The following is a 92,337-nucleotide window of genomic DNA, read 5'->3' as shown; positions in this document are numbered from 1 at the left end:
ATTAGCTTAATCCTTAAATTAGTTTATATTTTATGCTTATTGTTAGTTGTTATTTTTTTATTTGGTTATAAAATTTATTTTTATATATTATTTAGTTATATTGTGAAAATTTTTAATTAATTTGTGTTGATTAGATAGGGTATTTATTATTATTTTTTTATTTTATAAAATTTAGTTTTATATGCTATTTAGCTGTTTATTGGTTTAATTTTTAGAGTGGTTTGTTTTTTTTATTTTGTTATCGATTTTTATTCTTATATGTTATGGTTTTTGGGTTTATTGTTTTATTTTTTTATGGTTTAGATTTGTGTTGTTAGTTATTGAATTGTTTTAATGGCTTATTTGGTGGTTGGTTTTATTATTTTATTTTTTGTGATTTTTATTTAGCGGTTTAGCCAACTTGGTTGTTAACCGTAGATATTTTAATTCTTATTTTTAGTGTTTGATTTAGTTTTAGGTTTTTTATGGTTGTTAGCTGTAGGTGATTTTTTAATTTCTAGTTTTTAATTATTTATTTTTTTATTAATCTGGTAAATTAGGTTTTTTTATTTTTAGTATAGTTTTTAAATTTGGTTTTTAATCTATGTTGAAGTATTCTAATAATTTATTGGTAGTTTATTTTTAATTGTTTGTTGACTTTTTTATCAATTTGCTAAAATTATTTTTTGTTTTTTAGTAGTTTGCTAAATATGTTTTAGTTTTTTAGATTATATTTCTTATATTTCTTATATTTCTTATATTTCTTATATTTCTTATATTTCTTATATTTCTTATATTTCTTATATTTCTTATATTTCTTATATTTCTTATATTTCTTATATTGCGTTTTTTTTAATTAATTTATAGTTTTTTTATTTTTTATGCTTTTTAGAAATTTATTTAGTTTTATGTTGTTTGGGTATTTGACTTGGTTTTATCATTCTTTATTTTTAGTAATTTATTAGCTTGCTTGTTTTTAATTTTAAAATGCTTATAGTGAATTTAATAAATTTTTGTTTTTAGTTTTTACTTTTTAGTTTTATATTGAAATAGTATTGTAAAGTGTGATGTGTGATATTGTTTACAATAAAGTTTATAATAAGTCATTGTATTGGTGGATAATTGGTTGTGATTATATGAGATATTTACTATGAATTAGAGGGTTTAGTTGTTCTAATAGGGTAAGGTTTTTAGTTGAGTTTTAGTAGATTATAATATAATATTAGGATGATGTTAAATAAGTTAGATTTTTTCTTAAAAGATAATAATATATTTCTAAGTGGTTCTGCTGGAGTTGGTAAATCATTTTTAACTACAGAACTTGTTAAATTATATAGAAAACAAGGTAGAATTGTTGTTGTATTAGGTTCTACTGGATTAAGTGCATTTAATATAGGAGGAGTTACTTTACATAGTTTTTTTGCCTTTAAAAGATGTCAAAATTATGATGAATTGTATTATGAAGATCGAAAACAAAGAAATAAGTTAGAAAAATTAAAAAGAATTTTAAAACAATGTGATTTATTAATTATTGATGAAATTTCTATGATAAGTGCATCTTTGATGGAAATGATTTATTATAGATTAACAAGAAGTGACTTTAGTGGTAAAATTTTATTAGTCGGTGATTTTTTTCAACTTCCACCTGTAATAAACTACAAAGAGAATCAAAACACTTTATTTCAAAATACTCTATATGCTTTTTCTTCGCAAGCTTGGAATGATCTTAAATTTATTAATTTAAGACTTAGTATTACTAAAAGAACTTTAGATAAACAATTTTATGAATATTTATTTTTTCTTAGAATTGGCAAAGTAAATCAAGAAATACTAAGTTTTTTTAAAAAAATGTTAATTTATCCAAAAGATTTGCTTGAGTATATGGACGAATATACCCTATTGTGTGCTACAAATAAAAAAGCTAATTGTATAAATGCTAAAAAATTAAATCTTTTGCAAGGTAAAGAAAAAATATTTAAATCAAGAATGGAAAAATTAGATTATACTTTAGATGATAAAATTTATGAGCAGTGGATTAAAGGATTAAATTCTTTAGAGGAGTTAAAATTAAAAATAGGTTCTAAGATTATTTTTTGTGTAAATAATAAAGAGGAAAATTATTACAATGGAGAACAAGGAATTATTTTAGATTTTATAAAAGATAAAGAGCAAGAATATATTCTGATAGAGAAAAATAATGGTGAAAGATTGAAATTAAAACCATATGAATATACCTTAGAAGAGTATGAGTTAGACAAAGATGAAAAACTAGAAGTTAAGATAAAAGCTAAATTTGTTCAATTTCCTATAAAACTAGCTTATGCTATAACAATCCATAAATCTCAAGGTATGAGTATTGATAAATTAATATGTGACATTGATGGAATTTTTGAAAAAGGACAATTATATGTATGTTTATCAAGGGCCATTAATCCTTGTAATTTAAAAATCATATATAATTATAAAATGCCTTTTGAGGATTATTTTTTAAGAATTTTAAAAACCGATAAAGAAGTGAAAAAATTTTATTTACAAGAAAAATTTATAGATTTAGAAGAAGATGAGGAGATAATATGAAATGGATTATAGTTTTGCTTTTAATGTTTTTTAATATCCATGCTAGTTCCTTGAGTATAGAAAATTTTAGAACTGATTTATATTCAAAGGTTGGAAATAATACTTTAAAAAAAATTGAAATGAATTTAGATTTTGAGGGAGAAAATTTAGATCAAAAGAAAATTATAGATGCTTTAAACACTATTGTATCCAGTTATTTTTATGAAGATTTATTTACAGAAATTGGTAAAAATAATTTTAAGGAAACCTTGCTTAAATTTAGTAATAAAAAATATAAAACTCAAATTAAAAATATTTATATTTTAAAAATTAATTCGGTAGCTAAGTTTGACTTGGAAGAATTTAAGCGTTTTATAAATGATTTGGAAAAAAAAGATGACAATACAATAAAAACTATCAAACAAAAGGGAATTCAAGATAATTCCAAAGTTGCAAAAAATACAGATCAAAATAATACTCAATCAAAAGATATAAATACCGATCAAATAAACAGCAATGATAAAGATGGTAATAAAAGTTTTAATCAAGATACTAACACAAGTAAAGAGACTATGGATATGATTTTAAAAACCATGGAAAAAACTCAAATGCAAATGTTAGCTCCAAGTAAAGAACAGCAAGATTTGTTTAATGAAATACCATTTTGATTATTGAATAATATCAAAATGGCTTGGGATTTTTGGTATAAAAATGTTTTCGTTGATATTTTGATCAAATTTCTGATTATAAAAATAAATACTAACTAAGTTTCCCAACTCATCTTTATAAGAAATATTACTAAGATTATCATTTTTTAGTTTGATATTATATGTGATATTTTCGTATTTTGCTTCATAATTTTCATGAGATATTAATTTTGCATTTTTAAAAATTTCTTGAAGATTTGGTAAATTTTGCAATTGAGTATAAATGGCTTGTTCTAACTCAGGCTCTATGATAATAACTTCTTTGTGATTGATATAAATTTGTTTTTTATTTGGTTTAGTATAATTCCAAAAGGCTTTATTTTGAGTAATGATAAAATTTCCTTTATAATTTAGCGAAGAATTATTGCCTTGCACCTTTTGTTCAAAATCACTACTAAAATTTTTAAAATTTATATCAAAAGCAAAAATACTACAAACAAATAACATTAAAAATATAAAATATCTCATAATTATCCTTTAAAAATTTTGTAAATTATATAAAATTTATCCAAACAAAACTTTTTATATAGTTCTAATTAAATTCAAGGTATAATCTAGCATATATTTTTGTAATTAAAGGTAAAAAAATGTTTTCTAGTGTATTTAAAGCAATATTTGGCACAAAAAATGATCGAGAAGTAAAAAAATATTTAAAGAGGGTTGCACAAATTAATGCTTTAGAATCAAAATACCAAAATTTAAGCGATGATGAATTAAAACAAGTATTTATAGAATTTAAAACACAAATTCAAAAAGAAGAACAAACTTTAGACCAAATATTGAATGATGTTTTTGCGATAGTTAGAGAAGTAGGAAAAAGAACTCTTAATATGCGTCATTTTGATGTGCAATTAATTGGTGGTATGGTTTTACATGATGGAAAAATTGCTGAAATGAAAACTGGGGAAGGTAAAACCTTGGTTGCAACTTTACCTGTTGTATTAAATGCTATGAGTGGTAAGGGTGTGCATGTGGTTACCGTAAATGATTATTTGGCTAAAAGAGATGCAGAGCAAATGAGTGCTATTTATAATTTTTTAGGTTTTAGTGTAGGTGTGATACTTTCAGAACAAAATAGTGATGAGGCACATAAAAAAGCTTATGAGTGTGATATAACTTATGGTACAAATAATGAATTAGGCTTTGATTATTTACGCGATAACATGAAATTTTCAAAGCTTGAAAAAGTACAAAGAGAGCATAATTTTGTTATAGTTGATGAAGTGGATAGTATTTTAATAGATGAAGCAAGAACTCCGCTTATTATAAGTGGGCCTACAAATAGAACTTTAGACGGCTATGTTAAAGCAAATGAAGTAGCAAAACAAATGCAAAAAGGCCAAGCAGCTACTACTCCTCAAGAATTGCCAAGTGGTGATTTTGTTGTCGATGAGAAAAATAGAACTATTATGATTACAGAGGCTGGAATTTCTAAGGCTGAAAAATTATTTGGAGTAGAAAATTTATATAGCTTAGATAATGCAATATTGGCCCATCAGCTTGACCAGGCTTTAAAAGCGCATAATTTATTTGAAAAAGATGTGCATTATGTATTAAGAGATAAAGAAGTTGTAATTGTTGATGAATTCACGGGAAGATTAAGCGAGGGAAGACGCTTTAGTGATGGTTTACACCAAGCATTAGAAGCTAAAGAAGGGGTAAAAATTCAGGAAGAAAGTCAAACTTTAGCAGATATTACTTTCCAAAATTATTTTAGAATGTATAAAAAGTTAGCAGGCATGACAGGTACTGCACAAACTGAGGCAACGGAATTTTCTCAAATTTATAATTTAGATGTAGTTTCTATACCTACAAATATACCAATTGCAAGAATAGATAAAGATGATTTGATTTATAAAACTCAAGAAGAAAAATTTAAAGCAGTTATTGAAGAGATAAAAAAAGCAAATGCAAAGGGTCAGCCAGTTTTAGTGGGAACTGCAAGTATTGAAAGAAGTGAAGTATTTCATAATATGCTTGTAAAAGAACGCATTCCTCATCATGTGCTTAATGCTAAAAATCACGAGCAAGAAGCTTTGATTATCCAAGATGCAGGTAAAAAAGGTGCAGTGACTATAGCTACTAATATGGCAGGTCGTGGGGTTGATATAAAAATAGATGATGAAATAAGAGCTTTAGGCGGGCTTTATATTATAGGAACTGAGCGTCATGAAAGCAGAAGAATAGATAATCAACTTCGTGGTCGTGCAGGGCGTCAAGGTGATCCTGGTGTAAGTAGATTTTACTTAAGTTTAGAGGATAATCTTTTGAGAATTTTTGGTGGTGACCGCATAAAAAATATCATGGAAAGATTAGGTATAGAAGAGGGCGAGCATATAGAAAGTCGTATTGTTACAAGAGCTGTTGAGAATGCGCAAAAAAAAGTTGAAAGCTTGCATTTTGAGAGCAGAAAACATTTGCTTGAATATGATGATGTGGCAAATGAACAAAGAAAGACTATTTATAATTATAGAAATGAATTGTTAGATGAAGAATTTGACTTGCAAGATAAAATTTTAAAAAATATTGCTGAGTATAGTAATCACTTAGTAAGCCAAATTTATCTAAATGCAGAACTTGAAGATGATGTTAAGCATTTTGAAAGCTTAAAGCAAAAAGTAAATTATGAGTGTAATCTTGAGCTTAGTGAAGCTGATTTTAAAGATTTAGGTGTAATTGAAGCAGAAAATAAATTAAGTGAAATTTTAGAAAAAGCTTACAAAGATAAAATGAATATTATTGAAGATAAGGAAGCCAGAAGAATTGAAAGAATTCTATATCTTCAAATTTTGGATAATCTATGGAGAGAGCATTTATACCAAATGGATATTTTAAAAACTGGTATAGGTTTAAGAAGTTATAATCAAAAAGATCCTTTAGTAGAATATAAAAAAGAAAGCTATAATCTTTTCATGGAGCTTGTTGAGCGTGTTAAATTTGATAGTTTGAAATTGTTATTTAATGTAGTTTTTACTCAAAAAGAAGCACAGAATTTTGAAGAAAAAAGCCATGAACAAAACGAGCAGTTTTTAGCTAGTACTACAGAAAGTGGTGTTGATGAAAATGGTGAAGCACAAATTACTAAAGTGCCTAGAAATTCACCTTGTCCTTGCGGTAGTGGTAAAAAATATAAAGAATGTCATGGTAAAAGTGGTCCTAAAAAGGGTATTTTAGCTTAAGGTTTGAAATGAATTTAGTTATAGTTGAAGATGATATAAATATGAGAAAATCACTCGAAATTGCTTTGAGTGAGTATGAAGAATTTGCTATAAAATCTTATAAATCAGCAACTGAAGCTTTAAAAAAACTAAATGATGATGTTGATTTGATTATTACAGATATTAATATGCCGGGTATGGATGGTATTGAATTTGTGCAAGCTTGTGAGAATAAATATGATTTTATTATTATTACAGGTAATGCAACGCTAAATCGTGCCATAGAAGCAGTAAGACTTGGAGTAAAAGATTTTCTAGTAAAACCATTTGATATTAATACTTTAGTAACTGCGATAAAACGCGCAAAAATAATTCAAGAAAAGACTTCTAAAAAAACAAATAAAAAGACTATCAAAAAAGAAGAAAATCAAGATTTTTATGGCACTTCTAAAGCTTTAGAAGATTGTTTAAAATTGGCTACTAAGGCTGCTAAGACAGATGCGAGTGTGCTTTTTTTTGGAGAAAGTGGGGTGGGTAAAGAAGTTTTTGCAAATTTTGTGCATAAAAATTCAAAAAGAGCACAAAAGCCTTTTGTAGCAATTAATATGGCAGCAATTCCATCAAATTTGATAGAAAGTGAGCTTTTTGGTTTTGAAAAAGGTGCATTTACCGATGCTAATACTACTAAAATAGGGTTGTTTGAGCTCGCTAATGAAGGCACTTTGTTTTTAGATGAAATAGGTGAAATGCCTTATGAAATTCAAGCAAAATTATTAAGAGCCTTACAAGAAAAAGAAATTACAAGATTAGGAAGCACTAAGAGTATAAAGATTGATGTAAGAATTATTAGTGCAACTAATGCTCATATAGAAAAAAAGATTGCAGATAATGAATTCAGACAAGATTTATATTATAGGCTTAATACTATTCCTATTAATATACCACCACTAAGAGAGCGTCAAGAAGAAATTTTGCAAATTGCACAAAAGGTATTACTTGATACATGTAAAGAATACGATTTTAATGAAAAAACTTTAAGTCAAGAAGCACAATGTGCTCTATTAGCTTATGATTTTCCAGGTAATATTAGAGAGTTGATTTCTATTATACAAAGAGCTTGTATTTTAAGTGAAAATGATGAGATTAGCGCTCAAGATTTATTCCTAGAAAGTAGAAAAAGTAAAGATATTAAAAATCTTGAAAAAGAATTGATTTTAGAAGCTTTAAAAAATTCGCAAGATATTGCAGAAGCAGCTAAGCTTATAGGGATGAGTGAGAAAATTTTTAGTGAAAAAATGAAAAAATACAATATTACTTAAAAAGGATGGATGATGAAAAAAATAGCCATTGTAGGTGCAACTGGAGCAGTTGGAGAAGAGCTTTTAAATGTTTTGGATGAGCTTGATTTCCCGGTTGAAAGTATTTTACCATTAGCAAGTGCAAAAAGCGCAGGTAGTGAAGTAGAATTTAGAGGAAAAAGTTATAAAGTAAAAGAATTAACTCCAAATGTTTTTAAAGAAAATCCTGTAGATATTGCTTTTTTTAGTGCCGGAGGAAACATAAGTGCTGAGTATGCAAAATACGCAGTAGAGTGTGGTGCTGTAGTGATTGATAATACTAGTCATTTTAGAATGGATGAAAATGTTCCTTTGGTAGTTCCTGAATGCAATAGCGAAGATATTAAAGATTGGGAAAAAACAGGAATTATTGCTAATCCAAATTGCTCTACTATACAAATGGTGCATGTTTTAAAACCACTTGATGATGTATTTAATCTAAAAAGAGTAGATGTAAGTACTTATCAAGCAGCAAGTGGTGCAGGTAAAGAAGGTATGGAAGAATTAGTTCAAGGAATGCAAAGTTTTTTTGCTTTTAAATTAGATGAATTTGAGGCAAAAACTTTTCCATATACCTTAGCTTTAAATTTAATTCCTCAAATTGATGTTTTTAGTGAAAATGGCTACACTAAAGAAGAATTAAAAATGGTAAATGAAACGCAAAAAATATTGCATAAAAAACTTGAAATTTCAGCAACTTGCGTAAGAGTTCCTGTGCTTAGAAGTCATAGTGAAGCTATTACTATGCATTTTGAAAAAGATGTTGATGTTGCTAAGGTTAGAGAGATACTTTCTAAAGCACCAAGTGTTGTTGTGATTGATGATGTAGAAAATAAAAAATATCCTATGCCACTTTTTACAAGCGATACTAATGAAACTTATGTAGGAAGAATTAGACGCGATATTAATCATAAAAATATTTTACACTTATGGTGCGTGGCTGATCAAATTCGTGTAGGAGCTGCTACAAATGCAGTGCGTATTGCACAAAAATGGCTAGAGTTAGTTTAAAAGGAGAAGAATGCTAGAAAGATTTTTTGAGAATTTATTGGTTAAGAGTCGTTTAGTCACTATTTTGCCTGTAATTTTTGGCCTTATAGGAGCTTTTGTTTTATTTTTTATTGCAAGTTATGATGTGATTAAAGTTTTAAAATATGTATTTGAGTATTTTATGTTGCCTAATTCTACGGTGGATTTGCATGAAGATATTGTTGGTTTGATTATAGGGGCTGTAGATTTATATTTAATGGCTTTAGTTTTATTTATATTTTCTTTTGGAATTTATGAACTTTTTATTAGTGAAATAGAAGAATTTAAACAAACTAAACAGTCAAAAGTTTTAGAGGTGCACAGTTTAGATCAACTAAAAGATAAACTTGCAAAAGTTATTATTATGGTTTTAGTTGTAAATTTTTTCCAAAGAATTTTGCAAATGCAACTAAATACGGTTTTGGATATGACTTATCTTGCAGGTTCTATTTTAGCTCTTTGTATAGGACTTTATTTTTTACACAAAAGTGATCATTAAAATAAGGAATAAAAATGATTTTTATTGATGCATGTTTTAAAAAGCCAACCTCTTATACTCCAATTTGGATGATGCGCCAAGCAGGAAGATATTTACCTGAATATATGCAGGTTAGAGCAAGTGCTGGAGATTTTTTATCACTTTGTAAAGATTATAAAAAAGCGAGTGAAGTTACCTTACAACCAGTAGATATTTTGGGTGTTGATGCAGCTATTATTTTTTCAGATATTTTGGTAGTACCTTTAGAAATGGGTATGGATTTAAAATTTGAAAAAGGCGAGGGCCCTATATTTTCAAATCCTATTAAAACAAAAGAAGAATTGGAAAGATTAGATGTTGAAAAAAGCATTAAAAATCTTTCTTATGTTTATGATGCACTAGCATTTACTAGAGAAAAACTTACACAAGATAAAGCTTTGATTGGTTTTTGTGGAAGTCCTTGGACTATTGCTACTTATATGATAGAGGGTGGTAGTAGTAAAAATTATGCAAAGTGTAAAAAATTAGTCTATCAAAATCCTGAATTTTTACATCAAATTTTATCTAAACTTACTTTTGTTTTAAAGTATTATATTCAAGAGCAAATTAGAGCAGGTGCTAATGCTATACAGGTATTTGATAGTTGGGCAAGTGCTTTAGAAAAAGAAATGTTTTTTGAGTTTTCTTTTAAATATATGCTTGAAATTGCTGATTTTATAAAGGAAAAATATCCGCATATTCCTGTGATTTTATTTCCTAAAGGGGTAAGTGGGTTCTTAGATGATATAAATGGAAATTTTGATGTCTTTGGAGTAGATTGGAGTACCCCTTTAGAGTTGGCTAAGGAAAAACTAGGCGCTAAATATACTTTGCAGGGTAATATGGAGCCTTGCAGACTCTATGATAAAAAAGCTATTGAACAAGGTGTGGATAAAATTTTAAATATTATGCAAGATAGTGCACATATTTTTAATCTCGGACATGGAATTTTACCTGATATTCCTGTTGATAATGCTAAATATTTTATCAAGTTAGTTCAAGAGAAATCTAAAAAGTGAATAAAATAACTTTTGGGCCTATAAGTTCAAGAAGATTTGGACTTTCATTGGGAATTGATTTAAGTCCAAATCAAAAACAATGTAATTTTGACTGCGTTTATTGTGAATTACAAGCTGCAAAACCTTTGGAAAAATCTTTAATTTATCCTAAAATAAAAAATATTATCGATGAAGTACAAAGTGTATTGAAAAGTAATGTGCAATTTGACTTTTTAACATTAACTGCAAATGGTGAGCCTACTTTATATCCTCATTTAAAAGAATTAGTTTATGAATTAAATAAAATAAAACAAGATAAAAAACTCTTAATCCTAAGCAATGGTAGTGGAGTTTTAAATTCGGATATTTTTGATGCTTTAATGTATATTGATGTAGTTAAATTTAGTCTTGATAGTGCAATGGAAAAAACTTTTTATAGAGTTGATAGGGCTTTAAAGCAAATAAAACTTGAAACAATGATAGAACAAATGATCACCTTTAGAGAGAAATTTTTGGGTGAGCTTGTTATGGAAGTTTTAATTGTCAAGGGATTGAATGATAACAAAGATGAGATGTTGGCTTTAAATGAGGCATTTGACAAGATAAGACCATCAAGAGTGGATTTTAGCACTATAGATAGACCACCTGCGTATCCTGTTAAAGGTATATCTTTGGAAAAGTTGGAAGAATTAAGTATGTATATCACTAGTGTGCCTGTTGTGCTTGCTAAACATTATTACAAAGGTGAAAAAATTGATTTTAATATCCAAGAGCTCCTGAAGATGCTGCAGCTTAGAGCGCAAAGTGAATTTGACATAGAAAACAAATTTAGTCAGCATAGTAAAGATATATTAGAAAAATTAATTAAAGAACGAAAAGTTGTTGTAGAAAATTTAGCAGGAGTAAAATTTTACAAAAAAGCGTAATTTTTTATAAAAAATCTTGACAAAAAAGTTTTTTTCTTATATAATATCATTTCTTATTTATTGATGTTCCGGATTAGCTCAGCGGTAGAGTAGTCGGCTGTTAACCGATTGGTCGTAGGTTCGAATCCTACATCCGGAGCCACTTCATAAAGTTAATCTCATGTATATTTTATAATAATCTAATTTGTAATTTATAATTATATTTTTTGATAGTTAATTAGTATTTTCTTATTTTATGAAAATACTAATTTTTAATATCAAAAGTAAAAAATTTACTTTCAAAATTATTCCCTACTTTTTCATATTGAAACATAGCAGGTTCTAAATTTTGGACTTCATGATATAATAGTCCTAGTGCAAGTCTTGCTTCTAAGGTTTCTTCATTTTCTAATTTTGCAAGCTCTAGTAAAGCTATGGCTGAATTTGGATTATTAGAACCTATCGCTGCTACTGCGGCTAAAAATAAAGTTTGTGCATCTTTGATTTTATAATCATCTATTAAGATATTGTAAAGCGTATATGCTTCTTGGTATTCTTTAGCAAAAATATCAACATAAGCTAGAGCAAAAATCAGTCCGATGGAATTTTTATTACTCATAGCAAGTCTTTTTTTTATGTCATTTCTAACATGATTTAACAAGCCTGTAATTTGCATAAGTGTCACATAGCTGTCTTTAACTATACCAGCTCCACCAAATAAAGAATTATAATCAAGCTTGGTTGTTAAAAAATACATTTGTGCTTGTTTGGCATACTCTTTAATATCAAGATTTGTGTTTTTAGAATTAAAATATAAAATATTGCTAATAATATCCTCACCGAGTAAATCTTTTAATTCTTTTATTTTTTGATTTCTTAAAATTTCAAGATTATTGCCATTAGCAGCTACTATAGCAAACATTAATTCTAAAGGAGTATTTTTGCTATTTGAAAGGTTATCTAAATAAGGAATCATAGCAGTAAAGTCACTTTTAACTAGATGTAGTAAATATTTATAGATATTATGATTTTGATCGATATTATTATCTGCTTGTAAATTTTCCAAAAGTTCATTAGCAAGTTTGGTATAATCTTTTTTTACTAAATCCATGCAATATATGGCAAAAATACCTGCAATATAATTTTTTGGATTTAAATGATAAGCAGTTGAAAAATGTTTATATGCATTATTATAATCTTGCAGTTGTGCATAAGTTAAAGCAAGATTATAATGAATTACATCATGAGCATGATAAATTTCACTTAAATTTTTAAATTCTTGATTTGCTTCTCTTAGATGAAAATTAAAAGCTAGATTGATAGCATGAGATAATTCCACATTAACGCCTGATAAAGCTTTGCTTTTAACAAGCAATTCATTTTCATACTCATACCCTTGTATGAAATTTCCCAAATCAGCTTTTGTGATGAGTTCCATGCTTTGTTTTATATCAAAAACGCGATAAGGTGAAAAATAAAAAAGTAAATCATAAATTTGTTGTTTTCCTGTGATTAAACTTTTGGCAAAATGTTGCTGCGCTATATCAATATTTGAAAAATTTCTTTTTAGTCTTGTTTTTATGTTATAGTATTTTGAGCCAATAGCTCTATCTTTTACATATAAAGTTTTTAAAATTTGTGCACCATTGTCAAATTGGCCTGTTTTTAATTCTACTAAAGCTAGAGCCATTTTGCTTCTTATGGCTTGATTTTCTATTTTTGATGCTTTTTCAAGATATTCTTTAGCTTTTTTATATTCTCCCAGTTTTGCATATAATAAACCTAAGGGTAAGCTTGCTTCATAATCTTGTTGCTTTTGCAAAAGATTAATGGCATTTTGATCAGATTTTAATAATGCGTAAATTTTTGCCCCAAGGTAATAAGACTCCCCTTGATAGCTGTTGATATTACTTGAACGCATGAACATTTGTAAAGCCTCTGGATAAAATCCTTGATAGTAATTAATTAATCCTAGATAATAATCATACAAAGAAGATTTAGAATCTTGTGGTAAATGTACTCTTGCTAAATCAAGATAATATTTAAATTTCTCTTTATCGCCCAGATTAAAATAACACACAGCTATATTAATAGCTGCTGCAACTTTGTGTTCTTCTAATTCTAAAGATTGTTTGAAATTCTCAACAGCACTAATATAATCTTTTTGTTTCATTTGAGCTACACCAAGATTATAACTTGATAAAGATTGATTGAAAATATTAATATTATTATAAAGCTCTAAAGCACTTTCTATATCACCTTTTTCATATAATAAATTTGCCTTTTGTACTACAAGATCTAAAGCAGATTGTTTCACCTTTGTGATACTTGTACTAACATTATCTTCTAAAATTGGATTATTTGTGATTACTTTTTTATCTTCTTTAAAAACAAGAAGTAAAACTAAAATAATAAGTAAAATTAGAGCAAGAGCACCAAGTGTTGAAATCAAAATAAGAAATTTTTTATCAAAAAGCTTTTTCTTTTCTTCAGGTTGTAATGTTTGAGGTTCTTCCTCTACTCTTTGAAAAGTACTTTCTTCTTTCTCTAATTCAGGAGGTATTGTGCCAGGAGGGATAGTTTGTTCTTCCACTCCTGGATTTTCATCAATATCTGAAAAAGCTTTTTCTTGATTATCTTGTTCTTTAGGTGTTACTTCTTCGGCCATGTTTTCTCTTAAAAGTATTTTCTTAATGCATCAGGAATTCTTATATTTCCATCTTTTTCTTGATAATTTTCCATAATAGCTACTAAGGTTCTACCAACAGCTAGCGAAGAACCATTAAGTGTGTGAACTAATTCATTTTTGCCCTTATCGTTTTTAAAGCGGATCTTTGCACGTCTTGCTTGAAAATCTTTACAATTTGACACAGAGCTAATTTCACGGTATTTGTTTTGCGATGGAAGCCATACTTCTAAGTCTACTGTTTTCGCAGCAGAAAAGCCCAAATCTCCCGTGCAAAGCATTAAATGCCTATGTGCTAGACCCAAAGAGCTTAGTAAATCACTAGCGCAATTTAACATTTCTTCAAACATTAATTCACTTTGATCAGGTTTGCATATACTAACAAGCTCTACTTTTTCAAATTGATGTTGTCTTATAATACCTCTTGTATCTCTACCCGCGCTTCCTGCTTCTTGTCTAAAACAAGCACTATAGCAGGTCATTTTTAAGGGTAGTTCTTCTTGAGTTAAAATTTCATTAGAATAAAGATTAGTTACAGGAATTTCAGAAGTTGAGATGAGATATAAATCATCATTTTCTACCTTATACATATCATCTTTAAATTTAGGAAGCTGTCCTGTGCCATACATGGTTGCGCTATTTACTAAAAATGGTACATTGACTAGCTCAAAACCTCTACTTCTATTAAAATCAATCATATAATTTACCAAGGCTCTACTTAGTAAAGCTCCTTCATTTTTAAGCACACAAAAACGACTTTGTGAGATTTTAACCCCTCTTGCAAAATCAAGCCAGTTTAATTTTTCTCCCAAATCATGATGTTCTTTGATTTCAAAATCAAAACTAGGAGGTGTTAGAACTTTTTTTAATTCTATATTTTCATCTTCATCTTTTCCAAAAGGCACGCAATCATCAGGGATATTTGGTATTGCTAGGGCAATTTGTTCTAGTTTTTCTTCTAGCGTGCTAACGATTTTTGACTGAGTATTGATTTTTTCTTTATTTTGGCTTAGTTGCGCTTTTAAGCTTTCTTTATCTTGTGCTGTTGCAAGCTCTTTACTAAATTTATTTTGAAAAGCTTGAAATTCTTCCAAAAGTGCTTTTTCTTTTTTTAAATTTATAAATAAGTCGCTAAGTTCTTTGAGTAAATTTTCATCTACTTTTTTAGCTTTTAGTTTTTGCGCAATTTCATCAAAATTATTTTGCAAAAGTTTTAAATCTAACATTCTAACTCCTTTTATAGTCCTATTTTAGCATAAATTTTTTCCATTGTTTCTCGGGCTTGTTTTTTTGCTTTGCTTGCTCCAAATTCTAAAATCTCATCGATTTTAGAAGGATTAGCTAGTAATTTTTCATATTCTTCCTTAGCCGAGGCAAAATACTCACTAATGATTTCATTTAAATACATTTTAAAATGCCCATAACCTTCGCCACCTTTTTCATAACGACTTTTTAAAGTTTCTTGTTTTGTTTTGTCTAAAAACAATTTTGCGATTTTAAATACATTACAATTTTGCCAATCTTTTGGATCTTCTAAAGCTGTACTATCTGTAACAATAGAAGAAATTTGTTTTTTAATAGCTTTTGGTGTATTAAAAATATCGATTGTGTTTTGATAAGACTTGCTCATTTTAGCTCCATCAGTACCAGGTACTACTGCAACTTCATCATTAACTTTAGCTTGAGGTAGGGTAAAAATTTCACCCCATTCATTATTTACTTTTAAAGCTATATCTCTTGCTATTTCAACGTGTTGAATTTGATCTTTACCTACAGGAACTACTTGAGCATTAAAAAGTAAAATATCTGCAGCCATTAAAACAGGGTAAGAAAAAAGTCCATGGTTGGCATTTAAACCTTTGGCAATTTTATCTTTATAGCTATGTGCTCTTTCTAAAAGTCCCATTGGGGTAAATTGAGAAAGAATCCAATAAAGCTCCATCACTTCTTTTACATCACTTTGTAACCAAAATACGCTTTTTTGTGGATCAATTCCTAAACTTAAAAAAGCTGCCGCAGCTTTGAGTGAATTTTGTTTAAGTTTTTCTCCATTAAAATTTGAAGTCATAGCATGATAGTTTGCTATAAACATATACATTTGATTTTCTTCTTGCATATTTAGCATTTGTTTTATAGAGCCAAAATAATTTCCTATATGTAAATCCCCACTTGGCTGTAATCCTGTAATAATTCTCATTTTACCTCTTTTTTGATTTCTTTAATTATTTCTTGGATATTTTTGTTTTCAATGTTTATAATGATATTTGCTTTTTTTTCATATTTTTTGATTCTTTGATCAAATAGTATTTTAGCATTGTTTGTGTTTGAAAATAAGGGTCTTGTGGCCAATTCTTCTTTATTTAGTCTTTGCAAGAGATAATCAAAACTTGCTTTTAAGTAAACGATAGTACCAATATTTTTTATTTTTTTTTGTTCTATGAAGCCACCACCGCTTGCAATAGAACAATTTTGCACATAAGTTAAAAACGAAACAAGTTTTTTTTCTTCTTTGCGAAATTTTTTTTCTCCATATGTTTTAAAAAATTCACTAATTTCAAGATTAAATTTTTCTTTGATTAAAACATCTGTATCTAAAAAGAATTTATCATATTTTTTTGCATAAACCCTTGCTATAGTTGTTTTACCACAGCCCATAAATCCTACAAAAAGGAGGTTAGTTTTCTTGCTCATCTTTGCTACCTTTTTTTCTTGAAGCTAAAATTAAAGGTACACCTTCAAAGTTAAATTGTTTTCTAATTTGATTTTGTAAATATCGTTTATAACTAAAATGTAAAGCTTTTGGTCTATTCATAATTAGAGCTATTTTTGGAGGTGCTAAGTCGTATTGAACCGCATAATAAATTTTCACTAATTTACCATAATCATGTGGTAGCGGGTGGGCTCTTGTGGCTTCTTCTACCAAAGCATTTAATTTTGCTGTTGGAATTTTTTGGGTGAAATTTGCAAAAACTTCTAAAATTTTATCCAAAAGCACATGTATTCTTTTTCCACTTAAAGCTGATACGCTTACAACGGGCGCATAAGCTAGGAATTTAAAACGATCTAGTTTTAATTCTTTTAAAGTTTTATCAAAATCAAGTTCGCTTTTATCCCATTTATTAAGTACGATAATCACACCTAAACAATGTTTAGCAGCAAGCCCTGCGATACGCTCATCAAGTTCGTTAAAACCTTCAGCTGCGTCAAGTACTAAAAGTGCAATTTGAGCATTGGCTAGGGCATATTCAGTTCTATTAAGTGCATAACGCTCTAAACCCTGTATTTTCCCGCGTTTTCTAATACCCGCAGTATCTACAAATTCGATGATTTTATCTTTATGCATAATGCTTTCATTAACAGGATCAATTGTAGTGCCTGCTATATCGCTTACCACGCTACGTTCTTCTTTTACTAAAGCATTTAAAAGGCTTGATTTTCCTACATTAACCCTGCCGATAATTCCCACTTTAATATGATTTTCATTAATAGTTTTTAGCTTAAAATCTCCGCTATTTTCATCAAAATTTTCTAAATAACTTTCAAAGTCTTCTTCTTCATCTGCATTTAAATAACTTTCATCTAAAAACTTACTAGCCCACATACAAAGCTCATCAATGCCTATATTATGTGTTACAGAGATATTAAAAACTTCTTTTACTCCAAAATTAGAAAATTCCCAAGATCTTTCCTCATCTTTTTTGTTATCGACTTTATTGATTACTAAAGCTATGGGTTTGTTGAGTTTTTTCATTTTATAAAAAAAAGCTTTATCTTCATCATCAGGTAAAAATTTTCCATCCACCATATAAAAGATAATATCACTATTTTTAGCAGCTTTAAGCGAATTTGCTTTGACATTTTTAAAAAGCTCATTACTCTCATCAAGCCCGCCGCTATCTATCAACAAAGCTTTTTTGCCATCAATTTCTACTTCTATTTTATTAGTATCTCTTGTAGTTCCACTTATGTCACTAGTTATTGCAATGCGCTTTCTTGCAAGTCTATTAAAAAGACTTGATTTGCCAACATTTGGTTTTCCTATTAAAATAATACTTTGCATTAATACTCATTTTTTAAATTTTTATTTGTGATTATATAAAAATTGCCTTAAAATTAAGCAAAAAAAGACTAAAATAACAGGAATTTTATATGGAATTTATATGTTAAGAATAGTTAAAAAGAATTTAGGTATATATTTTATGATTATTGCTTCTATAGAATTTGCATTTGTAGGTGCTTGTGCAAAAATTCTTAGTGAAGAATTATCATCGATTGAAATTATGTTTTTTAGAAATATTATAGGCACAGCTTTTATGCTTTATGCGCTTTCAAAATTAAATTTTCATAAAAGTGGCGGACATCTTGGACTGCTTATTTTTAGAGGTATTATAGGAACGATCGCTTTATATCTTTTCTTTTATAATGTTTCTAATATTTCGTTAGGTGGGGCTTTTGCTTTTCAAAAAACAGCACCTATTTTTATAGCTTTGATTGCTTTTTTGTTTTTTAAAGAAAGTTTGGGATTAAAAGCTTGTTTTGGGATTTTGATTGCTTTTATAGGAGTATTATTAATCTGTCAGCCTTTTACAGATAGCACTACGCATTCAGGTTTTGATTTAAAAAATAGTATTTTAGGAATTTTAAGCGGTTTTTGTGCAGCCTTGGCGCTAACTAGCGTAAGAGAGCTTAGAAAATCATACCCAGCGCCATTTATAGCTTTATCTTTTGTTTTAATTGGTACTTTGATGCCTTTAATGTCTATGATTGTAGGTTCTTTTTATGAAATAAAAGAGCTTGATTTTTTAATTGCTCCTTTTGTTATGCCTAGTCTTAAAGCTTGGATTTTTATTGTTTTGATGGGAATTTTTGGAGCAATGTATCAAATTCATGTTACTAAAGCTTATGGAGTAGCAAAAAAGGCAGGAGTTGTTGCGGGAGTTAGCTATATAGATGTAGTTTTTACTTTATTTTTGGGCATATTATTAGGAGATGAATTTCCTAGCTTAATGGTTTTTATAGGAATTTTTAGCATTATTTTAGGAGGAATTATTTTGGTTAGTAAGCAAACAAAAGGAAAGAAAAATGGAAAATAAAACAGATTTAATTTATGGTTTAGAAGATAGACCACCTTTTGCTAAGGCATTTTTTGCTGCATTAGTGCATTTAATGGCTATGTTTGTGGCTGTGATTACACCTGCTTTGTTAATTTGCAAAGGACTTGGAATAGATGATACTAATACGGCTAGAATTATTTGTATGTCGCTTTTTGCTTCAGGTGTTGCTTCGCTTTTGCAGATTAAAACTTGGGGTCCTATAGGGAGTGGACTTTTATCTATTCAAGGGACTAGTTTTAATTTTGTTGCACCTATTATTTTAGGTGGGCTTGTTTTAAAAAATAATGGTTTATCGCAAGAAGCAATGCTTGGAGCCATTTTTGGCACTTTAATGCTTTGTTCTACTACTGAAATGATTATTTCACAAATTTTACCTTTTATTAGAAGAGTGATTTCGCCTTTGGTTTCAGGTATAGTTGTGATGATTATAGGTCTTAGTTTGATTAATGTTGGCCTTGTGAGTGCAGGAGGTGGATTTGCGGCTAAGGTAAGTGGTGAATTTGGTTCTTTGCAAAATTTATTATTAGCCGGAGTTGTGATTTTAAGTATTATTGTTTTAAATCGTTTCAATAATGCCTATATAAGAATTTCTTCTTTATTTATAGCTATGATAATAGGGCTTTTAGTGGCTATGACTTTTGAAAATTTTACCTTTAATTTTAATGAAAATTTACCTTTAGTGTTTTTACCCGATCCTTTACATTATGGTTTGAGTATTGATTATAATCTTATTTTACCTTTGATTTTAGTTTTTATGGTAACTTCTTTAGAAACTATCGGCGATATTAGTGCTACTAGTGAAGTTTCAAATCAGCCAGTTAAAGGCGAACTTTATGCAAAAAGATTAAAAGGTGGGGTTTTGGCTAATGGTTTTAATTCCTTTGTTTCAGCCTTTTTTAATACTTTTCCAAATTCATGTTTTGGGCAAAATAATGGCGTTATAGCTTTAACAGGTGTTGCAAGTCGATATGTTGGATTTATTGTAGCTTTTATGTTGATGATTTTGGGTTTATTTCCTATTGTGGCTGATATTACTTTACAAATTCCAGAGCCTATTTTAGGTGGAGCAACTTTAGTAATGTTTGGTACTATAGCTGCAACGGGAGTTAGGATTATTTCTAAGGAAAATCTAAATCGTCGTTCTATTATCATCATAGCTATGAGTTTGGGTATAGGGCTTGGAGTTTCTAATAATCCTGATATTTTAGAATTTATGCCAATGTGGTTTAAAACTTTATTTTCTTCAGGGATTGCAGCAGGTGGGATTACGGCTATTATTTTAAATTGCGTTTTTCCGCTTGAAGAAAATGAAAAAAATAAAGTAAAATAATAAAAATAAGGAAAAATAATGAAAAAAATGATACTAATAGCAGGTCCTTGTGTAATAGAAAATGAAGAACTTGTTTTTAAAGTTGCACAAGAGCTTGAATGCTTTTTAAAAGATGATAGAATTGATTTTTATTTTAAATCAAGTTTTGATAAAGCAAATAGAACTAGTATTAATAGTTTTAGAGGACCAGGTCTTGAAAAAGGCTTGGAAATTTTGCAAAAAGTGAAAGATAAATTTGGCATGCAAATTCTTACTGATATTCATGAGAGTTCTCAAGCGAGTGTTGCGGCTGAGGTTGTAGATGTTTTACAAATTCCTGCCTTTTTATGCAGGCAAACTGATTTATTAGTGGCTGCTGCTAAAACAAAAGCCAAGGTAAATGTAAAAAAAGGGCAATTTTTAAATCCTGAGGATATTAAATACAGTGTAGCTAAAATTTTACAAACTAGAGGCATTAATGAAGAAGGTTTTGAAATAGCCAAAGAAAATGGAGTTTTTGTAGCTGAGAGAGGTTCGAGTTTTGGCTATGGAAATTTGGTTGTAGATATGAGAAGTTTGGTTATCATGAGAAAATATGCTCCAGTTATTTTTGATGCTACTCATAGTGTGCAAATGCCAGGAGCAAATGGTGGAAGTAGTGGAGGTAAAAGTGAATTTGTAGAGCCATTAGCAAGAGCTGCTGCTAGTGTAGGCGTAGATGGATTTTTCTTTGAAACGCACATTGATCCTTGCAAAGCTTTATGCGATGGACCAAATATGCTTGATCTTTCAAGACTTAAAAACTGCGTAAATACGCTTTTAAAAATTCAAGAAATCATTTAAAAAAGGAAAATTATGAAGATAATAGAGGGAAATTTAAGTTTAAAAGGTGATGAGAAAATTGCGATTATCAATGCAAGATTTAATCATATCATCACAGATCGTTTAGTTGAAGGTGCTAAAGATGCTTTTTTAAGACATGGGGGCAAGGAAGAAAACTTAAGTCTTATCTTAGTGCCAGGTGCTTTTGAAATTCCTTTTGCATTAAAACAAGCTTGTGAGAGTAAAAAATTTGATGGAATTTGTTGTGTTGGAGCAGTAATTCGTGGAAGTACACCACATTTTGATTATGTAGCAGCTGAAACTACTAAAGGTATAGCAAGTGTAGGGCTTGGAGCTAATGTGCCTGTGAGTTTTGGAGTTTTAACAACTGATACCTTAGAGCAAGCCATAGAAAGAGCAGGTAGTAAAGCAGGTAATAAGGGCTTTGAAGCTATGCATACTGTGGTTGAAATGCTTAATTTAATCCAAAAAATTAAGGCTTAAAATGGCTACTAGACACCAAGTAAGACAAAGTATAGTTTCTTTGCTTTATGCAGCACAGCTAAATCAAGAAAATAAAGATTTTATCAATGAATTTTTAGATGAGAAAAAAATTCGCAATGACCAAAGAAAATTCACTCTAGATTTATATGATGGTATCAATGAGCAACTTACTTTGCTTGATGAGAAAATCAATGAGTGTTTAAAAGAGCACAAATTAGATGGAGTAGCTAGTATAGAAAAGGCCATTTTGCGTTTAGGTACTTATGAGATTTTATTTACTTCTACACAAAAAGCGATTATCATTAACGAGGCTATAGAGCTTGCAAAAGAAATGGCAGGAGATAATGCTCCTAAATTTATCAACGGGGTGTTGGATAAAATTAACAAGGAAAAGCAATGAAACTTTGTGTGGCTTTTGATGTGTCAAGTTATGATGAGTGTATTAGTTTGGCTAAAGAATTAAAAGGTTTAGATCTTTGGGTTAAAATAGGGCTTAGATCATATTTAAGAGATGGAGCAAAGCTTTTAGAGGCGATTAAAAAAGTGGATGATTTTAAAATCTTTTTAGATTTAAAGCTTTATGATATACCAAATACCATGGCAGATGCTTGTGAAGAGCTTGCTAAGCTTGATGTGGATATGTTTAATATCCACGCAAGTGCAGGTAAAAGTGCTATGTGTATGATTATGGAGCGTTTAAGTGTTTTAAGCAAAAGACCTTTGGTGCTTGCTGTATCTGCTTTAACTAGTTTTGATGAGCAAGAATTTTTTAGTATATACAAACAAGATATCAAACAAGCTGTTAAGGAATTTTCTAAAATTAGCTATGAAAGCGGTCTTGATGGTATGGTTTGTTCGGTATATGAGAGCTTATTGATTAAAGAAAATACAAATGCAAATTTTATTACACTAACTCCTGGAATTCGTCCTTTTAAAGAAAATTTAGATGATCAAAAAAGAGTAGCTGATATACAGTGTGCTAAGGATAATCTGTCAGATTTTATCGTGGTTGGAAGACCTATTTATAAGGCAAAAGAACCTAGAATGGTTTGTGAGAATATATTAGAGCATTTAAAATAAGCCTAGAGGCTTATTTTAAATAAATTTTCATTTTCTTATTTTCTAAAATAATTCCATCATCATCACTAATAATTTGAAATTCTCCATTAAAATATCTTAAGAAGTCGTTTTCAAATTTCATAGATTCTTGATCACAAAGCATTTTTGTCGAAGCAAGATTATCTTCTATTTTGATACTACTTCCTTGATCTTTATAGTTTCCAAAAAATCTATTACATCCTGATACACCAAAAACTCTTTTATCTTTATTATTAAAACTAATGCTTGCTTTAGTATTTTGAGGAAGTTCATGGTTTTTTCCATTAGCTTCATAAGAACTTATAGTAAATTCTTTGTTTTGTAAATCATCAACACTTAAATTTGCCACAGAACACCCACTAAAAATAGCTAAGCTCGCTATACTTAATGTGATTATTTTTTTCATTTTTATACTCCTTTGATTTATACATGAAAATGTTTTAATTCATCCTCTAAATTTTGACAAACTATATTTAACTCATGAGCAACATCTAATAAAATTTTTGAAATCTCTTCATTTTTATCACTTAATTTTACCGTTTCTTGCATTTTATCAAGCAAAGATTGTAAAGTTTCTTGTGTACTTGAAATTTTTTGCATGCAAGCATTTGCTAAATCTCTTGCATTTTCATTGCAAACTTTTACTTCATTGGTTCCTTCTACAAGTTCTTTTGCATCTTGATTTAAAGAGTTAATTTCGTTAGCATTGTGTTTTAACTCTTTAGAAACTTCATTGATACTATCTACCAATTGTTTGGTTACGATGGCAATATTTTTTAAAAATTCTTCTGAATTTTGAGCAAGATTTCTTACATCTTCAGCAATAACTGAAAAGCCGCGACCAAATTCTCCAGCACGCGCAGCTTCAATACCTGCATTTAAAGATAATAGATTGGTTTTATCAGCAATTTCTCCCATCATGTCAGAAGCTTTTTTAATCTCTTCTGCTTGTTTTTCCATAACTTCTACTTTTTGAGATAATATATCTTCATTTTCAGCTACAACTTTTACCTTATCTACTACTTGATTTAATGAGTCAAGCATGGTGTTTAAAACTTCAAAAGATTTTGTATTGGCTTTATTTGCGTTATTTGAAAGTTCAGCAAGATCTTGTAATTCTGTATGAATTTGCTCACTTAAATGATAAGATTCATCAGTTTTTGTATGACCTTCTTTAGTTCTATTTGCTAGATCAAGTGCATTAGCATTTAAAAGTTTAGATTGTTTATCTACCATTTGAGAATTTTCATTAGTAGAAATCACTGTATTTTGAATTTTTTCAATAAATTGGTTGATGTAGGTGCAAGCTTTACCTATTTCATCGGCGCTTTTTATATTAATTCTTGCGCGTAAATCTCCATCGCCGCTAGCTAGTTCTTTAGCATGTTTTAAAAGATCTAAAACAGGATTACCTACAACTATTTTCAAGATATAAAGTACGGCAAAAACGGTAAAAAGTAAAGCAACGCTAAAGATTATAATATAAGTTCTAGCTGAACTTGCCAAATCATCATCTACATGTTTTAAATCATTATACATATCCATAACACCCAAAACATCGCCTTCTTTAGCATTAGCATGACAAGCAAGACAACCTTTATTGGCGATAAGTGGGCGTATAAGTCTTAGATAATGTCCTTGATCGTTATTGATTTCAATGGCTTTAATTTCTGGCTTGTTAAATTGCTCGTTGATAATACTCTCATCACTTTTTGTAAAATGTTGTATTTCAAAGAGCTCAATTGTGCTTTTTGAAGGATAAATTTTAATATCTTTTATACCTTCTATTTCACCAGCATCTTTTATAGCTTGTTCTATAATAGCAGGATCGCCCAAATTCATTGCCATTCTTAATGTTTGAAAAACAGAAGTGCTTAAAGTATCTAAATGTGCACGGCTGATTCTATCTGTAGTTTGTTGAGAATCTTTTTGTAAGATAATCTGCATGATAATAAAACTAATTAGCAATGTAGAAATCATTGCTAAAGATATTTTTGCACCTATGCTTTTAAACATTTAAAACTCCTTTTATTAGTGTAAAAAGTGTCTTATGCCGCTAAAGTATAATGCGATACCATACTCATTAGCAGCTTGAATAATATCCTCATCTCTTATGCTTCCACCTGGCTCAATGATGGCTTTTACTCCTATTTTGCTAGCTTCATCTATACTATCTCTAAATGGAAAGAAAGCTTCGCTTGCTAAAACACAGCCATTTAGATCAAGTCCCATTTCCTTGGCTTTATTAATAGCTGCTTTAGCTGCATCAATACGACTTGTCATACCCATACCAATGGCTACCATAGCTCCATTTTTTACATAAACTACATTGTTTGATTTAGTAAATGCAGCAATTTTCATAGCTATTTCAAGATCTTTTAATTCTTGTTCATTAGCTTTTCTTTCGCTTTTTAAAATCGCATTTTTTAATTCATTTTCTTTAACTTCATCACTATCTTGATATACAAAACCACCATCTATGTGTTTAAAATCATATTTATCATAAGCTCTAGTTAAAAATGGCGTTTTTTGTGTAAAGATTTTAATACGCTTTTTATCTTTAAAAACTTCCAAAGCATCATCGTCTACATTTGCTGCAATAATAACTTCTATATAAATTTCATTGATTTTTTGCGCTAATTCTTTATCTAAAGTTCCATTGATAGCAACAACCCCACCATAAGCACTTAAGGTATCGCATTTAAGAGCATGGATATAGCTTTGGAGTAAGTTTTCTTTTATGGCAAATCCGCAAGCATTTGCATGTTTTACAATGGCTACTGCCGGAGCTTTATCAAAAGCACTTGCTAAATTTAAAGCCGCGTTAATATCGGTTAGATTGTTAAAACTTGCTTCACCTTTTAAGGTTGTAAAATTGTGTGTGAAAAAGTCATCAAATTCATATAAAGCACCTTTTTGATGAGGGTTTTCTCCATATCTTGTGTCAAACACTTTTTGACCTACGATAAATTTACTTGCACCAAAGCCACCATTAAAACGCTCATTCATATAATTTGCTATGTAAGCATCATAATTTGCTGTATGCTCATAAGCTTTGATCATCAATGCTCTTCTAAAATCAAGATCTAAGGTATTATCTTTTAAAGCTTGTATGATTTTATCATAGTCTAAAATATCACAAACGACAATGACATTTTTAAAGTTTTTTGCACCACTGCGTATCATAGCAGGACCACCAATATCGATATTTTCTACAATCTCATCAAAATCTTGGGTTAAAATTGTAGTTTTTTTGAAAGGATATAAATTCACACAAAGCAAGTCTATACTTTCGATGTTGTAATCTTTGGCTTGTTTTTGATGATCTTCATTTTCTCTTTTGTATAAAATTCCACCATGAATTTTTGGGTGTAATGTTTTAACACGCCCTTCAAACATTTCAGGGCTTTGAGTAAATTCACTAACTTCTTGTACTTGTAAATTATTTTCTTTTAAAAGCTTATAAGTACCTCCGGTGGATAAAAGCTCATAACCTAATTTAGTAAGTTCGCTAGCAAATTCTACAACACCTTCTTTATCACTCACACTAATTAGTGCTTTCATTAATTTTTCCTTTCTATATATTGTTTTAAAAATTCATATGATTCATTAATTTCTTGAAATTTTTTAACACCTTCTTTGATTTTTTCTTCATCACTATTGTTTGCGTTTAAAATATCAGGGTGGTATTTTTTGGCAAGTTCTCTATAGCGTTTTTTAAGCTCTTGTAAGTTTGCATTTTCATTTAAGCCTAAAATTTCACAAGCCTTTTGTAAATTCATACCTGTATTTTGTGTTTGCATAGAGTTTAAAAGTTTTTCAAGTATATTTACATCAAGTTCAAAAGCTCTAATGATAGCTCTTAAGACATCTTTTTTGGTATTGTTAAGTTCTCCATCAATCAAAGCCATTGCTACTAAGACATTTAAAATATTAATTCTTTCTTGTTGTGGTAAAGGCACTTCTTTGATAAACTCTTTGGCTATATCAAAAGTATCATTTAAAGTGTTTTTATGTTCATTAAAACATTGTTTTAAAAAATCTCTTTCTTTTTTATCTTTAGCATTATAATCAAGAATTTGTGAGATCATGTTTGCTTCATTCTCGCTAACTCTACCATCACTTTTTGCTATTTTTGCTAAAAGCGCTATAACATAATAGTTTAATCTCCTTTTAAAGCCATCAATCCTTTCTTCATGATAGCCTTGTTTAAAGCCTTGAGAGAAGCTTTTAGCTCCTTTTTTGAAAGAGCCTAAAAGATCATCTTTACCCCAAGTTTTATAATACCAATAAAATGCAAGAATTGCTAATACTAATAAAACAAAAAGCATTTCTATCCTAAATATTCTTTAAATTTATCAAAATAATTTTTTTGTAGTTTTACTAAAGATATCTTAATATCATCTAAAACGAAATCTTTTTCATTTAAAATTCCAAGTTTTGCAAAATTAATTTTCATTTTGTTTGCAAATTCAATAAAATTTTCTTCATTTTTAACACCAATTACAACTCTAGTTGGACTTTCTTCAAAAATAAAACTTCTGTTTTCAAAATTTGTTTTTACATTTACACCTAAATTCGCCTTTGCGCTCATTTTGGCTAAAGTCATAGCAAGACCACCTATGCCTATGCTATTAGCACAATCAAGTAACTTTGCTTCGTTTGCTTTTAGTAAGAAATCCCATAGTTTTAATTCTGCTTTAAAATCTATATCTTCAAGCTCTCCTGCGACTTTTTGATCTAGTACTTTAGCAATCAAAGATCCACCAAAACTACCTTTACTTTCTCCTATTAAATAAATAGCTTGCGTTTCTTTACTAAAGTATGATTTTAAAACATTTTCTGCTTTTTCGTGAATACCAACGCAAGCTATGGTTGGACTTGGAAAAATACTTACTCCATCGGTTTCATTATATAAAGAAACATTTCCGCTTACCACAGGGGTATTGAGTTCTTTACAAGCTAGTTTAATACCTTCACAGCCTTGGGCAAATTGCCACATTACTTCAGGGTTTTGTGGGTTGCCATAGTTTAAACAATCACTAATTGCCAAAGGTCTAGCTCCCGAGCATGCTATTTTTCTTCCTGCGCTTGCAACGGCTGCTGCTGCACCGATTTTTGGATTTACATAGTTTAATCTTGAGTTGCACTCAATGGCCATAGAAAGCAAGCAATTATTTTCTTTAATTCTAATACTATTTGCTCCTAAAGCCCCATCGCTTTTTAAGGTGTTAGTTTGTACGCTTGAGTCAAACTGCTCATAAATATAAGCTTTATTGCTGATATTTTCATTTGCAAGAAGTTTTTCAAAGGCTTCTTGAGTGGGAATGCTAAGTTTAAATTGATAGTTTTTTATTTCATCTAAGTATTTTGGCTTAGCCACAGGTCTATCAAGTATAGGTGCTTTTTCGCTTAGTGGTTCAATAGGGATTAGACCAACTAATTCATCATGCCAAAATAATTCCATTTTGCCAGTATCTGTAACTTCGCCTATAATGGCTGCATCAAGCCCCCACTTATTAAAAATCTCAATAACTTTTTCTTCATAGCCTTTTTTAGCACAAATTAGCATTCTTTCTTGAGATTCACTTAGCATTAACTCATAAGGAGTCATACCTTCTTCTCTCATAGGAGTTTTATCAAGGTAAAGTTTCATCCCGCTACCACTGCGTCCTGCCATTTCAAAAGAGCTTGAAGTAAGTCCTGCTGCACCCATATCTTGAATTCCAACTATATAATCAGTTTTGAAAAGTTCCAAACAAGCTTCCATTAATAATTTTTCAGCAAATGGATCACCAATTTGAACAGTTGGTCTTAAGCTTTTGCTAGATTCATTAAAACTATCGCTTGCCATTACAGCTCCACCAAGTCCATCACGACCAGTTTTTGAGCCTACATAAATTACAGGATTTCCTATACCTTCAGCCTTTGCATAAAAAATATCTTCGATTTTGCAAGTTCCAAGTGCAAAAGCATTAACTAAGATATTTCCATTAAAGCACTCATCAAAAGCACATTCTCCACCTATAGTAGGAACACCCATACAATTACCATAGTGTGAAATTCCACTTACTACACCCTTAACTAAATATTTTTGATGTTTGCCTATTTTTTCATCATGGATATTACCAAATTTTAAAGAATTCATACCTGCAACAACTCTAGCACCCATGGTAAAAACATCGCGTAAAATTCCACCCACACCAGTAGCTGCACCTGCAAATGGCTCTATAAAACTTGGGTGATTATGACTTTCTACTTTAAATACAGCAGCCATTCCTTTGCCTATATCTATTACTCCAGCATTTTCACCAGGACCTTGAATTACCCAAGGAGCTTTAGTTGGAAAGCCATTAAGGTATTTTTTACTTGATTTATATGAGCAATGTTCACTCCACATTGCAGAAATCACTCCAAGTTCTAATAAATTAGGTTCTCTACCTAGTATATTTAAAATTTCTTGATATTCCTCATCGCTAATTTTGTGTTGTTTTATAACTTCTTTATCCATAATTATCTCCTTTTTATTTTCCTAAACAAAAATTACTAAACATTGCATCTAAAATTTCATCTCTTTCAAAATTTTTGGTAAATTGAGCTATTTCTCCTATGGCTAAATTTAATTCAAAAGCAAAAAGTTCTAAAGAACTTTCCTTTAATAAATCTCTTGCACGCAAAATAGCTTCACTAGCATTTTTACAAGCATTGAGTATTAAGGTATTGCTAATTAGCATTCTATCGCCATCTAAAGTATTTAAGTATTCATTTAAACTTTCCTTAATGGCTTGAGTGTTTTTTTGGGCGCAAATGCGTATACAAGAAGTGCTAATTTCATGTTTAAATTCGGTAGCCAAATCGCTTTTATTTAAAACATAAATGATTTTTTTATCACAATCTTTTAAAGCTTGTAAAATATGTTTATCTTCTTCTTCAAATTCTTTAGATCCGTCAAAAACAGCTATAATGATATCTGCTTCTTTAATGCTTTCATAACTTAAGTTGACTCCGATTTTTTCTATCTCATCATCTGCGTTTCTTATACCTGCTGTGTCGATGATTTTAATTAAATGTGAGCCTATTTTTAAATTTTCCTCGATACGATCTCTTGTGGTGCCTGCAATATCAGAAACAATGGCTCTATTAAATGCTAAAAGCGAATTTAACAATGAGCTTTTTCCGGCATTTGGCTTACCTATAATAGCAACTTTAAAGCCATCTATAAGACCTTTTTTACTTAAGGAAATATCTACTATATCGCTTAAAAGTTTTGAATTTCTTTCACACATAGTAATGATTTGATCAAGTAGATCTTGCGGTAAATCATCATCTGCATAGTCAATGCTAGTTTCTACAAAAGCAAGAGTTTGAACAAGGTCTATTCGAATGGTGTTTAAAAATTTACTTAAATCACCTTTAATATTTTTTGCTATGATATTTGCAGCACTTGTTGATTTTGACATGATAGCATCTTGTATGCTTAAAGCTTTTAAAAGATCCATTTTGCCATTTAAGCAAGCTCTTTTGCTAAATTCTCCAGGATTAGCAAGGCGCGCACCTGCTAAAACAAGCTCATCGAGTAAAATTTCACTCAAAGAAAAACCACCATGAAGTTGAAATTCTACAATATCTTCTCCTGTAAAAGAGCAGGGTGCTTTAAAATAAATTACTAAAGCCTCGTCTAAAAAGTCATTATTGTTTTTATAAAGTTTGCACAAGTGTGCATAGCGTGGTGCGAGTTCTTTTTTGTGGGTAATTTTTAATGCAAGTTCTAAAGCTTTTTTTCCACTTACTCTAATGATGCTTATAGAGCCCACTCCGTGAGCTGTAGCAATAGCAGCTATCGTGTCATTCATTCATTTTTCTTCAAAAAATCATTCACAACGATATATCTTTGATCGTCATTTTGTTTGATAGCTACATACTTATCAGGAAAGCGTTCTCTTAATTTTTCTAAAGCAAGTTTTAGCCAAATTCCATCTAGTGGTTTTGTTTGAACTCTTCCAGTGTTCTCTACTTTTTCTATGAGAATTTTTAAATAACTATCAATAGCTTGGGTTTGGTTTTCCAAAAATTGTGCTATTTCTAGTCTTGGTTGAATTTTATATTTAGCATTAAGCCAATTATAAAGTAAATATGAAAAAGCTTTATATCTGTGAGCTTCTTTGCCTATAAGCAAGGCTGCATCTTTTCCATCAAGTTTAATTAAAACACAGGTTTCATCCCAAACGCTAACTTGCACAACTTTAATATCAAAATCAAAAGTTGCTAGTAAATTTTCTAGTGAAATTTTTATCTCATCAATATAAGAAACAATGTTTTTTTCTTCTGAAGACTCCTTATGAAAAGAATCAAAAATAGCATCATTTTTTACTTTGTAATGTTCTTTAGGTTGAGCAATATTTTCAATTGGTTTTTGAAAATTTTCTTTATATTCTTTTTTATATTCTTTTTTTTCAAAATTTTTTTGAGAATATTTGTTAAATTTCTCATTTTGAATTTTTTTAGGTTTTTCATTATGGACTTTTTGAGTTTTTTTATGTCCTTTAATGCAGATTATCGCATTTTTTTTAAAAAGGCCAAAAAATCCTGCTTTAGCATGTTGAATAACTTCGTATTCTAAGTCAATCACAGAGCACTCAAGTTGTTTTGAGGCTTCTATGAGTGCAGTTTGTAAGTCTTTAGCTTCTATGTTCATGTTTAGCTATTTCCTCTTTTTTATGGTTTTTGAAAAGCTTATTAACAATTACTTGTTGGATAAGTGAGCATATATTATTTACACACCAATACAAAGTTAAACCTGCTGGGAATGTTAAGAAAAAGAAAGTGAAAATTAATGGTAAGAATTTCATAATCTTTTCTTGCATAGGATCTTGTATAGCCATTGGTGTAATAAGTTGCTGGATAAACATAGTTAGACCCATAAATATAGGTAAAATAAACCATGGATCCATCACAGATAAATCTGTAATCCAAAAAGCCCAAGGTGCAGCTTTAAGTTCTATGGCATTTAGTAAAACTCTATAAATTGCAAAGAAAATTGGAATTTGAATGAGTATAGGTAAACATCCGCTCATTGGGTTTGCACCATGTTTTTTATAAAGTTCCATCATATGTAAATTCATTTTTTGTGGATCACCTTTGTAGCGTTCTCTAATTTCTTTCATTTTTGGTGCTAAATCTTTGAGTTTATTCATAGAAATCATTGATTTGTAAGTAAGTGGGAAAAGAATAATACGCACAATTAAAGTCATCACTACGATAGCCCAACCCCAATTACCCAAATAACCATGTAAGAAATTTAAAAATTCAAACATAGGTTTAGCTATAAAAGTAAACCAACCATATTCTACCACATCATCTAAATCCGCATGAATGCTTCTTAAAATTTCATGCTCTTTTGAACCTATATATCCGGTTGCTTTAAAATTGTTAGTTGCACTTGCAAAAACGATAGAATTTTCGTGATTATCTTTAGTAACTACTGCATTTAAAGGTTTTTCGAAATTATAAAAGAAAGCACTATAATAGCGATCTGAAGCTGCCATAAGGGTTACATTAGAAAAACTTTCATCGTTTTCTACATCACCATCTTCTAACATTGTTATTTTATCATCTTTATCTAAGATTAAAACCCCATGTACTGTATAACTATCAACTGCTATATTTGGACGATAACCTGGAGTGATAAAATAAGCTGTATCTTTGCTTAGATTTACTTCTAAATCATAATTTCCATATTTGTGAAAAGTGATTTTTTTAGTTATTATTAGATCATTTAAATTTTGAGTAAGAATTAATGTTGTATTTTCATCATTTACATTGATAGTTTTTTGACTAGCTGTATATACTGTATTGAATGCCTCTTGATTTATCTTTGCATCACTAAATCTTATTTCTAGTGGCAAAGGTGATAAAGAAGTATCTACTAGATTAATGCTTTTACCATTTTCATCTTTATATTTTTCATCGCTTAGATAAAATTTAGCTATTCTACCTAAAGAGTCAATATGTGCTTCAAAATGTTCACTTTTAACAACTGCTATTTCTTCTTTTTGATTAACACTAAGTTCTGTCTTTGGAGCTTGTGTATTTGTATTTGCGGTTGTAGTTTGTGGAGCTGAATTGTTTTGTTCTATATGAGTGATATTTTGCTCATTTTGTGGTGCTTTTGGGATAAAAAAATAATCATAAACTACAAAAAATAAAAATGATAATACAACGGCAATTAATATGCGTTTTTGCTGGGATAAATTTTCTGACACGGATTGTCCTTTGGAAATATAATCTTAATTAAAAAAAATTGATTATCATTGCAAGGGATATAAAAATAATTGAGTTGTTTTAAAGCATTAAAACTAGGTTTAAAACATACACCTGAGTTTAGAGTATTCTTGCGTATTTTAGGATAATCAATACCACCTTTAAAAAACGGATTGCATTTTAAAATTCTTAAAAAAACTGCACCAAATGCTTTAAAAATATTATTTTTTTTAAATTGCCATAAGGCATATTCAGAACAACTTGGATAATACCTGCAGCATTGTGGCTTAAAAGGGCTGATAAAGAGCTGGTAAAATCTAATAAGTTTTAAACAAGCTATTTTATACATCCTATTTTTTTCAAACCCCATTTCAAGTTTTTTTCTAATTTTAAAAAAGGAATTTCAGTAATACTTGTCTTAGCTACAAGTATGTATTTCCCGTTTTCGACTTGATTTTTAACCTGAAAAAAAGCTGATCTTAAGAGCCTTTTGGCTCTATTTCTAACGACAGCTTTTCCAACTTTTTTACTAGCAACAACAGCAAATTTTTTTTCTTTACTTAAAGTATAAAAGATGATTACACCTTCACAGTGCCACTTTTTACCTTCTTTATAAATTGTTGCAAACTCTCCTAAGTCGTTAATACTTAGAAAATCTTTTATACCGCTAATCTTTTTCTACCTTTAGCGCGTCTAGCATTGATTACCTTACGACCATTTTTGCTTTTCATACGCACGCGGAAGCCATGAGTTCTTTTTTTAGGAGTTTTGTGTGGTTGATATGTTCTTTTCATATTCTTTCCTTAACTTAAAATAAAAAACAAAATAATAAGCGTGTATTTTATCAAAATCTTACTTAAATCTGCTTTTAATTAAGAGTTATTTTAAAAGTTTTTGCTAAATTTTTTGTTTTATTTTTATGTATTTTAAGGAAAAATCATGAGTTTTGAAATTTGTGAGAGTAAAAAAGAAGATTTAGAAAAAATTTTAGAATTAATTAAAGAGCTTGCTATCCATGAAAATATGCTTGAAGATGTAAAATGCACAACTAAAGAACTTGAAGAATCTTTTTTTGAAAATAAATATGCTAAGGCTTTAAGTTTAAAAGTTGATGGTAAAATCATAGGTTATGCAATGTATTATTTTACTTTTTCGTCTTTTTGGGGTTTAGGTGGGTTATATCTAGAAGATATTTATATACAAGCAAAATATAGAAAAAAAGGCTATGCAAAAGCTGTTTTTGAATATTTAGCACAAATTTGTAAAGAAAAAAATCTTAAAAGATTAGAATGGGTATGTTTGAACGATAATGATTTAGGGATTGAGTTTTATACTAAATTAAATGCAAAGCATATGAATGAGTGGAGAACTTATCGTTTAGAGGGTGAAAATTTAGAAGCATTGATGTAATGAATAAGCGTAATTTGTATTATTTAAAAGCTTTTGGTTATGAATATTTTAACGAGCAAAAACAAATTAAGCATTTTAATTTAAGTTTTAAAGAATTAAACGAAAGGGTAAAAACCTGCAATCTTTGTCATTTTTCTAGACTAAGAAAGCATAGTTTAATGGAAAAAGAAGCCAAAAATGCTAAAATTTTGATTTATCAGGCCTTTATTGACAAGGAAGAGAATGAAAGTGGAAAGTTTTTTGCTTCTAAAAATAAACAAGAACTTTTGAAATTATGCAAGGAGCTTTTAAATTTAAAAGATGATGAGATATATTTTTCTTATATGTTTAAATGTTTTAGTAATTTTAAAATAGACGATCAAGCATTAAAATTATGCTTGCCGTATTTTTATAACGAGCTTGATTTTATAAAAGCAAAGATTATTTTATGTCTTGGCCAAGAAGCTTTTGCAAGTTTGGGTTTTGAGAATTTTCAAAAATATAAAGGACAATGTATGTATTATAATAATGCCTTACTTTTGCCAAGTTATGATTTGAATTTTTTGAGTAAAAATCCTAGCTTTTATACTGAATTTATAGAAGATATTAAAAAAATAAAAGGTTATTTATGAGAAAAAGTTTAGTTTGTTTGATGATGAGTTTTGTTTTAACTTTAAATGTCTTTGCGAAAGAGCAAAAACCATCGCCCATAGAACCTAGTGAGTCTTTTTATCCTAATTTAGAATTTCAAAATTGTGATAATGATTGTTTATTTACTTTGTTGGAAACAGGACTTTATTTTAATTTTTTATCAAGATTTAATAATGATAATGCAAATGAGCTTTTAGTCAATATCTATACCAAACTTTTAAATTCTATTATAGATTTTGAAAAAAGAATTCAAAAAAATGCTAGTATAAAACTAGCTATTATTATACCTGAGCAAACGATTAAAAGTTATTCTAATACTATTATAAATTCAAGCATAGCGTATTTATTAAGACAAAGAGCGCAAATAAAAGTAAAGGTGTTTTTAATAGGTACAGAAGATGAGAGCAAGATAACTAAAGCTTTTAAACAAGCTCAAGATGAGAAATTTAATTATATTATCGCAGGTTTTACAGATAAAGGTGTGAAAAATTTATTAAAAGAAAGCCTTGATTCTAATGTAAAAGTTTTTATTCCTACTGCACATAAAAGAAATTTTGATACGCAAAATGAAAATGTGTATTTTGGAAGTATAGACTATCAAAAACAAATCCAAAAACTTTTGGAATACTCCAATGGTAAAAATATTATTTTTTCAGATGGAACACCTTTGGCAAATCGCTTAGATGAAAACGTTTTAAACGCAGGGAATGGTAGTGAGAAAATTTATACTATTAATAGTTCTAAATTTGATTTTAGAAGCATTTTAAATCAAAATAGAAGTTTTCAAGATTCTAGTATTATTTTAAATACTTCTTTGATTAAAACAGCACTCATAAGCTCACAAATAAGAACTTATGATATAGAGCCTTTTGTATTATTATCAACCCAGATTAATTATAATCCTATTTTGCTAAGTTTAACGCAAATTAATGATAGAAAAAAACTTTTGCTAGCAAATTCCATTTCTAATGAGGATCAAACTCTAAGCTATCTTAATGAGCTTTTTTCGCAAAATATTAATTACAACTGGATAGCTTATGCAACTAGCGTGGGCCTTGATTATTTTTATACGCAGTTTTTAGATAAAGATTCTCAAAGAATTTTTGATGAGGGTTTAAATGATAATCAATTTGACTATAAGGTTAAAATCATTCGCTCGCAAGGCTTAGGTTTTACTCCTTTGCAAGATCAGTAAAAACCTTAGTTATAGTCTCATCTATAGGGGTTACTTTTTCATTTTTTAAAAAAGCTAGGGTAAATTCAGCTTCAAAAAGCTTGGTATTTTCTTTATAAATCTCTTGTTTTATACAAACTGAGGCTTTTTTAAGCTTTGTGATAAATGTTTTTACTTCTATAAGATCTCCAAGTTTAGCGGGTTTTAAAAAGTTACAATTTGCTTTTGTAAGTAGAAAATGTCCTGTATTTTTATCAAAAATTTTTGCATTTTTTTGAAAAAATATCTCACTTCTTGCTCTTTCGCAAAATTTTAAGTAGTTGCTATGGTATACCACTCCACCTGCATCGGTATCTTCATAATAAATTCGTATTTGCATTTTAGACCTTTTATTTTATTATATATTGATCGGAAAATATCGCTTACAATCAACTTTTTTTATTGATAAATTTGTTGAAATTCTACTTAAAATGTCATAAGAAAAGCATAAAATATTCTTGATTTTATATCTTATGTTAAAATTGTATTTTATATCATTGAAAAAAGGAAAATCATGCAAGTTTTGCAAAAAATGTTTAAATTGCTAGCTATTATGGCTTTTGTTTTTAGTGTGAGTGCAAATGCACTTAGTGAGGGTAAAGAGTATATTACTTTAAAAACACCTATCCCAAATGCACAAAATTCTCTAATAGAGGTATTTTCTTATCGTTGTATTCATTGCTATAATCATCATCAATTTCACACTCTAGCAAAAGTTAAACAAGCTTTACCAAATTTAAAATATGATCTTTTCTCGGTAAGTTCTATGCTCGAGTACGGTGGTGCTTTAAATGAGATGTTTGCTTTAGCTTCTTTTAAAGAAAAAGCTTTAGGTTTAGATGTTACTAGTGAAAAAAGTCTTACTTATAAGCTTGCTGATGTGTATTTTGTAAGTCATTTTGAAAAAAAATTAAATTTAAATAATCTTGATTTGTTTTATAAAATAGGTTTAAATGCCATTGGTGCTAGTAAAGAAGAATTGCAAAAAATTTTACAAACTAAAGAAGCCAAAGAGCTTTTAGTTGCTTATAATGTAGCTAATGAAATTTCAAGAAATTATGGCACGCCTGCTTTTGTAGTAAATGGCAAATATCAAATCAATCCTGAGTATATCACTTCTTTAGAAGAACTAATCCGTATAGTTAAAGAACTTTCTACCAAGTAATGCTTTTTTAAGCATTACTTTTTGTAATTTTTGTGATAAAGTATTATTATTTTTTATTTTTTTAATAATTATATTTTCATTTTGAAATTTTTTCTTATTGTTTAATTAATATTTAAGTTATATTAATATAACTTAAGCATGTTTATAATAAATTGCAAATATTTATTATATATAAAATACAAATAGGAGAAATAAAATGAAATTCAACTTAAATAATTTGTCAAAAGCAATGGCGGCAGCTGCTTTTGTTCTTGGTGTGAGTGCAAATGCACTTAGTGAGGGTAAAGAGTATGTGGTTTTAAAAACACCTATCCCAAATGCTCAAAATTCTTTAATAGAAGTATTTTCTTATCGTTGCACACATTGTTATGATCATCATAAGTTTAATACCATGTCAAAAGTCAAAGAAAAATTACCACAATTAACTTATAAATTTTATCCTGTTAGCTCTATGGGTGATTATGGTAAGCAAGCTAATGAAATTTTTGCTTTTGCTGCTTTTAAAGATGAGCAAAATAAAGTAAGTCAAAGCGATAAAAATAGTTTAACTCATAAAGCTTCTGAAGCATATTTTAATGCTTATTTTAAGAAAAAACAAAGATGGGGAAATGGAGCCAATCCTGAAGCGTTTTATGAAGTAGGATTAAAAGCAATTTCAGCAAGCAAAGAAGATTTAGATAACTTTTTAAAAACTCCTGAAGCTAGTGAAATTTTAAAATCTTATGAATATGCTAATGATATCTCTAAAAACTATGGTACGCCTGCATTTGTAGTAAATGGTAAATACCAAATCATACCACAAGCTATCACATCTCCACAAGCTTTGATGGAAATAACAGAAGAATTAAGCAAGATGTGATTTGAGGTATTTTATGAGTTCTTGTCCTATTAGTAAAATCACTACTTGGCAAAATACAAGAGTTCCTTGGTTGATAATGGTTATAGCTATGGTAGGCTTAACTTTTATAGCACACTTTTTGTTTCAAGAATACCTTTATATGGAGCCTTGTGAGCAGTGTGTTTATATTAGATTTGCTATGTTAACTATGGCTTTTGGTGGTATTTTAGCCTTGATAGATCCTAAAAATGATTATCTAAAAATTTTTGCTTATACTTTTGTATTTTGGGGTATATGGCTTGGTATAGAGTATTGTGTTACTCTTAATCATATCCATGAGGTAGTACATTCAGAAAATCCTTTTGCTGGTGTTGATGGGTGTAGAGAAATTCCTATATATCCTTTTAATTTACCATTGCATGAATGGGCACCAGGATGGTTTTTACCAACAGGTGAGTGTGGTATGGATACACCTGTAGTACCTGAAGATGTTTATGGTAGTTTAAATGCTTTTCAGAAATTTTTTGTTGGAAATCCTCCAAATTTTGAAGATGGGTTGTATAGTAATGGTTGGTATTTGATTCCTAGTATGGAATTTATGAATATGGCGATTTGTTGTTTGTTGGCTTTTGTTGTTTGTTTGGTGATTTTAGGAAGCATGTTTGTTTCTTATACATTTTCACATTCTAAGGCTAAATTTTATGCTTTGATTGTTTTAATATTAGTAGTTTTGCTAAAAATTTTAGGTGAGCCAAGTGTGCAAATAGCTTAATAATATAAAAAAGGAGAAAAAATGAAGATTAGTAAAATTGTAAGTAGTATTTTGCTTGCTGGTAGTGTTGTTATGGTAGCGCCTAGTGTTTCTTTGGCTATGGGTGGACCTAGTGGTGCTAAAATTGATTGGGAAATTCAAGGCAAAATTGGCGCAGTAAAGATGAATCCTTATGGTCTATCTCCGCTTAGTGCTGTAATTATGGATGGTGGATATAAACTAAGTGATGTAAGCGTAACTATAGTTCCAAAACCAAATGGGCAAACTATATCTTATAAGGTTAGCCCTAGTAAAATTAAAACTTATGGAGGAATTCCTATTTTTGGACTTTATCCATCATATTTTAATACAGTAAAAGTAAGTTATACCAAAACTGCTTTTGGAAAGAGTGAAAAAGTAGTAGATGAGGTATATAAAATAGCAACTGGTGGAGTTAATATAGAGCCAAGTGGAAGTATTATGCAAAGAGGTGTGCCTTTTGAAAAAGTAGAAGTGATTAAAGTAGATAAAGGTTTTGAAGATAGGTTGTATTTGGTTAATAATGCTCCAGGGAAACAAAGTGGAAAAGGCTCTCAATCTGTTTGGAATAACCCAGCAGGTGGTGCAATGGAATGGGATGAGAATTCAAATGCATTTATCATTGATACAAAAGGTGAAATTCGTTGGTATTTTGACAATGATAAATTAATGGATTGGAATAATATTTACAACCGTGGTATTATGATGGGATTTAGGCAAAATACTGATGGGGCTTTAACTTGGGGTTTTGGACAAAGATATGTTAAATATGATTTAATGGGTAGAGAAATTTTCAATCGTCTTTTACCTTCTTCTTATATAGATTTTTCTCATTCTATGGATAATATGCAAAATGGAAATTATCTTTTAAGGGTGGCTTCTGCCAATGTTAAGCGTCCTGATGGTAAAAATGTGCGTTCAGTGCGCGATGTGATAGTAGAAGTTGATAAAAATGGTAATGTAGTAGATGAGTGGAGATTGTTTGAAATTTTAGATCCATATAGAGCAAATGTAATCAAAGCATTAGATCAAGGTGCTGTTTGTTTAAATATTGATGCGAGTAAAGCAGGGGTTACTTTAAGTGATGAGGATTTAGCTAAAATGGATGCAAGTGATTCTTTTGGCGATATAGCAGGCACTGGAGTAGGGCGTAACTGGGCTCATGTAAATAGCGTAGATTATGATCCAAGTGATGATAGTATTATTATTTCAAGTCGTCATCAAAGTGCTATTATAAAAATAGGACGCGATAAAAAAGTAAAATGGATATTAGGAGCACACAAAGGATGGGGAGAAAAATATAAAAAAACACTTTTGCAACCTGTTGATAAAAATGGCAAAAAGATAGTTTGTGAAGATGAGTATAGCAAATGTCCAGGATATGAAAACGAAGAAGGTGGTTTTGATTTTACATGGACGCAGCATACTGCTTTTAGAATAGATGAAAAATCTGACAAAAGATATATTTATATCACAGCTTTTGATAATGGCGATGCAAGAGGTATAGAGCAACCTGCTTTTACTTCAATGAAATACTCAAGAGCAGTTGTGTATAAAATAGATCAAAAAAATAAAACCGTAGAACAAATTTGGGAATACGGAAAGCAAAGAGGTAATGAATGGTTTTCACCTGTCACTTCTTTAGCAGAATACCATAAAGATAAAAATTCCATCATGGTTTATAGTGCTACTGCTGGAATGTCATTTGACTTAAGCAAAGGTGCTGCTGTAGGTGAGCCAAAACCTGAAATAGATGAATTTAAATGGGGAGCTAAAGAACCTTCAGTACAAATTCGCTTTAGCGGAGCAAGTACTGGTTATCAAGCTATGCCTATTGATTTAGAAAAAGCATTTAAATAAGAAAAAAAAGGGCTTTTTTAAAGCCCTTTTAATTTTTATAAATATCCTGCCCCTAAAGCTAAAAAATAACCTACTATACAAGAAACAATCACACCAATTAATCCTGGTAAGATAAAGCTATGATTGATAACAAATTTACCTATTTTTGTAGTACCTGATCTATCAAATTGTATAGTTGCAAGATCGCTTGGATAAGTTGGTAAAATGTAGTATCCATAGCAAGCTGCTGCAAAAGCAATGATAATACCTGGTTCAACACCAATTCCTAGTGCAAGTGGCACAAAAGCTGCAATTGCTGCTGCTTGAGAATTAACAAATTTAGAAATAAGTAAAAGCATAATAGCATAAGTCCAAGGATGTTCTATAACGATATTACCTAAAGATTCTTTCATCATAGGAGTATGCACTGCAAACATTGTATCTGCCATCCAAGAAATTCCAAAAACAGCTACTAAGGCTATCATACCGGATTTAAAAATTTCATTTTTTGCAATTTTGCTTGCATCAAGTTTGGTAAAAATGATTAGCGCTGCACCTGCTAAAAGCATAAACATTTGAATAGTTGCTACCATATTCATAGGTTTGGTAACGCCTTTTGAGGTAAATTGTGGTCTAAGCTCTGGAAAAGCTCCAAGTATAGCTACTATAGCAATAGCACCTAGGAAAATCCACATAGCTACCCATTGGATAGTTGGAAGTTTTTGTCCAAGAAGAGTTTTACTATCGCCATAGATATATTCTCTTTGCTCTGGATTTTTAATCTTAGCTTGAAAATCCTCATCTTTATCAAGATCTTTTCCCCTAAACCAAGAAAAAATTCCTATAGCCAAAACACCTACTAAGGTAGAAGGTATAGTAATAGCAAGTAAATCTACATAGCCATCAAATCCTGCTAAAGGATGTTTATTAATTTCTGGATTTAAAAGTAGGGCTGTTAAGCTTACAACTGCAACTGAAACAGGACTTGCGATAATACCAAGTTGTGAAGAAATACTAGAAGCAGCCATTGGTCTTTCTGGGCGAATACCATTTTTAATAGCAATGTCATAAATAATAGGCATCATAGTATAGACAACATGCCCAGTTCCACAAAGCATGGTAAGAATGCAAGTTACAAATGGCGCCAAAATAGTTAAGAATTTAGGATTTTTTCTTAGAACTTTTTCTGCAATTTGCAACATTACATCCAAGCCACCACTAGCTTGCAAAGTTGCACTAGCAACAACAACAGCTAAAATGGTAAGCATAACATCAATAGAAGGTTTTCCAGGTGCTACAGCAAAACCAAAACTTAAAACTAATAAACCTATACCGCCTAATAAGCCTAGAGCGATACCGCCTTTTTTTGCCCCATAAAAAAGACAAATAAGAACAACAATTAGTTGAATACTAAATTGAACACCTTCGCTAAGGCTAGTTAGTATTTCCATACTCTCTCCTTATTTTTTGAAATATGTGAGAGTATAATCCAAGTTTTATTAATAGTAAATAAAATTTTTTATTATTTAAATAAATATTTACCAATATTTTGAATTTATTTATCAAAATATTGGTTATTTTATATTTATTGATAATATTTTAAGATTGTATAAAGAATTTTACTGATTTTTTCAATAGAAGCTATTTCACATTTTTCATCTGTTGAGTGAGGGCTATGGATATTTGGTCCTATTGAGCAACATTCTAAAGGTTGTTTTTCACTTATAATACCACATTCTAAACCAGCATGTATAGTGTAAAGCTTGGCGTTTGGGTTTTCTTTTTTAAAATAACTTAGAATTTCTTCTCCAAATTTAGTATCTTTATTAGCCCACGGTGGATAAAAATTTGCACTTGAAACTTCGCAGTTTTGCATCTTAAAATAAGTTAAGGTTTCAAATTCTATGTTTTTAAGTTCTTGTAAATCATTAGATCTTGCAAAAAGCTCAAAATGAAATTTGCTATCTTTTTCATAAGCTAGTGAAAGATTGATGCTTGTTTGAACTAAATTTAATTGATGATTAAAAGTTCTAACTCCTTGTGCAAAAGCATTAATGAGATTTAAAATAACTTGAGAATTTTTATAATATGTTCTTTTGATTTTACCTATATAATTTACTTTAAAATGATCATTTTCTTTTGGAGGATTTTTAAAAAATGCTATAACTTTAGCATGTTTTGGTATAGAATTTATTCTTTCACCCGCTTTAAATTCGCAAAGTTCTCCTTGATTTTGAGTGATAAAATAGCTCACTTCTTTAATAGAAGATTTAATATTTTTAACAATATCGATTCCCGAGTGCCCACCTTTAAAATCAATTGCTTCTATCTCATAACAATCTTCTTCTTTTTCATCTATTTCTAAGTTTAAACTAGCAAAAATATCTACCCCGCCAGCACAACCTATAACAACTTCATCATCGCTTTCGTGGTCTAAATTTAAAAGCTTGCTTGAGATTAAAGTATGGGTGAGATTGTTTGCTCCACAAAGTCCAACTTCTTCATCATTGGTAAAAAGACATTCTATATTTTCAAAATCTTTTAAAGCTTGCATCATTAGTGATACTCCTATGCCATTATCTGCACCTAAGCTTGAATTTTTAGCCTTTAAATATCCGTTTTCTTCATATATTTGTATATTTGGAGCTTCTCCCATGCAAACCATATCATAATGACTTTGTAAACAAATTTTAGGATTTCCTTTGTGTGCGTGGATATTACCTGCTTCATCAACGCTTACTTGGCAATTTTGACTTTTAGCAAAATCAATGAGAAAATTTTTCAATTCTTCGGTTTTGAAACTACAATGAGGTATTTGAGCAATTTGTTTAAAATTTTGTATAATTTCTTGCATAAATTCTCCTTTTTATTGTAATTATGGCATATTTTTATATAGATGAGGTTTAAATGAAATTTTCTAGGAAACAAATTAAATTATTTATAAACTTATTAAAAGATCCGAAGAAATTTTTAATCGCACTTTTTTTAGTTGCTTTTGCTTATGTTTTAAACTATGATAGTGGTTCATATATCAATGCTAAAGTAAGTCGTGTAGTAGATGGAGATACTATTGAGGCTAAATTCGAAAATGAAAAACTTAAAATCAGACTTTTTGGTATAGATGCACCTGAGAGTGATCAAGCTTATGGAAAGATGGCTACGCAATTTCTAAAAGCTATTGTATTAAATAAAGAAGTAGTTTTAAATGTAAAAGATGAGGATAAATATGGTAGAATTTTAGCCATTGTATATTTAAATGATAAAGATATTAATCAAGTTATGGTTAAAAATGGTTTTGCTTGGGCATATGAGCATTATAGTGATTTGTATATAAATGAGCAAAATTATGCCAAGATAAATAAAAAAGGATTATGGGAAAGTGAAAATCCTATAGAGCCTTATAAATGGCGTAAACAAATAAGATTAAAATAGGATATAAGATGTTTAAAAAAATATTATTGTTTGGATTTTTAGCATTATTTTTTAGCGGTTGTTTTGTAAATGAAAGAGGGGTTTCAAATCGCTTTTATGATGATTGTAAAGAATATTATGATGCAAGCGGGACTTATCATAAGGAATGTCCAAAGAATTGGGTGGATTTACCTTTAACCCCCGATTCCTTTTAAGACTGCATTAAGTTCTTCTTGCATTGATTCTTGTTTAGTTGTTTCTTGCTGATTTTGATTATTATTTGTAGCGGCTTGATTTTGTTTAAGTTTAAATATATGATCATCTGTAGTAATAACTTGAAAAGATGCGTCAAAAATTTTAATCTCATTTACAAAACCAGCTACTTTAACCTCTCTTTTTCTTGAGTCATCGCTAAATAAAGCACTCGCTTCAAGATTTAAAATATCTCCCACTTTTAAAGGAGCATAAAAAAAGCTTCTTGAGCCTATTAAGACGCTAAATTCTTTATTAATTGCAGCTTGTGCTATGTAATTTGCTGCATTAAATACAAAGCCACTATGCACTAATCCTAGTTCATCTACTGCCATATCATGGGTTGTGATTAAAATACCTTTGGCGAAATTTTTTTCTATATGAGAAATACTTCCTGCTAAAGTATTGTTTATCCCTGGACAAGTGATAAGTTCTGATTTGATACGATTTAACTCTTCTGGGTCTATTAATTCTTCTATAGTAACAGCACTTACTGTTCTTGCCATTTTTACACCTTTAATTTAACATAAACTCTTTTTGGTGCTTCATAACCTTCGCAAGTTAAATTTGAATCATTTTTATCTAAAAATTGATCTAAAGAATAAGAATCAATCCATTGTGTTTTTCTTTGTTCTTCAAAATCAGTTTGTTTAGTTGTTATAACTTCAAATTCACTAAATCCAGCTCTATAACACCAATTTCTTAAACCTAATATCGACGGAATGAAAAAAATATTTGGTATTTTTGAGTAAGTTTTTTGAGGAATAAGTGCTATTTCTCTTTCATCTTCTATATACATAGTGTCTAAAAAGACTATGCCGTCTTTATTTAAAGATTGTTTGAGTTGTTTTAGCATGGCTATAGGATCACTACGATGATAAATCACTCCAAGACAAAAAATCACATCAAATTTTATGCCATAATTTGGTACATCAGCTACGCCTAAAAGCTCATATTGTATAGGAGTTTTTGCAATGGAGTTTAAAAGTAAAAATTGCAAATAATACTTAATAGAAGGATCAAAACCAATGAGCTTTGAAGGATTAAATTCAAGCATTTTAAACATATAATAACCATTGTTGCAACCAATATCTGCTACTATTTTGCCTTTTATTTCTTGCATATAAGGCTTTAAAATATTAAATTTGATAAAACTTTGCCATTCTGTATCTATAAATAAATCATTAATTTTAAAAGGTCCTTTACGCCAAGGTTTTAATTCTAAAGTGATATTCTTGATCTCATCATCTAAACTTTTATCACAAAAAATATCAAAACTTTCATTTATAAGGTAATTTGAATTTTGAATTTTTCCACTAAGTTTTTGAATTTTTTCATATAAAGGATGTTTTAAAACTTGCTTAAATAAAGCATTATTTTGCATATTTTTCCTTGAAAAACTCCCTTATTTGGGAGTTTTTATTATTGAAGTAGGCTTGCTAGTTTAGTTTGTAGCATTACATTTGAATGTGCATTTGCAAATAAAAATGCATTTTCTTTTAGGTAATTTGCATTAAAATCATTGATATTTTGAGCTAAGTCATTATTTTGTAATTTGCTTTCAGCTTCTTTAGTGTTAATACTAGTTTGCAAAGATGAGTTGATATTAGAATGGATAGCGTTAATTCCAGCACCAATATCTGCGCGTAAAGAACCTACTTGATCTTGAAAATCACGAATTCCGTCTTGATTTTCAAGGCTTAAATTTGCTGTGCTTGGTTGATTTAAATTAATACTTTCAACCCCAGTACCAACAACAAAATCCATACTCTGAAATACATTTTTTCCATTAAAAGTCGCATTAGAAAAAGCATCATTGATTGAAGTTACAAGTTTGCTTGCTTCAGAATTTAGCATACTTTTTTGTCTGTCATTTAAAGCAGCATTGTTTGAGCGCACTGAAAGTTCATTAAGTTTATCTGCAGTAGCTGAAATGTTATTTAAAGTTGAATCAGCAATTTGTAAAACTCCTATGGAATCATAGGCATTTAAAATACCTTGATCTATAGTGCTATATTGACTTCTTAAAGAATCAGCTATGGCTAAATTTGCTCCATCGCTCCCATCTATAGCACGGATTGCAGCTATGTTTTCTAAAGCTTTTTCTTGGCTTTTTTGAGTTTGATTTAAGTAGTGATTTTGTTGAGTTGTTCCTATATCGCCTATTTTCATCTTTGACTCCTTTTAAAGACTTATTTTATTATATCATTTTTTTGTTTTAAAATTTAAGAAAAACAAAATTACTTGTGATAACATGATAATTTTCATCACAACTTCACTTGCACCATGAATTTTTATAAATTCTTGAGTTTTAGTTGCTTCTTCTCCTAAACTTTGTGCTTCTAAAACATAAGCAGTGAAGTAAAATACAAAAAGCAAACTTAGTGCCAAAATGATCAAAGAAAGCATAAATTTTGAAAAATTTATTTTAAAAGTTAAATTTTTGTCTTTAAATGAAAAAATTTCTATTAAAATAGAAAAAACACTCACACCTAACAAAACATAGCCAAATTGCACAAAAATGTGTGTCATTAAAAGCCCACTTTGAAAATGAGTTAAAACCCCTTCACCTATGAATTTAGCAGGATAAAATATAGTCGGAGCTAAAAACACACCTATGCTAATTTCAATCCCAATTAAGCTTGCTAGTAAAAATAAATATATTGATTTCATATTTTCTCCTATAATAAAGATAATTATAGTCTAATTTTTTAAATTCCATGCAACAAAGGCTCTATCAAATCCATTATAATCTTGATAAAAAGTAGCCTTGAAATCATTTTCTTTTAAAATTTTATTTAAAATTGTTTTTTGATCATAGCCAAACTCACATGCTAAGACTTTTGTGTTGTGATTTTTGGCAAAAAGAATAATTTCATGTAAAATTTCCCAACCTTTATCTCCACCAAATAAAGCATTGTGTGGTTCGTTTTGAACCCATTTATCTAAAGGATAGTCATTTTTTATGTAAGGAGGATTAGAAAAAATAAAGTCAAAATTTCCTTGTATATTTTTAAAATCACAAAGTTGAAAATTGATTAAATTTGAAACATTATGAAAATCTGCATTTTTTTTAGCAAGCTCTAATGCTTTTGGATTGATATCACAAGCTTGTATAAAAATTTGTTTTAACTTTGCTAAGCAAATACTTAAAATTCCACTTCCAAAGCCAATTTCAAGTATATTTTTAAAAGAGTTATGATCTAAAATTTCTAAACATCTTTCAAGTAATATTTCACTATCAAAACGCGGTATCAAAACCCCTTTTTTAGTAAAAAAATCAAAACCATAAAATTGTGTTTTTTGAAATAAATACTCAAAAGGCTCACCATTTAAAAATCTATCTACATATTCTAAAAAAACTTTTTCATCAATTTGAAATTCAGGATTTAAAAAAATCCAAGCTTTATCTTTTTGCAAAAGTTCACAAAGAATAAAAAGTATATATTCTTTGTGAGTAGGATCTTTTGCGTAAGCTTGCTTTAAAGCTTGTTTGATTGAAATCATTGCAAAGCTTTGATTCTATCATAAATACAAGGATGACTTAGATGAAAGAAAGTATAAATTTTACTTGTTTTAACAAAGGCTTTGTTTTCTTTTGCTAAAGCTATGAGAGCATTTTTCATATCTTCTTTAGAGCTTAGTTTTGCTCCGTGTAAGTCAGCATTAAATTCATTTTTTTGACTCATTTTATTAAGCAGTGGAGAAATAATAAAAGTAAAAATATTTCCAAAAATCAATAAAAGTGCAAAAACTCCAGCATTAACCCCATCTAAATGACTTTCAATATAAAAAAAGCTTGGTAAATGTGCAAAGATGAAAAATAAAGCAAAAAGCATCAAAGCGCTAGCAAATAACATTTTTAGTAAATCTTTATGCACAAAATGTCCTAGCTCATGACCCAAAACAGCAATGAGTTCTTTTTCTTTTAAAGCATTTAAAAGTGTATCAAAAAGTACTACTCTTTTACTTTTAAATAAGCCACCAAAATAAGCATTTAATCTTTTATCTCTTTTGCTTGCATCGATAACATAAACACCATTTGCACTAAAGCCACATTTTTGCATTAAATTAGTGATTTTTTCTAATAAATTTTTATCTTCAAGTCTTTTCATTTTGTTAAACATAGGTGCAATAAGTGTAGGGTAGATGAGATTTATAATAAGTATAATTATAAAGCTTAGAGCAAAAGCCACTACCCACCAGTATGTGTTAAAAAATTCAAAGCAAAATACTAAGGCATAGATGATTAAAAAGCCAAAAACAAGCATTAGAGCTAAAGATTTAATGCTATCTTTAACAAAAAGTGCTAAAGTCATATTTGAAAAGCCGTGTTTTTTATCTTTTATAAAGCTTTCATAATAGCTAAGTGGTAAATTTAAAATACTAATAATCAATAAAAATGCAAGCAAAAATAAAGTATTTTCTAAAGTAGAATTTTCTTTTATAAAAATTTCTTTTAAATACAAAAAGCCAAAGCTAATCCAAGAAATGTTAATCATCAGATTATAAAGATTAGAAAAGATTTTGTATTTTTCATTTTCTATGGCGATATTTGCAGTATTTTTATAATCTTGTTCATTTAAAATAATTGCTTGTTTTTCTCTTTCTTTTTTTAAAAAAGAAATTTGCATATAAGATATAAAAATCAAAAAAGCTGTATAAATACATAAAATAGTTATCAAAGTCATAGTTTTTCCTTAAATAAATTTGAGTAATTTTATCTTATTTAAAATATATAAAGTTAATCAGTACTTTCATTTTTTTCTAAAACCTCAAAATAAGCTTCTTCTAAAATACTAAGTTCATTTTCTAATGAATTTAGCTTTTCATAAAGGGTGTTTATACCTAGTTTTTGATAGATTGTAGGATTACTTAGAGCATTTTTGATTTCTTTTATTTCTTCTTCTAATTTATGAATTTTATCAGGATATGAGTTTAAAATTTCATTTTCTTTATAGCTTAGTTTTTTACTCGATTTTTCTTTTGTTTTTACACTTGCGGTGGTGTTTGTTTCTAAGCTTTTAGAAAATTCTTCAAAGTCTTTGTATTCTTTTTCATTTTCTAAATATTCACTATAAGAAAGAACTTCTATATTAATATTTGCATTATCTTCAAAAGCATAAAGTTTAGTTGCTATTTTATCGACAAAATATCTATCATGTGAGACAAGCAAAATCGCGCCTTCAAAAGAAAGTAAGTATTCTTCTAAGATATTAATCGTAGCTATGTCTAAATCATTTGTTGGTTCATCTAAGATTAATACATCATATTCTTTGGTAAAAAGCAAGGCTAGAGCAACTCTGTTTTTCTCACCCCCACTTAGCACACTCACGCTTTGCTCTAAAAATTCTTTTGGAAATAAAAATTGTTTTAAATACCCATAAACATGCATATTTTTACCACGCACTTGAATGTGATCGCCACCATTTGGGCAAAAAATTTCTAAAAGTTTTTTATCAGTGTTTAATAAACTTCTGCTTTGATCAAAATAGCCTATTTTAACTTCACCTCTTTTAATCTCTCCGCTATCAAGCGGAATTTGATCAAGTAAAATCTTTAAGAAAGTAGATTTCCCACAGCCATTTTTACCTACTATGGCTATGCGTTCACCTTGTAAAATTCGTGCATTAAAGTCTTTAAAAAGTGTCTTGTTGGCAATAGACTTTGAGATATTTTTAAGTTCAAAAAGCATTTTTTTGCGGTTTTGGCTTTGAGTTTGGTTAAAATTTTTACTTGCTCTTTTGATTTCAAGTTGTAAGCGTTTGATAGCTCCTGGGTTTTTCTTAGCTTCTTCACGCATTTTAAAAATGCGTTCTTTGCGTCCTTCGTTGCGTTTAAGCCTAGCTTTGACTCCTCTTCTTAGCCATTCTTCCTCACTTTTTAATTGCTTAAGCAAGGTTTCATGGCTTTTAGCTAAGGAAGCTAAAATAGCTGCTTTTTTTTCTAGATATTGCGTATATCCACCCTCAAAAATGCTTAATTTTCCCGCTTCTATTTCTACGCATTTTTGCGCTATAGCATCGATAAAATACCTATCATGAGAGATGAAAATAACACACATTTTAGAAGCTTTCAGTCTTTCTTCTAAAAAGTTACTCATATATACATCTAGATGATTAGTTGGTTCATCAAGCAATAATATATCAGGATTTTTTAGCAAAAGTGTGCAAAGCCCTACGCGTCTTATTTCGCCCCCACTTAAAGAGCAAAGTGTTCTGTCTTTGTATTCTAATAGTTTAAATTCTTCTAATATTCTTTGTATTTTTTGGTCTAAATTCCATGCGTCTTTTGAATCTATAAATAAACTTAATTCATCTACTTTTTTTAAATATTCTTTATTTTCAGGATCAAAAGCTAGTTTTTCATTATAGCTTTCAAATTCTTTCAAGGCTTGGTAAATTTCTTCAAGTTCTTTTTTGATGGCTTCGCTTACGCTTAAGGTGCTTTCAAAGCTTACTTGTTGGCTTAGCATATCTATACTAGTGTTATTTTGTTTAATTACTCTACCGCTATCTAATTTTAAAGTCCCCATAAGGGTTTTTAAAAAGCTTGATTTTCCTTCGCCATTTTTGCCTATAATAGCGATTTTTTCTCCTAAATTTGCACTAAAATTTGCATTTTCTAAAACTATTTTTGTATTAAATTTCTTATTTGCGTCGATTAAATCTATTAAAGCCAAATTTCTTTCCCAAATGTTTTTTACGATTTTACTTTAAAAAGTATTAATTTTGCTTAAATAAAATTACGCCATGAGAGCATTTGTTTTTTTTACTTTATTAGTTTTATTTTTTGCTTTGGCAAATTGGTATATTTATAAAAGATTTTTAAGTAGGGTTGGTTTTTTAAAACCTTATAAGAAGTTTGTATTAGCTTTTGTTTTAATAGTTTTTGCATGTGAATTAATCTTTTTTATAAATATGCGCGGGGACTTTTTGCATGAAAAGCTTTATTATATTTTAGCTATTTTTCCTACTGCTACTTGCTTTTTCTTGCTTTTTGGAGTGATTTTTGAAATTGGCTCTTGGATTTTTTTTAATGAAAATAAAAAAGAGCAAATTTTCAGTGTCCAAAGAAGAAAGTTTTTAAAATTAATTTTTGATTCTTGGCTTATTATACTTAGCGTTAGTATGGTATTTAAAGGTTTTGTAAATGCTATTAGCACACCTAAGGTTAATGAGGTAGATATTAAAGTTAAAAATTTAAAAGAAGATTTAAATATAGTTTTACTTTCTGATGTGCATTTGGGAAAAAATTTAGGAGAAGATTTTTTAAAAACCTTAATCGATGAAGTTAATATTTTAAATGCTGATATAGTCATTATAGCTGGGGATTTAATCGATGCAGATATTGCTAGTATGCCTTATATTAATTTATTAGAAAATTTTAAATCAAAATATGGTACTTATTTTGTTTATGGAAATCATGAGTATTATAATGATATAAATGCAATAAGCAAAAAGCTTAAAACTCTTAAAAATTTCAAAGTTTTGGAAGATGAAAGTATTGATTTTGGGGATTTTACTTTAAGTGGGACTTTGGATTTGGCTGCCAAGTGTTTGGGTTTTAAAGAAAGCAATATAGAAAAAATCAAAACTCAAATCAATCAAGAAAAAGTTAATATTTTAATCACACATCAGCCAAAATATGTAAAAACTTATGATGTGAGTGGGTTTGATTTGATTTTATCAGGGCATACACACGCAGGACAAATTTTCCCTTTTTCTTTGCTAGTATATTTAGAACAAGGCTTTGTGTATGGGCTTTATAAATTAAGCAAGGATAGTTTGCTTTATGTAAGCAGTGGAGCTGGATTTTGGGGACCTGCTGTGAGATTTTTAGCCCCTAGTGAGATAGCTTTGATTAGATTAAAAGGAGAATGAGTGGGATTTAGCAATAGTGCTTCAAAAATGTTTGGAATCATAGCAAAATATAAATTTCCAAAAATTATACAAAAAAATATTAATAAAGCTTATGTAAATGCTTTTAATATCAATATGAGTGAATTTAAACCTTTAGAAGAATATGAGAGTTTAAATGCTTTATTTACAAGAACTTTATTAAATGAGCGAGAATTAGAAGATGGCTTTATAAGTCCAAGTGATGGTAAAATTTTAGAACTTGGAAGTAGCTTTCAAAATGATTTAAAAGAAAATTTAGCCTTTAGCATTAAAGGTTCAAGTTATAGTATAGAAGAGCTTTTAAAAAACTCAGCTAGTAAAGAAGAATTGGAAAATGGCATAGATTATGCAAATATTTATTTATCTCCAAAAGATTATCATCATTATCATGCACCTTGTAATATGCAAATTTTAAGTGCTACTTATATGAGCGGGGCTTTATTTAGTGTGAGTGAGGCAAAGTTAGCTAAAATTATAAACCTTTATACTAAAAATGAAAGAGTAGTTTTAAAGTGCTTAGTGGAAGGAAAATTTATACTTTGGATGGTATTTGTGGGTGCGCTAAATGTCGGTAAAATGCACTTTAGCTTTGATACTAGCATACAAACTAATGCAGCAAATTTTGATTTTACTCATACCTATGAAGATCTTTTTGTAAAAAAAGGCCAAAGACTTGGAAATTTTGAGCTAGGTTCAACTATAGTTTTAATCGCTCAAAAAAGGTTTTTAAAATTTAGTAAAAATGCTTATGAGCAAGTTGAATTTTCTAAGAAGATTGCGGACTTTGCTTAGTCTCATCTTCATTAGCAACTTTATATAAAAAGGCAAAAATTTCAGCCACTGCTTTATACATATTAGGTGGGATTTCATCGCCTAGATCAAGTTTGCTAAGCACTTCTACTAAGTCTTTGTCTTCTTTTATGGGTATGCCATTTTCTTTGGCTAAAGAGATGATTTTAGCAGCGTTTTCACCTTTGGCATTAGCTAGGATTTTTGGTGCATTTTGTTCTTCTTTGTTATAGCCTAGCGCAACGGCTTTTTTTGTTTTTTTAGCCATTTTTAAGCCCTTGTGTCAAAACCCATATTAAAGTCATTATATTCTTCTTGATTGTGAAATTTACTTTTAATTATATCGCTGATGAAAAAATTAGAGCTTAGAAGTCCTACTTTAACTAAGGCTTTTTTTAGTTCATGTGCTCTTTCATAAAGTTTTTTTCTAAAATTAGCATTTTCTATCATCATATTTATATCGATGTATTTATCATTACTTAGAGATAAAAATACATTGATTTTTCCTAATTTTTCAAATTCAAGATTAATTTGTGCATAAAATTTATCTTTTTTACCGCGTTTAAAAACTACATTAGATTTTTCTAAATCATCCCAAAAAAAAGGTAAAAAAGTATGAATGCTATTATTGGCTAAAGATAAAAGTTGATTAAACTCAAGCTGAGCTATAAGACGATTTGTTTGATTTAGTATGCTTTCATTGTCTAAATTTTTGGCTAGATTAGAAACTTGTAAAAGAGTGGATTTAATATCTTTTTGTAATTCTGAAGAAATTTCTGTGCTATCTTTTTGGGTGATTTTTCCAAGATCTTTTATAGAAAGTTCTAATTTTTTTTCTATATTTTTTATATCATCTAAAGAATTTTTTGCCTCATAATTTTTAGGATCTAAAGCTTTTAAAACTTCATTGAGTTTTCTTCCTATTAAGCCTAGTTCTTTGTTTAGATTGTTTAAAAGCTCTTCTTGTAAATTTTGGCTAAAATTAAGATTTTTGCTTACATTTTGTTTGAAAATATCTTCTAGTAAAATTTTACCCGAAGTGCTTTTAAATATATCCTCTAACTTAGTATTATTTGTTTGTAAATTTTGACTTTTGCTATCATTTTTGCTTAAATCTTCAGTATTTTTTTGTGGTGTTTTTGGCTCTTCTTTGGGATTTTCTTTGATATCTTTACTTTGTGGTATTTTTTCTTCTTTTGTGTTTTGAATTTCTTTATCTTTTGCTATGCTTTCTTGTTTTTGTTGAGTTTCTTTTTTATCCTCTGTGCTTTTTTGTGGAGTTTTTATTTCTTCTTTTAACTCTTCTTTGATGTCTTTAGTGTGTGGAGTTTTATTTAAATTTTCTTGCGTTGTTTCGGTTTTGTTTTTGTGATTTTTTATATCTTTTAAAAGTATTATAAAATCTTTTATATTTTGGCTAAGCTCTTTTAGTATATGAGTGTTTTGAATTTTTATGTTTTCGGGTTTAGCTAGTTCTTTGTTGATAAGTGTTAAATTTTTATTAAGATTTTTGATAAAATTATCCGCAATATTTTGGAGTTTTTCTTGACTAATAGAACTTGGGTTTTTATTGATATAATTTTTAAAATTTTCTATTTTATCAAATAGCTTAAAAAGTGTTTTGTAGTTTGTATTTTCTAAAGAAATTTTATTATCTTTTTTGTGATTTTGTAAGATGTGAATAAGTTCTTTTAAGGTGCTTGTAGTATCAAGATTTTTAAGATCTAAATTACTTATATCGTGTTTTAAATTTTCACTTGTAGCGCCTTTTATAGTACTTAAAAGATTAAAAAAACTCTGTGGTAAATTTTGTTCTTTTAAAGAATGATTGAGCTTTGCTTCTAAAAATATGCCTGAATTTTTCACTAAAGATGAAAGATTTTTATTATTAATATCTTTAGCAGGCTTGACTAAATCTTCTAAAATTTTAAGCAGTTTTTCAAATTCAGGATTTTTTGAAAGCTCTACTTGGAGTTTTTTTACTTCATTGGCAAAATTAGGTGCAAAATTTAAATCTTTATGATTTTTTAATAATGCCAAATCAGGATCTTTATTGGTTTTGATTTGATCTAAAAGTTTATTAAGTAATTCTTGTAGTTTTTGATCAATTTTGCTAATATAATCTTTGGGTAATTTAACTTCAGAATCGCTTTTGGAAAATAAAGGATTTTTTAACGCTTCATTGAGCGAGGTTTTTTTGTCTGATTTTTCACTTTTATTTTCTTTATTTGTTTCATTTTTTGCAAACTGATTTTGATTATTAGAGATATTAGTTATCATCTAGCATTACCATATTACCAGGTTTTCTTTTAAATTTGGTAAGTTTTTTAAATTTTGGTTTATCGATGGCAAATAGTATCAAAATACTTAATAAAACTATATAAAAATACATAAAGCCATAAGCTTGAAAATAATACATCAAAGTTCCCAAAACTGCAGGTGCAAATAAAGCACCAAAAGAATAGGTAAAAAGAACTGCTCTGCCAAGTTCAACTCTTTTGCTAGGATTATCAAGCATATCATTTGCTCTTGCTAAAGAAAGAGCGTATAAACAACACATGCCCATGCCTAGCAAAAATCCAAAAAAGTATTTTAGATAAATATTATATTCTAAAAGTAGTATGCAAAGCATAGCGCTTAAAGCAATAAAAGCACACAATATAATGGCAAATTTTCTGCTAATTTTATCAGAAAGAGTTCCGATATAAAGTTGCGAAATAAAGCCACCTACCATAGTAGAGAAAATAAAAATAGAAGCTTCTTTTGCGCCAAATCCTTGTATAAGTACAAATAAAGAAGCCATGGAAAAAAAGCCATTTAAAAGCATGCCCGCTATAAAACTTGTTACTAAGGCTAAAGGCACTATATCAAAAACCTTAGGAATGGAAATTTTTGTTTTTTGTGGCAAAATAGGCTCTTTAATGCGGATTAAAAATAAAGGAATGGAGGCAAACATAATAAAACTAGCGCTTAAAATAAATACTGTATTACTTGGAAAGTCAAAAGACATAAGTAAAATTCCAAAACCTGATGATGAGTAAAATACAACCTCATAAAAGGCTATCACTCTTGAGCGAATAGTGTTTTTTGCTTTTTCATTAAGCCATGATTCTATTACCATTAAAAGCGCATAATAGCAAAAACCTAGCAAAAATCTTAAAAACATCCAAAAATAAAGATTAGAATTTAAACTATGAAGCATGGTGGCTATACCAAAAATAATAGCAAAAATTCCAAATGATCTTATATGTCCTACTTTAGAAACTATTCTATGGGCACTAATTGTACTTACCATAGCACCAAGAAAATAACAACTTCCTATTACGCCTATATAAAAATTACTAACATTATTATGCTTTAAAATAATAGCTATGGAATTTACTGTTAAAGCACTTCCTATGAAAACAAAAATCATACCAAGAAATAATGCTGTTAGTGATCTAATCGTTCTTTTTGAGCTTAACATTTTCTTATTAAAAAATTATATATTAATACCGCTATGGGTGTGACAAACATTGCACAAAACAAGGCAAAAATACTCATTAAACCTTGAAACTCTAAAAATAAAAATCCTGCTATTAAAAACACATAAGCAAAAATTTTAAATAAAGAAAAAAAAGCTAACGCGTTTTTAAAAATACTTTTAAATTTTGGTTTTAAATCGTCATCTATATAGATAAATTTTATAATTTTTGGCAAAGAATATTGTTTTTTAGCAAAAATTTGTAAAGGTCTTTGCATAAAATCATAATTTTTAGCTGCTTTAAAAATAAAATTTTTATAATTTAAAAAAGATATTAGAATGATTAAATTTTGAGCTAAAAAGCCAAATTCAAAGCTTATAAAGGTTTTAAAGCTTAATTCTTTGTAAAAAAAAACTCCTGCTAAGAAAAGTAAATTTAATCCTAGCAAGAGTTTTAATAAAATTTTAGGCTTTAGGATCATTTTTTAAATCTTTATAGCGATTTTCTTCTTTAAATTCTTCGTAACTTTTTACTTGTGCTTTATAGGCTTTGTAAACATTTAAAATCGCCGCAGCTACTCCTATAAACACTCCTACCCAAAAAAGCCAAACAATGCCGGTTAAGTTTTTTAAAAAATAGCCTATACCAACTCCGATTAAAACAGCTACAACCATGGATATACCAAGGCTTAATCCATCTGCAGCTTCTATACCTTTGCGAATGATTTTTTGTCTTTTATTCATAATGCTTTAAAACTTTCTTGTGCTGCTTGTATAGTTTTATCAATGATTTTTTTATCCATACATTCACATATAAAACCTGTTTCAAATTGAGATGGTGCTAAATATACACCTTTGCTTAGCATCTGCGCATGAAATTTGGCAAATAATTTAGTATCTGATTTTAAAGCGTCTTTATAATTATTAACAGGGTTTTCACAAAAGAAAAATCCAAACATAGAACCAACGCAATTAACTTGCAAAGGAATTTTGCAATCATTTGCAGCTTCTTTAAAGCCTTGAGTAAGTCTTTTGCCTAGTTTTTCTAATTTTTCATATAAGCCTTCATAATTTCTTGCTTTTTTTAAGCTCGCATAACCTGCAGCCATAGCAAGAGGATTGCCACTTAGTGTTCCTGCTTGATATACCCCGCCCAAAGGACTTAATAAATCCATGATTTCAGCTCTTGCAGCAAAAGCAGCTGCAGGAATACCTCCGCCTATAACCTTACCAAAAGTTACTATATCAGCTTTTATATTATTAATCCCAAAAGAGCCAAGATATGAAGCTCTAAAGCCACTCATAACTTCATCAAAAATTAAAAGAATTTGATGCTCATCACATAGTTTTCTTAGCTCTTGTAAAAATTCTATTTTAGCAGGTACTAAACCCATATTTCCTGCAATTGGCTCTATGATGATACAAGCTATATTATCATCATTATTGATTAAGTTTTTAACACTATCAATATCATTATAAACGGCTACTAGAGTATTTTTAGCTACATCGGTTAAAACTCCTAGTGAGCTTGGGGTGTTAAAAGTAGCTGCACCGCTTCCAGCACTTACTAATAAAGAATCAGAATGCCCATGATAACATCCTTCAAATTTGATGATTTTATCTTTTTTACTAAATCCTCTTGCAAGACGAATAGCACTCATAGTAGCTTCAGTGCCACTATTTACAAAACGGATTTTATCCAAATGTGGCCAATCTTTTAAGATAAATTTAGCCAATTTAGTTTCAGCTAAAGTTGGCGCACCAAAGCTCGAGCCATGCTCTAATGCTTTTTTACAAGCTTTTTCAATATCCTCATCACAATGTCCAAAAAGTAAAGGTCCCCAACTTTGCACATAATCTATATAAGTATTTTCTTCTATATCGCTAATATAAGCACCTTTGCCTTGTTTGATAAATAAAGGATTGCTACCTACACTTGCAAAAGCACGCACTGGGGAATCTACCCCACCTGCTATATACTCACAAGCTTCCTCAAAGGCTTTTTTATTGTTTTTCATTTTTTACTCCTTTTATTGCTAGTAATATAATCATAAAGTGATTTTATTTCATCTTCTGTTAGCGAGTAAGTTGGCATAATGCTTTTTGCCTCTTGAGGTTGATTTAGAATTTTTCTAAAACGCGTATAAGGAATGTTTTTAATACTTGGCACAATAAAAGGAATTTTTTCTCCATTTTTAGTGTAATAACCTAGTATTTGTTGACCTCCATCGCCATGACATTTAGCACAACTTATGCCTCTTGGATTTTTGTAAAGGGACTCTTGGTATTCTTTAGGAGAGATAAAATCTTCAGCCCAAGCACCATAAATTATAAAAAATAAAAATAATACAATTTTCATTCATTGCCTTTAACAAAAAAAGAAGTTTTGTTATGATACAATTTTTTAAGTTAAAGAAAGCTATAAAATTTAAGGAAAGAAATGACACTTTTAGATGGTAAAAAGCTAAGTGATAAGTTAAAAGAAAATTTAAAACAAGAAGTATTAGAACTTAAAGCTCAAAGTATAGAGCCTTGTTTGGCTGTAATTTTAGTAGGCGAGGATCCTGCTAGTGCTACTTATGTGGGTTCTAAAGCAAAAGCTTGCGAGCAATGTGAAATTAAGTCTTTAGTTTATAAACTTGATGTAAATACAACTCAAAATGAGCTTTTGGCTTTGATTAATACTTTAAATCATGATGATAGTATAGATGGAATTTTAGTTCAACTTCCATTGCCATCACATATTAATAAAGATATAATCTTAGAAAGTATTAACTTTAATAAAGATGTAGACGGCTTTCACCCCTTTAATGTCGGAAATTTAAATCTTAATTTAAAAGGTGGTTTTTTACCATGTACACCTTTAGGCGTTATGAAAATTTTAGAACATTATGATATAAAATTACAAGGAGCTAGTGTAGTTGTAATAGGAGCTTCAAATATAGTAGGCCGTCCTATGGCTACTCTTTTGTTAAATGCTAATGCTAGTGTGAGTATTTGTCACATTTATACAAAAGATTTAAAAGCTTATACAAAAAATGCTGATATTGTTATCGTAGCAGCAGGTTGTCCAAATCTTTTAAAAGAAGATATGGTTAAAGAAGGTGTGGTGGTAATTGATGTTGGGATTAATAGAGTTGATGGAAAAATAGTAGGCGATGTCGATTTTGAAAATGTTAGTAAAAAAGCTAGTTATATCACTCCTGTACCAGGTGGAGTAGGGCCTATGACTATTGCTATGCTTTTAGAAAATACTATAAAATCAGCTAAAAATAGGATAAAAAAATGAAATTTTTGAAGAAAATTTATAAATTTACACAATCTTGGACAGGAACTTTAGTAGTTGTTTTATTGATTATATTTTTCTTTATACAAGCTTTTACTATACCAAGCGGTTCTATGAAAAATACTTTATTAGTAGGGGATTTTTTATTTGTAAAAAAATTTTCTTATGGTATTCCAACCCCGCATATTCCTTGGGTGGAAATTCCTGTTTTACCTGATTTTAATAAAAATGGACATTTAGTAAGTGGTGAAGGTCCTAAAAGAGGGGATATTGTGGTATTTAGATATCCGCATGAGCCAAAAATCCACTATGTAAAAAGATGTGTGGCCAAAGGCGGAGATGAAGTAGTTTTTGCAAATAAAACCTTATATGTGCGTATGGTTGAGGGTGATGAATATATGAAAGATTATTATCCTAATAAAACAAAAATCATAGGCGGAAGACTTTTTGTAAAAGAGCCTTTTGTGGAAAAAGGGATACATTATGATTCTAGAGTAGATATAGACAGTGTATTTTTTCGCTATTTAAATTTGGGACAATTTGCTATGAAGCCTGCTTCTTTTGATGAATTAGGTGCTAATAATATTTATGGTTTTAATGCTTATTATTATAAAGTACCTGAAAATGAATATTTTATGATGGGCGATAACCGTGATCATTCTAGCGATAGTCGATTTTGGGGAAGTGTAGATTATAAATATATAGTTGGACAACCTTGGTTTATTTATTTTTCATGGGATGAAAATAAAAAAGTTAGATGGGAAAGAGTAGGGCGTTTAGTTGAAACTATAGAAAAAGATGAACGCTTTATTCATCATAATGAAAGCGACATAGAAGCTTTAGAATAATTACCCAAAGAAACAAATAAAAATAGTTTGTGTAGAAAATGTATAGTTTCTACACAAAATTTTTTAAAAATATACAATCTTGATTTTACTCGTAGAATTTTTTAAGCTCCAAGTTGTAACAATTACAAAAATTAAAATTAGTATAAGATAAAAGGATAGAAAATGCTAAGCCAAAGATCTCAAAATTTAGGAGAATCCTTAACTTTAGTAATGACTGATATAGCCAAAACTTTAAAAGCAAATGGTGAGAAAGTTATTAGTTTTTCGGCAGGTGAGCCCGATTTTGATACTCCAGAAATCATTAAAAAAGCAGCAATTGAAGCTATTGAAAAAGGTTGTGGAGCTTATACGCCAGTTGTGGGTATAAAAGAAGTTATAGAGGCTATACAATATAAATTTAAAAATGATAATAGTTTAGATTATAAAACAAGTGAAATCATTACCAATGTTGGTGCTAAACATTCTTTGTTTATGGCGATTGAGTGTTTAGTTGAAGAAGGTGATGAGGTTATCATTCCAAGTCCTTATTGGGTGAGTTATCCTGAAATGGTAAAATTTGCAGGCGCAACTCCTGTGTTTATAGAAGGTGAGGCAAAAAATGGATTTAAAATCACCCCAAAACAATTAAAACAAGCTATTACTTCAAAAACTAAGGTTTTGATGTTTAATTCTCCATCAAATCCTACAGGAGCTATATATTCTAAAGAAGAAATAAGTGCTTTAGCTAAGGTTTTAGAAGGAACTAAAATAGTAGTTTTAAGTGATGAAATTTACGAAAAATTAGTTTATGATGGAGAATTTTGTGCTTTTGCACAAGTTAGTGAGGATGCTTTAAATAGAACTGTAAGTATTAATGGTCTTAGCAAATGTGGTGCTATGCCAGGGTGGCGTTTTGGATACATGGCAAGTAAAATGAGCGAGTTTAATAATGCTGTTAAAAAACTACAAGGGCAAAGTACATCAAATATTTGTTCAATCATCCAACACGCAGCTTTACCAGCCTTGCTTGGAAAAGCAGATAATGATATTGAAATGATGAGACAAGCCTTTTTAAAGCGTAGAGAATTAGCTTGTGAAATTTTAGCCAAAAGCGATAAGTTAAAATTAGAACAAATTCCACAAGGAGCTTTTTATTTATTTATATCTTGTAAAGAAGTTGATAATGATTCTATGAGATTTTGTAAAAGACTACTAGAAGAGCAAAAAGTAGCTTTGGTGCCAGGTATTGGTTTTGGCATGGAAGGGTATTTTAGGCTCTCTTACGCAACTAATGAAAAAGATATTATTGAAGGTTGTGAAAAAATCGTTGAATTTGTAAAAAACTACTAATTTCTTAAGCCTGTTAAAAACAGGCTTTCTTTCAAAAAAACTTATAAGCAAGTCTTTGGTATGATTATGCAAAAAATACAGGAAAAATAATGGAATTTGAAGTTCAATATAAAAGTGCAAATGCTAGAGCTTGTCGTATAAAAACTACACATAGTGAAATTTTAACTCCTATTTTTATGCCCGTTGGAACTTTGGCTGCGATTAAAAGTTTAGATGCTGTTGATATGAGTGAGATTTTAAATGCAAAAATTATTTTAGCAAATACTTATCATTTGTATTTAAGGCCTGGTTCTAAAGTGATTAAGCAAATGGGTGGCCTGCACGGTTTTAGTAAATTTGAAGGCTCTTTTTTAACAGATAGTGGAGGTTTTCAAGCTTTTTCTTTAAGTAAAAATTCAAAACCTGATGAAAAAGGTATTCAATTTAAAAGTCATATCGATGGAAGTTTGCACTATTTTACCCCGCAAAGTGTTTTAGATGCACAATATGATTTTAATTCAGATATTATGATGATTTTAGATGATTTAGTGGCCTTACCTGCAAGTAAAGAAAGGATAGAACTTTCTCTAAAACGCACTATGAAATGGGCAAAAGAAGCTATTGATTATCATAAGTTAAAACAAAGTCAAGGTGTGGGAATAGGGCAAAATATCTTTGGTATTATCCAAGGTGGGACTGATTTTGAAGCTAGAAAAATTTGTTCTCAAGCACTTTGTGAGATGGATTTTGATGGGCTTGCTATAGGTGGATTAAGCGTGGGAGAAGAAAATGAGGCTATGTATGATACGGTTGAAGCTATGATGCCTTATGTGGATAACAATCGCCCTAGATATTTAATGGGAGTTGGCACGCCTGAAGATTTAGTAGAAAATGTAGCAAGAGGTGTGGATATGTTTGATTGCGTGATGCCAACAAGAAATGCAAGAAATGGTACCTTATTTACTAGCTTTGGAAAATTTAATATCAAAAAAGCAGAATTTATCACTGATCATGCCCCTATAGACGGCAAATGTTCTTGCTATACATGTAAGAATTTTTCAAGGGCCTATTTAAATCATTTATTTAAAGCCAAAGAATTAACCTTTTTTAGACTTGCAAGTATTCATAATTTACACTATTATTTAAATTTGGTCAAGCAAATGCGTGAAGCTATTATTAAAGATGAATTTGAAAATTTTAGAAAAGAATTTTATAGGCAAAGAATGTGTTAAATGATACTTTAAAACAAATTATTAGTAATATTAATATATCAAATGCTTATTATGAATTTGATGATTTTGATATTTTCACTCTAGATATAACTAAAAATTCTAAAAGTGTATTTGTTTTTAAAGAAAATCAAATTTTTGAGTATAAAGATGAAAATTTGATTTTATTTTCTAATACGGAATTTATAGCTATATTAAAAGAAATTTTGCAAAATGAAAAAGAAAAAAATAATACCATTAACCTTTCTATAGAAAAAAGAGAGGAGTTGATTTTAGAAAATAAAAAAGTAAAGAATTTCTTGACAAAATATTTTATATTAAAAGTCAAGCTTAGTAAAAGTTACAACATGGTTTCTTCTGTTTTAGAGGCTTGTAAAATTTGTCATAGTAAGCATCATTTTATAAAGAAAAGTTTAAAAACAATTATTTTAAATTTAGCTGTTTTGGAAAAAAATATTAAAGAAAATATATCAAGATTAGAAGGGATTTACACTTATATTAATACCGCAAGAAATGAAAAAATAAATAAAAATATTTACTTTTTAAGTATTATGTCTGCAATTTTTTTACCTTTAAATTTAATCGTTGGATTTTTTGGTATGAATACCAAAAATTTATTTTTATCTGAAAATGAATATGGAACTTACTATGTTTTGGCTGTGATTTTAACAATATTTTTTATTTTATTTTTATGGTATCAATTTAAAGATAAAAAAGAATTAGATTTGGATGAATTTTCTGTAAAAAAGAAGTAAGTGGTACGCCCAAGAGGATTCGAACCTCTGACCTTTTGAACCGCAATCAAATGCTCTATCCAGCTGAGCTATGGGCGCAAAAATAAAGAGTAATTTTATCAAAAAATTCTTAAAATTAGCAAAAATAAATATTTTTATAGAATTTTTATATTTTTATGCTAATCTTCTTTTTAATATTTTAGCTTAAGGCAAAGTCATGATACATAAGATTTTAATAGCCAATAGAGGTGAGATTGCAGTAAGGGTGATCCGTGCTTGTAGAGATTTGCATATACAAAGTGTTGCTGTTTATACTGAACCTGATTATGAGTGTTTGCATGTAAAAGTTGCTGATGAAGCATATAGAATAGGAACTGATGCCATAAGAGGGTATTTAGATGGTAAAAGAATAGTTGAGATTGCTAAAGCTTGTGGAGCTGATGCTATACATCCTGGATATGGTTTTTTAAGTGAAAATTATGAATTTGCAAAAGAATGCGAAGAAGCAGGGATTATCTTTATAGGTCCAAAATCAGATGTTATCCGTAAAATGGGTAATAAAAACATAGCAAGATATTTAATGAAAAAAAATGGAATCCCTGTAGTTCCAGGTACTGAAAAATTAAATCATTGCACATTAGAAGAAATCAAACTTCAAGCTTTAAAAATAGGCTATCCTGTAATTTTAAAAGCTAGTGGTGGTGGTGGCGGTAGAGGCATACGCGTAGTACATAAAGAAGAGGATTTGGAAAAATCTTTTGAAGCATGCAAAAGAGAAGCACTAAGTTTTTTTAAAAATGATGAAGTTTTTATGGAAAAATATGTTATTAATCCAAGGCATATTGAATTTCAAATTTTAGCAGATAATTATGGTAATATCATTCATCTTTGTGAAAGAGATTGCTCAATACAAAGAAGACATCAAAAAATCATTGAAATAGCACCTTGCCCAAGTATTTCAGAAAAACTAAGAAAAACCATAGGAGTTACTGCAGTAGCTGCTGCAAAAGCTGTGGGCTATACGAATGTTGGGACGGTTGAGTTTTTACTTGATGATTATAATAGATTTTATTTTATGGAAATGAATACAAGAATTCAAGTAGAACACCCAATTACTGAAGAAATCACGGGGATTGACCTTATCACAAGACAAATTCGTATAGCAAATGGGGAAATTTTAGATCTTGAGCAAAGCGATATAAAACCAAGAGGTTTTGCGATAGAAGCTAGGATTACAGCAGAAAATGTATGGAAAAATTTCATTCCAAGTCCAGGCAAAATTACAGAGTATTTTCCAGCTTTAGGGCCATCTGTGAGAGTGGATAGTCATTTATATAAAGACTATACTGTGCCACCTTATTATGATTCTTTACTTGCAAAATTAATTGTTAAGGGCTCAAGTTATGATAGTGCAGTTAATAGACTTGAGAGAGCTTTGAAAGAATTTGTGATTGATGATATTAGAACAACTGTTCCATTTTTGATTGCAATTACCAAAATAAGAGAATTTAGAAGAGGGTATTTTGATACTTCTTTCATAGAAACACATATGGAAGAGCTTTTGGAAAAGACAGAAGATAGACACCAAGAAAATAAAGAAGAAGTAATTGCTGCTATAGCTGCAGCCTTACAAAAGATAAAAGAAAGTAGGCAATCATGAGTTTTTTAGATGAATTAAAAGATATAAAAAAAGCACTCCAAAAAGAACAAGGTCAAATAAAAAAAGAAAAGGTTAAAGCGAGTAAAAGCGGAGTTAGTATGAAAAATACTGACTTAGATGCTATACAAAAAGACTTAGCTAAGCAAAATGAAGATAAAAAGCAAGAACAAGAATTTGAAGATATGTTTTTAAAAGAAGAGCGCTTAGCTAATGAATTTATGGAATTTGTAAAAAATAGTGATATTAAAAAGATCTAATGAATAATATTATTGGTTTTTGTACTTTAGAAGAAGAATGTCCTTATCTTGAAAATAGATATTGTAGAAATGAGTATAATTATATATCTTTTATTAACAAAGCGCAAAATCAAGAATTAGTTTCAAGAGGTTGGCGTCGCTTTGGATCATATTTTTCAAGACCAATATGTAATGATTGTAATGAATGTCAAAATTTGCGTATTTTGGTAGAAAATTTCCATTTTAGTAAAAGCTATCGTAGGGTTTTAAAAAAAAATATAGCTACTAAGATAATCTTACAAAAACCTTCTTTAAGTGATGAGCATTTACTGCTTTATGAAAAATACCACCATTATCAAAAAGATAAAAGAAATTGGAAAATTTATGATTTAAATTTTAGAAAATATTACAATCTTTATGTAGATAATGCAGGTACTTTTGGATATGAACTTGATTTTTATATAGATAATAAGTTAGTTTGTGTTGATTTGATTGATATTTTAGAAGATGGAATTTCTAGTATATATTGTTTTTATGATCCTGATTTTTCACATCTAAGTCTTGGAAAATACTCGCTTTTAACAGAAATCAAGCTTGCACAATTAAAAAAATTAAAATATATTTATTTAGGATATTTTGTAAAAGGGTGTCAATCTTTATCGTATAAAGCCGATTATAGTCCAAATGAAATTTTAAAACACACTAGTGCTTTAGATGAACAGGCATTTTTGTGGAGTTAGGTTTATAGAGAGGATTTTATGCAAGTAGTGCAAACTTTAGAATCTGTTAGTGTTAATACTGATGATTTTTTAATGTTTAAATATTTTCAAGATCTTATCCGTAAAAATTTTTCTAAAGTCATAGGAAATAAAAACAAAACCCTATCTTTTTTTGTGGAAAATGAAATTCCTCAAAGAAGATATTTTTTAAAACTTGTTAATCACAAGTATAAAAAAAATACTGGAAACCAAATCGATAATCTTGCTTTTGCGCATTATAAGACCTTTAAATTAAATCTTGCTCAAGCAAATACTTTAAAGCCTGTAATCTTTGCTAAAATAGGTTTTGCACAAAAAAATATCTTAATAACTTTAAGTTCTAATGAAAAAATGTTTGCTGTATATTTAGAGCAATATTTTAAAGATCATAAAAGCATGTATGATGAGAAAAATTGTATTTTTTCAGTAGAATACAAAGATGATAATACTTTAAATCTTTTAGAAATTTTAGCAAGCGTAAATGAGCATTTAAAATATTGTGTGGATTTTACAATCAATGAAACTCAACTTTTAGAATTTAGAAATAAAATGAAAAATAAAGCCAATACTAATTGGAAATTTAATGCTTTGGCTAAACTTTTTGAGAATTATTTCCAAACTTTAGGATGTAATTCTAATGATGATTTTGCTACTATTAGACAAAATTATCTTAATTTGGTTAAAATTTATCATCCTGATCGCCATCAAGGTAAAAGCAAAATCGAACAAGCTTATTGTCGTGAGGAATTTGAAAAAATTCAGCTTGCTTATGAGAGTTTAAAATCTTTATATAAAAACAATACATAATCTCCAAATAACATCATTTTAAGTTGCAATTTATTAAAATTAATTTTTATAAAATTCTAGGAAGAAATTTTGGTTGCTGATAGAAAATTATTTTTTTTAAGTTGCATTCTAATAACTATAGGGATACTTTTTTCATATTCTTTAAGTGCTTTTACTGTGCTTTATTTAGAATATAATGAATTTCATTTTTTTATCAGACAGCTTTTTTTTGGACTTAGTGGTATAGCTATTATTTATTTTGTTTCAAGATTAAATCCTGATAGTAAAATGGCGCATTATTTAATGATAAGTGTTTTGTTAATCTCTTTTTTATTTATACTTATTTTGCCTTTTTTACCGACCTTTCTTGCTACTGCAGCAGGTGGTGCTAAAAGGTGGATCAGGCTTGGTCCTTTATCTATTTCTCCTGTTGAATTTTTTAAGATAGGTTTGATTTATTTCCTTGCTTGGTCTTATACAAGAAGAATTGATGATAGCAAAAAAGCAATCAAACACGAAGTTTTAATTTTAATTCCTTATTTTATTTTAGCTGCTTTTGTTATTGGCTATATTTATATGACACAAAATGATTTAGGCCAAAGTGTTATCTCTTTTTTCTTAGTTTTTGCTTTAGCATTTTTTGCAGGAGCTAGTAAAAGACTTTTTGCTTTTGGCGTGGTTATTGTTGGAATGATTGGGGTTTTGGTGATTTTAAGTAATCAAAGAAGAATTCAGCGTATTTCTGCTTGGTGGGGAAATATCCAAGATGCGTTTTTACCTTTTTTTCCTGATTGGCTAGCAAGTGCTTTAAGAGTAAGCCATAACTCAGAACCTTATCAAATTTCACATAGTTTAAATGCTATAGCTCATGGTGGATTTTTTGGAGAAGGGTTGGGCCTTGGAACTTTTAAATTGGGATTTTTAAGTGAGGTGCATACGGATTTTGTTTTATCAGGGATTACTGAGGAAATAGGATTGTTAGGATTGAGCATTATATGTTTGATTTATTTGATGGTCATACTTAGAATTTTTAGAATTGCTGGGCGTTGTGAAAATAAGGTCCATTTTTTATTTTGTTCAGGTGTAGCTTTACTTTTATTATTTTCATTTTTTATGAATGCTTTTGGAATTATTTCTTTAACTCCATTAAAAGGAGTTGCTGTGCCACTTTTAAGTTATGGCGGCAGTTCTATGTGGTCTATTTGTCTTGGAATAGGTTATGTTTTAATGATTAGCAAGAAGGTAAAAATTTAAACTCATTAATTAAAATATATAAAAATTAACTTAAATAAAAAATATTCTATAACAACTCTTTACAAAAAACTTTTTTCTGCTATAATTATGCTCACATTTATTATAAAGGAGGCGGATATGAAGAAATACAGGCGTTTAAACACATTATAATCATTTATCAATTTTATTTTAATTTTAACAAAGGAAAAAAATGAAAAAAATATTATATGTTGTTTTAGCGTTATTTGGTATATTAGCTTTAGGTGCTTGTTCAAGCGATAAAAATCAAGCTAGTGCTTCTGGTGAAAAAGTTTATAAAGTAGGTATAGCTGCAAATTATCCTCCTTTTGATTTTATTAAAGATGCAAAAATTACCGGCTTTGATGTTGATTTATTGGAAGAAATTGCTAAAAGAGAAAATTTAAAACTTGAATGGGTAAATATGAGTTTTGATGGTTTAATTCCTGCCTTAAAAGCTGGAAAGATTGATATGATAGCTTCTGCTATGAGTTCAACTCCTCAAAGATTAGCAAGTATGGATTTTAGTGATACTTATTTCAATACTAAAAATTTATATTTAAAATTAAAAACAGATTCTAGTATTAGCGATAAACAAAGTTTGGAAGGTAAAAAAATAGGTGTTCAACTTGGAACTATTCAAGAAAGTGCTGCTAAGACTATTCCAAATGCTCAAGTAGTTGCAAGTGAAGAAATGTTAGCAGCAATTTTAGCTTTAAAAGCTGGCAAAGTAGATGCAGTTTTAACGGATAAAGATATTGGTAAAGGTTATTTAAAAACTAATGAAGAGTTAGAAGCATTTTTAGAAGAAAATGATGGAAGTTCAGGGTTTTGTGTAGCTTTTGATAAAGGAAAACAAAATGAGCTTGTTCAAAAAATTAATGCAGGTTTAGAAAAAGTTAAAGCTGATGGTACTTACCAAAAAATCGTAGAAAAATACGATTTACAATAATTAACTTAAAGCCTTGATGCTTATATTCAAGGCTTTAAAAAAATATTCTATATCTTCTTTTGTATGCGTATAATGAAAACCCACTCTTAGCCAACCTGGTTTAGATTTTAATTCTTGATTGTCTTTTAGATTGAGTAAATCATGCCCATAAGGTCCTGCACAAGCACAACCTGCTCTTGTTTCTATCTTATAAGTTTTACTTAGTTTATAAGCTAAATCAAAAGGAGAAATTCCTTCTATATTAAAAGCAAAAATAGGTAATCTATTAGTGATATTTTTTGCATATAAGATCATTTTTGGAAAATTTGTACATTGTTTGAAAAAATATTCACAAAGTTCTTTTTCTTTTTTTTCTATATTTTTTAAACCTATTTCATTGCGTATTTTAAAAGCCAAACTTGCTCTAATAAGCTGAATAATTCCAGGCGTGCCACCTTCTTCTAAATTTTCAACTTCGCATAAATATTGTTGAGATGTTCTTGAAACATAGCCCACAGTTCCACCTGCTGCAAAGCTAGGGGTATTGCCACATAGATTTTTTTTGATAACAAGTAAGCCACAAGATCCTACACCTCCAAGTAGTTTATGAGAGCTAATAAACACTGCATCGTAAAATTTAGAATCTAAATTAGCATAAGGAGCTAAAGTGGAAATATCAAAAGCAACTATACCGTTGTGTTGTTTGATTAAAGTGTAAATTTTTTTATAATCACTTAAAATTCCTGTAACATTAGAAGCTGCATTAAAGCTTGCTATGATTTGTCTGTTTTTGGATTTTTGTAATAATTTTTCTAAAAAATTAAAATCTAATTCTCCATTTTTATCTAAGGGCACTCGAACGCATTCACACAAAGCTTCTCTAAATGAAAGCTCATTAGAATGGTGTTCATAGGGTCCAACTATAACCAAAGGTAAGGTATTTTTGTCTGTATTTTTAAAATATTTTTCTTTAATAAGTGGTGGTATATATAGACCTAAAAGTTCTTGAAATTTTTTTATAGCTGCTGAAGATCCATTCCCACAAGCTATAAGAGCAAAACTATCATCTAATTCAAGGTATTTTTTTAAATTTATTCTTGCGTTTTCATAATGCTGTTGTGTGATAAAAGAATTTAAAGAACTATCTGAATGTGTATTTGCATAGGTAGTAAGAATTTTTTTAATTTCTTTTTCTATGCTTTTTAGTGCTAAAGCGCTAGCTGTAAAATCAAAATAATATATTCCTTTTTTTAAAATAATATCTTGTTTTAGTTTTTCAATATCCAAAAAAAATCCTCTAATTTTTTGTTAAAATTATAACATACAAAATATTTATTTTAAGGATGTGATTATAAAATTTGGTGATTTTTCAAAACGCTGTGAAACTTTGGAGCTTGAAAGTATTTTTGATTTTTATAGTATTTTTGATGAGTTTGAATTTGATTTGAAATTAAGTTTATATGAAAATATCTTAAATGTTTTTATTTTGAAAGCCTTTGATATTTTAGCTTCTTTAAATTTAGATGAGAATGCTTTAAAAGCTTTGAGTGTTTTAAGTAAAAACGATAGAAAACGCTATTCTATTAATAAATCTATTCCGCATTTTCAGGCTCTAGGACTTATTAATAAACTTTTAGAGAAAAATATTTTGATTTTAGAAAAAAGTCAAGAAAAGCCAATTATAAAAAACAAAAGACAGAAAGTTAAAAAAGAATTACGCTCTTATAATATACAAGATAAGGTTGTTTTTAAAAATCAAGGATTAAGATTTTTCTTTTATTTTATATATCCTAAACTTAATTTAATCGCGATGAAAAAATACAATGAATTAATAGAACTTATCCAAGAAAATTTGGAAAAATACCAAAGTTTTACTTTTGAACTTTTATGTAAAGAATTTTTAGCAAAAAAACTTAAAGTGGATCAAGTGTATAGTTTTTGGAATTATTATCATGAAATAGACTTGTATTATCATGAAAACAATTTTTGTGTTTTAGGTGAAGTTAAATTTAAAGAAAGAAAAATATGTAAAAATGTTTTAAATATTTTGAAAAGTAAAGCAAAACAGTTGCAAATTCAACCTAATTTATATGTGCTTTTTTCAAAGAGTGGCTTTAGTAAAGAGCTTATTCTAAATAAGGAGCGTAATTTGCTTTTATATACTTTAGAAGATTTTCAATTTTTAATTAAGGATTAAGTGTGGATGAGAATATTTTAAAAAGTTTAGATTCTAGTGAAAAAGAAAACTTACAACAAGGATTAAAAGCCTTAATAGAGCAAACCTATGTTATAGAAAATGAATATAAGCAACTTAATGAAAACTACACTGCATTAAGACAAATGGTAAGTGAGATTATAGAGGTTTTGCCTATGGCTTTGTGGATTTTAGACGCAAATAAAAATATTATTTTGCAAAACAACCTAGCTACACAAAAGCCAAAGCTTTTAGAATGCATTGATCTTGATAAAACACATTATGAGCTTGAGTTTGATCATAAATTTTATCTAATCAAAATCACCTCTCATACTGATAAACTTATAGTAAATGCAACAGATATTAGTGATGAAAAAAGAAATGAAAGGTTGGCTAGCATGGGAACAGTTGCAGCACACCTAGCGCATGAAATACGCAATCCTATAGGTTCTATTTCTTTATTAAGCTCTACTTTGTTTGAAAGAAGTGAGTTAAAAAATAAGCATATAGTTTTAGAAATCCAAAAAGCAATTTCAAGAGTAGAGCGTATTGTAAATTCTACTTTACTTTTTACAAAAGGAGTACATGTTAATTTAAATGAGTTTAATTTACAGGAGTTACAAGATGAGTGTGAGCAAGCTATTGGAGCTTATAATTATCTAGCTAATATCGATTTTAAATTTGAATTTTTAGATTTAAAAATCAATGCAGATAAATCTTTACTTGCTTTAGTTTTGCAAAATTTACTTTATAATGCCATAGATGCTATTGAAGAAAGCGAAAATGATGATGGTTATATAAAGGTTAAGTGCGAACAAAAAGAAGATAGGGTTTTTATTAAAGTTTATGATAATGGTGTAAGTATCAAAGATAAAAAAATGGTTTTTGAGGCTTTTAAAACAACTAAGTTAAAAGGTAATGGCTTAGGTCTTTCTTTATCAAAACAAATTATTGATGCGCATAATGGAGTTTTAGGTTTTGATGAAAATCCAAAATGTTTTTTTATAGAGCTTAAAATTTAAGCTCTATAAAATAAATTTTTTCTTAAAATAATAAAAATATTTGTCCTCATAGCTCAGCTGGATAGAGCGCAGAATTCCTAATTCTGAGGTCGCAAGTTCAAACCTTGCTGGGGACACCATTTCAAGGAAAAAGATGTTTCATATAGTCTTAGTTGAGCCTCGCATACCACAAAATACAGGAAGTATAGGCAGAATGTGTTTTAATGCAGGTTTTGCTTTACATATTATCAATCCACTTTTTAGTATTGATGAAAAGGCAGTTAAAAGAGCAGGACTTGATTATTGGAAAAAATTAAATCCTTTTTTATGGGATAATTTAGAAGATTTTTTAAAAGAGTATGAAAAATTTCAAGATAGATTTTTCTTTGCGACAACTAAAACTACTCAAGCTTATTTTGATGTAAATTATCAAAAAGGTGATTTTTTATTTTTTGGAAGTGAAAGTTTTGGTTTGCCTATGGATTTAATGCAAAAAAAATGGGAAAATGCTATTACTATACCGATGAAAGATTGCGGTAGAAGTTTAAATTTAGCTACAAGTGTAGGCATAGTGAGTTATGAGGCTTTGAGGCAAAATTTTGCCTCTTTTGAAAAATTTTAATGATTTAAAACTTGATTTAAAAATTCTTTCAATCTTTCATTCTCTGGGTTTTCAAAAGCTATTTTAGGACATTCATCTACTGCTATAATGCCTTTATCCATGAAAAAAATTCTATTAGCTACATTTCTTGCAAATCCCATTTCATGTGTAACTACAAGCATAGTTAAACCTTCTTTAGCCACTTCTTTCATGATATTTAAAACCTCACCTATCATTTCAGGATCTAAAGCTGAAGTTGGCTCATCAAATAAAATCACATCAGGATTCATCATTAATGATCTTGCTATGGCAATACGCTGTTTTTGTCCACCTGAAAGCTTATGAGGAAAATAATTTTCTTTATCACTTAGGCCAACTTTTTTGAGTAATTCTCGTGCTTTTTTTACTGCTTCATCTTTACTCATGATTTTTGTTTGTACTGGCACTAGGCATAAATTTTCCAAAACATTTTTATTATTAAAAAGATTAAAATGTTGAAATACCATGCTTACTTTTTGTCGAATTTTATTGATATCTGTTTTTTTATCAAGTATATTGATATTATTGATATAAATATTACCACTATCTGGTGTTTCAAGTTTATTTAAACAGCGTAAAAAAGTACTTTTTCCACCTCCGCTAGGCCCTATAATAGCAATAATATCACCTTTATGTACTTCAATGCTAATATCTTTTAAAACTTCTAAATCTCCATATTTTTTAATCAAATTTTCTATTTTAATCATGTTTGTTTAATCTCATTTCTATAAATCTTGCAATCAGTGTTAAAATTTTAACGCTTACATAATATACAAGCCCTGTAAAAATAATAGGTTTAGGGTTGTAATAAATTGCTTGTAAGCTTTTACTTTGCATGGTAATATCCATAACGCTAATATAGCCCACTATTGAAGTTTCTTTAAATAAAGAAATAAATTCATTCATTAAAGAAGGTAAGATATTTTTAATCGCTTGTGGAAAGATGATTAGTCTCATAGAAGCAGAATAATTAAGCCCCATTGCTCTTGATGCTTCCATTTGTCCTTTGTCTACACTTTGAATTCCACTTCTTACGATTTCAGCTACATAAGCAGAACTATTAAGTCCAAGTGCAATAATAGCTACATAAAAATTATCACTCCAAGTAGCAAAAATCACTACTGAGAAAATCAAAAGCTGTAAAAGCAGAGGGGTTCCGCGTATAATGTCTATGTATTCATCTATGATGAAATTTAAACTTTGAATTTCTAAAAATCTTAAAAATGCTAGGAAAAAACCAAGTGCTATTCCTATTAAAATTCCACCCACTGTTAAGCCAAGTGTTGTGAAATAACTATGAACATAAGCTTTGGCTTCTATAGTATAAGCATATTCTCCTGTAGCTAAGCCATTTTGATCTTTAACTTGTAAAATTTCAATAGGAAATGAAAAATAAGCCCAAAAAACAATAATGGCAAAAAATACAAAAATTTTCATCGTATTTTGTTTCAATTTAAACACCTTATAAAATTTTAAAAAAACTAAGTGTATAAAAATTAAGTTTTCTTTTTACTTAAAAGCATTTTTATGTGTTTTTTTGGTAAATATCGTGAGTTAAATTTTCACATAGCTGTAAAAAATAAAATAAAATTAATATAAAATTATATTTTTTTGTAGCAAATTCATTTTTTTATGATAAATTTACACTCGATTAAATTATAAAAAGGAGATAAATATGGATTTAATATCCCAATTTGTTGGCTTTGTAAATAATCAGTATTATTCCATTTTGGTTATTTTGCTTATTATTGTAGGGTTTTATTATAGTTATTTGACGGGTTTTGTGCAATTTCGAATGCTTCCTTATGTGTTTGACATTTTGACAGAAAAGCAAGAAAAACATGAAAAACACCATATTACTCCTTTTCAGGCTTTGATGATTTCAACAGCTTCAAGAGTTGGTATAGGAAATATTGCAGGTATTGCAGTAGCGGTTGTTTTGGGCGGACCTGGTGCTTTGTTTTGGATGTGGGCTATGGCATTTTTTGGTGGCGCTTCAGCTTTTGCAGAAAGCACTTTAGCACAAGTTTATAAAAGTCGTGATGGAAAAAGTTTTAAAGGTGGCCCTGCTTATTATATTAGTAAAGCTTTAAATTTAAAATGGCTTGGAGCTGTTTTTGCGGTGATTTTAATCATTACTTATGCTTATGGATTTAATGGACTTCAAAGTCAAACTATGACTTCAGCATTTGAGTTTTATTATAAAGGTATGGTTGATGCTAGCGAAGTAAGTTTTTCGCAAAGTTGGTGGCCTATTGTAATAGGGGCTATTTTGGCTATTTTTGCTGCTTATATGTTTTTTGGTGATCATACTAAAATAGGTAAAGTAAGCTCGGTCATCGTTCCTATTATGGCGATGATTTATGTTGGTTTATCTATTATAGCGATGTTTATGAATTTTGATAAAATTCCTGAAGTGTTTTCTATGATTTTTAAAAGTGCTTTTGATTTTGAAGCTATTTTTGGTGGATTTGCAGGTTCTGCTTTGGTTATAGGCATAAAAAGAGGATTATTTTCTAATGAAGCAGGTATGGGTTCAGCACCAAATGCAGCAGCTTCAGCTCTTACAACTCATCCTGCAAAACAAGGGGTTATTCAGGCATTTTCTGTGTTAATTGATGTGATTATTTGTACAAGTTCAGGATTTTTAGTGTTGTTTTCACTTGCTTATGCAAATAATATCGGCGTAGATGGTAAGCCTATTTTAACAGCACTGCCTTTGGTGCAAGAATCCATGAAAGAATATTATGGAAATTTAGGTGTGCATTTTACTACTGTTAGTATAGTTTTATTTGCTATTACTTCTTTGATAGGAAATTATTATTATGCTCAAGCAAATATTAAATACCTTACTCAAAATCCTATTATTATCAATCTTTTTAAAGCAAGTGCTGTGCTTATGATTTTTATTGGTGCAAATATGGATTTAAAATTTGCGTGGGATTTAGCTGATACTACTATGGCATTTATGGCTACGATTAATATCATTTCTATTTTATTGCTTGGTGGTATAGTGAAAAAAGTGTTAAAAGACTTTAGCGAGCAAAAAAGACAAGGTAGAGATCCGGTATTTAGTGCTTCAAAGCTTGGTATTAAAAACGCAGAGTGTTGGGACTAATGATAGATTATATTATTATTGCTTTGTTTGTAGCTTTTATGGTTTTTCTTGTGTTTGGCTTTAACCGCCAAATGCAAGAAAAAGCCAAACAAAGAGAAGAAAAATTAAAAACAAAGAAAGATTTTAAAAAAAAATAGGTAAAATACACTAAAAAATTTTTAAAAAAGAGTGTAAAATGAAATTGTTAATAGAAATAGGTACAGAAGAACTTCCTGCTATTCCTTTATTAAAAGAACTTCCAAATATTACTAAAAAATGGGAAAAGATTTTACAAGAGTATCATTTAGAATCTGAATTTAAATTTTTCTATACTCCTAGAAGATTGGTTTTTATCCATGAAAATTTTAAAGAAAAACAAGATGATTCTTTTGTGGAATTTATAGGCGCACCTAAGGCGATAGCTTATAAAGATGGAAAGCTTACTCAAGCAGGATTTAGCTTTTTAGAAAAAAGTGGTTTAAACGAAGAAGAGCTTGAATTTAAAGAAATTAAGGGTAAAGAAGTATTGTATTGTCAAAAACAAGTACAAGGCTTGCAAAGCAAAGTAGTTTTAGCTCAAATGATCGAGGCTTTTTTAAAAAGCTTGAGTTTTGGTAAAACTATGAGATGGGGTGATGGTAGCTTTGAATTTATTAGGGCTATCCGCTCGCTTTGCTGTATTTTAAATGATGAATTGATTGAGTTTGAAAGTTATGGCGTTAAAAGCGCAAAAAGTACTTTTGTTCATAGAAGTGTTAGTTATGATTTAATACCTTTTTCAAATATTGATGAGTATCTTAAAACTTTAGAGCAAAATTATATTATTTTAGATCAAGAACAAAGAAAAAAACTTATTATTGAGCAGTTAAAAATACTCGAAAAAGAAAATAATATTACTATTGCAGAAGATGATGAGCTTTTAGCTGAGGTTGTAGCTATTACAGAGTATCCAAAGGCATTATTAGGGCATTTTGAGAAAGAGTATTTAGAAATCCCAAGTGAGGTAATCATCACTTCCATGAGAGAAAACCAACGCTATTTTGCAGTATTTAAAAACAATACTTTAAGCAATCATTTTATCGTAGTTTCTAATGCGGTTTGTGAGGATTATTCTAAAATCATTAATGGAAATGAAAGAGTTTTAAGAGCAAGATTGAGCGATGCGATGTTTTTTTGGAAAAATGACTTAGCACAGGGCTTAAATAATGATAAAATAAGCCAAATGGTTTATCTTGAAGGACTTGGAACCTTAAAAGATAAAATCATTAGAGAACAAAAAATCGCTGCTAAGCTTTGTGAGATTTTTGCTAATACCCAAAAAGATGAAATCTTAAAAGCTATAGAATACTCAAAAGCTGATCTAAGCACTCAAATGGTATATGAATTTACTGATCTTCAAGGTATTATGGGATCTTATTATGCTAAGGCTATGGGCATGAGTGATGAGCTTGCTTTAGCGATTAAAGAACAATATCTTCCAAATGGCGATAATTCAGCTATGCCAAGTAATGAATTTAGTTCTATTGTAGCTTTGGCTTATAAATTTGATACACTCATGGGGCTTTTTTCAATGGGGAAAATCCCAAGTGGTACAAAAGATCCTTATGCTTTAAGAAGAGCAGCAAATGGTGTTTTAAAAATTATTCTAGCTTTAAATAAAAATTTTGATCTTAAGATATTTTTAGAAGTAATAGCTAGTGAATATAAAAGCTTTGATTTGAAAATTTTATTAGACTTTATCTTAGAGCGTTTATATACTTTTTATGAGGTTAATGCTTCTTTTGTTAAAGCTGTGCTTAGCTCTAAAACTTATGATGTTATTTATATTGATTCTTGTATTAAAGCTTTAATACAAAGTGCAAATAAGGCAGATTTTAGTCAAAATTTTGCTACTTTTAAGCGCTTGGCAAATATTGCAATATTAAGTGAAGTTCAAATTAATGAAAATTTGTTTAACATTCAAGAGGAAAAAGATTTATACCAAGCTTTTATGCAGTGTAAAACAAAAGAAAATAATACCCAAGAGCTTTTAGAAAGCCTTTTTGCACTAAAACCACAAATTGATGCTTTTTTTGATAAAGTAATGATTAATGACAAAGATGAAAATATTAAAAACAATCGTCAAGCTTTAGTATGTGCAATTTATCGTGAGTTTTTAAAAATAGCTGATATTAAAGAGCTTAGCGTATGAGAAAAATTCTTTTTTTACTTTGTTTTTTGGTATTTGCATTAGAAGCTAGAGAGATTGAGCTTGTAAAAGGTCAAGTAGTTTTTTTAGAATTTGATAAAAATAATTTTTTACAAATTAGCTCAAATTCTAAAAAACTTCCTTTTTTTGAGTATAAAAATAAAGTCATTGTTAGTATAGCTATACCTTATAAAAATCCTAAAGATAGAAAATTAATAGCTGAATTTAAAGATAATTCTAAAGAAGAAATTAACATAAAATTTAGCGAAGGAAACTATAAAAAAGAATTTTTAAAAGTTAGTGCTTCTAAGGTTAATCCACCTAAAGAAACACTTGATCGCATTAGCAAAGAATATCAAGAAGCTATTAAGGTTTATAATACTTATACCAATATGGCTTTATTTGAAGGCAATTTTACATACCCTTTAGAAAGTAAAATTACAAGTGCTTTTGGAAAAGCAAGATTGTTTAATGATACTCTTAAAAGTTATCATAGTGGAACTGATTTTAGAGCAGCAAGTGGGACAAAAATTTATGCTAGCAATGATGGTATTGTAAGGATTGCTTCAAATCGTTATTATGCAGGAAATTCAGTGGTAATTGATCATGGATATGGGATTTATTCTCAGTATTATCATCTATCAAAACTTAATGTAAAAGTAGGACAAAAGGTAAAAAAGGGTGAGCTTATAGGTTTGAGTGGAGCTAGCGGTAGGGTTACAGGGCCACATTTGCATTTTGGAATTTTAGTTAATGGTGTGCAAGTTGATCCACTTGATTTTATAGTCAAATTTAATGCTTTATAATGATAGCTTTTAGTGAGTTTTTTCAAAATTGGATTGATAAATATTACTCCCAAGCTGTGAGTGTTGGTAAAAATGGAGATTTTTATACCGCAGTTAGCGTGGGAAATCTGTTTGGAACACTCTTAGCTAATCATTTTTTAAAACTTATAGATGATAAAAAGCTAATTTTACCGGTTGAAGTTGTAGAAATAGGGGCAAATGAAGGGCATTTAATGCTTGATTTTATACAAGCTCTATACACTCTTAGGGCTGATATTTTAGAGCAGATTGAGTGTTTTATCGTAGAGCCACATGAAAAATTAAAATGTGTTCAAAAAAAACTTTTTGATGAGTATGATTTGGATGTAAAAATTTATAATTCTTTAGAAGAATGTCATTTTAAAAACGCCTTTTTTTACGCTAATGAATTATTTGATTGTTTTGCGTGTGAGCTTATAAAAGATAGAACAATGGCATATGTTGATGATGATTTAAACATTGTTTTTAAAGCTATGAATGAAGATCTTTTAAAAGAATGTGAAAAATATTCTATCACTAATAGCGAGCTTTGTATTTCTTATAAACCCTTTTTATCCAAATTAAAACAAACCTGTGAAAAACTAACTTTTGCATGTTTTGATTATGCAAAAAAAGAAGAAAAAATTAGTATTAGAATGTATAAAAATCACCAAGTGTATAATCTTTTTGAAGAAAACTTAAAAGATTTTTTTGCTAAAAGCGATATTACATATAATGTAAATTTTGATCATTTTTTACAAGTTTTAAAAGAAGAGGGCTTTGAGGTGTTAGAATATAAAAATCAAAATCAAGCTTTAATTGATTTTGGCTTAGAAGAAATTATCGAGCAAGTTAAAAATATTAACCTCCAAATTTATAAAAACTTTATCAACCAAAGTAAAAATTTGATGTTTAACTTTGGCGATAAGTTTAAGTTTTTAGAATTTAAGCTTTAAAATCACTGCTTGTAATATCAAGCCCAAAGCCTTTTAAGCCTATAAATTCTTTATCGGTATTTTGACTTAGAAGTTTGATTTTTGAAATTTTTAAATACCTTAAAATTTGCGCTCCTATGCCATAATTTTTAAATTGTATGTTTTCTTGTTTTTCATTTTTCATGAAAATGATTACACCACCTTTTTGACTTAAAAATTCAATTTGTTTTAATAATTCATTAAATTTATTAGAAGTTAGAAGCTCAAAGTCGCTTCCACTAAGATAAAATTTAACATTCTCGCATTCTTTCAAAGTGCCAAAACTAAAAGCTATGTGTTCATTTTCATTGTGATCTTTAAAAGTCATTTTTTTAGCTTTAAAACCTGCTAAAATACTTTCTTCTTCTTTAATTAAAGAAATCAAACTTTCATTTTTTAAACGATACTCGATTAAATCTGAAATAGTAATCATATTAATATTATGTTTTTTGCAAAACTCAAGCAAATCGCTTCTTCTAGCCATATCTCCATTATCTTTAACAATTTCACATATTACGCATGCTTCTTTTAATCCTGCCAAACGACATAAATCCACTGTTCCTTCTGTATGGCCCGTTCTTTCTAAAACTCCACCTTTTTTTGCTATCAAAGGATTAATATGTCCAGGACGCACAAAATCACTCGCCTTTGCATTATCATCAGCAAAAATTTGTATAGTCATATCTCTTTCGTAGGCACTTACTCCTGTTGTTGCATTTTTTGCATCGACAGTGATGGTAAAAGCTGTTTCGTGATTTGATGTGTTTTTAGGTACCATTAAAGGTAGTCCAAATTTTTTAGCTAAGTTCTCACTTAATGCTACACATACCACACCTCTTGCGTGAGTGATGGTAAAATTTACTTTTTCTTGTGAGCTAAATTGTGCAGGGAAAATCAAATCCCCTTCATTTTCCCTATCTTCTGCATCCACCATTACTAACATTTTACCATCTTGAAGTTCTTTTATAGCTTGTTCTATACTTATATATCCCATAAAATCATTCCTTGAAAATATTTTAAAAATATTATAGCATTTTTCTTGACATTGTATAAAAAATAATATATAATATCACTTTTAATTTAAATAAAAAATTTCTATTGGGGTATCGCCAAGCGGTAAGGCAACAGGTTTTGGTCCTGTCATTCAGGGGTTCGAATCCCTTTACCCCATCCACTTCATATGATGCCGCGAAGTAGAGCAGTGGTTAGCTCGTCGGGCTCATAACCCGAAGGTCGGGAGTTCAAATCTCCCCTTCGCAACCATTATATAAAAATAATTTATAATCTATTTCAACAGATATTTTTTAGCAATATTGAAATCAAATTAATTTAAAATTTCTAAAATTATTGAAATTTTAAAAATACAATACAAAGAATAAAATAGATAAAATATATTTAACAAGAATAAATGGCGAGTTTAATAGGCGTATGATTTATTAATTAATATTGCACATGCTTTGTATTTTATTGTAAAAATGTAAAAAAATGATATTTTTTGTTAAATAGGTAATGTATTAAAATTTTTAGAGTGCAAGAAAAACAATATTGATTTAAAGTCTAACAAATAAAAATATTTCTTAATTGATGAAGAGCAAATGAGGAGACTTTATATTTTAAAGCTGGATATAACAAGATAGTATTATAAGCTGCTAACTACTTAATCGTTTCTTGATTAAATTCTTTAAGATCTATAAATAATAAATCTTTATAATGATTAGCAAATGCTTCTTTTAAGGTTTTATTAAATATTTCATTATGAATATTCATTCTAAGATTCTTTAGATAAGTATAATAATGAGTAGTGTTAAGTTCCTTTAATAAAACATTCATAGTTTTTTAAATTCACAGCCATTATCTGTGAGTATGCTAAATTCTTTTATGAATATTATTAGTTTTTAAGATAATAACAAAACTTTTAAGATATGCTAGTATATCTTGTCTTTTTAGGAGATAAAGCTACAGTATAATCAATTCTTGTAACTAAATCTATCATAGTAAGTATATATTTTTATTTTATTATCGACATATTTTATAGTATCTATTGCCCAAGTATTCATAGGAGTTGTTTTAAGATTTTTTTAGTTATCTATTTTTAACTCTCTCTTGTAGCTTTTATTTTGGCCTAGATAATTAATTCTTGTAAGTGTTATTCTCATTTTATCTTTAGAGATGATTCTTCTTATGGTGGAAACACTAGGAGGTTTTATTATAAAAAAGGCTTTAAAAAATAATACAATCTTTCTTTATCTAAATTTATATAAATATGCCTAAGTATTTTAATATTTAAAGTAATTTCCAAATCAAAAGAACTTCTTATATTTTTTACTTTAGTGTATTTTGTATTTAGGGTATTTAAATTATCATTATTTTTGTGATAAATTTCTTGTTTTCTAAAAAGTGTCTTTTTATCTATATTAAAAGCTTCTAAAGTAGCTTTTAAACCATGATGCTTATGAAAGATATAATTTTTATTCTTTGTTCTATTATTTTATGTTTTATTTCAAAAATATAACTATATTCTCTTAATTTAGCAAATCCTTTTATACATCTAAATAAATAATCTGTTTGGGGATAAATATTCCTTAGTTAGTTTTATTAATCAAATATTTCTTGATTGGTAAATAAAAGATAGTAGTTTTATTAACTAAGAAAGTGCCAAATGTGTTCGAACTTGTGTGATAATATTTTATCTTGATGCTTTTAATCCTCACATTGAAGCAATATAAAATAAGTATAAGAAATTAATTTTAAAATATTTTGTATAATTATTCTAAGGTATATTGTAGCAATTATTATATTATTGTAATAATAATCAAGATTTATTTAATGATTACTCTTTCTTTTTTATGAGTCGTTAAATGATATAAGAATAAATTATACTCTTGTTTTCTAAGTTGATAACATGAAATAATATTTATTTTATACTCTTCTTGAATATTAAAGATAATAAACATCTAACCACTGCAATAATCTTTAAAAAATATTGATTAAGTTTGATGTTGAAATAATGTATGCCGTACTGCCTTCTATATAGTATGAACTACAAGTAAAATTCTTTCTTTTTTAAAAAATATAATCTTCTTCATTGCTTGATTGATATAACTAAGCCATATTTATGTGTAAATCACTGATTTGATCTTGTTAAAACCAACTACAATGAAGCTTAAAATAAATATAGCAGTTTTGATTTTTAAACATTTGAAGAAATGGAATAAAAATCCTGAAAAAATTATCAATTATTTTAAAATAATTATAGATAAACATGACAATGAGATAAATATATAGTATTAATTTTAAAATCCAATTTTATACAAATCCAACATAATAAAGATTTTCATCACTTAGTTATTTTAAACAAACAATTGCGTTAAAAAATGAAATCATAAATAATGCTATGAAAAATATATCAAACTTATAGGATAAAATTTTTAAGTAAAAAACTATAAATGGAGTGCGGTTGTAAATATCAAAGAAACCATACCAATGAATGATTTAGAAAATCTTTTTAAACACTTTTAAAAATACGGCTTTTAATGCCATTAAATAGCAATCACCGTGATGAAGAAGAGAAGAAGCAAGATAAGGTTTTCAAAAGAAGCACCTTTTCTTTTCTTCTCTAAATAAAATACACCTTATAGGTGCTATATGTTTTGTACTAAAATGGGTGCTAGGGTTGTCTAAGTGTGTAGCACGGAAAGCGGACAAATTCTGCCGCTTAATATTAAGATTAAACAGATATATCTAAAAGCTGATCTTTTTTATTGTCTGCTTTATCTGTATTTGTAGAATTACTTTGTTCTTCTTTTTTAGCTTCAGCTTCTACTTTTTTTGTATTATCATTCTCAGCTTTTTTTTCTTGTTCAAATTTAGCTTCTTCAAGTTTTAATAGTGGTTTTGCTGTATAACGCAAGCTTGTATCAATAACTTGATTACAACATTGAGAATATACTAATCCCATCATTATCCTTTAGTGATTTACACAAATACCTAATTTAGCACAAGCTTGATGCTGATAAATAGGCTGATGTATTGTCTGGCAATTATGAAAATTTTCACAAGTTATACTTCTATCTTGTTGTTGTGAATTATTAAAATTTTTCTTGCTATGATAACTATGATTTAAAGCTAAAGCAACGCTAGATAATGAAGCAATAACTGCTAAACCTAAGATAATTTTTTTCATTATTTTTGAGCCTTTTTATGATTATTTTTGATATATGAATAATTATAAAAGTCAAAAAATTAATTTAATATTAAATAAGAGAAAAAAACAAAATTTGCTTAAATATTGAAAAAAATTACTCAACTTTTTTTTGTTTTTTCTCGCGCGTATGCGTTTTTATATATTAAAAAAAGCAGGGGATGGATTTTCACAAAAGTCTATGTGATAGGAGATAGTGAAATATTAAGTCGATAAAGTCAAAGATGATAGAGATACTTTAAGAACTTTGTTTGAAACACACAAGACAAATAATGAAAGATTAGAAACTCGACTAAAAGAAATAGGCAGATGGTGCGAAAAAAAATTTAAGCGTGGAGCAGTTAAAAGAAATATTTCCATTAAAAGCCGAAAGAATAGAAAAAGAGCTTAAATATCAAAGAGCTTTTGAAAATTCTTTTGAACAAGCAAAAACTAAAAGAAACGATAGAGGGTTTGGGTTTAATAGATAGTTTTCCTTTTTGGTGCTTTAGCAAATCGCACCTGTTAAGGTGCTATGATTTGCGATAATTGGGGTGCGGGGGCTGTCTGAGTGCGTAGCACGGAAGATGGATAAAACCCACTGCCCTAATATTAAGATTAAGCAAATATATCTAAAAGCTGATCTTTTTTGCTAGTATTTGCTTGATTATCAGCATTTGTAGAATTACTTTGTTCTTCTTTTTTAGCTTCAGCTTCTACTTTTTTTGTATCTTCTTGTTCCATAAGCTTTAAGGTGTCATATATTTGATGAACTTCCTTAGGCATACACTTGTGGAAGCGAATATTTGAATTAGGATTTAACATATTTAACATTAGAAACAATATCCAAATTTACAAAATGCCCAGCTTCTTGGTAAATAGGTTGATGTATTGTCTAGCAATTATGAAAAGTTGCACAAGTTATACTTCTACCTTCTGTATATTCTTGTTGTGAATTATTAAAATTTTTCTTGCTATGATAACTATGATTTGAAGCTGAAGCAACGCTAGATAATGAAGCAATAACTGCTAAACCTAAGATAATTTTTTTCATTTTAATCCTTTCTATGATTAAAATTTTGATATATGAATAATTATAAAAACTAAAAAATTAATTTAATATTAAATAAGAGAAAAAACAAAAATTCGTTTAAATATTGAAAAAATTACTCAACTTTTTTTGTTTTTTCTCGCGCGTACGCGTATGCATTTTTTTATATATTTTTTAAAAAAAGAAAGGCTGTCTGAGTGCGTAGCTGTAAGGGGTATTTTAAAAAGAATATGTAACTATCTATAGCTTTAAGGTTTGGAGGATAGTTACATAGAAAACTTAAATAATTTTATTTAATTGCATAAATATTTTATAGGAGTGTATAATGAATAAGATTGATAATATTGCAAATTTTTTAGATAACAACTCTAAAAAATGTTTAGCTATAAATGGGTCTTGGGGTATAGGTAAAACTTATTTATGGAAACAAGTTGAAAAGAAACTTTCTAAAGATAAAAAAGTTGTTTATATAGATCTTTTTGGTAAAGAAAGTTATAAGCAAATATTAGAAGAAATAGTTGTAAGCCTACATGGAGATTATAATAAAATTACCAAAACAACTTTTAAAGGTTTAGAAGGTTTGGTTAAAAGTATAAGTGGTGGCTTAATAGATATAGATAGTGATGCTATTTTTTCCTTTTTAAAAAAGGAAGACTTTGATAATATTATTGTGTGTTTCGATAATATAGAAAGAAGATCTGATAATCTTTCTTTGAAAGAAATTTTAGGACTTGTAAATTTACTTAAAGAAGAAAAAGAATGTAATGTTGTTGTGATTTTTCATGAGGAAGAATTAAAAGAACAAGATAACAATCTGGCTAAAAACAATAAAGAAGAACAAACCAAACAATATAATAGTAAAAACTGGTATCAAATATACAAAGAAAAGGTTATTGATTGTGAAATAACCATAAAAAACAATGATGAAGTAGCAAAAGCAATTATAAAAGATAGAATAAATAAATATACTAAAATTACAGACGAGATAAAAAATATTATTGGAAATATTATTTTTGAAAGATATAAAGAACAATGCAATGGAAATCTAAGATTGCTATATCATGTGTTAGAACATATAGATTATTTTAACAAGCAATGTTTTTTATTGTTTTGCAAGTATGACAATAAAAAAACATTTTCAGATGCTCTAAAATTAAGTTATATCTCATTAATATTTCAAATTAAAAAATACCTTTCTATTAAAATAGAAGAAAATGACATTTCCTCAAACTACCATCTTTATGAAAAATACCTAAAAAATATGTTTTATTTAAATAAAGAAGAAAAATACCAACTAAGACGCGATTTTTATCAAACTTTAAAAATTGAACTTTATTATAAACTTCAAAACTACAAGATAGAATATTTGGTAGGTAATTTAAGTGATGAACAATTTGTAAAAGATATTGAAAATTCACTCCTAAAAATAGACTTTTATTCAGAAAATGGAATAACACGCTATCCTTATGGTTTTTATCAAAATTTACTTTCAACCTACACACAAATTACAAATAAAAAATTAAGCAACATAGAAGAAAAAATCAATAAACACTATATAGAAGCTCTTGTTATGGAAGAATTAGAATTTGATTTTCATGATGATTATAAATCAGATAAGAACCTATTAAAATTATTAGAAAATGAAAAATGGAAAGATTATTATGAAGAAACTAAAGAAAAATACAAAACAAGTAAGTATGAAAATATTAATGCTCTTATTAATAGCTATGAAAATATAGAAAGTAGTTTTTATCTCGAAGCAATCAAGCAATATAATTTTTTTAAAAAAGAAGAGTTAGTACAGCTATTTAAAAATAATAACGATTTTTGTAAGAAATTTTTTAATCATTTTTCTATGAATATGGTTGCAAGTCATAAATTTGATGATGATTTAAATAATAATTTATTTCAAGCTTATTTAGATTTCTTAGATTTAGATGAAAATAAAATAAAAAAAGTGTTGTTTTAAAATATATAAATTCACAAAATAGTGTATTAAGAAAGTTACTAATAGAATAATTGCGTTAAAGATATTCAATAAAATACTATTAAATTTACAAAAATTAAAAAGTTCTTATGTGTTTATAATTTACAAACATTAAAAATTAAACTACTTATCTCTTTTTAATTTATCAATAAAATCACTCAACCATTGCATTAACTCTCTTCCATCATCAAGTCTTAAGCTTCTATTATATACTGCTTTTACTTTATTTCTTTCTCTATGATCTAAACATAGTTCTATAACTTCACTATCTTGTTTATGAATATTTTTATACTCATAAAGAAAAGTTGAAGCAGTAGCTCTAAAACCATGATATAGTATTTTATCACCAAAACTTAATCTTTTAATGGCTTGATTTAATGTGTTTTTACTCATTGTTTTAGATTTACTTATATTACTTGGAAAAAAATATTTTGAATTTGAGTAAGAAAAATTTTTAACATATAAAAGCAAGTCTAAAACACTCTGACTTAGCGGAATAATAAAATCCTCTCTTGCTTTAACTTTATTAGCACGAATAATAATTTTTTTATCAAAATCTATTTCTTTCCATTCTAAATTTATAATATTAGCACTTCTTAAAAATAAATATGGACTAATTTGCAAAGCAACTTTTGTAAAAATACTTATTAATCGTAAGTAATAATTCTTTAAATCTTGCTTCATCTGTGAAGTTTTATAACTTTGAACTTTATTAGTACCATAAAGTGCTTTTTTATATTTTGATTTTTAGTATTTTCTTTTTGAATATGTTCTTTTGGATTAATGCCTTATGATAGCATGTCGTTATAATCATTTACAATCTCTCTCGCTCGTGTTAATATGGTTATAGGATATTTTCCTATTTTAAAAGAATACCCTTTTTATTAAGTTTATATCTAAAATAAAAATTCTTATCAATATTTCCATGAAAAACCCTAGCTTCAATATATAAATTTTTAGTACAAGCACTTTGATATAAGTTTTTTATCAACAGTTAAATTTTTAAGTTGCCTATCATTTACAATAATCACTGATTTTCCTTTAAAGTGTGTACAAAAAAATATTTTTTTTAATTTGTCAAAAGATTTTAATTGTAGTAATAATTCGTGATAGAGAAGTAATGGTGGATTTAGAAAGCGTCTAAGTATCCATACTTTAGAAATTAAATATCTAAATAACATATACTTTTGAAAATTCAATAATTTGTATGGTTAAATCTCATTTTAAAGATTTAACCCCTGATACAACTTTAGCTATTTCTTCAATGGAAAATAATACATAGCAAGATACTTCCATAGATTGTATTTTTTCTTCTTAGATTATCAATAGTTCCTGAAGAAACGCCTAATACTTCAGCAAATTCTTTTTTACTTAAAGTCATTTTTTATATTTCTCAAAAAATTTTTGTTTCTAAATAATTCTTGGTTGTGCCAATCTTGCTTAATTGTGAAATATGTTTGTTTTAATTTATAAAAATAATATATAAAACTATAAATATCTTTATATATCTAACTTTATTTAATCACCTTTCATTTTTCATTAAACATTATATATATTCTTTTACCTATTATCTAATTTATAAAAACATACAAACTATAATTAAATATATTTTTTTAATAAGTAATTTTAAGATTATAACAACTATTATCAAATTTATACAAAAACTCTATATTGTAGTTATCTAAAGAGTATAATAAGGTATTTATACTCTTTATTTATTACTATATATAAGCTTAGTATTTATACTTTATATACCAAATATGATAAATACACCTTACACTGTTATCTAAAATACTAAATGCTAATACTTTTAAAAATGTTAAATAGTATAATAAAATATAAATATAAAAATTCAAAAAGCTTATTTTTAATTGTTTTTAAAAAGTAAATGATAAGTTTTTTTCATATATATTTAAATAATAATAAATCTATTTGCATTTTTTTAATAAAAAATAAAAGTAATTTTGATTATAATTTATAAATAATTATTATATTTATTAATTTTTTGGCTATTTTTCAATATTTTTATAACTTTCTTATCACTTTTGTATTTTTTGTGTTATCATATTCTCATCACAGATAAAAATTAAATGTAGGTTATGGGGGGGGGGATATGAAAAAAACATTTTTACTTGTTTTACTCATTCACACTTTTCTTTTTTCTCAAATAATGATTTTAAAAAATCACAATAGAATTGTTATAGATAATAATCAAACTCTTGCGCTTAATCATGTAAACCATGATCAAAAGCAAATACTTAAAGAACATAATAACATTGACTCAAGAGTCAAAAAGCTATTAGAAGAAAAACCAAAGAAAGATTCTAATCTTAGTAAAGAAGATGAAGAATTATCTAGTAAGGTTGTTAATGTTATTCAAACTATAGGTAATGTATATAATGCCAAAGATAGTAAAGAAAGAGATGAGCTTATAAGAGATTTAGCAAGTAATTATTTAAGCTTACAAGCTAATACTTTAATCCAAGAATATTTACATACTCTTAATCACTCCATTAATAGTGAGTTTAATTTAAACTATAATGATAGGGGTGGTTTAAGTGGTAATGCTAAAGTTCTTTTACCTATTATGAGTGAAGATAATCCAAAAATATCTTATTTTTTACAAAGCGGTATAGGTGGATATGATAATAATAGAATCATAGGTCATTTTGGTGGTGGTATAAGATATTATCCTAATGCACTAGCATTAAATAATTCAGGAAATATCATGCTAGGATTAAACTTAGTTTATGATCATGATTTTAGCAGAGAACATAAAAGAATGTCTTTGGGCTTTGAAAGTATGTTAGATACATTAGCTTTCCATGCTAATATTTATCAAAGATTAAGTGATTGGATTAATAGTTATGATTTTAAAAATACTAATAATGATCTAACTTTTTTAGAACGCCCTGCTAATGGTTGGGATATGGATGTTAAATACGCTTTTCCCGCTATGAGCAATGTAGCTGTTTTTGCTAATATGAGTAAATGGTATGGAGAAAAAGTAGCTTCATTTGGCAATGTAAGCTGCTTTGAAGATTTAGAAAAAAATCCTTTAGTGTATGAAGGAGGTATTACTTATTCACCTTATCCAGCATTAACTTTTTCGCTAAGCCATAAAAGAAGTAATGAAAGTGATAAACAAAGTACAAATATAGCTATGAATTTTAATATACCTTTAGATAAAGATGCCCTCAAACATGCTTTTGATCCTAAATTAGCAGGTATAAATAACACTATTGAAGGATCTAGAACTCATTTTATAGATAGAGATTATTTTATGGTGCTTGAGTATAAAGCCATTAATAATGCTTATCATATTTCCTATTGTGGAAATTTAGGAGATAATACTCATTGTATTATGCTAAAAAATGGTTTTAACCAAGCAGTTAAAAATGTTGCTATGAGTGTAACTCCTGAACAAAAAAGTGTTATCTTAAAGAATGGAAATCATTATATTACTGATGATAATGGAAAGGTTTTTGTAAAAATAATCCATGCTTATGGAATCCATCAAACCAATTTAATTGCTAAAGCAGGGAATGCTCAAGAAAGTTTCCCTATTACTATCGTAGCTCCAAAAGAAGACTTTAGGATATTTGCCAAACCTTCTAATATACAAAGATATGAAAAATCTCTAATCACATTTGCAGGAAGTGATTTAACAAGTGATTTAGATATAAATTGGAAATTAATTGGCAAAGGAAGCTTAGAAAAAACTCCAAATTCAGATAAAACAGATAAAGATGGAAATTCAAATATCATCTATAAGCCTGATACAAACATGAAAGATAAAGAAAAAGCAACAATCATTGCTAATGTATTAGGAGTTACTTTAAAAACCTTTGTTCAAATAGCAATTTATGGAGATAATGATATTATCTTAGATAAAACTGCTATAGGCAATAAAGAAAAAACTCATGCAAGTTATAAAAACTTAAAAGCTAAAACTACTAAGGTTAAATGGAGCATACAAGGAGATAATGCTTTATTTATTGATAAAGATAAAACTACTAAAGAGCTTAATTTAATAGCTGATGAAAAGGGTGAAAGTAATGTAGAAATCATAGGACTTAGCGGAAATGAAAAAGTAAAAATCATTGCTAAGAATATGAGCGATGAATTAGTAAAAGAAAAAAGTAAAATTTTAGAAATTAAAAATTATACAGCTACTATGGAGCTTCCTACTGGAAAAGATCCTGTGACTCATCAAGACTTTGAAAAGGGAATGATTGATTATAAAAGCGACTTTGAAGTAAAACTTAAAGGTTTAATGCCAAAAACAAAAGTTTCATGGAAAGCTAAAGATATACAAAGCAATAAAACTTTAAGAATTAACAATGATAAAGAAAGCACAGTTGATGATAAAAGTGAGAGTAAGGTAGTATTTGAAGGAGTAAAAGATTTTAATATTAAAAGATTACAAATCATTGCTACTTATAATCAAAGCACAGCTAGTACTCAAGAAGTAAGTGGAGAGATCAAACTCCACCAATATACCCCAAGCATTAA

The 92,337-nt window shown here is 28.6% G+C and carries 90 protein-coding genes and 5 tRNA genes; 51 read left to right on the top strand and 44 right to left on the bottom strand.

The window, feature by feature from the left end:
* Positions 1 to 1,209 precede the first annotated feature (1,209 nt).
* Both L8W40_RS04410 and L8W40_RS04405 read left to right on the top strand, forming a co-directional pair.
* On the top strand, positions 1,210 to 2,556 hold the full coding sequence (locus L8W40_RS04410; RefSeq protein WP_263664769.1) for an ATP-dependent DNA helicase: 1,347 nt from the start codon (positions 1,210 to 1,212) through the stop codon (positions 2,554 to 2,556).
* Positions 2,553 to 3,203, top strand: a complete 651-nt coding sequence (locus tag L8W40_RS04405; RefSeq protein ID WP_263664768.1) for a hypothetical protein — start codon at positions 2,553 to 2,555, stop codon at positions 3,201 to 3,203. The genes L8W40_RS04410 and L8W40_RS04405 overlap by 4 nt, the downstream gene beginning before the upstream one ends.
* Here L8W40_RS04405 and lolA read toward each other — a convergent pair whose 3' ends face one another.
* On the bottom strand, positions 3,204 to 3,710 hold the full coding sequence (lolA, locus tag L8W40_RS04400; RefSeq protein ID WP_263664767.1) for a LolA-like outer membrane lipoprotein chaperone: 507 nt from the start codon (positions 3,708 to 3,710) through the stop codon (positions 3,204 to 3,206).
* 119 nt (positions 3,711 to 3,829) lie between these two features.
* Between lolA and secA the strand changes: the two genes are divergently transcribed.
* The 7 genes from secA (at position 3,830) to L8W40_RS04365 (ending at position 11,349) form a co-directional block, all read left to right on the top strand.
* On the top strand, positions 3,830 to 6,421 hold the full coding sequence (gene secA, locus L8W40_RS04395; RefSeq protein WP_263664766.1) for a preprotein translocase subunit SecA: 2,592 nt from the start codon (positions 3,830 to 3,832) through the stop codon (positions 6,419 to 6,421).
* 8 nt (positions 6,422 to 6,429) lie between these two features.
* Positions 6,430 to 7,719, top strand: a complete 1,290-nt coding sequence (locus L8W40_RS04390; RefSeq protein WP_263664765.1) for a sigma-54-dependent transcriptional regulator — start codon at positions 6,430 to 6,432, stop codon at positions 7,717 to 7,719.
* A 12-nt stretch (positions 7,720 to 7,731) separates the two neighbouring features.
* The gene (locus L8W40_RS04385; protein ID WP_263664764.1) at positions 7,732 to 8,748 is read left to right on the top strand and encodes an aspartate-semialdehyde dehydrogenase; all 1,017 of its coding nucleotides are present in this window, start codon (positions 7,732 to 7,734) and stop codon (positions 8,746 to 8,748) included.
* 10 nt (positions 8,749 to 8,758) lie between these two features.
* A complete protein-coding gene (locus L8W40_RS04380; protein WP_087699510.1) occupies positions 8,759 to 9,265 on the top strand; it encodes a YqhA family protein in 507 nt (168 codons plus the stop codon).
* Between the two features lie 14 nt (positions 9,266 to 9,279).
* Positions 9,280 to 10,302 carry a uroporphyrinogen decarboxylase gene (gene hemE / locus L8W40_RS04375; protein WP_263664763.1) on the top strand — a complete coding sequence of 341 codons (1,023 nt, stop codon included), beginning with the start codon at positions 9,280 to 9,282 and terminating at the stop codon, positions 10,300 to 10,302.
* Positions 10,299 to 11,207, top strand: coding sequence for a radical SAM protein (locus tag L8W40_RS04370; protein WP_263664762.1), 909 nt, complete (start codon positions 10,299 to 10,301; stop codon positions 11,205 to 11,207). The genes hemE and L8W40_RS04370 overlap by 4 nt, the downstream gene beginning before the upstream one ends.
* Positions 11,208 to 11,274: 67 nt before the next feature.
* Positions 11,275 to 11,349: transfer RNA gene (locus L8W40_RS04365), tRNA-Asn, on the top strand.
* Positions 11,350 to 11,451: 102 nt separating this feature from the next.
* Here L8W40_RS04365 and L8W40_RS04360 read toward each other — a convergent pair.
* The 5 genes from L8W40_RS04360 to der are packed head-to-tail and all read right to left on the bottom strand — an operon-like array spanning position 11,452 to position 17,932.
* On the bottom strand, positions 11,452 to 13,854 hold the full coding sequence (locus L8W40_RS04360) for a tetratricopeptide repeat protein (RefSeq protein ID WP_263664761.1): 2,403 nt from the start codon (positions 13,852 to 13,854) through the stop codon (positions 11,452 to 11,454).
* Between the two features lie 8 nt (positions 13,855 to 13,862).
* Complete coding sequence (serS, locus tag L8W40_RS04355; protein ID WP_263664760.1) at positions 13,863 to 15,098, bottom strand: serine--tRNA ligase; 1,236 nt, start codon at positions 15,096 to 15,098, stop codon at positions 13,863 to 13,865.
* An 11-nt stretch (positions 15,099 to 15,109) separates the two neighbouring features.
* Positions 15,110 to 16,069 carry a tryptophan--tRNA ligase gene (trpS, locus tag L8W40_RS04350; protein ID WP_263664759.1) on the bottom strand — a complete coding sequence of 320 codons (960 nt, stop codon included), beginning with the start codon at positions 16,067 to 16,069 and terminating at the stop codon, positions 15,110 to 15,112.
* Positions 16,066 to 16,563 carry a shikimate kinase gene (locus tag L8W40_RS04345; protein ID WP_263664758.1) on the bottom strand — a complete coding sequence of 166 codons (498 nt, stop codon included), beginning with the start codon at positions 16,561 to 16,563 and terminating at the stop codon, positions 16,066 to 16,068. The genes trpS and L8W40_RS04345 overlap by 4 nt, the downstream gene beginning before the upstream one ends.
* Positions 16,547 to 17,932: a ribosome biogenesis GTPase Der gene (der, locus tag L8W40_RS04340; RefSeq protein ID WP_263664757.1), complete on the bottom strand. Its 1,386-nt coding sequence runs from the start codon at positions 17,930 to 17,932 to the stop codon at positions 16,547 to 16,549. The genes L8W40_RS04345 and der overlap by 17 nt, the downstream gene beginning before the upstream one ends.
* Positions 17,933 to 18,032: 100 nt before the next feature.
* On the opposite strand from der, the gene L8W40_RS04335 reads away from it, so the two are divergent.
* The 6 genes from L8W40_RS04335 to pyrF are packed head-to-tail and all read left to right on the top strand — an operon-like array spanning position 18,033 to position 22,701.
* Complete coding sequence (locus tag L8W40_RS04335; protein ID WP_263664756.1) at positions 18,033 to 18,965, top strand: DMT family transporter; 933 nt, start codon at positions 18,033 to 18,035, stop codon at positions 18,963 to 18,965.
* Positions 18,955 to 20,316 carry a uracil-xanthine permease family protein gene (locus L8W40_RS04330; protein WP_263664755.1) on the top strand — a complete coding sequence of 454 codons (1,362 nt, stop codon included), beginning with the start codon at positions 18,955 to 18,957 and terminating at the stop codon, positions 20,314 to 20,316. The genes L8W40_RS04335 and L8W40_RS04330 overlap by 11 nt, the downstream gene beginning before the upstream one ends.
* Positions 20,317 to 20,334: 18 nt before the next feature.
* Complete coding sequence (kdsA, locus tag L8W40_RS04325) at positions 20,335 to 21,138, top strand: 3-deoxy-8-phosphooctulonate synthase (RefSeq protein ID WP_263662353.1); 804 nt, start codon at positions 20,335 to 20,337, stop codon at positions 21,136 to 21,138.
* Between the two features lie 12 nt (positions 21,139 to 21,150).
* Positions 21,151 to 21,621 (top strand): 6,7-dimethyl-8-ribityllumazine synthase, encoded by a 471-nt coding sequence (ribE, locus tag L8W40_RS04320; protein ID WP_263664754.1) that lies wholly within the window; start codon positions 21,151 to 21,153, stop codon positions 21,619 to 21,621.
* A gap of 1 nt (position 21,622) precedes the next feature.
* Positions 21,623 to 22,021, top strand: a complete 399-nt coding sequence (gene nusB, locus L8W40_RS04315; RefSeq protein ID WP_263664753.1) for a transcription antitermination factor NusB — start codon at positions 21,623 to 21,625, stop codon at positions 22,019 to 22,021.
* Complete coding sequence (pyrF, locus tag L8W40_RS04310) at positions 22,018 to 22,701, top strand: orotidine-5'-phosphate decarboxylase (RefSeq protein ID WP_220566733.1); 684 nt, start codon at positions 22,018 to 22,020, stop codon at positions 22,699 to 22,701. The genes nusB and pyrF overlap by 4 nt, the downstream gene beginning before the upstream one ends.
* 10 nt (positions 22,702 to 22,711) lie before the next feature.
* Here the strand turns inward: pyrF and L8W40_RS04305 are convergent, their stop codons facing one another.
* Genes L8W40_RS04305 through rpmH form a run of 11 tightly spaced genes read right to left on the bottom strand, consistent with a single transcriptional unit; the run spans position 22,712 to position 33,773 of the window.
* Positions 22,712 to 23,125, bottom strand: coding sequence for an META domain-containing protein (locus tag L8W40_RS04305; RefSeq protein ID WP_263664752.1), 414 nt, complete (start codon positions 23,123 to 23,125; stop codon positions 22,712 to 22,714).
* 17 nt (positions 23,126 to 23,142) lie between these two features.
* On the bottom strand, positions 23,143 to 24,735 hold the full coding sequence (locus L8W40_RS04300) for a methyl-accepting chemotaxis protein (protein ID WP_263664751.1): 1,593 nt from the start codon (positions 24,733 to 24,735) through the stop codon (positions 23,143 to 23,145).
* 15 nt (positions 24,736 to 24,750) lie between these two features.
* Positions 24,751 to 26,283: a bifunctional phosphoribosylaminoimidazolecarboxamide formyltransferase/IMP cyclohydrolase gene (gene purH / locus L8W40_RS04295; RefSeq protein WP_263664750.1), complete on the bottom strand. Its 1,533-nt coding sequence runs from the start codon at positions 26,281 to 26,283 to the stop codon at positions 24,751 to 24,753.
* Positions 26,283 to 27,050 carry a DnaJ domain-containing protein gene (locus tag L8W40_RS04290; protein ID WP_133319317.1) on the bottom strand — a complete coding sequence of 256 codons (768 nt, stop codon included), beginning with the start codon at positions 27,048 to 27,050 and terminating at the stop codon, positions 26,283 to 26,285. The genes purH and L8W40_RS04290 overlap by 1 nt, the downstream gene beginning before the upstream one ends.
* Before the next feature lie 2 nt (positions 27,051 to 27,052).
* Positions 27,053 to 29,230 (bottom strand): phosphoribosylformylglycinamidine synthase subunit PurL, encoded by a 2,178-nt coding sequence (gene purL / locus L8W40_RS04285; RefSeq protein ID WP_263664749.1) that lies wholly within the window; start codon positions 29,228 to 29,230, stop codon positions 27,053 to 27,055.
* Positions 29,231 to 29,243: 13 nt separating this feature from the next.
* Positions 29,244 to 30,572: a tRNA uridine-5-carboxymethylaminomethyl(34) synthesis GTPase MnmE gene (mnmE, locus tag L8W40_RS04280; protein ID WP_263664748.1), complete on the bottom strand. Its 1,329-nt coding sequence runs from the start codon at positions 30,570 to 30,572 to the stop codon at positions 29,244 to 29,246.
* A complete protein-coding gene (locus L8W40_RS04275) occupies positions 30,569 to 31,414 on the bottom strand; it encodes a Jag N-terminal domain-containing protein (protein WP_263664747.1) in 846 nt (281 codons plus the stop codon). Before L8W40_RS04275 ends, mnmE begins: the two co-directional genes overlap by 4 nt.
* Positions 31,398 to 32,981 (bottom strand): membrane protein insertase YidC, encoded by a 1,584-nt coding sequence (gene yidC / locus L8W40_RS04270; protein ID WP_263662157.1) that lies wholly within the window; start codon positions 32,979 to 32,981, stop codon positions 31,398 to 31,400. The genes L8W40_RS04275 and yidC overlap by 17 nt, the downstream gene beginning before the upstream one ends.
* The gene (yidD, locus tag L8W40_RS04265; protein ID WP_039664776.1) at positions 32,945 to 33,328 is read right to left on the bottom strand and encodes a membrane protein insertion efficiency factor YidD; all 384 of its coding nucleotides are present in this window, start codon (positions 33,326 to 33,328) and stop codon (positions 32,945 to 32,947) included. Before yidD ends, yidC begins: the two co-directional genes overlap by 37 nt.
* Entirely contained in the window at positions 33,316 to 33,642 is a 327-nt protein-coding gene (rnpA, locus tag L8W40_RS04260; RefSeq protein ID WP_082018444.1) for a ribonuclease P protein component, read from the bottom strand. Before rnpA ends, yidD begins: the two co-directional genes overlap by 13 nt.
* Positions 33,639 to 33,773 (bottom strand): 50S ribosomal protein L34, encoded by a 135-nt coding sequence (rpmH, locus tag L8W40_RS04255; RefSeq protein ID WP_012661270.1) that lies wholly within the window; start codon positions 33,771 to 33,773, stop codon positions 33,639 to 33,641. The genes rnpA and rpmH overlap by 4 nt, the downstream gene beginning before the upstream one ends.
* 142 nt (positions 33,774 to 33,915) lie before the next feature.
* On the opposite strand from rpmH, the gene L8W40_RS04250 reads away from it, so the two are divergent.
* From L8W40_RS04250 to L8W40_RS04240, 3 genes are read left to right on the top strand one after another with little or no spacing between them, the layout of a single operon-like run.
* The gene (locus L8W40_RS04250; protein WP_263664771.1) at positions 33,916 to 34,389 is read left to right on the top strand and encodes a GNAT family N-acetyltransferase; all 474 of its coding nucleotides are present in this window, start codon (positions 33,916 to 33,918) and stop codon (positions 34,387 to 34,389) included.
* On the top strand, positions 34,389 to 35,000 hold the full coding sequence (locus L8W40_RS04245) for a uracil-DNA glycosylase family protein (RefSeq protein WP_263664746.1): 612 nt from the start codon (positions 34,389 to 34,391) through the stop codon (positions 34,998 to 35,000). The genes L8W40_RS04250 and L8W40_RS04245 overlap by 1 nt, the downstream gene beginning before the upstream one ends.
* Positions 34,997 to 36,214, top strand: coding sequence for a hypothetical protein (locus tag L8W40_RS04240; protein WP_133319310.1), 1,218 nt, complete (start codon positions 34,997 to 34,999; stop codon positions 36,212 to 36,214). The genes L8W40_RS04245 and L8W40_RS04240 overlap by 4 nt, the downstream gene beginning before the upstream one ends.
* Here the strand turns inward: L8W40_RS04240 and L8W40_RS04235 are convergent.
* Positions 36,192 to 36,572, bottom strand: coding sequence for a YbgC/FadM family acyl-CoA thioesterase (locus L8W40_RS04235; RefSeq protein WP_263664745.1), 381 nt, complete (start codon positions 36,570 to 36,572; stop codon positions 36,192 to 36,194). The genes L8W40_RS04240 and L8W40_RS04235 overlap by 23 nt on opposite strands.
* 174 nt (positions 36,573 to 36,746) lie before the next feature.
* On the opposite strand from L8W40_RS04235, the gene L8W40_RS04230 reads away from it, so the two are divergent.
* From L8W40_RS04230 to L8W40_RS04215, 4 genes are all read left to right on the top strand, one after another.
* Positions 36,747 to 37,397, top strand: a complete 651-nt coding sequence (locus L8W40_RS04230; protein ID WP_263664744.1) for a thiol:disulfide interchange protein DsbA/DsbL — start codon at positions 36,747 to 36,749, stop codon at positions 37,395 to 37,397.
* 196 nt (positions 37,398 to 37,593) lie between these two features.
* Complete coding sequence (locus L8W40_RS04225) at positions 37,594 to 38,256, top strand: thiol:disulfide interchange protein DsbA/DsbL (protein WP_220566743.1); 663 nt, start codon at positions 37,594 to 37,596, stop codon at positions 38,254 to 38,256.
* A 13-nt stretch (positions 38,257 to 38,269) separates the two neighbouring features.
* Positions 38,270 to 39,007 (top strand): protein-disulfide oxidoreductase DsbI, encoded by a 738-nt coding sequence (gene dsbI / locus L8W40_RS04220; protein WP_263664743.1) that lies wholly within the window; start codon positions 38,270 to 38,272, stop codon positions 39,005 to 39,007.
* Positions 39,008 to 39,028: 21 nt separating this feature from the next.
* Positions 39,029 to 40,885: an aryl-sulfate sulfotransferase gene (locus L8W40_RS04215; RefSeq protein ID WP_263664742.1), complete on the top strand. Its 1,857-nt coding sequence runs from the start codon at positions 39,029 to 39,031 to the stop codon at positions 40,883 to 40,885.
* A gap of 35 nt (positions 40,886 to 40,920) precedes the next feature.
* On the opposite strand, the gene L8W40_RS04210 is transcribed toward L8W40_RS04215, so the two are convergent.
* Both L8W40_RS04210 and L8W40_RS04205 read right to left on the bottom strand, forming a co-directional pair.
* Positions 40,921 to 42,315 carry an anaerobic C4-dicarboxylate transporter gene (locus L8W40_RS04210; protein WP_133319306.1) on the bottom strand — a complete coding sequence of 465 codons (1,395 nt, stop codon included), beginning with the start codon at positions 42,313 to 42,315 and terminating at the stop codon, positions 40,921 to 40,923.
* Between the two features lie 134 nt (positions 42,316 to 42,449).
* Positions 42,450 to 43,718 carry a M20/M25/M40 family metallo-hydrolase gene (locus L8W40_RS04205; protein ID WP_263664741.1) on the bottom strand — a complete coding sequence of 423 codons (1,269 nt, stop codon included), beginning with the start codon at positions 43,716 to 43,718 and terminating at the stop codon, positions 42,450 to 42,452.
* Positions 43,719 to 43,771: 53 nt separating this feature from the next.
* Between L8W40_RS04205 and L8W40_RS04200 the strand changes: the two genes are divergently transcribed.
* Both L8W40_RS04200 and L8W40_RS04195 read left to right on the top strand, forming a co-directional pair.
* Positions 43,772 to 44,296, top strand: coding sequence for a thermonuclease family protein (locus L8W40_RS04200; RefSeq protein ID WP_133319304.1), 525 nt, complete (start codon positions 43,772 to 43,774; stop codon positions 44,294 to 44,296).
* Between the two features lie 8 nt (positions 44,297 to 44,304).
* The gene (locus L8W40_RS04195; protein ID WP_263659349.1) at positions 44,305 to 44,490 is read left to right on the top strand and encodes a hypothetical protein; all 186 of its coding nucleotides are present in this window, start codon (positions 44,305 to 44,307) and stop codon (positions 44,488 to 44,490) included.
* Here the strand turns inward: L8W40_RS04195 and L8W40_RS04190 are convergent.
* Genes L8W40_RS04190 through abc-f form a run of 7 tightly spaced genes read right to left on the bottom strand, consistent with a single transcriptional unit; the run spans position 44,470 to position 51,209 of the window.
* A complete protein-coding gene (locus tag L8W40_RS04190; protein WP_133319302.1) occupies positions 44,470 to 45,033 on the bottom strand; it encodes a hypothetical protein in 564 nt (187 codons plus the stop codon). The genes L8W40_RS04195 and L8W40_RS04190 overlap by 21 nt on opposite strands.
* A 2-nt stretch (positions 45,034 to 45,035) precedes the next feature.
* The gene (cmoB, locus tag L8W40_RS04185) at positions 45,036 to 45,911 is read right to left on the bottom strand and encodes a tRNA 5-methoxyuridine(34)/uridine 5-oxyacetic acid(34) synthase CmoB (protein ID WP_263664740.1); all 876 of its coding nucleotides are present in this window, start codon (positions 45,909 to 45,911) and stop codon (positions 45,036 to 45,038) included.
* 38 nt (positions 45,912 to 45,949) lie between these two features.
* On the bottom strand, positions 45,950 to 46,699 hold the full coding sequence (locus L8W40_RS04180) for a flagellin (RefSeq protein WP_263664739.1): 750 nt from the start codon (positions 46,697 to 46,699) through the stop codon (positions 45,950 to 45,952).
* A 33-nt stretch (positions 46,700 to 46,732) separates the two neighbouring features.
* A complete protein-coding gene (locus L8W40_RS04175) occupies positions 46,733 to 47,200 on the bottom strand; it encodes a DUF4149 domain-containing protein (protein ID WP_263662163.1) in 468 nt (155 codons plus the stop codon).
* 30 nt (positions 47,201 to 47,230) lie between these two features.
* Positions 47,231 to 48,031, bottom strand: a complete 801-nt coding sequence (locus L8W40_RS04170; RefSeq protein ID WP_263664770.1) for a HemK/PrmC family methyltransferase — start codon at positions 48,029 to 48,031, stop codon at positions 47,231 to 47,233.
* Positions 48,031 to 49,218 carry a M48 family metallopeptidase gene (locus tag L8W40_RS04165; RefSeq protein ID WP_263664738.1) on the bottom strand — a complete coding sequence of 396 codons (1,188 nt, stop codon included), beginning with the start codon at positions 49,216 to 49,218 and terminating at the stop codon, positions 48,031 to 48,033. Before L8W40_RS04165 ends, L8W40_RS04170 begins: the two co-directional genes overlap by 1 nt.
* A gap of 53 nt (positions 49,219 to 49,271) precedes the next feature.
* A complete protein-coding gene (gene abc-f, locus L8W40_RS04160; protein WP_263664737.1) occupies positions 49,272 to 51,209 on the bottom strand; it encodes a ribosomal protection-like ABC-F family protein in 1,938 nt (645 codons plus the stop codon).
* Positions 51,210 to 51,279: 70 nt separating this feature from the next.
* Between abc-f and L8W40_RS04155 the strand changes: the two genes are divergently transcribed.
* Positions 51,280 to 52,410 (top strand): metallophosphoesterase, encoded by a 1,131-nt coding sequence (locus L8W40_RS04155; protein ID WP_263664736.1) that lies wholly within the window; start codon positions 51,280 to 51,282, stop codon positions 52,408 to 52,410.
* Positions 52,411 to 53,220, top strand: coding sequence for a phosphatidylserine decarboxylase (locus L8W40_RS04150; protein ID WP_263664735.1), 810 nt, complete (start codon positions 52,411 to 52,413; stop codon positions 53,218 to 53,220). It begins immediately after the preceding gene.
* Here the strand turns inward: L8W40_RS04150 and L8W40_RS04145 are convergent.
* Genes L8W40_RS04145 through L8W40_RS04115 form a run of 7 tightly spaced genes read right to left on the bottom strand, consistent with a single transcriptional unit; the run spans position 53,195 to position 59,039 of the window.
* On the bottom strand, positions 53,195 to 53,485 hold the full coding sequence (locus L8W40_RS04145) for a FlhB-like flagellar biosynthesis protein (RefSeq protein WP_133319292.1): 291 nt from the start codon (positions 53,483 to 53,485) through the stop codon (positions 53,195 to 53,197). The genes L8W40_RS04150 and L8W40_RS04145 overlap by 26 nt on opposite strands.
* Positions 53,486 to 53,487: 2 nt before the next feature.
* Positions 53,488 to 55,497, bottom strand: a complete 2,010-nt coding sequence (locus L8W40_RS04140) for a flagellar hook-length control protein FliK (RefSeq protein ID WP_263664734.1) — start codon at positions 55,495 to 55,497, stop codon at positions 53,488 to 53,490.
* Positions 55,487 to 56,683 carry an MFS transporter gene (locus L8W40_RS04135; RefSeq protein WP_133319290.1) on the bottom strand — a complete coding sequence of 399 codons (1,197 nt, stop codon included), beginning with the start codon at positions 56,681 to 56,683 and terminating at the stop codon, positions 55,487 to 55,489. The genes L8W40_RS04140 and L8W40_RS04135 overlap by 11 nt, the downstream gene beginning before the upstream one ends.
* Positions 56,677 to 57,162, bottom strand: a complete 486-nt coding sequence (locus tag L8W40_RS04130; protein WP_263664733.1) for a hypothetical protein — start codon at positions 57,160 to 57,162, stop codon at positions 56,677 to 56,679. Before L8W40_RS04130 ends, L8W40_RS04135 begins: the two co-directional genes overlap by 7 nt.
* A complete protein-coding gene (locus L8W40_RS04125) occupies positions 57,146 to 57,424 on the bottom strand; it encodes an AtpZ/AtpI family protein (RefSeq protein WP_039641170.1) in 279 nt (92 codons plus the stop codon). The genes L8W40_RS04130 and L8W40_RS04125 overlap by 17 nt, the downstream gene beginning before the upstream one ends.
* Entirely contained in the window at positions 57,421 to 58,698 is a 1,278-nt protein-coding gene (hemL, locus tag L8W40_RS04120) for a glutamate-1-semialdehyde 2,1-aminomutase (RefSeq protein WP_263664732.1), read from the bottom strand. Before hemL ends, L8W40_RS04125 begins: the two co-directional genes overlap by 4 nt.
* The gene (locus L8W40_RS04115) at positions 58,695 to 59,039 is read right to left on the bottom strand and encodes a c-type cytochrome (RefSeq protein ID WP_133319287.1); all 345 of its coding nucleotides are present in this window, start codon (positions 59,037 to 59,039) and stop codon (positions 58,695 to 58,697) included. Before L8W40_RS04115 ends, hemL begins: the two co-directional genes overlap by 4 nt.
* An 81-nt stretch (positions 59,040 to 59,120) precedes the next feature.
* Between L8W40_RS04115 and folD the strand changes: the two genes are divergently transcribed.
* The 5 genes from folD to L8W40_RS04090 all read left to right on the top strand — a co-directional run bounded on the left by folD (position 59,121) and on the right by L8W40_RS04090 (position 64,106).
* Positions 59,121 to 59,969, top strand: a complete 849-nt coding sequence (folD, locus tag L8W40_RS04110) for a bifunctional methylenetetrahydrofolate dehydrogenase/methenyltetrahydrofolate cyclohydrolase FolD (protein ID WP_133319286.1) — start codon at positions 59,121 to 59,123, stop codon at positions 59,967 to 59,969.
* Positions 59,966 to 60,814 (top strand): signal peptidase I, encoded by an 849-nt coding sequence (gene lepB, locus L8W40_RS04105; protein WP_220566758.1) that lies wholly within the window; start codon positions 59,966 to 59,968, stop codon positions 60,812 to 60,814. Before folD ends, lepB begins: the two co-directional genes overlap by 4 nt.
* A gap of 162 nt (positions 60,815 to 60,976) precedes the next feature.
* Positions 60,977 to 62,143: a pyridoxal phosphate-dependent aminotransferase gene (locus tag L8W40_RS04100; protein ID WP_263664731.1), complete on the top strand. Its 1,167-nt coding sequence runs from the start codon at positions 60,977 to 60,979 to the stop codon at positions 62,141 to 62,143.
* Between the two features lie 89 nt (positions 62,144 to 62,232).
* Positions 62,233 to 63,354 carry a tRNA guanosine(34) transglycosylase Tgt gene (tgt, locus tag L8W40_RS04095; protein WP_263664730.1) on the top strand — a complete coding sequence of 374 codons (1,122 nt, stop codon included), beginning with the start codon at positions 62,233 to 62,235 and terminating at the stop codon, positions 63,352 to 63,354.
* Entirely contained in the window at positions 63,348 to 64,106 is a 759-nt protein-coding gene (locus L8W40_RS04090; RefSeq protein WP_263664729.1) for a CorA family divalent cation transporter, read from the top strand. Before tgt ends, L8W40_RS04090 begins: the two co-directional genes overlap by 7 nt.
* A 1-nt stretch (position 64,107) precedes the next feature.
* On the opposite strand, the gene L8W40_RS04085 is transcribed toward L8W40_RS04090, so the two are convergent.
* Positions 64,108 to 64,184, bottom strand: a tRNA-Arg gene (locus L8W40_RS04085).
* 118 nt (positions 64,185 to 64,302) lie between these two features.
* Here L8W40_RS04085 and L8W40_RS04080 point away from each other — a divergent pair.
* The 6 genes from L8W40_RS04080 to L8W40_RS04055 all read left to right on the top strand — a co-directional run bounded on the left by L8W40_RS04080 (position 64,303) and on the right by L8W40_RS04055 (position 69,728).
* Positions 64,303 to 65,745: an acetyl-CoA carboxylase subunit A gene (locus L8W40_RS04080; protein WP_220566761.1), complete on the top strand. Its 1,443-nt coding sequence runs from the start codon at positions 64,303 to 64,305 to the stop codon at positions 65,743 to 65,745.
* Positions 65,742 to 66,002 carry a hypothetical protein gene (locus L8W40_RS04075; RefSeq protein WP_263661557.1) on the top strand — a complete coding sequence of 87 codons (261 nt, stop codon included), beginning with the start codon at positions 65,742 to 65,744 and terminating at the stop codon, positions 66,000 to 66,002. The genes L8W40_RS04080 and L8W40_RS04075 overlap by 4 nt, the downstream gene beginning before the upstream one ends.
* Positions 66,002 to 66,721, top strand: coding sequence for an arginyltransferase (locus L8W40_RS04070; RefSeq protein WP_133319279.1), 720 nt, complete (start codon positions 66,002 to 66,004; stop codon positions 66,719 to 66,721). The genes L8W40_RS04075 and L8W40_RS04070 overlap by 1 nt, the downstream gene beginning before the upstream one ends.
* Positions 66,722 to 66,739: 18 nt before the next feature.
* Positions 66,740 to 67,546, top strand: a complete 807-nt coding sequence (locus L8W40_RS04065; RefSeq protein WP_263664728.1) for an adenylosuccinate lyase — start codon at positions 66,740 to 66,742, stop codon at positions 67,544 to 67,546.
* A 69-nt stretch (positions 67,547 to 67,615) separates the two neighbouring features.
* Positions 67,616 to 68,779, top strand: a complete 1,164-nt coding sequence (gene ftsW, locus L8W40_RS04060) for a putative lipid II flippase FtsW (RefSeq protein WP_220566762.1) — start codon at positions 67,616 to 67,618, stop codon at positions 68,777 to 68,779.
* Between the two features lie 190 nt (positions 68,780 to 68,969).
* Entirely contained in the window at positions 68,970 to 69,728 is a 759-nt protein-coding gene (locus L8W40_RS04055) for a basic amino acid ABC transporter substrate-binding protein (protein WP_263664727.1), read from the top strand.
* Here L8W40_RS04055 and L8W40_RS04050 read toward each other — a convergent pair whose 3' ends face one another.
* Positions 69,729 to 70,994, bottom strand: a complete 1,266-nt coding sequence (locus tag L8W40_RS04050; RefSeq protein WP_263664726.1) for an aminotransferase class V-fold PLP-dependent enzyme — start codon at positions 70,992 to 70,994, stop codon at positions 69,729 to 69,731.
* 58 nt (positions 70,995 to 71,052) lie between these two features.
* Between L8W40_RS04050 and L8W40_RS04045 the strand changes: the two genes are divergently transcribed.
* From L8W40_RS04045 to L8W40_RS04030, 4 genes are all read left to right on the top strand, one after another.
* Positions 71,053 to 71,904: a DUF234 domain-containing protein gene (locus tag L8W40_RS04045; protein WP_133319274.1), complete on the top strand. Its 852-nt coding sequence runs from the start codon at positions 71,053 to 71,055 to the stop codon at positions 71,902 to 71,904.
* Between the two features lie 2 nt (positions 71,905 to 71,906).
* A complete protein-coding gene (locus tag L8W40_RS04040; RefSeq protein ID WP_263659366.1) occupies positions 71,907 to 72,923 on the top strand; it encodes a sensor histidine kinase in 1,017 nt (338 codons plus the stop codon).
* Between the two features lie 42 nt (positions 72,924 to 72,965).
* Positions 72,966 to 73,042: transfer RNA gene (locus L8W40_RS04035), tRNA-Arg, on the top strand.
* Positions 73,043 to 73,056: 14 nt separating this feature from the next.
* Complete coding sequence (locus L8W40_RS04030) at positions 73,057 to 73,524, top strand: tRNA (cytidine(34)-2'-O)-methyltransferase (protein WP_257928077.1); 468 nt, start codon at positions 73,057 to 73,059, stop codon at positions 73,522 to 73,524.
* Here L8W40_RS04030 and L8W40_RS04025 read toward each other — a convergent pair.
* A complete protein-coding gene (locus L8W40_RS04025) occupies positions 73,521 to 74,249 on the bottom strand; it encodes an amino acid ABC transporter ATP-binding protein (protein ID WP_263664725.1) in 729 nt (242 codons plus the stop codon). The two genes, L8W40_RS04030 and L8W40_RS04025, sit on opposite strands and share 4 nt — an antisense overlap.
* On the bottom strand, positions 74,242 to 74,994 hold the full coding sequence (locus L8W40_RS04020) for an amino acid ABC transporter permease (RefSeq protein ID WP_133319270.1): 753 nt from the start codon (positions 74,992 to 74,994) through the stop codon (positions 74,242 to 74,244). Before L8W40_RS04020 ends, L8W40_RS04025 begins: the two co-directional genes overlap by 8 nt.
* A 223-nt stretch (positions 74,995 to 75,217) precedes the next feature.
* On the opposite strand from L8W40_RS04020, the gene L8W40_RS04015 reads away from it, so the two are divergent.
* Genes L8W40_RS04015 through L8W40_RS03995 form a run of 5 tightly spaced genes read left to right on the top strand, consistent with a single transcriptional unit; the run spans position 75,218 to position 80,586 of the window.
* A complete protein-coding gene (locus tag L8W40_RS04015; protein ID WP_220566768.1) occupies positions 75,218 to 76,660 on the top strand; it encodes an alanine/glycine:cation symporter family protein in 1,443 nt (480 codons plus the stop codon).
* Complete coding sequence (locus tag L8W40_RS04010; protein WP_263664724.1) at positions 76,660 to 76,797, top strand: hypothetical protein; 138 nt, start codon at positions 76,660 to 76,662, stop codon at positions 76,795 to 76,797. The genes L8W40_RS04015 and L8W40_RS04010 overlap by 1 nt, the downstream gene beginning before the upstream one ends.
* Positions 76,798 to 76,835: 38 nt before the next feature.
* Positions 76,836 to 78,830 carry a glycine--tRNA ligase subunit beta gene (gene glyS, locus L8W40_RS04005; protein WP_263664723.1) on the top strand — a complete coding sequence of 665 codons (1,995 nt, stop codon included), beginning with the start codon at positions 76,836 to 76,838 and terminating at the stop codon, positions 78,828 to 78,830.
* Positions 78,827 to 79,633, top strand: coding sequence for a M23 family metallopeptidase (locus L8W40_RS04000; RefSeq protein ID WP_263664722.1), 807 nt, complete (start codon positions 78,827 to 78,829; stop codon positions 79,631 to 79,633). The genes glyS and L8W40_RS04000 overlap by 4 nt, the downstream gene beginning before the upstream one ends.
* A 2-nt stretch (positions 79,634 to 79,635) precedes the next feature.
* Positions 79,636 to 80,586, top strand: a complete 951-nt coding sequence (locus tag L8W40_RS03995) for an SAM-dependent methyltransferase (protein WP_318529480.1) — start codon at positions 79,636 to 79,638, stop codon at positions 80,584 to 80,586.
* Here L8W40_RS03995 and L8W40_RS03990 read toward each other — a convergent pair.
* Positions 80,576 to 81,598: a bifunctional 3,4-dihydroxy-2-butanone 4-phosphate synthase/GTP cyclohydrolase II gene (locus L8W40_RS03990; RefSeq protein WP_263664721.1), complete on the bottom strand. Its 1,023-nt coding sequence runs from the start codon at positions 81,596 to 81,598 to the stop codon at positions 80,576 to 80,578. The genes L8W40_RS03995 and L8W40_RS03990 overlap by 11 nt on opposite strands.
* 105 nt (positions 81,599 to 81,703) lie before the next feature.
* Here L8W40_RS03990 and L8W40_RS03985 point away from each other — a divergent pair.
* Together L8W40_RS03985 and L8W40_RS03980 are read left to right on the top strand one after the other, a co-directional pair.
* Positions 81,704 to 81,778: transfer RNA gene (locus L8W40_RS03985), tRNA-Gln, on the top strand.
* 13 nt (positions 81,779 to 81,791) lie between these two features.
* Positions 81,792 to 81,867, top strand: a tRNA-Met gene (locus L8W40_RS03980).
* 2,464 nt (positions 81,868 to 84,331) lie between these two features.
* Here L8W40_RS03980 and L8W40_RS03975 read toward each other — a convergent pair.
* Positions 84,332 to 84,562 (bottom strand): hypothetical protein, encoded by a 231-nt coding sequence (locus tag L8W40_RS03975; RefSeq protein WP_133319264.1) that lies wholly within the window; start codon positions 84,560 to 84,562, stop codon positions 84,332 to 84,334.
* A gap of 9 nt (positions 84,563 to 84,571) precedes the next feature.
* Positions 84,572 to 84,787 carry a hypothetical protein gene (locus L8W40_RS03970; RefSeq protein WP_263664720.1) on the bottom strand — a complete coding sequence of 72 codons (216 nt, stop codon included), beginning with the start codon at positions 84,785 to 84,787 and terminating at the stop codon, positions 84,572 to 84,574.
* A 350-nt stretch (positions 84,788 to 85,137) separates the two neighbouring features.
* Between L8W40_RS03970 and L8W40_RS03965 the strand changes: the two genes are divergently transcribed.
* Positions 85,138 to 85,275 carry a hypothetical protein gene (locus L8W40_RS03965; RefSeq protein WP_263664719.1) on the top strand — a complete coding sequence of 46 codons (138 nt, stop codon included), beginning with the start codon at positions 85,138 to 85,140 and terminating at the stop codon, positions 85,273 to 85,275.
* 127 nt (positions 85,276 to 85,402) lie between these two features.
* Here L8W40_RS03965 and L8W40_RS03960 read toward each other — a convergent pair whose 3' ends face one another.
* Together L8W40_RS03960 and L8W40_RS03955 are read right to left on the bottom strand one after the other, a co-directional pair.
* Complete coding sequence (locus L8W40_RS03960; RefSeq protein WP_263664718.1) at positions 85,403 to 85,618, bottom strand: hypothetical protein; 216 nt, start codon at positions 85,616 to 85,618, stop codon at positions 85,403 to 85,405.
* Between the two features lie 61 nt (positions 85,619 to 85,679).
* Positions 85,680 to 85,838, bottom strand: coding sequence for a hypothetical protein (locus tag L8W40_RS03955; RefSeq protein WP_263664717.1), 159 nt, complete (start codon positions 85,836 to 85,838; stop codon positions 85,680 to 85,682).
* 322 nt (positions 85,839 to 86,160) lie between these two features.
* Here L8W40_RS03955 and L8W40_RS03950 point away from each other — a divergent pair, with 322 nt between their 5' ends.
* Entirely contained in the window at positions 86,161 to 87,804 is a 1,644-nt protein-coding gene (locus L8W40_RS03950) for a KAP family NTPase (RefSeq protein WP_263664716.1), read from the top strand.
* A 141-nt stretch (positions 87,805 to 87,945) separates the two neighbouring features.
* Here L8W40_RS03950 and L8W40_RS03945 read toward each other — a convergent pair whose 3' ends face one another.
* The gene (locus L8W40_RS03945) at positions 87,946 to 88,446 is read right to left on the bottom strand and encodes a tyrosine-type recombinase/integrase (protein ID WP_263664715.1); all 501 of its coding nucleotides are present in this window, start codon (positions 88,444 to 88,446) and stop codon (positions 87,946 to 87,948) included.
* 1,489 nt (positions 88,447 to 89,935) lie between these two features.
* Here L8W40_RS03945 and L8W40_RS03940 point away from each other — a divergent pair.
* Positions 89,936 to 92,337, top strand: a 2,402-nt coding sequence (locus L8W40_RS03940) for an inverse autotransporter beta domain-containing protein (protein WP_263664714.1), incomplete at its 3' end; no start/stop codon positions are given.

Origin of the sequence: Campylobacter sp. IFREMER_LSEM_CL1846 (genome assembly GCF_025772105.1) — a bacterium.
Classification (GTDB): Bacteria; Campylobacterota; Campylobacteria; order Campylobacterales; family Campylobacteraceae; genus Campylobacter_D; species Campylobacter_D lari_D.
Note: the sequence above shows the minus strand (reverse complement) of the source record. Positions and strands in the feature narration are given on the sequence as shown.

What these genes read in the sequence shown, in the direction of transcription:
- L8W40_RS04205 (WP_263664741.1), bottom strand. Translation starts at nt 43,718, where the DNA reads ATGCAAGAAATTATACAAAATTTTAAACAAATTGCTCAAATACCTCAT.
- L8W40_RS04135 (WP_133319290.1), bottom strand. Translation starts at nt 56,683, where the DNA reads ATGTTAAGCTCAAAAAGAACGATTAGATCACTAACAGCATTATTTCTT.
- L8W40_RS03970 (WP_263664720.1), bottom strand. Translation starts at nt 84,787, where the DNA reads ATGAAAAAAATTATCTTAGGTTTAGCAGTTATTGCTTCATTATCTAGC.
- L8W40_RS04275 (WP_263664747.1), bottom strand. Translation starts at nt 31,414, where the DNA reads ATGAACATAGAAGCTAAAGACTTACAAACTGCACTCATAGAAGCCTCA.
- L8W40_RS04070 (WP_133319279.1), top strand. Translation starts at nt 66,002, where the DNA reads ATGAATAATATTATTGGTTTTTGTACTTTAGAAGAAGAATGTCCTTAT.
- L8W40_RS04300 (WP_263664751.1), bottom strand. Translation starts at nt 24,735, where the DNA reads ATGTTTAAAAGCATAGGTGCAAAAATATCTTTAGCAATGATTTCTACA.
- L8W40_RS04175 (WP_263662163.1), bottom strand. Translation starts at nt 47,200, where the DNA reads ATGAAATCAATATATTTATTTTTACTAGCAAGCTTAATTGGGATTGAA.
- L8W40_RS04225 (WP_220566743.1), top strand. Translation starts at nt 37,594, where the DNA reads ATGAAATTCAACTTAAATAATTTGTCAAAAGCAATGGCGGCAGCTGCT.
- L8W40_RS04145 (WP_133319292.1), bottom strand. Translation starts at nt 53,485, where the DNA reads ATGGCTAAAAAAACAAAAAAAGCCGTTGCGCTAGGCTATAACAAAGAA.
- lepB (WP_220566758.1), top strand. Translation starts at nt 59,966, where the DNA reads ATGAAATTTTTGAAGAAAATTTATAAATTTACACAATCTTGGACAGGA.
- hemL (WP_263664732.1), bottom strand. Translation starts at nt 58,698, where the DNA reads ATGAAAAACAATAAAAAAGCCTTTGAGGAAGCTTGTGAGTATATAGCA.
- L8W40_RS04075 (WP_263661557.1), top strand. Translation starts at nt 65,742, where the DNA reads ATGAGTTTTTTAGATGAATTAAAAGATATAAAAAAAGCACTCCAAAAA.
- L8W40_RS04180 (WP_263664739.1), bottom strand. Translation starts at nt 46,699, where the DNA reads ATGAAAATAGGCGATATAGGAACAACTCAACAAAATCACTACTTAAAT.
- L8W40_RS04405 (WP_263664768.1), top strand. Translation starts at nt 2,553, where the DNA reads ATGAAATGGATTATAGTTTTGCTTTTAATGTTTTTTAATATCCATGCT.
- tgt (WP_263664730.1), top strand. Translation starts at nt 62,233, where the DNA reads ATGGAATTTGAAGTTCAATATAAAAGTGCAAATGCTAGAGCTTGTCGT.
- glyS (WP_263664723.1), top strand. Translation starts at nt 76,836, where the DNA reads ATGAAATTGTTAATAGAAATAGGTACAGAAGAACTTCCTGCTATTCCT.
- dsbI (WP_263664743.1), top strand. Translation starts at nt 38,270, where the DNA reads ATGAGTTCTTGTCCTATTAGTAAAATCACTACTTGGCAAAATACAAGA.
- hemE (WP_263664763.1), top strand. Translation starts at nt 9,280, where the DNA reads ATGATTTTTATTGATGCATGTTTTAAAAAGCCAACCTCTTATACTCCA.
- L8W40_RS04055 (WP_263664727.1), top strand. Translation starts at nt 68,970, where the DNA reads ATGAAAAAAATATTATATGTTGTTTTAGCGTTATTTGGTATATTAGCT.
- L8W40_RS04080 (WP_220566761.1), top strand. Translation starts at nt 64,303, where the DNA reads ATGATACATAAGATTTTAATAGCCAATAGAGGTGAGATTGCAGTAAGG.
- L8W40_RS04345 (WP_263664758.1), bottom strand. Translation starts at nt 16,563, where the DNA reads ATGAGCAAGAAAACTAACCTCCTTTTTGTAGGATTTATGGGCTGTGGT.
- purH (WP_263664750.1), bottom strand. Translation starts at nt 26,283, where the DNA reads ATGAAAGCACTAATTAGTGTGAGTGATAAAGAAGGTGTTGTAGAATTT.
- L8W40_RS04015 (WP_220566768.1), top strand. Translation starts at nt 75,218, where the DNA reads ATGGATTTAATATCCCAATTTGTTGGCTTTGTAAATAATCAGTATTAT.
- L8W40_RS04065 (WP_263664728.1), top strand. Translation starts at nt 66,740, where the DNA reads ATGCAAGTAGTGCAAACTTTAGAATCTGTTAGTGTTAATACTGATGAT.
- L8W40_RS04140 (WP_263664734.1), bottom strand. Translation starts at nt 55,497, where the DNA reads ATGATAACTAATATCTCTAATAATCAAAATCAGTTTGCAAAAAATGAA.
- L8W40_RS04190 (WP_133319302.1), bottom strand. Translation starts at nt 45,033, where the DNA reads ATGGCAAGAACAGTAAGTGCTGTTACTATAGAAGAATTAATAGACCCA.
- L8W40_RS04230 (WP_263664744.1), top strand. Translation starts at nt 36,747, where the DNA reads ATGCAAGTTTTGCAAAAAATGTTTAAATTGCTAGCTATTATGGCTTTT.
- L8W40_RS04155 (WP_263664736.1), top strand. Translation starts at nt 51,280, where the DNA reads ATGAGAGCATTTGTTTTTTTTACTTTATTAGTTTTATTTTTTGCTTTG.
- secA (WP_263664766.1), top strand. Translation starts at nt 3,830, where the DNA reads ATGTTTTCTAGTGTATTTAAAGCAATATTTGGCACAAAAAATGATCGA.
- yidD (WP_039664776.1), bottom strand. Translation starts at nt 33,328, where the DNA reads ATGTATAAAATAGCTTGTTTAAAACTTATTAGATTTTACCAGCTCTTT.
- L8W40_RS04330 (WP_263664755.1), top strand. Translation starts at nt 18,955, where the DNA reads ATGGAAAATAAAACAGATTTAATTTATGGTTTAGAAGATAGACCACCT.
- L8W40_RS04410 (WP_263664769.1), top strand. Translation starts at nt 1,210, where the DNA reads ATGTTAAATAAGTTAGATTTTTTCTTAAAAGATAATAATATATTTCTA.
- L8W40_RS04305 (WP_263664752.1), bottom strand. Translation starts at nt 23,125, where the DNA reads ATGAAAAAAATAATCACATTAAGTATAGCGAGCTTAGCTATTTTTAGT.
- lolA (WP_263664767.1), bottom strand. Translation starts at nt 3,710, where the DNA reads ATGAGATATTTTATATTTTTAATGTTATTTGTTTGTAGTATTTTTGCT.
- trpS (WP_263664759.1), bottom strand. Translation starts at nt 16,069, where the DNA reads ATGAGAATTATTACAGGATTACAGCCAAGTGGGGATTTACATATAGGA.
- L8W40_RS04115 (WP_133319287.1), bottom strand. Translation starts at nt 59,039, where the DNA reads ATGAAAATTGTATTATTTTTATTTTTTATAATTTATGGTGCTTGGGCT.
- L8W40_RS03960 (WP_263664718.1), bottom strand. Translation starts at nt 85,618, where the DNA reads ATGTTAAATATGTTAAATCCTAATTCAAATATTCGCTTCCACAAGTGT.
- L8W40_RS04200 (WP_133319304.1), top strand. Translation starts at nt 43,772, where the DNA reads ATGAAATTTTCTAGGAAACAAATTAAATTATTTATAAACTTATTAAAA.
- L8W40_RS04100 (WP_263664731.1), top strand. Translation starts at nt 60,977, where the DNA reads ATGCTAAGCCAAAGATCTCAAAATTTAGGAGAATCCTTAACTTTAGTA.
- purL (WP_263664749.1), bottom strand. Translation starts at nt 29,230, where the DNA reads ATGGATAAAGAAGTTATAAAACAACACAAAATTAGCGATGAGGAATAT.
- serS (WP_263664760.1), bottom strand. Translation starts at nt 15,098, where the DNA reads ATGTTAGATTTAAAACTTTTGCAAAATAATTTTGATGAAATTGCGCAA.
- ribE (WP_263664754.1), top strand. Translation starts at nt 21,151, where the DNA reads ATGAAGATAATAGAGGGAAATTTAAGTTTAAAAGGTGATGAGAAAATT.
- kdsA (WP_263662353.1), top strand. Translation starts at nt 20,335, where the DNA reads ATGAAAAAAATGATACTAATAGCAGGTCCTTGTGTAATAGAAAATGAA.
- L8W40_RS04360 (WP_263664761.1), bottom strand. Translation starts at nt 13,854, where the DNA reads ATGGCCGAAGAAGTAACACCTAAAGAACAAGATAATCAAGAAAAAGCT.
- L8W40_RS04130 (WP_263664733.1), bottom strand. Translation starts at nt 57,162, where the DNA reads ATGATCCTAAAGCCTAAAATTTTATTAAAACTCTTGCTAGGATTAAAT.
- mnmE (WP_263664748.1), bottom strand. Translation starts at nt 30,572, where the DNA reads ATGAATGACACGATAGCTGCTATTGCTACAGCTCACGGAGTGGGCTCT.
- L8W40_RS04380 (WP_087699510.1), top strand. Translation starts at nt 8,759, where the DNA reads ATGCTAGAAAGATTTTTTGAGAATTTATTGGTTAAGAGTCGTTTAGTC.
- cmoB (WP_263664740.1), bottom strand. Translation starts at nt 45,911, where the DNA reads ATGCAAAATAATGCTTTATTTAAGCAAGTTTTAAAACATCCTTTATAT.
- L8W40_RS04390 (WP_263664765.1), top strand. Translation starts at nt 6,430, where the DNA reads ATGAATTTAGTTATAGTTGAAGATGATATAAATATGAGAAAATCACTC.
- pyrF (WP_220566733.1), top strand. Translation starts at nt 22,018, where the DNA reads ATGAAACTTTGTGTGGCTTTTGATGTGTCAAGTTATGATGAGTGTATT.
- L8W40_RS04000 (WP_263664722.1), top strand. Translation starts at nt 78,827, where the DNA reads ATGAGAAAAATTCTTTTTTTACTTTGTTTTTTGGTATTTGCATTAGAA.
- L8W40_RS04025 (WP_263664725.1), bottom strand. Translation starts at nt 74,249, where the DNA reads ATGATTAAAATAGAAAATTTGATTAAAAAATATGGAGATTTAGAAGTT.
- L8W40_RS04030 (WP_257928077.1), top strand. Translation starts at nt 73,057, where the DNA reads ATGTTTCATATAGTCTTAGTTGAGCCTCGCATACCACAAAATACAGGA.
- L8W40_RS04195 (WP_263659349.1), top strand. Translation starts at nt 44,305, where the DNA reads ATGTTTAAAAAAATATTATTGTTTGGATTTTTAGCATTATTTTTTAGC.
- der (WP_263664757.1), bottom strand. Translation starts at nt 17,932, where the DNA reads ATGCAAAGTATTATTTTAATAGGAAAACCAAATGTTGGCAAATCAAGT.
- L8W40_RS03990 (WP_263664721.1), bottom strand. Translation starts at nt 81,598, where the DNA reads ATGGGATATATAAGTATAGAACAAGCTATAAAAGAACTTCAAGATGGT.
- L8W40_RS04165 (WP_263664738.1), bottom strand. Translation starts at nt 49,218, where the DNA reads ATGACTTTGATAACTATTTTATGTATTTATACAGCTTTTTTGATTTTT.
- folD (WP_133319286.1), top strand. Translation starts at nt 59,121, where the DNA reads ATGACACTTTTAGATGGTAAAAAGCTAAGTGATAAGTTAAAAGAAAAT.
- L8W40_RS04240 (WP_133319310.1), top strand. Translation starts at nt 34,997, where the DNA reads ATGAGAAAAAGTTTAGTTTGTTTGATGATGAGTTTTGTTTTAACTTTA.
- L8W40_RS04215 (WP_263664742.1), top strand. Translation starts at nt 39,029, where the DNA reads ATGAAGATTAGTAAAATTGTAAGTAGTATTTTGCTTGCTGGTAGTGTT.
- rpmH (WP_012661270.1), bottom strand. Translation starts at nt 33,773, where the DNA reads ATGAAAAGAACATATCAACCACACAAAACTCCTAAAAAAAGAACTCAT.
- L8W40_RS04245 (WP_263664746.1), top strand. Translation starts at nt 34,389, where the DNA reads ATGAATAAGCGTAATTTGTATTATTTAAAAGCTTTTGGTTATGAATAT.
- L8W40_RS03950 (WP_263664716.1), top strand. Translation starts at nt 86,161, where the DNA reads ATGAATAAGATTGATAATATTGCAAATTTTTTAGATAACAACTCTAAA.
- nusB (WP_263664753.1), top strand. Translation starts at nt 21,623, where the DNA reads ATGGCTACTAGACACCAAGTAAGACAAAGTATAGTTTCTTTGCTTTAT.
- L8W40_RS04335 (WP_263664756.1), top strand. Translation starts at nt 18,033, where the DNA reads ATGTTAAGAATAGTTAAAAAGAATTTAGGTATATATTTTATGATTATT.
- L8W40_RS04210 (WP_133319306.1), bottom strand. Translation starts at nt 42,315, where the DNA reads ATGGAAATACTAACTAGCCTTAGCGAAGGTGTTCAATTTAGTATTCAA.
- L8W40_RS04290 (WP_133319317.1), bottom strand. Translation starts at nt 27,050, where the DNA reads ATGCTTTTTGTTTTATTAGTATTAGCAATTCTTGCATTTTATTGGTAT.
- L8W40_RS04010 (WP_263664724.1), top strand. Translation starts at nt 76,660, where the DNA reads ATGATAGATTATATTATTATTGCTTTGTTTGTAGCTTTTATGGTTTTT.
- L8W40_RS04385 (WP_263664764.1), top strand. Translation starts at nt 7,732, where the DNA reads ATGAAAAAAATAGCCATTGTAGGTGCAACTGGAGCAGTTGGAGAAGAG.
- L8W40_RS04235 (WP_263664745.1), bottom strand. Translation starts at nt 36,572, where the DNA reads ATGCAAATACGAATTTATTATGAAGATACCGATGCAGGTGGAGTGGTA.
- L8W40_RS03975 (WP_133319264.1), bottom strand. Translation starts at nt 84,562, where the DNA reads ATGGGATTAGTATATTCTCAATGTTGTAATCAAGTTATTGATACAAGC.
- L8W40_RS04125 (WP_039641170.1), bottom strand. Translation starts at nt 57,424, where the DNA reads ATGAATAAAAGACAAAAAATCATTCGCAAAGGTATAGAAGCTGCAGAT.
- L8W40_RS03955 (WP_263664717.1), bottom strand. Translation starts at nt 85,838, where the DNA reads ATGAAAAAAATTATCTTAGGTTTAGCAGTTATTGCTTCATTATCTAGC.